Origin of the sequence: Rhodococcus sp. BH4 (assembly GCF_002079265.1) — a bacterium.
Taxonomy (GTDB): domain Bacteria; phylum Actinomycetota; class Actinomycetes; order Mycobacteriales; family Mycobacteriaceae; genus Rhodococcus_F; species Rhodococcus_F qingshengii.
Map to the genome: position 1 here is coordinate 5,378,650 of NZ_CP014941.1, position 112,916 is coordinate 5,491,565.

Annotated in this window: 115 protein-coding genes (2 of these 115 only partly in view); 53 read left to right on the plus strand and 62 right to left on the minus strand. The window is 62.7% G+C overall.

Translation table 11 applies throughout. The features are described from left to right. The 3 genes in view from hutU to hutG are tightly spaced (at most 37 nt apart) and all read left to right on the plus strand, a layout consistent with a single transcriptional unit that may run on beyond the window. Positions 1-271, plus strand: partial view of a urocanate hydratase gene (hutU, locus tag A0W34_RS24805; RefSeq protein ID WP_064687734.1) — the 3' portion only. It extends 1,403 nt beyond the left edge of the window; 271 of the gene's 1,674 nt are visible here — the last part of the coding sequence; its start codon lies off the left edge, out of view; its stop codon occupies positions 269-271. Positions 272-308: 37 nt separating this feature from the next. Next, complete coding sequence (gene hutI / locus A0W34_RS24810) at positions 309-1,499, plus strand: imidazolonepropionase (protein WP_064687735.1); 1,191 nt, start codon at positions 309-311, stop codon at positions 1,497-1,499. Positions 1,500-1,522: 23 nt separating this feature from the next. Then, positions 1,523-2,491 (plus strand): formimidoylglutamase, encoded by a 969-nt coding sequence (gene hutG, locus A0W34_RS24815; protein ID WP_042926100.1) that lies wholly within the window; start codon positions 1,523-1,525, stop codon positions 2,489-2,491. On the opposite strand, the gene A0W34_RS24820 is transcribed toward hutG, so the two are convergent. After that, entirely contained in the window at positions 2,488-3,141 is a 654-nt protein-coding gene (locus A0W34_RS24820; RefSeq protein ID WP_064687736.1) for a TetR/AcrR family transcriptional regulator, read from the minus strand. The genes hutG and A0W34_RS24820 overlap by 4 nt on opposite strands. Before the next feature lie 110 nt (positions 3,142-3,251). Between A0W34_RS24820 and A0W34_RS24825 the strand changes: the two genes are divergently transcribed. Continuing rightward, positions 3,252-3,626, plus strand: coding sequence for a hypothetical protein (locus A0W34_RS24825; protein WP_064687737.1), 375 nt, complete (start codon positions 3,252-3,254; stop codon positions 3,624-3,626). Between the two features lie 9 nt (positions 3,627-3,635). Here A0W34_RS24825 and A0W34_RS24830 read toward each other — a convergent pair whose 3' ends face one another. From A0W34_RS24830 to A0W34_RS24845, 4 genes are all read right to left on the minus strand, one after another. After that, the gene (locus tag A0W34_RS24830; RefSeq protein ID WP_007732757.1) at positions 3,636-4,187 is read right to left on the minus strand and encodes a TetR/AcrR family transcriptional regulator; all 552 of its coding nucleotides are present in this window, start codon (positions 4,185-4,187) and stop codon (positions 3,636-3,638) included. A gap of 27 nt (positions 4,188-4,214) precedes the next feature. After that, entirely contained in the window at positions 4,215-4,901 is a 687-nt protein-coding gene (locus A0W34_RS24835; protein ID WP_003939803.1) for an ABC transporter ATP-binding protein, read from the minus strand. Next, positions 4,898-6,028: an ABC transporter permease gene (locus A0W34_RS24840; protein ID WP_064074323.1), complete on the minus strand. Its 1,131-nt coding sequence runs from the start codon at positions 6,026-6,028 to the stop codon at positions 4,898-4,900. Before A0W34_RS24840 ends, A0W34_RS24835 begins: the two co-directional genes overlap by 4 nt. 142 nt (positions 6,029-6,170) lie before the next feature. Then, a complete protein-coding gene (locus A0W34_RS24845) occupies positions 6,171-7,121 on the minus strand; it encodes a TauD/TfdA dioxygenase family protein (RefSeq protein WP_054781556.1) in 951 nt (316 codons plus the stop codon). 175 nt (positions 7,122-7,296) lie between these two features. Between A0W34_RS24845 and A0W34_RS24850 the strand changes: the two genes are divergently transcribed. Beyond that, positions 7,297-8,064 carry a MerR family transcriptional regulator gene (locus A0W34_RS24850; protein WP_064074269.1) on the plus strand — a complete coding sequence of 256 codons (768 nt, stop codon included), beginning with the start codon at positions 7,297-7,299 and terminating at the stop codon, positions 8,062-8,064. Positions 8,065-8,142: 78 nt separating this feature from the next. Further along, positions 8,143-9,699: an alpha/beta fold hydrolase gene (locus A0W34_RS24855; RefSeq protein ID WP_075835466.1), complete on the plus strand. Its 1,557-nt coding sequence runs from the start codon at positions 8,143-8,145 to the stop codon at positions 9,697-9,699. 2 nt (positions 9,700-9,701) lie between these two features. Here the strand turns inward: A0W34_RS24855 and A0W34_RS24860 are convergent, their stop codons facing one another. The 3 genes from A0W34_RS24860 to A0W34_RS24870 form a co-directional block, all read right to left on the minus strand. Then, the gene (locus A0W34_RS24860) at positions 9,702-11,222 is read right to left on the minus strand and encodes an AMP-binding protein (RefSeq protein WP_075834428.1); all 1,521 of its coding nucleotides are present in this window, start codon (positions 11,220-11,222) and stop codon (positions 9,702-9,704) included. A gap of 73 nt (positions 11,223-11,295) precedes the next feature. Beyond that, positions 11,296-12,417 (minus strand): DUF5938 domain-containing protein, encoded by a 1,122-nt coding sequence (locus tag A0W34_RS24865; protein ID WP_003940189.1) that lies wholly within the window; start codon positions 12,415-12,417, stop codon positions 11,296-11,298. 55 nt (positions 12,418-12,472) lie between these two features. Further along, a complete protein-coding gene (locus tag A0W34_RS24870) occupies positions 12,473-13,276 on the minus strand; it encodes an SDR family NAD(P)-dependent oxidoreductase (RefSeq protein ID WP_054826837.1) in 804 nt (267 codons plus the stop codon). Between the two features lie 343 nt (positions 13,277-13,619). On the opposite strand from A0W34_RS24870, the gene A0W34_RS24875 reads away from it, so the two are divergent. Then, positions 13,620-14,222, plus strand: a complete 603-nt coding sequence (locus A0W34_RS24875; protein ID WP_030536953.1) for a TetR/AcrR family transcriptional regulator — start codon at positions 13,620-13,622, stop codon at positions 14,220-14,222. Here A0W34_RS24875 and A0W34_RS24880 read toward each other — a convergent pair whose 3' ends face one another. Further along, complete coding sequence (locus A0W34_RS24880; protein ID WP_003940428.1) at positions 14,223-14,816, minus strand: TetR/AcrR family transcriptional regulator; 594 nt, start codon at positions 14,814-14,816, stop codon at positions 14,223-14,225. A 117-nt stretch (positions 14,817-14,933) separates the two neighbouring features. Here A0W34_RS24880 and A0W34_RS24885 point away from each other — a divergent pair, with 117 nt between their 5' ends. The 3 genes from A0W34_RS24885 (at position 14,934) to A0W34_RS24895 (ending at position 17,803) form a co-directional block, all read left to right on the plus strand. Beyond that, entirely contained in the window at positions 14,934-15,695 is a 762-nt protein-coding gene (locus A0W34_RS24885) for an enoyl-CoA hydratase-related protein (RefSeq protein WP_064443711.1), read from the plus strand. Positions 15,696-15,936: 241 nt separating this feature from the next. Further along, on the plus strand, positions 15,937-16,452 hold the full coding sequence (locus tag A0W34_RS24890; RefSeq protein ID WP_007732784.1) for an OsmC family protein: 516 nt from the start codon (positions 15,937-15,939) through the stop codon (positions 16,450-16,452). Between the two features lie 37 nt (positions 16,453-16,489). After that, entirely contained in the window at positions 16,490-17,803 is a 1,314-nt protein-coding gene (locus A0W34_RS24895) for a bifunctional o-acetylhomoserine/o-acetylserine sulfhydrylase (RefSeq protein ID WP_019745377.1), read from the plus strand. Between the two features lie 64 nt (positions 17,804-17,867). Here A0W34_RS24895 and bphC read toward each other — a convergent pair whose 3' ends face one another. The 4 genes from bphC to A0W34_RS24915 form a co-directional block, all read right to left on the minus strand. Beyond that, a complete protein-coding gene (gene bphC / locus A0W34_RS24900) occupies positions 17,868-18,788 on the minus strand; it encodes a biphenyl-2,3-diol 1,2-dioxygenase (protein WP_003940493.1) in 921 nt (306 codons plus the stop codon). 35 nt (positions 18,789-18,823) lie between these two features. Further along, entirely contained in the window at positions 18,824-20,002 is a 1,179-nt protein-coding gene (locus tag A0W34_RS24905) for an acyl-CoA dehydrogenase family protein (protein ID WP_003940250.1), read from the minus strand. 171 nt (positions 20,003-20,173) lie between these two features. Continuing rightward, positions 20,174-21,043 carry an alpha/beta fold hydrolase gene (locus A0W34_RS24910; RefSeq protein WP_003940235.1) on the minus strand — a complete coding sequence of 290 codons (870 nt, stop codon included), beginning with the start codon at positions 21,041-21,043 and terminating at the stop codon, positions 20,174-20,176. A 76-nt stretch (positions 21,044-21,119) separates the two neighbouring features. After that, the gene (locus A0W34_RS24915; protein WP_003940451.1) at positions 21,120-22,028 is read right to left on the minus strand and encodes an IclR family transcriptional regulator; all 909 of its coding nucleotides are present in this window, start codon (positions 22,026-22,028) and stop codon (positions 21,120-21,122) included. 138 nt (positions 22,029-22,166) lie between these two features. Between A0W34_RS24915 and A0W34_RS24920 the strand changes: the two genes are divergently transcribed. From A0W34_RS24920 to A0W34_RS24930, 3 genes are all read left to right on the plus strand, one after another. After that, on the plus strand, positions 22,167-23,042 hold the full coding sequence (locus A0W34_RS24920; protein ID WP_003940045.1) for a TIGR03619 family F420-dependent LLM class oxidoreductase: 876 nt from the start codon (positions 22,167-22,169) through the stop codon (positions 23,040-23,042). 32 nt (positions 23,043-23,074) lie between these two features. After that, positions 23,075-23,566: a nuclear transport factor 2 family protein gene (locus A0W34_RS24925; protein WP_003939809.1), complete on the plus strand. Its 492-nt coding sequence runs from the start codon at positions 23,075-23,077 to the stop codon at positions 23,564-23,566. A gap of 129 nt (positions 23,567-23,695) precedes the next feature. After that, complete coding sequence (locus A0W34_RS24930) at positions 23,696-24,943, plus strand: Nramp family divalent metal transporter (RefSeq protein WP_081558446.1); 1,248 nt, start codon at positions 23,696-23,698, stop codon at positions 24,941-24,943. Between the two features lie 56 nt (positions 24,944-24,999). Here the strand turns inward: A0W34_RS24930 and A0W34_RS24935 are convergent, their stop codons facing one another. Next, positions 25,000-26,595 (minus strand): acyl-CoA synthetase, encoded by a 1,596-nt coding sequence (locus A0W34_RS24935; protein WP_081558447.1) that lies wholly within the window; start codon positions 26,593-26,595, stop codon positions 25,000-25,002. A 369-nt stretch (positions 26,596-26,964) separates the two neighbouring features. On the opposite strand from A0W34_RS24935, the gene A0W34_RS24940 reads away from it, so the two are divergent. After that, a complete protein-coding gene (locus tag A0W34_RS24940; RefSeq protein ID WP_007729451.1) occupies positions 26,965-27,903 on the plus strand; it encodes a 3-oxoacyl-ACP reductase in 939 nt (312 codons plus the stop codon). Between the two features lie 26 nt (positions 27,904-27,929). After that, a complete protein-coding gene (locus A0W34_RS24945) occupies positions 27,930-28,673 on the plus strand; it encodes an SDR family NAD(P)-dependent oxidoreductase (protein ID WP_030537180.1) in 744 nt (247 codons plus the stop codon). Between the two features lie 22 nt (positions 28,674-28,695). Here the strand turns inward: A0W34_RS24945 and A0W34_RS24950 are convergent, their stop codons facing one another. Then, positions 28,696-29,601 carry an amidohydrolase family protein gene (locus A0W34_RS24950; protein ID WP_172403435.1) on the minus strand — a complete coding sequence of 302 codons (906 nt, stop codon included), beginning with the start codon at positions 29,599-29,601 and terminating at the stop codon, positions 28,696-28,698. A gap of 125 nt (positions 29,602-29,726) precedes the next feature. Between A0W34_RS24950 and A0W34_RS24955 the strand changes: the two genes are divergently transcribed. From A0W34_RS24955 to A0W34_RS24965, 3 genes are all read left to right on the plus strand, one after another. After that, on the plus strand, positions 29,727-30,254 hold the full coding sequence (locus tag A0W34_RS24955; RefSeq protein WP_003939692.1) for a nuclear transport factor 2 family protein: 528 nt from the start codon (positions 29,727-29,729) through the stop codon (positions 30,252-30,254). A gap of 4 nt (positions 30,255-30,258) precedes the next feature. Continuing rightward, entirely contained in the window at positions 30,259-31,392 is a 1,134-nt protein-coding gene (locus A0W34_RS24960; RefSeq protein ID WP_003940612.1) for an oxidoreductase, read from the plus strand. Positions 31,393-31,472: 80 nt separating this feature from the next. Beyond that, entirely contained in the window at positions 31,473-32,471 is a 999-nt protein-coding gene (locus tag A0W34_RS24965; protein ID WP_081558448.1) for an MDR family oxidoreductase, read from the plus strand. Positions 32,472-32,476: 5 nt separating this feature from the next. Here the strand turns inward: A0W34_RS24965 and A0W34_RS24970 are convergent, their stop codons facing one another. Further along, complete coding sequence (locus A0W34_RS24970; protein ID WP_007729467.1) at positions 32,477-33,028, minus strand: ribonuclease H family protein; 552 nt, start codon at positions 33,026-33,028, stop codon at positions 32,477-32,479. A 45-nt stretch (positions 33,029-33,073) separates the two neighbouring features. Between A0W34_RS24970 and A0W34_RS24975 the strand changes: the two genes are divergently transcribed. The 3 genes from A0W34_RS24975 to A0W34_RS24985 all read left to right on the plus strand — a co-directional run bounded on the left by A0W34_RS24975 (position 33,074) and on the right by A0W34_RS24985 (position 35,304). After that, positions 33,074-34,027: a DNA-3-methyladenine glycosylase family protein gene (locus tag A0W34_RS24975; RefSeq protein WP_081558449.1), complete on the plus strand. Its 954-nt coding sequence runs from the start codon at positions 33,074-33,076 to the stop codon at positions 34,025-34,027. 17 nt (positions 34,028-34,044) lie between these two features. After that, positions 34,045-34,695, plus strand: coding sequence for a pyridoxamine 5'-phosphate oxidase family protein (locus tag A0W34_RS24980; protein ID WP_003940212.1), 651 nt, complete (start codon positions 34,045-34,047; stop codon positions 34,693-34,695). 111 nt (positions 34,696-34,806) lie between these two features. Next, complete coding sequence (locus tag A0W34_RS24985) at positions 34,807-35,304, plus strand: hypothetical protein (RefSeq protein WP_003940625.1); 498 nt, start codon at positions 34,807-34,809, stop codon at positions 35,302-35,304. A gap of 7 nt (positions 35,305-35,311) precedes the next feature. On the opposite strand, the gene A0W34_RS24990 is transcribed toward A0W34_RS24985, so the two are convergent. From A0W34_RS24990 to A0W34_RS25010, 5 genes are all read right to left on the minus strand, one after another. Further along, complete coding sequence (locus tag A0W34_RS24990; protein ID WP_003940184.1) at positions 35,312-35,701, minus strand: ArsR/SmtB family transcription factor; 390 nt, start codon at positions 35,699-35,701, stop codon at positions 35,312-35,314. 60 nt (positions 35,702-35,761) lie between these two features. Beyond that, a complete protein-coding gene (locus A0W34_RS24995; protein ID WP_081558450.1) occupies positions 35,762-36,958 on the minus strand; it encodes an acetyl-CoA C-acetyltransferase in 1,197 nt (398 codons plus the stop codon). A gap of 40 nt (positions 36,959-36,998) precedes the next feature. Then, the gene (locus A0W34_RS25000) at positions 36,999-37,451 is read right to left on the minus strand and encodes a MaoC family dehydratase (protein ID WP_003940415.1); all 453 of its coding nucleotides are present in this window, start codon (positions 37,449-37,451) and stop codon (positions 36,999-37,001) included. 67 nt (positions 37,452-37,518) lie between these two features. Next, positions 37,519-38,265, minus strand: a complete 747-nt coding sequence (locus tag A0W34_RS25005) for a GntR family transcriptional regulator (RefSeq protein ID WP_003940169.1) — start codon at positions 38,263-38,265, stop codon at positions 37,519-37,521. Between the two features lie 31 nt (positions 38,266-38,296). Beyond that, positions 38,297-39,448, minus strand: a complete 1,152-nt coding sequence (locus A0W34_RS25010) for an acyl-CoA dehydrogenase family protein (RefSeq protein ID WP_003940468.1) — start codon at positions 39,446-39,448, stop codon at positions 38,297-38,299. A 200-nt stretch (positions 39,449-39,648) separates the two neighbouring features. Between A0W34_RS25010 and A0W34_RS25015 the strand changes: the two genes are divergently transcribed. From A0W34_RS25015 to A0W34_RS25025, 3 genes are read left to right on the plus strand one after another with little or no spacing between them, the layout of a single operon-like run. Further along, positions 39,649-40,524: an HpcH/HpaI aldolase/citrate lyase family protein gene (locus tag A0W34_RS25015; RefSeq protein WP_064687745.1), complete on the plus strand. Its 876-nt coding sequence runs from the start codon at positions 39,649-39,651 to the stop codon at positions 40,522-40,524. Continuing rightward, the gene (locus tag A0W34_RS25020) at positions 40,521-41,519 is read left to right on the plus strand and encodes a MaoC family dehydratase (RefSeq protein WP_073513349.1); all 999 of its coding nucleotides are present in this window, start codon (positions 40,521-40,523) and stop codon (positions 41,517-41,519) included. Before A0W34_RS25015 ends, A0W34_RS25020 begins: the two co-directional genes overlap by 4 nt. Positions 41,520-41,550: 31 nt before the next feature. After that, positions 41,551-42,771 (plus strand): CoA transferase, encoded by a 1,221-nt coding sequence (locus A0W34_RS25025; protein ID WP_081558451.1) that lies wholly within the window; start codon positions 41,551-41,553, stop codon positions 42,769-42,771. Between the two features lie 66 nt (positions 42,772-42,837). Here the strand turns inward: A0W34_RS25025 and A0W34_RS25030 are convergent, their stop codons facing one another. Next, the gene (locus A0W34_RS25030) at positions 42,838-43,995 is read right to left on the minus strand and encodes an acyl-CoA dehydrogenase family protein (RefSeq protein ID WP_003940617.1); all 1,158 of its coding nucleotides are present in this window, start codon (positions 43,993-43,995) and stop codon (positions 42,838-42,840) included. Between the two features lie 195 nt (positions 43,996-44,190). Between A0W34_RS25030 and A0W34_RS25040 the strand changes: the two genes are divergently transcribed. From A0W34_RS25040 to A0W34_RS25060, 5 genes are all read left to right on the plus strand, one after another. Beyond that, positions 44,191-45,654 carry an MFS transporter gene (locus A0W34_RS25040; RefSeq protein WP_007729490.1) on the plus strand — a complete coding sequence of 488 codons (1,464 nt, stop codon included), beginning with the start codon at positions 44,191-44,193 and terminating at the stop codon, positions 45,652-45,654. Between the two features lie 134 nt (positions 45,655-45,788). Then, a complete protein-coding gene (locus A0W34_RS25045) occupies positions 45,789-46,919 on the plus strand; it encodes a thiolase family protein (RefSeq protein ID WP_030537190.1) in 1,131 nt (376 codons plus the stop codon). 54 nt (positions 46,920-46,973) lie between these two features. Beyond that, positions 46,974-47,738 carry an SDR family NAD(P)-dependent oxidoreductase gene (locus tag A0W34_RS25050; RefSeq protein WP_081558452.1) on the plus strand — a complete coding sequence of 255 codons (765 nt, stop codon included), beginning with the start codon at positions 46,974-46,976 and terminating at the stop codon, positions 47,736-47,738. A gap of 41 nt (positions 47,739-47,779) precedes the next feature. Further along, positions 47,780-49,435, plus strand: coding sequence for a class I adenylate-forming enzyme family protein (locus A0W34_RS25055; RefSeq protein WP_172827034.1), 1,656 nt, complete (start codon positions 47,780-47,782; stop codon positions 49,433-49,435). 53 nt (positions 49,436-49,488) lie between these two features. Then, a complete protein-coding gene (locus A0W34_RS25060) occupies positions 49,489-50,394 on the plus strand; it encodes an NAD(P)H-dependent flavin oxidoreductase (RefSeq protein WP_256933533.1) in 906 nt (301 codons plus the stop codon). Here A0W34_RS25060 and A0W34_RS25065 read toward each other — a convergent pair. From A0W34_RS25065 to A0W34_RS25090, 6 genes are read right to left on the minus strand one after another with little or no spacing between them, the layout of a single operon-like run. Further along, the gene (locus A0W34_RS25065; RefSeq protein ID WP_003939949.1) at positions 50,391-51,287 is read right to left on the minus strand and encodes a LysR family transcriptional regulator; all 897 of its coding nucleotides are present in this window, start codon (positions 51,285-51,287) and stop codon (positions 50,391-50,393) included. The two genes, A0W34_RS25060 and A0W34_RS25065, sit on opposite strands and share 4 nt — an antisense overlap. A 3-nt stretch (positions 51,288-51,290) precedes the next feature. Then, positions 51,291-52,193, minus strand: a complete 903-nt coding sequence (locus tag A0W34_RS25070; protein ID WP_007729501.1) for a LysR family transcriptional regulator — start codon at positions 52,191-52,193, stop codon at positions 51,291-51,293. A 30-nt stretch (positions 52,194-52,223) separates the two neighbouring features. Next, positions 52,224-53,036: an enoyl-CoA hydratase/isomerase family protein gene (locus tag A0W34_RS25075; protein WP_003939691.1), complete on the minus strand. Its 813-nt coding sequence runs from the start codon at positions 53,034-53,036 to the stop codon at positions 52,224-52,226. Continuing rightward, entirely contained in the window at positions 53,033-53,794 is a 762-nt protein-coding gene (locus A0W34_RS25080) for a crotonase/enoyl-CoA hydratase family protein (protein WP_030537194.1), read from the minus strand. The genes A0W34_RS25075 and A0W34_RS25080 overlap by 4 nt, the downstream gene beginning before the upstream one ends. Positions 53,795-53,831: 37 nt before the next feature. Continuing rightward, a complete protein-coding gene (locus A0W34_RS25085; RefSeq protein ID WP_058037634.1) occupies positions 53,832-54,878 on the minus strand; it encodes an MBL fold metallo-hydrolase in 1,047 nt (348 codons plus the stop codon). Further along, positions 54,875-56,434 carry a long-chain-fatty-acid--CoA ligase gene (locus tag A0W34_RS25090; protein WP_003939977.1) on the minus strand — a complete coding sequence of 520 codons (1,560 nt, stop codon included), beginning with the start codon at positions 56,432-56,434 and terminating at the stop codon, positions 54,875-54,877. The genes A0W34_RS25085 and A0W34_RS25090 overlap by 4 nt, the downstream gene beginning before the upstream one ends. A gap of 187 nt (positions 56,435-56,621) precedes the next feature. Between A0W34_RS25090 and A0W34_RS25095 the strand changes: the two genes are divergently transcribed. Continuing rightward, positions 56,622-57,566, plus strand: coding sequence for a LysR family transcriptional regulator (locus A0W34_RS25095; RefSeq protein ID WP_058037633.1), 945 nt, complete (start codon positions 56,622-56,624; stop codon positions 57,564-57,566). Here A0W34_RS25095 and A0W34_RS25100 read toward each other — a convergent pair. Further along, positions 57,500-58,390, minus strand: a complete 891-nt coding sequence (locus A0W34_RS25100; protein WP_030537198.1) for a LysR family transcriptional regulator — start codon at positions 58,388-58,390, stop codon at positions 57,500-57,502. The two genes, A0W34_RS25095 and A0W34_RS25100, sit on opposite strands and share 67 nt — an antisense overlap. Positions 58,391-58,572: 182 nt before the next feature. On the opposite strand from A0W34_RS25100, the gene A0W34_RS25105 reads away from it, so the two are divergent. After that, positions 58,573-60,243, plus strand: a complete 1,671-nt coding sequence (locus A0W34_RS25105; protein ID WP_042448556.1) for a chitobiase/beta-hexosaminidase C-terminal domain-containing protein — start codon at positions 58,573-58,575, stop codon at positions 60,241-60,243. A gap of 64 nt (positions 60,244-60,307) precedes the next feature. Here A0W34_RS25105 and A0W34_RS25110 read toward each other — a convergent pair whose 3' ends face one another. Continuing rightward, positions 60,308-61,498 carry an acyl-CoA dehydrogenase family protein gene (locus A0W34_RS25110; protein ID WP_007729528.1) on the minus strand — a complete coding sequence of 397 codons (1,191 nt, stop codon included), beginning with the start codon at positions 61,496-61,498 and terminating at the stop codon, positions 60,308-60,310. Between the two features lie 310 nt (positions 61,499-61,808). Between A0W34_RS25110 and A0W34_RS25115 the strand changes: the two genes are divergently transcribed. Then, the gene (locus A0W34_RS25115) at positions 61,809-63,029 is read left to right on the plus strand and encodes an acetyl-CoA C-acetyltransferase (protein ID WP_007729531.1); all 1,221 of its coding nucleotides are present in this window, start codon (positions 61,809-61,811) and stop codon (positions 63,027-63,029) included. Positions 63,030-63,034: 5 nt separating this feature from the next. Here the strand turns inward: A0W34_RS25115 and A0W34_RS25120 are convergent, their stop codons facing one another. From A0W34_RS25120 to A0W34_RS25140, 5 genes are all read right to left on the minus strand, one after another. Further along, positions 63,035-64,231, minus strand: coding sequence for a CaiB/BaiF CoA transferase family protein (locus tag A0W34_RS25120; RefSeq protein ID WP_007729534.1), 1,197 nt, complete (start codon positions 64,229-64,231; stop codon positions 63,035-63,037). A gap of 72 nt (positions 64,232-64,303) precedes the next feature. After that, positions 64,304-65,044: a 3-oxoacyl-ACP reductase FabG gene (fabG, locus tag A0W34_RS25125; protein ID WP_003940214.1), complete on the minus strand. Its 741-nt coding sequence runs from the start codon at positions 65,042-65,044 to the stop codon at positions 64,304-64,306. A gap of 42 nt (positions 65,045-65,086) precedes the next feature. Beyond that, positions 65,087-66,253 (minus strand): acyl-CoA dehydrogenase family protein, encoded by a 1,167-nt coding sequence (locus A0W34_RS25130; protein ID WP_007729538.1) that lies wholly within the window; start codon positions 66,251-66,253, stop codon positions 65,087-65,089. Between the two features lie 120 nt (positions 66,254-66,373). Next, the gene (locus A0W34_RS25135) at positions 66,374-67,894 is read right to left on the minus strand and encodes an acyl-CoA synthetase (protein WP_007729540.1); all 1,521 of its coding nucleotides are present in this window, start codon (positions 67,892-67,894) and stop codon (positions 66,374-66,376) included. A gap of 45 nt (positions 67,895-67,939) precedes the next feature. Beyond that, on the minus strand, positions 67,940-68,737 hold the full coding sequence (locus A0W34_RS25140; RefSeq protein ID WP_003939812.1) for an enoyl-CoA hydratase: 798 nt from the start codon (positions 68,735-68,737) through the stop codon (positions 67,940-67,942). A 109-nt stretch (positions 68,738-68,846) separates the two neighbouring features. Here A0W34_RS25140 and A0W34_RS25145 point away from each other — a divergent pair, with 109 nt between their 5' ends. Next, positions 68,847-70,277 carry a coniferyl aldehyde dehydrogenase gene (locus A0W34_RS25145; RefSeq protein WP_007729546.1) on the plus strand — a complete coding sequence of 477 codons (1,431 nt, stop codon included), beginning with the start codon at positions 68,847-68,849 and terminating at the stop codon, positions 70,275-70,277. A gap of 36 nt (positions 70,278-70,313) precedes the next feature. On the opposite strand, the gene A0W34_RS25150 is transcribed toward A0W34_RS25145, so the two are convergent. From A0W34_RS25150 to A0W34_RS25190, 9 genes are all read right to left on the minus strand, one after another. Next, the gene (locus tag A0W34_RS25150; RefSeq protein ID WP_232329920.1) at positions 70,314-72,236 is read right to left on the minus strand and encodes an SEC-C domain-containing protein; all 1,923 of its coding nucleotides are present in this window, start codon (positions 72,234-72,236) and stop codon (positions 70,314-70,316) included. Positions 72,237-72,271: 35 nt separating this feature from the next. Next, positions 72,272-74,164 (minus strand): SEC-C domain-containing protein, encoded by a 1,893-nt coding sequence (locus A0W34_RS25155; protein ID WP_081558453.1) that lies wholly within the window; start codon positions 74,162-74,164, stop codon positions 72,272-72,274. A gap of 18 nt (positions 74,165-74,182) precedes the next feature. After that, positions 74,183-74,860 (minus strand): GAP family protein, encoded by a 678-nt coding sequence (locus A0W34_RS25160; RefSeq protein ID WP_058226676.1) that lies wholly within the window; start codon positions 74,858-74,860, stop codon positions 74,183-74,185. 49 nt (positions 74,861-74,909) lie between these two features. Beyond that, on the minus strand, positions 74,910-76,463 hold the full coding sequence (locus A0W34_RS25165; RefSeq protein ID WP_232329921.1) for an acetolactate synthase large subunit: 1,554 nt from the start codon (positions 76,461-76,463) through the stop codon (positions 74,910-74,912). Positions 76,464-76,613: 150 nt separating this feature from the next. Beyond that, entirely contained in the window at positions 76,614-78,188 is a 1,575-nt protein-coding gene (locus A0W34_RS25170) for a polyamine aminopropyltransferase (RefSeq protein ID WP_064114201.1), read from the minus strand. Continuing rightward, positions 78,188-78,691: a DUF350 domain-containing protein gene (locus tag A0W34_RS25175; RefSeq protein ID WP_042448576.1), complete on the minus strand. Its 504-nt coding sequence runs from the start codon at positions 78,689-78,691 to the stop codon at positions 78,188-78,190. Before A0W34_RS25175 ends, A0W34_RS25170 begins: the two co-directional genes overlap by 1 nt. Further along, a complete protein-coding gene (locus A0W34_RS25180; RefSeq protein WP_037128670.1) occupies positions 78,688-79,104 on the minus strand; it encodes a DUF4247 domain-containing protein in 417 nt (138 codons plus the stop codon). Before A0W34_RS25180 ends, A0W34_RS25175 begins: the two co-directional genes overlap by 4 nt. Further along, positions 79,092-79,592, minus strand: a complete 501-nt coding sequence (locus tag A0W34_RS25185) for a DUF2617 family protein (protein WP_064687754.1) — start codon at positions 79,590-79,592, stop codon at positions 79,092-79,094. The genes A0W34_RS25180 and A0W34_RS25185 overlap by 13 nt, the downstream gene beginning before the upstream one ends. Then, positions 79,589-80,221 (minus strand): DUF4178 domain-containing protein, encoded by a 633-nt coding sequence (locus A0W34_RS25190; RefSeq protein WP_042448586.1) that lies wholly within the window; start codon positions 80,219-80,221, stop codon positions 79,589-79,591. The genes A0W34_RS25185 and A0W34_RS25190 overlap by 4 nt, the downstream gene beginning before the upstream one ends. 171 nt (positions 80,222-80,392) lie before the next feature. Between A0W34_RS25190 and A0W34_RS25195 the strand changes: the two genes are divergently transcribed. After that, positions 80,393-81,706, plus strand: coding sequence for a YhgE/Pip domain-containing protein (locus tag A0W34_RS25195; protein ID WP_007729572.1), 1,314 nt, complete (start codon positions 80,393-80,395; stop codon positions 81,704-81,706). A 99-nt stretch (positions 81,707-81,805) separates the two neighbouring features. Beyond that, positions 81,806-83,182 (plus strand): NAD-dependent succinate-semialdehyde dehydrogenase, encoded by a 1,377-nt coding sequence (locus A0W34_RS25200; RefSeq protein WP_039973099.1) that lies wholly within the window; start codon positions 81,806-81,808, stop codon positions 83,180-83,182. Positions 83,183-83,316: 134 nt separating this feature from the next. Here the strand turns inward: A0W34_RS25200 and A0W34_RS25205 are convergent, their stop codons facing one another. After that, the gene (locus A0W34_RS25205) at positions 83,317-83,595 is read right to left on the minus strand and encodes a hypothetical protein (RefSeq protein ID WP_081558455.1); all 279 of its coding nucleotides are present in this window, start codon (positions 83,593-83,595) and stop codon (positions 83,317-83,319) included. A gap of 49 nt (positions 83,596-83,644) precedes the next feature. On the opposite strand from A0W34_RS25205, the gene A0W34_RS25210 reads away from it, so the two are divergent. Continuing rightward, positions 83,645-84,088 carry a hypothetical protein gene (locus A0W34_RS25210; protein WP_081558456.1) on the plus strand — a complete coding sequence of 148 codons (444 nt, stop codon included), beginning with the start codon at positions 83,645-83,647 and terminating at the stop codon, positions 84,086-84,088. Between the two features lie 4 nt (positions 84,089-84,092). Here A0W34_RS25210 and A0W34_RS25215 read toward each other — a convergent pair whose 3' ends face one another. Beyond that, a complete protein-coding gene (locus A0W34_RS25215; protein ID WP_058037625.1) occupies positions 84,093-84,926 on the minus strand; it encodes an alpha/beta fold hydrolase in 834 nt (277 codons plus the stop codon). Between the two features lie 74 nt (positions 84,927-85,000). On the opposite strand from A0W34_RS25215, the gene A0W34_RS25220 reads away from it, so the two are divergent. The 5 genes from A0W34_RS25220 (at position 85,001) to A0W34_RS25240 (ending at position 90,894) form a co-directional block, all read left to right on the plus strand. Next, entirely contained in the window at positions 85,001-85,480 is a 480-nt protein-coding gene (locus A0W34_RS25220) for a MarR family winged helix-turn-helix transcriptional regulator (RefSeq protein WP_081558457.1), read from the plus strand. Then, complete coding sequence (locus A0W34_RS25225; protein WP_058037624.1) at positions 85,477-86,109, plus strand: 5-oxoprolinase subunit B family protein; 633 nt, start codon at positions 85,477-85,479, stop codon at positions 86,107-86,109. Before A0W34_RS25220 ends, A0W34_RS25225 begins: the two co-directional genes overlap by 4 nt. Then, a complete protein-coding gene (locus A0W34_RS25230) occupies positions 86,106-86,969 on the plus strand; it encodes a biotin-dependent carboxyltransferase family protein (RefSeq protein WP_081558458.1) in 864 nt (287 codons plus the stop codon). Before A0W34_RS25225 ends, A0W34_RS25230 begins: the two co-directional genes overlap by 4 nt. 46 nt (positions 86,970-87,015) lie before the next feature. Then, the gene (locus A0W34_RS25235) at positions 87,016-88,566 is read left to right on the plus strand and encodes a bifunctional 3'-5' exonuclease/DNA polymerase (protein ID WP_081558459.1); all 1,551 of its coding nucleotides are present in this window, start codon (positions 87,016-87,018) and stop codon (positions 88,564-88,566) included. Between the two features lie 102 nt (positions 88,567-88,668). Next, complete coding sequence (locus A0W34_RS25240; protein WP_081558460.1) at positions 88,669-90,894, plus strand: MMPL family transporter; 2,226 nt, start codon at positions 88,669-88,671, stop codon at positions 90,892-90,894. 4 nt (positions 90,895-90,898) lie between these two features. Here A0W34_RS25240 and A0W34_RS25245 read toward each other — a convergent pair whose 3' ends face one another. Genes A0W34_RS25245 through A0W34_RS25260 form a run of 4 tightly spaced genes read right to left on the minus strand, consistent with a single transcriptional unit; the run spans position 90,899 to position 93,378 of the window. Beyond that, positions 90,899-91,744, minus strand: a complete 846-nt coding sequence (locus A0W34_RS25245) for a DNA-3-methyladenine glycosylase family protein (protein WP_063315743.1) — start codon at positions 91,742-91,744, stop codon at positions 90,899-90,901. Further along, entirely contained in the window at positions 91,741-92,340 is a 600-nt protein-coding gene (locus A0W34_RS25250; protein WP_007729599.1) for a methylated-DNA--[protein]-cysteine S-methyltransferase, read from the minus strand. Before A0W34_RS25250 ends, A0W34_RS25245 begins: the two co-directional genes overlap by 4 nt. Continuing rightward, the gene (locus tag A0W34_RS25255; RefSeq protein WP_080961251.1) at positions 92,337-92,891 is read right to left on the minus strand and encodes an RNA polymerase sigma factor; all 555 of its coding nucleotides are present in this window, start codon (positions 92,889-92,891) and stop codon (positions 92,337-92,339) included. Before A0W34_RS25255 ends, A0W34_RS25250 begins: the two co-directional genes overlap by 4 nt. Then, positions 92,878-93,378, minus strand: coding sequence for a methylated-DNA--[protein]-cysteine S-methyltransferase (locus tag A0W34_RS25260; RefSeq protein WP_003940613.1), 501 nt, complete (start codon positions 93,376-93,378; stop codon positions 92,878-92,880). The genes A0W34_RS25255 and A0W34_RS25260 overlap by 14 nt, the downstream gene beginning before the upstream one ends. A gap of 144 nt (positions 93,379-93,522) precedes the next feature. On the opposite strand from A0W34_RS25260, the gene A0W34_RS25265 reads away from it, so the two are divergent. Further along, complete coding sequence (locus A0W34_RS25265) at positions 93,523-94,068, plus strand: hypothetical protein (protein WP_007729604.1); 546 nt, start codon at positions 93,523-93,525, stop codon at positions 94,066-94,068. Between the two features lie 4 nt (positions 94,069-94,072). Here A0W34_RS25265 and A0W34_RS25270 read toward each other — a convergent pair whose 3' ends face one another. From A0W34_RS25270 to A0W34_RS25285, 4 genes are all read right to left on the minus strand, one after another. Next, positions 94,073-94,810 carry an SDR family NAD(P)-dependent oxidoreductase gene (locus A0W34_RS25270; RefSeq protein WP_030537223.1) on the minus strand — a complete coding sequence of 246 codons (738 nt, stop codon included), beginning with the start codon at positions 94,808-94,810 and terminating at the stop codon, positions 94,073-94,075. Beyond that, on the minus strand, positions 94,807-95,832 hold the full coding sequence (locus A0W34_RS25275) for a phosphotransferase family protein (protein ID WP_007729609.1): 1,026 nt from the start codon (positions 95,830-95,832) through the stop codon (positions 94,807-94,809). Before A0W34_RS25275 ends, A0W34_RS25270 begins: the two co-directional genes overlap by 4 nt. Next, positions 95,829-97,040, minus strand: a complete 1,212-nt coding sequence (locus A0W34_RS25280; protein ID WP_003940162.1) for an acyl-CoA dehydrogenase family protein — start codon at positions 97,038-97,040, stop codon at positions 95,829-95,831. The genes A0W34_RS25275 and A0W34_RS25280 overlap by 4 nt, the downstream gene beginning before the upstream one ends. A 75-nt stretch (positions 97,041-97,115) precedes the next feature. Further along, positions 97,116-98,894, minus strand: a complete 1,779-nt coding sequence (locus A0W34_RS25285; protein ID WP_007729612.1) for an ABC transporter ATP-binding protein — start codon at positions 98,892-98,894, stop codon at positions 97,116-97,118. 95 nt (positions 98,895-98,989) lie between these two features. On the opposite strand from A0W34_RS25285, the gene A0W34_RS25290 reads away from it, so the two are divergent. Then, entirely contained in the window at positions 98,990-99,577 is a 588-nt protein-coding gene (locus A0W34_RS25290; RefSeq protein ID WP_030537226.1) for a TetR/AcrR family transcriptional regulator, read from the plus strand. On the opposite strand, the gene A0W34_RS25295 is transcribed toward A0W34_RS25290, so the two are convergent. After that, the gene (locus A0W34_RS25295) at positions 99,512-101,047 is read right to left on the minus strand and encodes a helix-turn-helix transcriptional regulator (RefSeq protein ID WP_081558461.1); all 1,536 of its coding nucleotides are present in this window, start codon (positions 101,045-101,047) and stop codon (positions 99,512-99,514) included. The genes A0W34_RS25290 and A0W34_RS25295 overlap by 66 nt on opposite strands. Before the next feature lie 171 nt (positions 101,048-101,218). Here A0W34_RS25295 and A0W34_RS25300 point away from each other — a divergent pair, with 171 nt between their 5' ends. From A0W34_RS25300 to A0W34_RS25325, 6 genes are all read left to right on the plus strand, one after another. Then, the gene (locus tag A0W34_RS25300) at positions 101,219-101,593 is read left to right on the plus strand and encodes a PLDc N-terminal domain-containing protein (protein ID WP_007729621.1); all 375 of its coding nucleotides are present in this window, start codon (positions 101,219-101,221) and stop codon (positions 101,591-101,593) included. Further along, positions 101,590-102,027 (plus strand): DUF6325 family protein, encoded by a 438-nt coding sequence (locus A0W34_RS25305; RefSeq protein WP_058037617.1) that lies wholly within the window; start codon positions 101,590-101,592, stop codon positions 102,025-102,027. Before A0W34_RS25300 ends, A0W34_RS25305 begins: the two co-directional genes overlap by 4 nt. 1 nt (position 102,028) lies before the next feature. After that, the gene (locus A0W34_RS25310) at positions 102,029-102,337 is read left to right on the plus strand and encodes an SHOCT domain-containing protein (RefSeq protein WP_058037616.1); all 309 of its coding nucleotides are present in this window, start codon (positions 102,029-102,031) and stop codon (positions 102,335-102,337) included. 66 nt (positions 102,338-102,403) lie between these two features. Continuing rightward, positions 102,404-103,381, plus strand: a complete 978-nt coding sequence (locus tag A0W34_RS25315; RefSeq protein ID WP_081558462.1) for a DUF1214 domain-containing protein — start codon at positions 102,404-102,406, stop codon at positions 103,379-103,381. A 27-nt stretch (positions 103,382-103,408) separates the two neighbouring features. Then, positions 103,409-103,822 (plus strand): phage holin family protein, encoded by a 414-nt coding sequence (locus tag A0W34_RS25320; protein ID WP_020970904.1) that lies wholly within the window; start codon positions 103,409-103,411, stop codon positions 103,820-103,822. 38 nt (positions 103,823-103,860) lie between these two features. Next, positions 103,861-104,682 carry a tyrosine-protein phosphatase gene (locus A0W34_RS25325; RefSeq protein ID WP_232329922.1) on the plus strand — a complete coding sequence of 274 codons (822 nt, stop codon included), beginning with the start codon at positions 103,861-103,863 and terminating at the stop codon, positions 104,680-104,682. Here A0W34_RS25325 and A0W34_RS25330 read toward each other — a convergent pair. Further along, on the minus strand, positions 104,669-105,598 hold the full coding sequence (locus tag A0W34_RS25330; RefSeq protein ID WP_081558870.1) for a DMT family transporter: 930 nt from the start codon (positions 105,596-105,598) through the stop codon (positions 104,669-104,671). The two genes, A0W34_RS25325 and A0W34_RS25330, sit on opposite strands and share 14 nt — an antisense overlap. An 82-nt stretch (positions 105,599-105,680) precedes the next feature. Between A0W34_RS25330 and A0W34_RS25335 the strand changes: the two genes are divergently transcribed. Next, entirely contained in the window at positions 105,681-106,259 is a 579-nt protein-coding gene (locus A0W34_RS25335; RefSeq protein WP_081558464.1) for a TetR/AcrR family transcriptional regulator, read from the plus strand. A gap of 80 nt (positions 106,260-106,339) precedes the next feature. Here the strand turns inward: A0W34_RS25335 and A0W34_RS25340 are convergent, their stop codons facing one another. Further along, the gene (locus A0W34_RS25340; protein ID WP_030536574.1) at positions 106,340-106,966 is read right to left on the minus strand and encodes a TetR/AcrR family transcriptional regulator; all 627 of its coding nucleotides are present in this window, start codon (positions 106,964-106,966) and stop codon (positions 106,340-106,342) included. An 89-nt stretch (positions 106,967-107,055) separates the two neighbouring features. Between A0W34_RS25340 and A0W34_RS25345 the strand changes: the two genes are divergently transcribed. Beyond that, the gene (locus A0W34_RS25345) at positions 107,056-107,517 is read left to right on the plus strand and encodes an SRPBCC family protein (RefSeq protein WP_003940411.1); all 462 of its coding nucleotides are present in this window, start codon (positions 107,056-107,058) and stop codon (positions 107,515-107,517) included. 2 nt (positions 107,518-107,519) lie between these two features. Here the strand turns inward: A0W34_RS25345 and A0W34_RS25350 are convergent, their stop codons facing one another. The 3 genes from A0W34_RS25350 to A0W34_RS25360 form a co-directional block, all read right to left on the minus strand. Further along, the gene (locus A0W34_RS25350) at positions 107,520-108,167 is read right to left on the minus strand and encodes a TetR/AcrR family transcriptional regulator (protein ID WP_007730038.1); all 648 of its coding nucleotides are present in this window, start codon (positions 108,165-108,167) and stop codon (positions 107,520-107,522) included. Between the two features lie 97 nt (positions 108,168-108,264). After that, positions 108,265-109,026: an SDR family NAD(P)-dependent oxidoreductase gene (locus tag A0W34_RS25355; RefSeq protein ID WP_003939707.1), complete on the minus strand. Its 762-nt coding sequence runs from the start codon at positions 109,024-109,026 to the stop codon at positions 108,265-108,267. Positions 109,027-109,099: 73 nt separating this feature from the next. Then, positions 109,100-110,245 (minus strand): acyl-CoA dehydrogenase family protein, encoded by a 1,146-nt coding sequence (locus tag A0W34_RS25360; protein ID WP_007730036.1) that lies wholly within the window; start codon positions 110,243-110,245, stop codon positions 109,100-109,102. A 140-nt stretch (positions 110,246-110,385) separates the two neighbouring features. Between A0W34_RS25360 and A0W34_RS25365 the strand changes: the two genes are divergently transcribed. Both A0W34_RS25365 and A0W34_RS25370 read left to right on the plus strand, forming a co-directional pair. Beyond that, positions 110,386-110,994: a TetR/AcrR family transcriptional regulator gene (locus A0W34_RS25365; protein ID WP_030536572.1), complete on the plus strand. Its 609-nt coding sequence runs from the start codon at positions 110,386-110,388 to the stop codon at positions 110,992-110,994. A 26-nt stretch (positions 110,995-111,020) separates the two neighbouring features. Further along, positions 111,021-111,599, plus strand: a complete 579-nt coding sequence (locus A0W34_RS25370; RefSeq protein ID WP_081558465.1) for a DUF7822 domain-containing protein — start codon at positions 111,021-111,023, stop codon at positions 111,597-111,599. Between the two features lie 7 nt (positions 111,600-111,606). Here A0W34_RS25370 and A0W34_RS25375 read toward each other — a convergent pair whose 3' ends face one another. Continuing rightward, a complete protein-coding gene (locus tag A0W34_RS25375) occupies positions 111,607-112,848 on the minus strand; it encodes an RNA polymerase sigma factor (RefSeq protein WP_081558466.1) in 1,242 nt (413 codons plus the stop codon). 6 nt (positions 112,849-112,854) lie between these two features. Further along, positions 112,855-112,916: the end of a YciI family protein gene (locus A0W34_RS25380; protein WP_007730031.1), read on the minus strand. 283 nt of this gene lie beyond the right edge of the window; 62 of the gene's 345 nt are visible here — the last part of the coding sequence; its start codon lies beyond the right edge, outside the window; it ends in the stop codon at positions 112,855-112,857.

The window sequence follows — 112,916 nt, forward strand, 5'->3', positions numbered from 1 at the left end:
CGACTGGCCGCTGCTCAACGCCCTGGTCAACACCGCGTCCGGCGCTTCGTGGGTTTCACTCCACCAAGGCGGCGGCGTCGGGATGGGACGCTCCATCCACGCGGGACAGGTGTGCATCGCCGACGGCACCGAACTCGCAGCCAAGAAGCTCGAAGCAGTTCTCACCAACGATCCCGGGATGGGTGTCATCCGGCATGCGGATGCAGGATACGACCACGCCATCGACACGGCAGCCACCCGCGGCGTCCGAATCCCGATGACCGAGAACTGAAACAGCTTCACCACCTCACCCTGAGTTAGGAATTACATTGACCACGAATGGTTCTCGAACCACCGTTCTGACCAACATCGGAACCCTCGTCACCAATGACCCGACTCTGGGTGAGGGCAAGCTCGGCGTACGGCACGACGCGGCAATCGTTTTCGACGACGGCGTTGTGGCTTGGGTCGGCGATTCCGCCAACGCCCCGGCTGCCGATATCGGTCAGGATATCGGCGGTCGGGCCCTGCTCCCCGGATTCGTGGAGAGTCACTCGCACCTGGTGTTCGGTGGCGAGCGGGCCGAGGAATTCGCAGCTCGCATGGCGGGCGAGAAGTATGCCGCCGGCGGCATTCGCAACACCATCGAAGCGACGCGCTCGGCCACCGACGAACAATTGCAGGCCAATGTCCGACGCCTACTCGACGAATCCCTGCGCTCGGGCAGCACAACCGTCGAATGCAAGACCGGATACGGGCAGAACACCGAGAGCGAACTACGCAGCGCACTGATCGCCGGACAGTTCACCGACGAGGTCACACTGCTGGCCGCCCACGTTCCACCACCCGAATATGCCGGCCGCGCCGATGACTACGTCGCCATGGCGTGCGACGAGATGATCCCTGCCTGTGCGCCACACGCGAAGTGGATCGACGTCTTCTGCGAACGAGGGGCGTTCAACCGCGAACAGGCACATGCAGTCCTCAGCGCAGGCGTCGCCGCTGGACTGATCCCCCGCGTCCACGGCAATCAACTCGGCGAAGGGCCAGGAGTTCAGCTCGCCGTCGAGATGGGAGCCGCGTCCGTCGATCACGTCACCTACGTCACCGCCGAGGACATCGACGCCCTGGCTCAGAGTTCCACCGTCGCAACACTGTTGCCAGGTGCCGACTTCTCCACCCGCAACAAGTACCCCGACGCCCGCACACTGCTGGACGCCGGCGTCACCGTAGCTCTCGGCGCCGACTGCAATCCCGGCACCTGCTACACCACCAGCCTCCCGTTCTGCATAGCAATTGCGGTGCGAGACATGCACATGACACCCGCCGAGGCAGTCTGGGCAGCCACTGCAGGAGGCGCCCGGGCGCTGCAGCGCACCGACGTCGGAACCCTTTCTCTCGGAACACGTGCCGACGCCATCGCGCTCGATGCACCGTCGTACCTCCACCTCGCCTACCGCCCGGGCGTCCCTCTGGTGCGCGAGGTCTGGAAAAACGGCGCACTCGCCACAAGCTACTGAAATACACTCACCGGGAGGCCGTCGTGGCACATCAGATCGCAGTCGACATCGAACCCAAGCCGTGGACCGGGCGCTCCGACGGCACCACTGCCGAGCATCTGCGGTGGCATCATGCCGTGCAACCGTATTCAGCCGAAACAGCTCCCGGCGACTGTGTTCTGATCGGATTCTCCAGCGACGAAGGAGTCCGCCGCAACAAGGGCCGCCGCGGTGCCGCGGATGGCCCCGACGCTTTGCGAGCCGGGTTGGCTTCCATGGCGCTGGCCGAACCACTGCAGATTCAGGACGCCGGAACCGTTGCCGTGTCGGGTGAAGAACTCGAGGCCGGTCAAGCCGCACTCGGGAACGCCGTCAGCGCTGCGCTTGATTCGGGACACTTCCCCGTGGTTCTCGGGGGAGGACACGAAATCGCCTACGGCACGTATCTCGGCGTCGCGGGCTCCGAGTTGCGAACCGCTGGAGCCAAACTCGGAATCCTCAACTTGGATGCGCACTTCGACCTGCGGGGCGATCCGATACCCAGCTCCGGCACACCCTTTCGTCAGATCGCCGAGGACGAAGCCGCGGCAGGCACCTCGCATCAGTACAGCGTGATCGGAATCAGCCAACCGAGCAACACCACGGCACTGTTCGACACGGCTCACCGCCTCGGTGTTCGCTATCTGCTCGACGAAGAATGCGGAGCGATCGGCCGAGGCGTCGTGGATCAGTTCCTCGCAGACTTCCTCGACGACGTCGATCTGGTCTACCTGACCATCGACCTCGATGTCCTGCCTGCAGCTGTGGCGCCGGGCGTCAGCGCACCTGCGGCCTACGGTGTCAGCCTGGAAACCATCCAATACGTATGTGATCGAGTCACGTCCAGCGGAAAGCTCGCGGTTCTCGATGTCGCCGAACTGAACCCGAGCCTCGACGTCGACAATCGCACTGCCCGAACGGCTGCTCGTCTGATCCACCGGATAGTCACGAAGCACGTGCCGGTTCAGCGCTAGCCTCGGCGCGCCTCGAGCGCATCGAGGATGAGATCGAGACCGTAGGCGAACTCATTCGTGTGGTCGTAATCAGGACTCAGACCGTGATCGACGATCATCTCGTGAAGGAAGGGCAACTCTTCAGCCGGAAGGCGCTCGAGGATGTCACTCGCAACTTCTTCGACGTCGCCGGGTGCGCTCATCGGTAGATTCGCCTCCTGGAGAACATATCCGCCGATATAGCTGTCGATCAGCGAGGCTCCGTGCGCGGCCATCGGGAGTGTGAACCCGGCCTTCCGGAGGACTCCGAGCACAGCGTCGAGATGACGCAGGGTCGCCGAGCCAGGGCTGCGTCGCGAATCCAGCAGACCGAGAGCCCAACGGTGCTGCGACAGGACTGTGCGAGCGGAAAAGGCGCGTCCACGGATTGCATCTCGCCAATCCACACACTCACTGTCGGGCAGGTCGATCGCCTCGAAGACCGCATCGACGAGGCCGTCGAGAATCGCATCTTTGTTGGGCACGTGGTGGTAGAGCGACATCGCCTCGATGCCCAGCTCCTGGGCCACCCGTCGCATCGTGACGGCCTCGACACCACCCGCGTCGGCAACGCGGATCGCACCCTCGATTACGCGAGTCCTGTTCAGCGACTGTCGCGGTTGCCGTGACACACAGACTCCCCTCGGCGGAACGAATACGTTGACAACCTTACATGCGTAAGTCACCCTTACAGGTGTAAGCCAGCCTTACGTTCGTAAGGCGCTCGCGAAGGGAGATCGCAATGCCGATGCCGAGATGGTGGGGACATGTCAACAAGCGAGTGTTCAACCCGCGTGCAATTTCGAGCGGTAAATGGCCGGTACTGACTCACGTCGGACGCACATCCGGCACGACCTACCGGACGCCCCTCGACGCCTATCCGGTCGAGGGTGGCTACGTCTTCATTCTGGTGTACGGATCAGGCTCGGACTGGGTGCAGAACGTCTTGAGAGCGGGAAGCGCTCGACTGTCCGTCGACGAGACGGAGGTGAGCCTCGGCACCCCGCGCCTCGTCGCGAAAGGCGAAGCATTTCAAGCACTTTCCTCAGACGTGTCCGAGCCTCCGAGGCTGCTCCGCATCACCGAGTACCTTCGGATGGATCTGATTACGGCCTGAGGGTGCCCGTCACGCGAGGACCTCACGCACCGCGGACCTGACTTCGTCCATGCTGCAACCGGATTCGATCAGTTCAGTACCCGTATGCACCAGCGAGTTGATCAACTTGGCGGTGAGCTTCGGGTCCGACACGCCACGGAGACGGAGGGCCTCGACCAGAGGAAGCACAAGACTGTCGTGCATTTCCATGATCCGCGAATCTCGAAACGTTTGCGGGGTCAGCGTCGCCAGCGCTCCGACTATCGCATGCTCCCCGTCGGCAACCAGTTGGAGGTTTGCCTCGACGTACGCCCATACCGGATCGTCTGCGCCTGCCATCGCCTCGACGATCTTGTCGTTCCAGCGCGGGAACATGTCTTCGACGACGGCACTGAGGAGATCTTCCCGGGACCGGAAGTAGTGGTAGGCACTCGACCTGGCGAGCCCTGCCTTCGCTGCCACCTCACCGAGCCCCGGCGGCCGGTCCGGGGCCTCGGACAGAAGAGCGTGTGCAGCGTCGAGGAGGGCACGGCGCTGAGCAGCACGATGCTCGACCACAGTGGGCGCATCGATCCTCGGCACCGAATCTCCTCCAGTCCCCTCGCGGGCTTACTCGCTCTGACGCAACCGACCGTCAACCATTTCGAGGATGCGGTCGCAGTGCCCGAGCACGTCGTGATCGTGGGTCACCATGATCGTAGCGACGCCTGCCTCGTGAGTTTCGCGCGAGAGCAGTTCGACCACCTCATGGCTGCGTTTGCGGTCGAGAGCAGCCGTCGGCTCGTCGACGAGCAGTAGCGAGGGATTGCTCATCAATGCCCGAGCGATACCGACGCGCTGGCGTTCACCGCCGGAGAGTTGACCGGGTCGACGATCTGCACGGTGACTCATACCGACCGAGTCGAGCAACTCCTCGGGATCGCGACCCGGCCGCCCCGTGAGCTTGGGAATCAGCCGAAGCTGATCGCGCGCCGTCAGCGCTGGAATCAGGTTGCCGGACTGAAAGACGAAGCCGACCTTGTCTCGTCGAAGTTTGGCGAGAGCACGGGCCGGCATCGCCGACACGTCCACGCCGTCGATGACAATCGTTCCACTCGACGGCCGACCGAGTCCGCCGGCCACAGCGAGCAAGCTCGACTTTCCAGCGCCTGACGGTCCGACGATCGCGACAAGTTCGCCGCACGAGACCTCCAGGTTCACGTTGTCGAGGGCGAGCACGGTGGAGTCACCGTCACCGAATCGAAGACTGACAGCGGTCAATACCAATCCGGTTGTGGTCTTTTCGACTGTGGTCATCGGTTTTCTCCCAATGCGGTGAGCGGGTTGACACGGGTAACACGGACGATGGCAACGGCTGCGCCGACCAGCCCGAGTACCGCCAAGAGCACTGCGCCGTTGACGACTGGGCCGGACTCGAGGGCGAACGGCATCCCCCCGCCTTCGAGCCCCGAACCGAGCCCCAAGCCCAGCAACACACCGAGGCCGATGGAACCAAGCAGCACTACCAGTGCCTGCGCCATGCCGTCACGAAGCAGGAAGCCGGTAGAGGCTCCCATCGCGCGCAGCACTGCGAGTTCACGACCGCGCTGAACCGTCCAGATACTGAAGAATGCACCGACCACCAGGGCCGAAATCGCGTACAGAAACGCCTTGATCATCGACATAGTCATCATTTCCGCGGAGAACCCTGGTGAGGAGTCGAAAGATTCCTCGAGCGTCTTTGCGGACGTTCCCGCCGCCGCATCACCCGACACGAGATCCGGTAACGCGCCACCAATGCCCCGAATCGCAACAACACTTGCTTCGGAATAGGCACTGGCATTGGCGGTTTCGCCGATCTTGGCACCGGCGTGAACCTCCTGCCAAGTACGCAGGGGCAGGTAGGCGACGTCGACGTGACCGAAAGTGCGCTTGTCTTCGGTGAATCCGACAACTGTCAGCTCCGTACCGAGTCGATCGAGTATCACGGTGTCACCGATCGCAACACCGTCGTCACGGAAGGTAGAGCTGACGATGATTTCCGTGTCGGCTTGCAGCCCCCTCCCGTCGGCGGAGACGGGCTCGAGGAAGGAGCCAGGTTCGATGCCGAAGAGCGTGAGATCGACAGGCGTGCCACTGCGAGTTTTTGCATTGACGATCATGTTGCCGAAGAGCTCGGCGTCTTGGACATCGGGTTGCATACGCCATGCCTGCGCCTGCTCCTCGGTGACGACCGAGCGCGAAAACGCTGAGTCGGCTTTGGTGTCCGGTGCGAAGGCAAACGCCTGAATCGGCGTCCGCTGCAAAGCGGAGACACCGTCATTTACCAGTCCGGACGAGAGGCCGGACAGAATCACCATCAGGATCGAGATGAGGGCAACCACGGCACCCATCAAGAGGAATCGATTTCGCGCAAACCACAGTTCACGCAGGGCGAGGAACATTCGGGAAGCTCCAAAGTCGTCGATACGAGTCACGCCGACTTTTATCGACGCCTTGTCGAAATCATATCGACAAGGCGTCGAAAAACCATGTGAGGTGCGTTACTACTTCCCGTAGTAGACACTCGAGGCGCTGAGCGTCGTATCAGCCCCCGACGCCCACCGGTCGATCCCCGACAATCGAGATTCGATCCATCACACGACGAGCCGGGAAGTAGTCACTGGCCGCGTAGTGCTGGCAGGTCCGATTATCCCAGAAGGCAACAGTATTCGGCTCCCACTTCAAACGGACCTGAAATTCCGGACGATTGACGTGGCGATACAGCATCGTGAGAAGTTCGTTCGATTCTTCTTCTGACACACCCAAGATCCGTTGCGTGAAGGTCATGTTGACGAACAACACCCGCCTGCCACTTTCCGGAATGATCCGAACCACCGGATGCTGCACAGCGGGGAACTTCGGACGCAACATCTCGACCGCATCCACCGGCATCGACCTGCCGAACGAGTTGATCCAATCGTGTTCTGCAACAAGCGGGTCGATACGCTTCTTGATGTCTTCAGGAAGCAGATCGTAGCCAGCTGCAGTATCGGCCCACAAAGTGTCACCACCCACCTCCGGCACCTCGACCGCACGAAGAACTGCTGCGAACGAAGGAAACTCGTGCCACGTAACGTCGTTGTGCCAGTTGTTCTCGACTCCGCCGACCATCGCATCCTTCGCCAGTGTCGTGACATCGACGTCCGTCTGCCCGGGCTGCGTGTACTTGAAGAACGGATGCTGTTCGAGATCGCCCCAACGCTCGGCAAAAGCTCGATGTTCCGCTCGGTCGAGGTCCTGATCGCGGAAGAAGAGGACTTTCCATTCGAGGAGAGCTCGGCGGAGTTCCGCAATCACGGCATCAGACAGACCCCCACCGAGTCGAATACCGGAGATTTCCGCTCCGATCGTCGGCGCGACCGCCTTGACCGCAAAGTGTTCGTACGGTGCCGGAACTACCGACTCGGGATTCCGGTGAGCAACGAGTGGACCGTACGCAGCAAGCGGGTCGGTGGGGATCGGAAAGATTGTTGCCGCAGGAAAAAGGGTAGCCATCAGGGCACTTCCTCGAAATCGACGATGTCGTAAAGGACAAAAGTCAGATTAAGTTCACCGCCTTAAAGTGTCAACGGTCACGTTCTCCGGCGCGAATCTTGACCCTGACGCCGCGTCAAGGTTGGAGAATGGTTTTCACAGACGGAATCCGATTCGATCACGGGAGGGCAGGGCGATGATGACCATCGGCGAGCTGGCCAAATTGGCCGGCACCACCGTCAGATCCGTGCGCTACTACCACTCGAACGGCCTTCTCGAAGAACCACAACGCCAACCCAACGGCTACCGCATGTACCGGGCGGTGGACCTGGCACGACTGAGTCGCATCCGCCGCCTGCGCGATCTGGGGATTCCTGTTGCCAAGATCGCCGAACTACTCGACGGCGACGCTCACGACACTCGGTCCGCACTCGATGCCCTCGACAAGGAATTGGCGACGAAGGCCGAACAGATCGCTGTTCAGCGTGCGCACATCGAGTCGCTACGCCGCAATGCCGATCCTGAACTACCCGACGCGTTTTCGGAAGTGCTCGCACAGTACGTCGTTGCCGGTGCGCCGACAGCGTGGATCGACAACGAGCGTGAACTTCTGATCCTCGCACTCACGGTCTCCGGGGGCGATCCCGAGGTCTGCGATTCACTCCTGTCCGCCCATCGCCGGGTATTGGCCGAGCCGAACCGCGAGCAGGCCATCGAATTGATAACTCGTATGTATGCCCTCGCCGACGCACCGGCTGACGCGGACACGATTGCGGCCCTTGCCATTCAGTTCTGCGACTTCACCGAGCGCGTGCTACCCGAACAGGCTGCACCGGAGGACGCTTCCCCCACCCGGCTGGTAGCGGTACTGCGCGAACACCAAGCGGATCGACGAACCGTCACCCAGGAAAGATTCGCGAAGGCTGTGGCCGCGGAGTTCGCCGCCCGTCAATCCCGCCTCTGAAAAACCCTGATTAGCCCCCACATTCGAAGTGGGGTGACCAACACTGCCCGAAAATGGGCTCAACGCAAGGACACGACAATGACTGGATTCACCATGCCCAGATCACGCATGCCTCGATCACGAAGGTGGCTGGCTACCACAATCGCCGCTGCCGCACTCGCCGTACCTGCATTGGCGGCGTGCTCGGATCCTGCTACTCCGCAGGAAGATCCACAATCGAATCTCAGCGCGTTCTACGAACAGGATCTCGAGTGGGGGCCATGCGCCACAGACACCGGAACGTCGACCGCAAGTGAATGCGCCATGGTCACAGTACCTTTGGACTATTCCGCCCCCGACGGCAAGACGATCGAAGTGGCGATCTCGCGGGTCGCATCCACCGACCCCGCACAGCGACGCGGGATCCTGCTCACCAACCCCGGCGGCCCGGGCGGCCGAGGACTGGGATTGCCCGAGATTCTGAATGCGGGCATGACACCGGAAGTCGCAGCGGCATACGACGTCATCGGCATGGACACCCGAGGACTCGGCAAGAGCACACCGATCGACTGCGGCGTCGAACAGATGACATGGATGCGGTCGCCGGGCACCACGGACGAGGGATGGAACGAGAGTGTTGCGCTCGCACGCGAGGCCGCTGACACATGCTGGGACAAGTACCCGGACTATCTGCCGCACATCAATACTCAAAACATCGCCCGAGACCTCGACGTGATTCGTGGCGCCCTCGACCAGGAGAAGGCGTCGTACTTCGGGTGGTCGTACGGCACATACCTCGGTGCAACCTATGCTCAAATGTTCCCGGACAGGATCGACCGTGTGGTTCTCGACAGTGCACCGGATCCGAAGAAATACGGATACGAGATGTTCCAGGACATGGGCCCGGCCAACGAGAAAGCGATCGACGGATTCTCGCAGTGGGCAGCAGAACACAACTCCACCTATGCACTCGGATCGACGCCCGCCGAAGTTCGCGCCCTCATCGAGAAGCTGATCTCGGACGCGGCCACCACTCCGATACAGATCGGTGATCATGCCGTCGATGATCACGTCCTTCCATTCCTGATGTACGTCAACGGAACCGGCGACACCGAGAAGGAAAGTGAGGCATTCGCACAGGTATTGGTTCAGTTGCGCGATCTCGCCGCAGGCAAGACCGTCGAGAACATCCATCCCCAGCTGACGAGATTGATGCAGGCATGGTTCCAGACCGAACTGGGAACCGGTCCTGACTATGCCGGGACAATCGCCATCGTCTGCGGAGACGTATCGATGCCGAGCGATCCCCAGTGGTACCGCAACAAGTTGGAGGAGCACCGTGATGATCAGCCGATCTTTGCCGGCACACACAACACGATCATGCCGTGCGCGTTCTGGCGCAGTGAGGCCCCTACGCGGATCGACATCGACAACAACGTTCCGGCATTGCAGATCCAGGCAACCGGTGACACCCGCACGACGTACGACGAAGGCCTCGGCATGCATGAAGCGATGAAAGGCTCACGGCTCGTGACAGTTCCAGGCCGCACTCATGCGGTGTTCCCGGGCTACGCGAATACTTGCGCGAACGCCGCCGTCAACTCGTACCTGCTCGACGGCTCACTGCCGGCAGAAGACGTGGTGTGCGAGTCGTGACCTCAGCCCGTCAGCTCGCTCTTGATCTCGTTCTTGAGAACTTTGCCGACCTTGGAGCGAGGTAGATCGTCCCAGACGATGACTTGCTTCGGAGTCTTCACACTTCCGATGCGAGCCTTCACGAAAGCCATCACCTCGGCGCCGTCGATGTCGGCGCCGAGGTGCGGTTGCACCACTGCCACAACGCGTTCGCCCCACTTGTCGTCCGGCAACCCGATCACTCCGCAGTCCTGAATCCCCGGATACGCCATGAGTGCCTGCTCCACCTCGACCGAATAGACGTTGAAACCGCCGGTGATGATCATGTCCTTCGCACGGTCGACGATGAACAGGAAATTGTCCTCGTCCAGGTACCCGATATCGCCGGTGTGATGCCAGCCGTGGGCTGACGCTTCCGCGGTTGCGTCGGGGTTCTTGTAATAACCCGCCATCACCAACGAACTGCGAATCACCACCTCACCACGCTCGCCATGTCCGAGCAGCGCGCCTTTGTCATCCATGATCCCGACGGTCACCAGCGGCGACGGTCGACCGGCCGAGGAAAGTCGTGACGTTGCGACAGTGCCGTCCGAGCCGAAGTGCTCCTTCGGTGACATCGTCGAGATCATCATGGGGGCTTCACTCTGCCCGAACAGCTGAGCCATGACCGGGCCGATCTTGTCGATCGCCTCCGCGAGTCTGGTCGGGGAGATCGGCGCCGCTCCGTACCAGAAGCATTGCAGCGAGCTGAGATCCGTGGCAGACAGGGCCTCGTGCTCGAGCAGCATGTAGATGAGCGTCGGCGGCAGGAAGGTGTGAGTCACCTTGTGCTTCTGAACGTTCGCGAGGAAGTACCCGAGATCGGGCTTCGGCATGATCACTACTTCGCCGCCGAGGGCCATGATCGGGAAGCACAGAACACCGGCGGCGTGAGTCAGCGGTGCCAGCGCCAGATACACCGGGCGCCCCTCGAACGGATAACTCATCAAGGTGATTGCGGTCATCGTCTCGATGTTGTGCCCGGTCAACATCACTCCCTTTGGCCGTCCAGTTGTACCACCGGTGCCGACCAGCATGGTGACGTCGTCGGGCGCCGCGGCGTCGAGTTCTTCTTCCCCGAGCCAGCTTTCGAGGGACTGTGCCGAATCCCACTCGCCGTCGATACAGACGAGCGTCACCAACTGGGGAAGAGCATCCTTGATCTGGTCGACGAGCGGCGCATAGGACTTCTGGAAGAACAGAGCGCGACAATCGAACAGATCCAACAGGTCTCGGTTTTCCGCAGCTTCGTTGCGAGGGTTGATCGGGCACCAGACTGCGCCAGCCCTACTGATACCGAATACGCAGGAGAACGAGATCGGGTCGTTGCCGGACAAAATCGCGACCTTTTCGCCCGCCGCGATGCCCGAAGCCGCGAGCGAAGCTGCGAAGCGTCGGCTGAACTGCTGCACCTCGCCGTAGGAGAGAGTGCGCTCCCCCATCGTCAAACACGGTGCAGTGGAACCAAGAGAGGCTCCCTTGTCGAGATAGTCGGTCAAACGCATGGGGAGCCTCCAGGGCGGGGCTCCCGGCGTGCTACACGCCGGGAGCCGTGAACATGATGACGAGGACGACGAGTTAGGCGTTGATGGTTACTTCCGGCTCCAGAGCCAGCCCGAAACTACGTAGCGCGCCGAGCAGTTCGCGATGGCCGAACGCCTGGCAAGCCGAGGCAAGCCCGGTCCGCTTCGGCGCCTGCTGGAGCAGAGAATGCGCTGCATAGGCGTGCAGGAGGCCCGTCTGCTTGTAGTTACAGTTTCCGTGGATCACGACGTGCGAGCGACCCAGCGGGCCCGACGCGTAGACGGAGTCGAGTGAGGTGTTGATGCGCGGATTTTCACGAGGGGGCATACCGGCCTGAACCGATCCGGCGATCTCGGCCAAGGCGGCTTCCTGCTCGTCGGCGGGCAGGGTCTTGATCTGCTCCTCCACGATCTTCTGCGTCGCGACAACGCCTTCCATCACGGTGCGGTCGAACACTCCGCCCGCAGCCTTGACGTTGGAAACTCGCGGATCGTTCTTGAACCACACCGGGTGGCATGTTCCGCCCCACGGCAATGCAAGCGCAGTTTCGTGCTGGCCGGGAACGACGACGTCGAAAGTCTGGCCGGGCGCCCACTGCACGTACTTGTTCTGCTCGAGGTAGTACCAGTTTGCCTTGAGGATGGTGAAGATCGTCTGAGTGGACGCGTAGGTGGGAAATCCCTTCCACAGCACGAGGATGTCGAGCGTATCGAGCCCCGGCGTTTCCAGTGCGATATTGGCCGCGATCTCACCGGTGGTGTACATCTGCGCGATACCGGGCGAGAGAAGCAGGCCCTTCTCCTGATACTTGTCGCTGAACTTCTCCTGGACGTCGAGTACCCAGTCCTGCTCACCGGTGGTATCCATGTAGTGGCAACCGGCATTCAACGCAGCCTCGACGACGGTGCCGCCGAGCTTGATGAACGGGCCGACCATATTACTGACAACCTGTGCGCCGGTGAACAATTCGGTGAGAGCCTCGACCGTGTGCTCGACCTCGACGACCTCGTGATCGACGGTGTCCAATCCGGGGATCTTGTCGAGGACCTCTTGGATGCGAGCGGCGTCGCGGCCGGCTGCGATGAACGGGATGTTGAACTCGCGCAGGTATTCACACACCAGACGGCCGGTGTACCCGGAGACGCCGTAAACGATGACTGGCTTCTTTTCGGACATGTTCGTGGAACCTTTCGAAGACGTGAGAAGGGTGTACGTACGAATGAAGGGCGAGCTACATGCCCATGCCACCGTCGACGGGGAGGCCGATACCGGTGATGAATCGCGCGGCGTCGGAGGACAAGAACACAACGGCGTCAGCCATGTCGTTCACTTCACCGAGGCGGCCGAGCGGGGTGAGGCCGATGACGTCTCCGACTGCTGCTTCGGCGCTGGGCCAGAGACCGAGCTTCTCCATGTCCGCCGCGAGTCCGAGACCCATCTCCGTGGCGACAAGACCCGGGTAGATGCAGTTGACGCGGACTCCGTAGCCGAGCTTGCCCGACTCGGCGGCGGCAACTCTGGTGAAGCGATCGACCGCGGACTTGGTCGCGGAGTATCCACTGATCCCGGGAAACGGAATGGTTGCGGCCACTGAAGAGATGTTGATGACGGAACCGCCGGTTCCGGCTACGCCACCCGGACGCATGCTGCGCAGTCCGTGTTTGGTTCCGAGCGCTGTTCCGAGGATGTTGACCTCACACATACGGCGGATGTCGTTCGGATCGAGGTCGACCACCAGCGAGGAAATCTCGATGCCTGCGTTGTTGACGAGGATGTCGAAGCCGCCGAGAGTCTCCGCGGTGGCGGCGACTGCCCCTTCCCAGTTGGCATCGTCGGTGACGTCCAGCTTTACGAAGCCGGTTTTGACTCCGCCCGAACCAACAGCCTCTGCGGTGGCACGACCCTCGTCTTCGAGAACGTCGCCGATCATCACTGACGCCCCCGCCTTCGCCAACGCCTCAGCCATTCCGGCTCCGAGCCCCTTGGCACCACCTGTGACCAGTGCTTTTCGTCCCTCGAGATCAAACACGCTCATTTTCGACTGCCTCCATGACTGAAACGACTCTCGCGATGCCACCGTTCACAGCGACGCTGCCAAGTGGTGTGAGTCACAGAGTATTCAACTTTGGACGAGTGTCAAGATAAATCTTGACGACTGTCAAGATTTTGTTACACGCTCGTCAAAGACCAGGGGTTACACTGATTCGGACGCGGTGATCGTGCCGCTGTGGAAACCGCAGGGAACAGGACGTGCCATCGTGACCACGACAGTCGAGAAGCCTAGTGAGGCAGGGAAAAAGGCTGCACCTAGCTCACCGGGCCAGCAGTCCGACTCCGCGAAGCGGTCCGACTCCGCCAAGCGGTCCAACGCAGACAAGGTGTCGCGTCGCCAGGTCGACAAATTCTCCGAGCGACGTGATCAACTCGCCGAGGCCGCACTGCAAACCCTGGCCGAATTGGGCTACGCACGCACGAGCCTGCGCGAAATCGCCCAGAATTCGGAGTTCTCCCACGGCGTCCTGCACTACTACTTCAGCGACAAGGTCGATCTCATCACCCACTGCGTGCGCCACTACAAGGCACGCTGCGTCACCCGCTACGACGGCATCGTCGCCACCGCGAAGACACCGGAGGAACTGAAAACCGGTTTCGGCGCACTGCTCGCCGAGACCATGATCGAAGAACCCACGATGCACCGCCTCTGGTACGACCTGCGCGCGCAGTCGATGTTCGAGGAGTCGTTCCGAGCCGACGTCGCCGCGATCGACGAGAGTCTCGAAAACATGATCTGGCGCATTGTTTCTCGCTACGCCGAGCTTCTCGACGTAGAGGCATCGGTCACCTCGGCGGCGATGTACGCAATCTTCGACGGCCTGTTCCAGCAGAGCCTGCTGCGCCATCTGTCCGGCGATCAGACTGCCGCAAACTATCTTTCGGTGAGCGTCCAGCAGATGCTGCCTCTGGTAGTGCCCACTCCCTGATCAGCGAGCAGCGATGCCTTCCGCGACGTACCTGGCTCCGCGATCGAATTCTCCGACCACGTCGTAATCGGCGTCTTGCCGCCAGAAGCGGACCAACGCTCCGTACGTACCACCGATCATCTGTGCGAGAAAGAGCGGCGGGTAGTCCGATCTCACTTCGCCGGCTTCGATACCGGCAGTGACGATCCGGAGAAGTTCCACGTGGAACCGATGATCGTGGGCCGCCCCCGCTCCGGAGGAGGCGAAGTCGCGCTCGAGTTCTGCAGTCACCATGCGCAGATAGCGCGGATGCATGATCGCTTGCTGCGCAAAGTCCTGAAAAATCCGGGAGATCCGATCAGAAGTCGGCATCGGCGATTCCATGAGCTGATCCACCAGTGCCGCAAGCTGATCGAGATGATCACTGTGCAGCGCCTCGAGAACCGAGTCCTTGCCCTGGAAGTAATTGAAGAAGGTGGCTCGCGACACCTCGGCTCGCTCGGCGATGTCGTCGACGGTCGTGCTGGCGAAACCCTGCGCCGAGAACAGAATTCGAGCAGCCGAGAGCAACCTGTCGTTGGTATCGCGCTTGTTCTGTTCTCGTTTGGAAATCACGTCGACCTGCCCTTCTCCGCCTCAGAACACAGTCTTCGCCACAGTCCGGAATGTGTCCAATGTCCGTCCCGTCAGGTGACGCACCTCCGCCTCCGATAGGTGGACTACAGTCCAATTATGTCGACTGTTTCCACCGAACGCCATGACCGCGTTCTCATCGTCAGGATCGAACGCGAAGAACGCCGTAACGCGATCAACCGTGAGACTGCCGAGGGAATCGAAGCCGCGCTGAATATTCTCGACGACGACCCTGATCTGTGGGTCGGCATCATCACCGGAACCCCCAACATCTTTTGCGCCGGAACCGATATCCGAGAGCGGGCCGACCTCCGCATGCCTCGCGGCGGAGAGTACGGCGTCATCCGGCGCCGGCGGAACAAGCCCCTGATCGCTGCAGTCGAGGGCTACGCGCTTGGTGGCGGTTTCGAAATCGCACTGGCCTGCGATCTGATCGTCGCTTCCGCCACAGCGCAATTCGGCCTTCCCGAAACCAAACGCGGTCTGGTTGCGACGTCCGGAGCACTCTTTCGGGCGCCTCGCGCGCTTCCGATCAACGTCGCCCGCGAACTCTTGATCACCGGCCGCACACTCGATCCCGAACGGGCAAAGGACCTCGGCGTCGTCAATGCAGTCACTGCCCCTGGTAAGGCACTCGACGAGGCACTGGTGATGGCAGCGGAGATCTGCGAGTCCTCCCCCACCTCCGTGAGTCTGAGTCTGAAGGCCATCGAGGCTCTCTACGCCGACGCCGACGCCGACGGATGGAAGGTCACCGACGACGCCAAGGACGCAGTGTTGCGCTCTCCGGACATCGCCGAAGGACTCGACGCTTTCGCCAATCGTCGGACACCCCGGTGGAGCGGACTGCCGCCCGCATGACAGACCACAATCCGAGACAGATTTCCTATACGTCTGGTCGGAAAGGGTATGAACCGGTTACAGTCTCTCCTGTGACGGGAATCGGCGCATACGAGACGGGCACGCTGCTGACGCGGCGGCGCCATGTCGACTTTGCGCATGTCTGTACATCCGGGTGTCCGATCTACTGATCGGACCTACGACGTGAGCGCCGCTCACGTCGATACTCGTATGTACACCCAGATCAGGGGACATTTCTGTCATGACCACCGCCTCCATCTCACACCTGAGTTCCGTCGTAGCAGCCAACGCCGACGCCATCGACAAAGACGCCAGCAAAGCGCACGTCGTATTCAAGGCTTCCGCCCAGGCGCACGACGCCGTTGCCAGCACCATTTCTCTCGGTAAGTACAGCGTCGAGGTCGACGAGCCGCCGGCCCTCGGCGGCGAGAACACCGCAGCCAATCCTGTCGAGTACTACCTTGCTTCCCTGCTCTCCTGCCAGGTGGTCACCTACCGCGTCTGGGCGGACAAACTCGGTATCGCTCTCGACGACATCTCGGCCAGAGCCGAAGGTGACCTCGACGTTCGTGGATTCTTCGGCTTCGACGACGCCGTCCGTCCGGGATTCTCCGAGGTCCGCGTGGTCGTCACCCTGACCGGCCCCGAAACCCGCGAGCGCTACCTGGAACTGCAGGAAACGGTCGACGCCCACTGCCCCGTACTCGATCTCACCCGCAATCCCGTCCCAGTGCATACAGTCGTCGAAACCGCCTGACCCGCACCAACCCACCTTCACCACGGAGTATGAATTCATGAGCGAGAACACCCCCGTCGATACCGATCCGACCGCCGATTGGTCGTTCGAAACCAAGCAGGTCCACGCCGGACAGGGCCCGGACAGCGCTACCAACGCTCGGGCGCTTCCGATCTACCAGACCACCAGCTACGTCTTCGACAACACCGACCATGCGGCGGCGCTCTTCGGCCTCGCCGAGCCGGGCAACATCTACACCCGCATCATGAACCCGACGCAGGACGCCGTCGAGCAGCGCATCGCCGCCCTCGAAGGCGGAGTCGCGGCTCTGCTGGTTGCGTCCGGTCAGGCCGCCGAATCCTTCGCGATCCTCAACCTCGCCGAGGCCGGGGACCACATCGTCTCAAGCCCTCGCCTGTACGGCGGCACGTACAACCTCTTCCACTACACGCTGCCCAAGCTCGGTATCACCGTCGACTTCGTCGAGGACCCGGACAACCTCGATCACTGGCGTGAGGCAATCCGTCCGAACACCAAGGCGTTCTACGGCGAAACCATCTCCAACCCCAAGAACGACGTGTTCGACATCCCCGGCATCAGCGCAGTCGCCCATGAGCACGGCATCCCGCTCATCGTGGACAACACGGTCGCAACTCCGTACCTCATTCAGCCGCTGAAGCACGGCGCCGACATCGTCGTCCACTCCGCCACCAAATACCTTGGCGGACACGGCACCGCGATCGCCGGCGTCATCGTCGACGGTGGCACCTTCGACTGGACCCAGGGACGCCACACCAACTTCACGACCCCCGACCCCAGCTACCACGGCGTCACCTTCGCCGATCTCGGCGCACCCGCCTACGCCCTCAAGGCACGCGTTCAGCTTCTGCGCGACCTCGGCTCGGCCATCGCACCGTTCAACGCCTTCCTCATCTCGCAGGGTATCGAGACACTGAGCCTGCGCATCGAGCGCCACGTGTCCAACGCCCAGAAGGTCGCGAAATTCCTCGAGGGCCGCGCCGAAGTCACGTCGGTCGCATACGCCGGACTGGAATCCTCGCCCTGGCACGAGCGCGGAAAGCAGCTGGCTCCCAAGGGAACCGGCGCCATCGTCGCGTTCGAGCTCGCCGGTGGAGTCGACGCAGGCAAGAAGTTCGTCAACGCACTGACGTTGCACAGCCACGTCGCCAACATCGGCGACGTTCGCTCACTCGTCATCCACCCCGCGTCGACGACGCACTCGCAGCTCACCCCCGAGGAGCAGCTCGCTTCGGGCGTCACCCCGGGGCTCGTCCGCCTTGCGGTCGGCATCGAAGGGATCGACGACATTCTCGCCGACCTCGAAACCGGTTTGGCCGCAGCAGCTTCCTGATCTATCGCACGAAAAAGCTCGGCCCCGATATGCATTGGGACCGAGCTTTTTCGTTGCGTAAGAGCTAGCTCTTGGGAGTGAACGCGGCCAGCGGTTCACTCTCGGACCAGTCATGGCCCCAGTAGCTGTCGGCCGTGATTTCCTCAGCGGTGTAGAAGGCTTCGTCGACAAGCATGCCTTCGCAGCCGAACTCCAGATCCCATCCACCCGGTGCGCGCACGTAGAACGACACCATCTTGTCGTTCGTGTGGCGACCCAACGTCGAGGAGATCGAGAAGCCGAGCTTGGCAACACGATCGAGAGCCTGACCGACGGCGTCGAGAGTCTCGGCTTCCATCATCAGGTGCACGAGACCGGGCTCGTCAACCGGCGGCGCCGGGCACAACGCCAGGCTGTGGTGGCGCTGGTTGACACCCATGAAGCGAACGCGGCGAGCCGGCGGCGGCGCATCGATACCGCCGAGACGGATGGAACCGCGCGGGAGGAATCCGAGCACCTCGGTGTAGAAGGTGTATGCCTCGTCGAAACGCGTAACCGGAAGCACCACATGGCCGAGGCCCTGATCGCCGGTGACGAAACGGCCGCCGTGCGGGGTGACCAACGGGCTGTGGTCGAGTACCGGTCCGAAGAAGACCTCGACTCGGTTGCCGTTGGGATCGTCGAATGCGATGACCTGCTCGGCATCGCGGTAGCTGGCGTCGACCTCGGAAAGAACCTCGACCTCGACTCCGGCCTTCTCCACTGCTTCACGAACACGCTGGAGCGCGAACTGATCTCGCACTTCCCAGCCCACTGCGAGAGCCTTGTCCGTCTCACCGGGCAGGACGATCAGTCGCGCACGACGCTCGTCCAGACGCAAGTAGAGGCCGTCGGCTTCCGGGCCACTACCGACCGCGAGGCCGAGTCCGTCGACCACGAGCTCGCGCCAGCGAGCCACGTCCTGCGTTTGGATCCTGAGATACCCCAGGCCCCGAATTTCAGTCATGCCTAACCGTCCTTGCTTCGAAAGTATTTGTGGGACTAGATCATCGAGCGGTGGATACCCTGCGGTTCGCCGCCGAGCTGCGAGAGCGTCGACGCATGGAAGATGGAGCCAGGCACATGGATCGCGTGCGCGAGACCGGCATGAGCGTCACGCCAGAACCGCTGCATCGGCGTGTTCAACTGCAAAGCCCCACCACCGGAACGAGCAAAGATCTCGTCCACCGCACGCACCGCCCGCCACGCCGCAGCAGTCTGCGTACGGCGACCGATCGCACGAAGCTCGAACGAAACTTCCTGCCCCTTCTCCGTCATGTCCCAGAAACGATCCACCGTCTCCAAGATCGCAGCCCGAGAAGCAGCGATCTCGGCCGCCGCCTCACCGATCGCGAACAGCACGTACGGATCTTCCTTGATCGGAACACCACTGACCGTCACCCGCTCACGCTGCGCCGCCATGTTGCACGCCAACGCACCCTCGGCGATACCGATCAACGACGAGGTGATCCCCAACGGGAAAATGCACGAGAACGGGAACTTGTACAACGTCTCCGTACGACCCGCTTCCTTCCACGCCGTCCCGTCGTACACCTTTCCGGCGTCGATCGTGCGGTAGGTGGGCAGGAATGCGTCCTTGACGATCAGGTCCTTCGACCCGGTTCCGCGCAGGCCCACGACATTCCAGCTGTCCTGGTCGATGTCGTAATCGGAGCGCGGCAGCAGTACGTGCAGGTGCTTCGGCGGCATCAACGGCTTGCCGGACTCGTCACCGACCATCGCGCCGATCATGATCCAGTCACAGTGATCGGTGCCGGACGAGAACGACCAACGACCGTTGAGGATGTACCCACCCTCGACCGGCCTCGCCACGCCCATCGGCGCATACGGTGACGCCATCCACGTATCGGGATCGGTTCCCCACACCTCTTCCTGAGCCTTGCGGTCGAAGAACGCAAGCTCCCACGGATGAACACCGACGATGCCGCTGACCCAACCGGTGGCACCGTCCATCGCGCCGATAGCCATTGCCGTCTCGGCGAATTCACGCGGATGTGCCTCGAGGCCTCCGAACTCCTTCGGCTGGAACATCCGGATGACGCCGGAGTCGCGCAAGCGCTTCGCGCTGCCGTCCGTCAAGCGCATCAGCTTGTCGCCCTCGACCCCGTCGGCGCGGATCTCGTCGGCGAACTGTGAGATGTTGTCCAGAACCTGACCCATGATTTTTCCGGCTTTCTGGTTTCGCTACCCGGCGAGTGCCTGGGCAGAATGAAAATCTGTTGGTGAAACGGTGGCAGGTAGCCCACCGAAGTGCAGAAACGCTTCCCGGTGAGTGGGAGCACCCCTGTGCGCCTTTTTGGTAGTGGGGGCTACCAAAAAGGCGCACGGGCCTTACTTGCCTTCTGGACGCGTCAGAAATGCCAGCACGGAGGCGACCCAGGCGTCGCGAGCTTCGATCATCGTCCAGTGTCCGCAGTTGGGGAAGATGTGAACTTCGCCGTTGGGGATGTCGCGCATCGGCAGAATCGCCATGTCCACGGGGCTGACGCGGTCATCGCGTCCCCAGGTCAACAGTGTCGGCGCCTTGATCTTGTTCAGCTGCGCCCAGTACGGCACGGCGGTCGACGCGGCGGCAGCCGCGCCCATGGCGGCCATGGCCTTGCTGCTGTACATACGACGGGCGATCTCGAGCGTCGTCGGCTCGGTGGCCAGGGCCCAACGCTCTTCGATGAGCTGCTCGGTGACGACGGCGCGGTCGAAGACCATCGAATGCAACCAGCGGACCAGAGCTTCGCGGGTGGGGTTGTCGGTGAACTCCATGAGGAGTTTGATGCCTTCACCGGGGCCCGGCGAGAAGGTGTTCTTTCCCATGCCGCCGATGGTGACGAGCTTGCTCACCCGGTGCGGCTCGTCGATCGCGACCTTGGTGGCGACGATGCCGCCCATGGAGTTACCGATCATGTGGACCGGGCCGAGGCCGAGGCCGTCGAGGAACATCCCGACCGACGCCTGCGCCATCATCATCGGATGGTCGGGGCCGGGATCGCTGACGCCGAATCCGGGGAACTCGAGAACGTAGCAGTGGAAGTGCTTCGCGAAGTCCGCGAGAACGCCGCGGTAGTTACGCCAACCGGTGACGCCGGGGCCCGATCCGTGCAGCAGCAGGAGCGGCGGGCCGTCGCCGGCTTCGTGGTACCGGAGCACACCGAGATCGGTCTGCAGTTCCTTCAGAGTTCCCTCGTAGCTCAGTTCAGTCGTCATGGTCCGAACGGTGCCATCAGTACCGCTGAGCTGCTATGACTCGTCCCGATCAGCGAGACAAGTCGATCAAAATACGTCAGATCCAGTGGTCGGACGACGCTGCCAGCAGGCGATCCATCGTCTCCGCCGAGAACGTATTGGTCGGAACGGGAGGCGTTTTGCGGCCGCGGCGAGGAGCACCCAGTTCGGGGTACAGCGTCCGCGAGACCTCGCGAGCCGCGTCGACGACCAGCGGAGCAACTCGCTCGAGCTGAGCGGTCCGCATGTCACCACACAACGCGATGCTGCCGACGGGACCCTCGTGTCCGCGAATTGCCGAAGCCACACAAGCGACTCCACGCGCCGACTCCCCGCGTTCGAAGGCCAGTCCCCGACGCTGACGGATGCGGTTCAGTTCCTGATGGAGCACAGCGACGTCGGTGATCGTGTTCTCGGTACAGCGGGGAAGAGAAGACCCGAACAGAGCGTCGACGCGCTCAGGGTCGATCCACGCCAGCATCGCCTTGCCACCAGCCGTCGAATGAGCGAGCACTCTGCCGCCGACGCGGGACGGGAGCGCCGCGGCGAATCGTCCGCCGACCTTGTCGAGATAGACGCTCTCGCGTCCGTCGAGCACCGACAGGTGAACGACCATGCCGGTCTGCAGGTGCAGTTCGTGCAGAAGCGGTGCAGCGGCTTCGCGGATCTGGCTGTGGCCGCCGTCGCCACCACCGAGGCCGAGCGCGCGACGCCCGAGGCAGTAGCCGAACGATGCGTGATCGACCCAGTCCAGCTTGACCAGCTGATCGAGAATGCGGTGGACCGTGGAGCGCGGCAACTGAGTACGGCACGCGACCTCTTCCAGCGTCAGCCGCGCGGCGCGGCCGTCGAAGGCGTCGAGAATCAGTGTCATCCGCTCGACCATCGACGGCGGCAGATCCTTCTTGGGTTGCCCACCGGCAGTCTGGACGGTGGACAGTGTGTCGTTCATGTCAACAATGGTCATGGACGCCTCCCGAAAACTGGAATTGATTCTACCGACTATAACCCAGGTCACAGTTTCTGGAAAGTGAATCGATCTTTTCGATCCCGATCAGCGGTAATTCACCTGCCGCTGGGCGAGTGGGGACGCTATAAACGCCCGATGCACCTGGGAATCGTCACGCCGGTCCTGATTCAGCACCCGAGCACGCGCTCGGAGTGGGAGGCAAGTGCTGACATCGGCGAGATCGCCACAGTGGCCGCCACGGCGGATCGACTCGGTTTCCATCATCTGACCTGCAGTGAACACGTGGCGGTCCCCGAGGAGATTGCCGCCGAGCGCGGCGGAACCTACTGGGATCCGCTCGCCACCCTTGGTTTTCTCGCCGCGCGTACATCACGAATCCTGCTGGCGACCCAGGTGCTGGTGTTGGGCTACCACCACCCCCTCGAGATCGCCAAGCGTTACGGAACGCTTGATCGCGTCAGCAATGGACGCCTGATACTCGGCCTCGGGGTGGGGACTCTGAAACAAGAATTCGATCTCATAAATGCTCCATTTGCCGACCGAGGAGCGCGCGCTGACGATGCCTTGGCCGCACTTCGGGCATCACTGTCGACGCCGACTCCGGAGTATCACGGCGAGTTCTACGACTACTCCGGATTTGTCGTCGAACCCCACGCCGTCCAGAAACGGGTGCCGCTGTGGATCGGCGGCCGGACCAAGAGATCGCTGCGCCGGGCCACCACACACGGCGACGGGTGGGTGCCGTTCGGGCTGCGATTCTCCGAACTGAAGGAAATGCTCGATGCCACGACGCTCCCCGACGGATTCGACGTGGTGCTTCCCGCCGGTGCGCCGCTCGATCCTCTCGGCAATCGCGAATCCACCCTTCGCGCCTTGACTCGCGTCCGTGACGCCGGGGCGACCATCGCCAGCTGCTCAGTCGGCGCTCGAAGCGTCGAGCACTACTGCGAACAACTCGAAGAACTTCACCGAATCGCCCTCGCCGAGGGCTTTTCTTTCACCACTTCCTGATTCCCCGACAATTCAATGCAAAGGACGTACCGATGACCGACTCGACCGCCCTGATCGAATCCCTGCTCGCCCGAGTGGAATTGCTCGAGGACAAGCTCGCGATCACCGAACTGCTGACCACATACAGCCCTGCCGTCGACAGCGGATCAGCCGACGAGGTCGCGAACCTGTGGCTCGAGGACGGCGTCTACGACGTCGATACCGGTGCGATGCACGGCCGCGGCGAACTGCGCGCGATGGTTCACAGCGCCTCACACCAGAACTGGATCATGAACGGCGCGGCTCACATGATGACACCCGCGCACATCCGCATCGACGGCAACAAGGCCGTCGCGACCTGCCATTCGCAGTTGGTCATCAAAGACCCCGAGAACCCGACGGGATTCAAGGTCCTCCGCATCACCGCGAACCGCTGGGAACTGATCAAGACGGATGGCGAGTGGAAGGTCGAACTGCGTACCAACGCCCTCCTCGACGGCCGACCCGAGGCTCGCGCTCTCCTGGCTGCCGGCGTGACGGCCTAACCGGCCTGTGCGCGGTTAGGGACCCTCTGCGGTCGCTGACCGCGCACAGCTGTTGAAAGTTCGGCTCCCCGAACTCTATAGTTCACGTATTCGAACCAACAGGTCCGAGTACGTGTGACCAGGAGACCGATGAGCACCAGTACGCAAGAGCCGACGACTCCGCGCCGACGACCCACGGGGAGATCCATCGCCCTGCTCGGTCCGGCGTTCGTCGCGGCAATCGCGTACGTCGATCCGGGCAACGTCGCCGCCAACCTCACCGCCGGCGCCAAGTACGGCTACCTCCTCATCTGGGTACTCGTACTCGCCAACGCGATGGCCGTCCTCGTGCAGTATCTGTCCGCGAAACTCGGTCTCGTCTCCGGCAGATCCCTGCCCGAAATGCTGGGTCAGCGCCTGCGTAAGAACAACCGCCGCGCCTTCTGGCTCCAGGCCGAGATGATGGCGATCGCGACCGACGTCGCCGAAGTCATCGGCGGCGCCATCGCACTCAACCTGCTCTTCAACATCCCGCTCTTCCTCGGCGGACTGATCACCGGATGCGTGTCGATGGTCATCCTGACGATCCAAAGTCGGCGCGGACAGCGCACTTTCGAGTTCGTGGTCATGGGATTGCTGGCCATCATCACCATCGGCTTCCTGACCGGGCTCGCCTTCACCGACGTCTCCGGCAGCGAGGCCGTCGCCGGACTGGTCCCCCGCTTCGAAGGAACCGAGACCGTACTGCTCGCCGCCAGCATGCTCGGAGCAACGGTCATGCCGCACGCGATCTACCTTCACTCCGCATTGGCACGTGATCGCCACGGCCACATCAAACCCGGCCCACGGTTGCAGCGACTACTCAAAGTCACCCGTTGGGATGTCGTCGTCGCGTTGATCATCGCCGGTGGCGTGAACATCGGCATGCTGCTGCTGGCCGCTTCGGCGCTGCGCGGAGTACCCGGCACCGACACCATCGACGGCGCGCATGCCGCGATCGAGAATTCGCTCGGCCCGGGCATAGCCGTGGTGTTCGCGATCGGCCTCCTCGCCTCCGGACTCGCGTCAACCTCCGTGGGATGCGCGGCCGGCGCCGAGATCATGCATGGTCTTCTGGCCATTCGCATTCCGGTGATCACACGCCGGATCGTCACGCTCATCCCGGCACTGATCTTGCTCGGACTCGGCGTCGACCCGACGCTGGCGCTCGTGCTCAGCCAAGTGGTCTTGAGCCTGTGCATCCCCTTCGCGATCATCCCGCTGGTGCGAATGACCTCGGACCCCGAACTCATGGGCGACGCGCGCAATGCCCCGCTCACGACCGTCGCGGCGTGGATTGCGGCGGGCTTGATCGTTGCACTCAACGTCGCTCTGCTGGTTCTGACGGTGACAGGCTAGAGCACCGGAGCCACCCAACGCGTCCCTCACAAACGCGCTGGACGGCTCCGGCCGGACTAGGAGACTTGCTCGGCGAGAGTGGCCTTGGCCCAGCGATAGTCGGCCTTTCCGCTGGGAGAACGCCTGATCGACGGAACGTTCATGACGGTGCGCGGCACTTTGTACCGAGCGACCTGCGACGCGCAATGCTCACCGATCTCGGCAGCGTCCGGGACGTCGAAGCCTTCGCGGGTCGTGATGACCGCAGCGACGCGCTCACCGAACTTCGCATCCGGAATTCCCGCGACCAAAGCGTCGAGCACCGCCGGGTGACTCTTGAGCGCCTGCTCGACCTCTTCCGGATACACCTTCTCCCCGCCGGTGTTGATGCACTGAGAACCACGCCCCAGCAAGACGATCGAGCCGTCGGCTTCCACGCGCCCGACGTCGCCGAGCACCGACATCCGCACCCCGTCGATCACCGGGAACGTAGCCGCGGTCTTGACCGGATCATTGAAGTAGCCGACCGGCACGTGACCGCTGCGAGCGATGTAACCGGTCTCGGGCGATCCCGGCTCCAGCGGCCGCATCCTTTCGTCCACGACGCGGGTCTCGTCGCGAGCGGCGATGCGCATCAGGCCGTCTTCGCCGATCTCCAGATTGCCGTCGACGCCCGACTCCGAGGAGCCGAATCCGTCGCGGATCACCAGGTTCGGAAGCATCGACTTGAGCTGCTCCCGCAGTGAGAGCGAGAACAAGGCTCCGCCGGACGAGACCATTCCGACCGTGCTGAGGTCGTAATCTGCTGCGTTTGCTGCCAATTCGTCTGCGAGCGGACGTGCCATCGCGTCTCCGACGACGGTGATGGAGACGGCCTTCTCACTTCCGGCGAGCTGCAGCGTCGCCTTCGCGTCGAACCGCGCCATGAGAATTGCGTTGGCGCCCATGAAGAATCCGGTGAACAGCGAGTACGACGCCGCACCGTGCATCAGGGGTGCGGTACTGAGCATGTTCATCGCGGGGACGTTCGGCACCGCGGCGAACAGAGCCTCAGCGGTCGTGTGCGGCGGACCGAACGGATTTCCGCCGGTGAGCGCCGCGAAGTAGAAGTCTTCATGACGCCACATGACACCCTTGGGCATCCCCGTCGTGCCGCCGGTGTAGATGACAAAGAGGTCGTCGTTGCTGCGGGGCGCGAAGTCACGAGTGGCGGCCTGCTCCGCGGCAGCGTCGGCAAATCGAACGACGTCGACGCCTTCGATATCGCGGACGGCTGACTCGCCGACGACAACGACGTGCTTGATGCCGGGCGCGGCCGGGAGAACCGTCTCCACGACGGAAACGAACTCCTCGTCCACGATCAGTGCTACCGACTGCGAATCGTTGTACAGATAGGTCAGTTCGGCGTCGACGTAGCGATAGTTGACGTTGATCGGGACCGCGCGAATCTTGAGGCACCCGAGCAAACTCTCGACGAACTCGATGCTGTTGCGCATGTGCAGAGCAACGTGATCGCCGGGCCCGACACCGACACTCGCCAGGTGGCGGGCGATGCGATTCGAGCCCTCGTCCAGCTCGACGTATGTGCGACGACGACCATCGCACACGAGCGCCGTGCGGTCCGGAATCAGATCCGAGATGCCCTCGTACAGATCTGCCAAATTCAGTGACACTGCTGGTGCCTTCCTTGATGTCCGGCCCGGTGAATTCGGGGCCGACCGTACTGCGTTTTCGGTGAGAACTATCCGACCCTGGAGCCGACGAATGTGGCCGAGAACTGAGCGGATCGGTGGTGACGCAAACGCGTACGCGGTGGGATCGCCGCGTCGCCCCAAGGTGGCATGCAGCGCTCGTGACCCAGATCACCGCTCCCGCTGAGTGAGACTCCTCCTCAGTCGGCCAAACTTCTGTTCAAAACTAGAACTAATTCTGATTTCGCTCGAATGATTTTTTCGGAACGACTACCGAACTCTCGACTTCAAATTAGAATGAATACTAATTCTGCAAGACGTACCCGACCGCCCGGATCGAAGGAGCACGACATGACGCAATCACTGAGCTTGGAAGGCAAAGTTGCCGCCGTCACCGGCGCCGGCGCCGGCCTGGGTCGCGCCGAAGCACTCGGACTCGCGGCTGCCGGTGCAGCCGTCATCGTCAACGACATGGGTGCAGCGGCCAACGACGTGGTCGACGAGATCAAGGCCGCAGGTGGACAGGCACTCGCCATCACCGGCGACGTCTCCGACTGGTCGCTCGGCGGGCGCATCATCGAAGAGGCTGTCAAGAACTTCGGATCCTTCGACATCCTCGTCAACAATGCAGGCATCCTGCGCGACAAGATGATCTTCAACCTGACCGAATCCGATTGGGACGACGTCATCCGCGTGCACCTCAAGGGCCACGCGGCCACCTCGCACGCAGCCGCAGTCCACTGGCGCGCAGCCAGCAAGGCAGCCGACGCACCGGTCTACGGCCGCATCATCAACACCTCTTCCGAGGCTTTCCTCTTCGGCAGCGCCGGGCAGCCCAACTACTCGGCAGCCAAGGCCGGTATCACCGCGCTGACGCTCTCGAGCGCAGCAGGTCTCTCCCGCTACGGCGTCCGCACCAACGCGATCTGCCCTCGTGCCCGCACCGCCATGACGGCAGAAGCCTTCGGCGAGAACAACACCGGCGTCGTCGGCCTCGATCCGCTTGCACCCGAGCGCGTCGCGACCCTGGTCAGCTACCTCGCATCCCCCGATTCCGACGAGATCAACGGACAGGTCTTCGTCGTCTACGGCAAGATGGTGGCGTTGATGGAAGCACCCAAGGTCGAGAACCGTTTCGACGCAGCCGGATCCGCGTTCACCGTCGAAGAACTCGGTGGCCAGCTCTCGTCTTACTTCTCCGGCCGTGGGCCGTACGAGACCTACGCCGCCTACAGCATCGCCGGCCTCGAAAAGATTGCACTTGCAGTCGACGAGACCGCAACAGTTTGAGCAGCACTTACAAAGAGGAGCGTTTCATGAGGTTGAACGGCAAGGTAGCGATCGTCACCGGCGGCGCCGGTGGAATCGGTCGTGCCATCACCCGAGTCTTCGCCCGTGAAGGCGCGAAGGTCCTGTTCGTCGACATCAACGACGAGCAGGGCCAGGCCCTCGAACAAGAACTGGCCGGCTCCGGCAAGTTCCTGAACGTCGACCTTGCTGCCGCCGGTTCGGCCGAGCAGATCCGTGACGCCGCGCTCGAGGCTTTCGGCAAGCTCGACATCCTGGTGAACAACGCTCACGCGTCCCGTCAGGCTCCGTTGCTCGAAACCACGCAGGACATGTTCGACCTGTCCTTCAACACCGGTTTCTACCCCGTTGTCCACCTCATGCAGGCGTGCCACGACGAACTCGCGAAGACCAAGGGTTCGGTCGTCAACTTCGCGTCGGGTTCAGGTTTGGACGGAATGCCGACCCAGACGTCCTACGCTGCGGCCAAGGAAGCTGTGCGAGGCCTGACGCGCGTCGTCGCCAACGAGTGGGCGCCGGAAGGCATTCGGGTCAACGTGGTCTGCCCGTTCGCCGCCACCGAAGGCGTCGTCAAGTGGCAGGAAGCCTTCCCTGAGCGCGCAGCCGCATCGGTTGCCAAGGTGCCTCTCGGACGCATCGGTGATCCCGAAACCGACATCGCTCCCGTCGTGGTATTCCTGGCGAGCGACGATTCCAAGTACATGACCGGACAGACGTTGATGGCCGACGGCGGCAGCATCAAATTGCGCTGAGTCGAAATACTTCTCGGTGGGCTCAGCTCACCGAGAAGAGTTTCGCAGCGTTGTCGTGCACGACGGCTCGCAGCCATTCGTCTCCGAGATCGAAGCGCGTAACCGCTTGCAAGGCTGTGAGATACGGGTACGGAATGTTCGGGAAGTCGCTACCGAACAGAATCCGGTCCTGCATGTCGACGAGCCGTGATACGTCCGCCTTCGGGAAGGCACACTGCTCTTCCGTGAAGTCGGTGAACGCCATGGTCGTATCCAGGCGGACATTGCCGTAAGCCTCTGCCAGATCGAGGAATTCGCTGTACTCGGGCATCCCCATGTGGGCGACGATCAACGACAGGCGCGGGTACCGTGCGAGCAGCGAAGCAATGCGATCAGGTCCCGTGTACTCCCCCGGCGCCGGTCCCGATCCACAATGGATCACGATGGGCGTCTCGGAGTCCTCGAGCTGACCCCAGACCTTGTCGAGCAGAGGGTCGTTCGGGTCGTAGTTTCCGACCTGGATGTGGGACTTGAAGATTCGCGCGCCCGAATCCAGGGCCTTTCCGACGTACGACGCCGCCGACTCCTCGGGATAGAACGTGGCCGTGTGCAGGCAATCAGGTGTTTGCGCGGCAAATTCGACGGCCCACTGATTGAGCCACTCTGCCATCGCGTGCTTGTGCGGGTAGATCATCGACGTGAAAGCCCGGACACCGAACTCGCGGAGACGGTGTACCCGCTCCTCCTCGGCAAGTCGGTAGGCGATGGGCCAAGGACGACCGATCATCGGTCCCGCCGAATCGAAGTAACCCCACACCTTGTCCATGACGCTCTTCGGCATGAAATGGGTATGGACGTCGATCACGCCAGGAACACCCAACTCGCGCCAAAAAGCCCGAACCTCGGCGATCTCCTCCGGTCCAGTCGATGGGACCTCTTCGGTACACACGTCTGACACCCCTTTCGTTCGCTCGACCATACCGAGTGCCGTCGCGCTCACCGGGACAGGTCGTTGACGGCCCGCCCGGAGCACCCGAATGTGAACCCATCTTGCCGATCACCGTTGGAGGTTGAATGTCTCAGGCCGAGTCCGAAGTGGGGTCGATCAGTGCCGTCGAGGAACTGCTCGCAATCGAGGAAATCAAGCGTGTGTTCGCCGCGCGCCTACGCTGCATGGACACCAAGCAGTGGCACGTCTACCCAACCCTGCACACCGCAGACGTCGTCAGCGAGACGTGGGGCGGACTCCCGACAGACAAGCAACCCAAGACCGGCGACACCTCGAACCAGGTAGTGGGCATCGACAAACTCACCGCGGCAATTCGGAACATGCTCGACGGCGACATCCCCCTCACCACGGCGCACCACGCACACACTCCCGAAATCGTGCTGACCTCGCCCACCACCGCAACCGGCATCTGGGCGATGGAGGACATGCTGTGGTGGAACGACGGCGAGAAAGAACTGCACCTACACGGCTACGGCCACTACCACGAGAAATACCGCAAAGAAGACGGCAAGTGGCTGATCAGCTACCGAACCCTCACCCGGCTCCGTGTCGACCAGGACCCCGGATTCTTCCGATTCATGAAAGCGCTGTGACGAAGTGACCAACCCGCTGTTCCAACCGCTCCGCATCCGTTCGCTCGAACTGTCCAACCGCATAGTCATGTCGCCGATGACGCGCACGTACTCCATCGAAGGTGTGCCCGGCCGCGACGTTGCCGACTACTACCGCCGACGAGCTGAGGGCGGCACCGGACTGATCGTCACCGAAGGCGTCGCGATCGATCACGAGACTGCTGTCGACCACGCCAACGTCCCCAACCTCCACACTCCCGCTGCTCAGGCCGGATGGCGGAAGGTAGTCGACGACGTGCACGCTGCGGGCGGCAAGATCGTGCCTCAGCTCTGGCACGTCGGACCTTTGTGGGGCGCGATGACGCAGATGGACCCCTCACTCAAGCCGATGCGCCCCTCTGGCGAATGGGGCCCGCTCGGCGTCACCTCGTACTCCGCTGCCTACGTCGAACGCGCACAGGCCAGCACCGAAGCGATGACCGAGCAGGACATCCAGGACGTCATCGACGCGTACGTCCGTAGCGCGAAGCACGCCGTCGAACTCGGCTTCGACGGCATCGCGATCCACGGCGGTCACGGCTACCTCCTCGATTCCTTCTTCTGGGAGGGCACCAACCAGCGCGACGACGCGTGGGGAGGCGACCTGGAGCGTCGTACCAGGTTCCCGGCCGCCGTCGTCGCCGCGATCCGCGCGGCCATCGGACCGGATCTGCCGATCATCTACCGTTTCTCACAGCACAAGCAGCAAGATTTCACCGCGAAGATCGCCGAAACCCCCGAAGAGTTGGGCGTCATCCTGGGCGCGCTGGTCGACGCCGGAGTCGACGTTCTCGACGCCAGCATCAGGCGTTTCGACGTGCCGGCCTTCGAAGGCAGCGATCTCTCGTTGGCGGGTTGGGCGAAGAAGCTGACCGGCGCCGTCACGATGGCCGTCGGCAGCGTCGGTATCGGAAAGTCGCTGCGGGACAGCCGCATCGAAGGCGTCGCACCTGTAGTCGACAACATCCCACAGCTCGAGGAGCGCATCGGCAGCGGAGAGTTCGATCTGATCGCGATCGGCCGTCTCCATCTCGCCGATCCTGCATTGGCAACTACCCTGCGCGCCGGTGGCCCGCTACCGGCGTTCGATCGAGCGGTGCATGAGGGCAGCTTGATCTAGGGGCTCCGCCCCTGTGCGCCTTTCCGGTAGTTCGCACTACCAAAAAGGCGCACAGGGCCGAAGGCCTTTATGTTCGACCCATGACTACTTTCAACGCCTGGGTCGCCCGCGACAGCGACGGCACCATCGACTTCGCCCCCGAAACCGTCGACGAATCCTTCCTCCCGGCAGGTCAGGTCACCATTCGCGTCGAGTACTCGAGCGTCAACTACAAGGACGCGCTCGCGGTCACGCCGAAAGGCGGGGTGGTTCGCGAGTACCCGATCGTCCCCGGCATCGACGTCGCCGGCGAGGTCATTGCCTCCGAGTCCGACGCATTCGCCCCGGGAGACAAGGTGGTCGCACATGGCTACGAGATCGGGACCGCCCGCAACGGCGGCTACGCCGAGATCGCCCGTTTGCCTGCCGAGTGGGTCGTGAAGCTCGACGGCATTTCCACCGCCGACGCTGCTGCGATCGGCACGGCAGGATTCACCGCAGCCATGAGCGTCCAAGCCATTCTGGCCGGCGGAGTGAAGCCAGCCGACGGTCCCGTCCTGGTGACGGGCGCGAGCGGCGGAGTCGGCACCGTCAGCGTCGACCTTCTGGCAAGCGCGGGCTTCGACGTGGTCGCCTCCAGCGGCAAGCCAGGCGCGGCAGACCTTCTGACGTCACTCGGTGCGTCTTCGGTGATCGGCCGGCTCCCCGAGGATCCCGACGCCAAGCCTCGCCCGCTCGGAAAATCTCAGTGGGCGGCGGCCGTCGACTGCGTCGGTGGAAAGACCCTCGCTCACGTTCTGAGCACGATCAACTACGGCGGTGTTGTCGCTGCCAGCGGATTGACCGGTGGCGCCGCGCTGCCTACGACCGTGCTGCCGTTCATTCTCCGCGGAGTCTCACTGCTGGGCATGGACTCGGTATTGATGCCGATCGAACCCCGTCGCGCGCTGTGGGCCCGTCTGGGCTCCGACTTGGCCCCACGTCATCTGAAGGAGATCACGAACCTCGTTGCCGTCCGCGACGTCGTCTCGGTGATCGATCAGGTCCGCGAAGGCAAGTACACCGGCCGGGCGCTGGTTCAGGTTGCCGACGGGTTCTGAACCGCTCAGAAAAGTGTGAACAAATCTGCTGGTTCTTCGGCCGTCGTGGACTTCTCCTTGTAGGGGGAGTTCACGGCGGTCGGTTCCTTCTTCACCGGGGCAGCAAGCGGCACCGATGCGATGTCCCCCGAGACGATGGCGCGTGCGGCTTCGCCGGCCAGCTTGTCTGCCATTTCGTTGTAGTGGTTGCCGACGTGCCCGCGCACCCAGCGAAAGCGCACCGGTCCGACACGATCGGTGATGGCTCGATCGATACTCTGCACCAGTTCGAGGTTCTTGACCGCCCCGCCGCTCGCGGTCTTCCAGCCCTTGCGCTTCCAACTGGGCAACCATTCGGAAGCGCACTTGATGGCGTACTGCGAGTCGGATTCGATGAGTAGAGGATCAGCACCGGGATGGGCGACGACGGCCTCGAACAGAGCACGCAACTCGGCAATCTGGTTGGTGCCGGACGCTTCTCCGCCGGACATGCTCGGACCCTCGTGATTGACCCACGCCCAGCCGATAGCCCCACCGGGGTTTCGCAGACAGGATCCGTCGGTGCTCACGATGATCATGGCTCGGACAATACGTTGCGCCACCGACACACGCCTTAACGGAGGATGGACGGTGGCGATACGCTGACCTCGATGACGCCGCTATCTCCGGTCGACGAAGTCACGGTGACTTCTCAGCGACCGCTCGATGCCGCGCTGACGCTCAGCCCGCATCAGCGCGGACCCGGCGACCCCGCACATCGACGGTCAGCCGACGGAGCGATCTGGCGAGTTTCCCGCCAACTTTCGGGTCCTGTGACCTACCGCATCACCCAGTCGGATCGCCATACGGTCCGGGTACAGGCCTGGGGTCCCGGCGCCACGGAATTCCTGAACGGCGCCGAAGCGCTGCTCGGTCTCGACGACGAAGCCGAAGATTTTGCCCCCGAACATCCCAAGCTCGCCGAAGCTCATCGACGCTTCCCTCATCTGCGCATCGGCCGCACCGGCCGCGTCATGGAAGCTCTCGTTCCCGCGATCCTCGAGCAACGAGTCCACGGCATCGACGCATTTGCCGCGTGGCGCCGCCTGCTGACCAAGTTCGGGGAGCGCCCACCCGGCCCCGCGCCCGACGGAATGCGAGTTCCACTCACCGCGGACCAATGGCGTCGAATGCCGTCATGGGAATTCCATCGCGCGAACGTCGATCCAGCGAGGTCCAAGACGATCGTTCAGTGCGCTCGCGTCGCCGACCGCCTCGAGCAGGCATCCACGTTCCCCAGAACCGAGGCGACCAAACGGTTGCGAGCGGTACCCGGCGTCGGGATCTGGACTGCCGCCGAAGTGGCTCAGCGTGCATTCGGCGATTCAGATGCACTCTCGGTCGGCGACTACCACCTCGCTGCCGTCGTCGGGTGGTCACTGCTGGGTGAACCGATCGACGACGCCCAGATGGTGCAGTACCTCGCTCCCCTTCAACCGCATCGATACCGCGCCGTGAGGCTTCTGCAGGTCAGCGGGCAAGCCGTCAAACCCAAGTTCGGTCCGCGAACTGCCGTTGCCGACCACCGTTGGCACTGAGCATCAGGAGTTGGAAAATGTCGACCCGATACGCACACATCGCCTTCTCCCCCGCTGCGGTGGAGCGTCAGCGGTCGACCGGAAGTTTCACCGTGTACGGTTCGAAACTCGATCAGCCCGACGAGGGCCCGATGGAATTCGATTTCCGCGCGCAGGGATTCGTGAAATCCGTGGATTCCTTCTTCATGTCCACGGTGACGCCCGACGGTTGGCCGTACGTCCAACATCGCGGCGGCCCGCGCGGATTCCTGCATGTGTTGGGCCCGAATCGAATCGGATTCGCCGATCTCCCCGGCAATCAGCAATTCGTGACGCTCGGCAATCTGGAAGAGAACAATCGCATCTCGCTGTTCGTCATCGATTACCCGACGCGAACGAGATTGAAGATCTACGGGCGTGCGCAGGTGATCGAAGCGGACGAGGACCCTGCACTACTGCAACAGCTCTTGCAAGTCCCCGGCGGCACCATGACGGCAAAAGCCCAGCGTTCCATCGTCATCGACGTCGAAGCGTTCGACTGGAACTGCAGTCGAAACATCACGCCACGCTTCGACAAGGAGCGCATGGACGAATCCCTCGCTCTGGCACGCCAACCCCTGCAAGCCGAGGTAGATCGGCTTACTGCCGAGGTCGAAGAATTGCGTGCGCGGTTGTCGAAAAACGAATGAGACTAGGCGGTTTCAGGGCACTCGGAGTCGGGTAGCCACCAAACACGGCCCGTCGCGCGGAGACGACGGGTCCCGTTGTGCCCGAGGAGGTCCGCACGATCGATCCAGACGGTGGAGTTCTGGTTAACGAACTGCACCGCCACCATTCACGACTGGTTCCACACAGACAGATTGGCCGTCCCCATGAAACTGTCCCGAACTCTCACCATGTCCGTACTCGTCGTCGCCGCAGTCGGCGCCGGAGCCGGCACCGCGGTCGCAGCGCCCCCGAATGCGGGCTTCGATCCGTCCCAACCCCTACTGACACCGACCGCAGAGTCGAACAGCCAGGCGGCGTTGATGCTCTTCCCCGGTAACGATCCGAAGCAGGCCGCGTTCGACACGATGGCCAACGAGGTCAATATCGGCTGGAACAACGGTGGTCTGCAGTCGACCCTGATCGGAGCCAACCTCGGCGTCGGAATCGGCTGCCTGTCGATCTTCCCGAACTTCATCGCCGGCTGCATCGTCGGTGGAGTCATCGGCACGGTTGCCGGAGTCGGCGCAGGAATCACCAACGGAAACCCGAACGCTGCGCCGGCCGTCGAGAAGTTCTTCGCGACTCCTTGAGTAGCGCTCAGCTGTGCGTGTGCCCGGGGGTGGGTGTCTCGTCGTGAAAATGTGTGGCGCCGATCGAATGCAGCAGCTGGTGAACGGTGTCGTCCGCCAGTTGGTATCGCATCGATCGGCCGTCGCGGGTCGCGCTCACCCACCCCTGGCTACGCAGTAGCCGCAGCGCATGTGAGACGGCTGTGCCGCTCATCCCCAGCGCCACGGACAAATCCGTGACGCAGATACCCGGTGCGTGATGAAGGCAGAGCAACAGACGCAGACGATTGGTGTCGGAGAGAAGCTCGAAGCGACCGGACCAACTGGTGACGTCCAAACCCTCGAGTGCGGCCCTGGCGCGACGAACATCCTCGACGCTCAGCGCGCCACTGGTGTCTGCTGCGCCTGCATTCGTCAACCGACTGCCTCCGTAGAACTTCCGATCCCCCGCCGCAAGTGTACCCAGAAGCGAACCTCGTCAGGCAGACTCCACCACGGCCGCCATACCCTGGCCACCGCCGATACACATGGTCAACAGCACTTTTCCGCCGCCGCGTCGGCCGAGTTCGTGAAGCGCGGTTGTTGCCATACGCGCACCCGTCGCTCCCACGGGGTGCCCGAGCGAGATGCCGGAACCGTTGACGTTCAGGCGATCGAGGTCCTCGAATCCCCATTCCTTCACGACGCCGAGAACCTGGCACGCAAACGCCTCGTTCAGCTCGACCAGATCGAAATCGGCAAAGCGTGCCCCGGTGCGAGCAAACAGTTTCGAGACGGCGGCAACCGGCCCGAGGCCCATCAGCGCCGGTTCACAACCGGCCGCGGCCCAACTGTCGAGGAACCCGATGGGTTCCAGCCCCAGCTCGTCCAGACGATCCTCGGCGACAACCAACATCGCTGCCGCAGCGTCGTTCTGCTGGCTGGCGTTACCGGCGGTCACGACGCCTCCCTCGGTCACCGCACGCAGCCGTGCCAGGGTTTCGAGTGAGGTATCCGGACGAATCCCCTCGTCAGCACGAAACTGTGTGACGTTCCCTTTTCGATCCGTCAGTTCGACGGCGACGATTTCGGCATCGAAGCGGCCGGATTCTCTTGCCAGTGTTGCCTTTCGGTGGCTGTCGACGGCGAAGGTGTCCGACTCTTCCCGCGTGATCCCGCAGCGTGTCGCGACGTTCTCGGCCGTTTCGATCATTCCGCTGATCCGACCGAATCGCCACTCGGGTTGCGAGCGCTCGCGGCCACGATCGAGGCGGTCGAACAGTTGCAGCCCACCGGATCTGGTGCCCCACCGCGCTCCGGTGGTGTAGTGCTCGATCCCGCTCATCGATTCGACGCCACCCGCGAGAACCACGTCGGCCGCACCCGTCTGGACCATCATGGCCGCGGAAACGATGGCCTGCAGACCCGTTCCACATCGGCGATCCGTCTGGAAGCCGGCTACCGAAATCGGCAACCCGGCCTCGAGCGCCGCCCACCTTCCGATGCACGGTGCCTCCGAATTGGCATACGACTGCCCCATCGCGACGTCGTCGATGCGGGACGGATCGATTCCGCTACGACGCACGGTCTCCTTGACGACGGTGGCAGCCAGACTTTCCGCAGGCACGTCACGAAGTGCCCCTCCGAAACGGCCCACCGCGGTTCTGACCGGCGCGACCAATGCTGCTCGTTTCACAACTGACCTCGAATCTCGTTCTGGAAGAATGGAAAAGGATTCAGGAGACCAACAGGCGCACGGTATCCGCTACCAGCGCAGGTTTACCCGCTCCTTCGATTTCGATCGTGTACCGCACGACTATCGTCGCGCCCTTCGCGGTGCGCTCGAAGGAAAGAATCTCCGCACCTGCCCGCACCGAAGAACCGACCTTGACCGGTTCGGGGAATCGCACCTTGTTGCTTCCGTAGTTCACGGTCATGGAGATTCCGTCGACACGCATCACCTGAGCGCCGAGCACCGGCAACAACGAGAGAGTCAGATAGCCGTGGGCGATGGTGCCGCCGTACGGACCCTGCGCTGCGCGCTCGGGATCCACGTGAATCCACTGGTGATCCTCGGTGGCGTCGGCGAACTTGTCGATCCGATCCTGTGTGACCGGGAACCACGCGCTGTAGCCCAAGTGCTCACCGACAGCCGTCTCTACTTCGTCGATTCCGTTGAAAATTCGCATAGTTCTCTCCTGAAAGGTGTTGAACAGCAAAGAAAAGTGCAGCGCTAATGTGCGCCGCGGCGCAGCGTCAATGTGCGCCGCGGCGCAGCGTGACCCGATACGTGTACTGCTCCGGCAAGAAATAGCTCACCGACAACTCGTTGGCAACGCCCTGCGCGTTGGAGTACAAACGGTCCACCCGCAACATGGCGTGGCCGATTTCGCAATCGACGTCCCTGGCAACGTCCGCCGTGGCCGGGGACACCGTGATCGATTGTGCTGCTTCGACAATCGGACTGTCGATCAGCGGTTCCAGCAAGCCGATCACCGTATTGGCGCTCACCGCACCGGCCGCCATGGCGGGCAGGTCGATGATCTGCCGCGCGATCGCCTCCGGCAGATGCGCCGTCGTCTGCACGAACGGAACTCCCTCGTGTATCCGCCGGAAGACCACGGTGTACACGACGTCGGTGTCGAGCCGAAGCCGACTGGCCGCCTCGATGTCCACGCGCCGTTGCAGCGGTGACACCACTTCCATCGTCGTGTCCCGCGAAAGGTTCATGAGATCTTCGATGGATCCGAGATGACGGAGATAGCGGCCGCTGTTCTCGGTCACGAACGTTCCGCGCCCGGGTACTCGGTACACGATGCCCTCGGCAACCAGATCGTGAAAGGCTCGGCGGACCGTCTGCCGACTCACGCCGTGATGCTGCGCCAGTTCGGATTCGGTGGGCAGTTGAATGCCGTCGCGGTAGGTACCGGCAGAGATCTGCTGACGAAGCTCACGAGAGAGGCGTTGGTACGCCGGCTCCGTCTCTCTTTCCTTACCGCTCATAGCGACATGATCCTACTTGCTCACCGATCCGTCACAGACCGCCGCGGGCAACCAGCTGCGAAACGATCACGTTGCGCTGAATTTCGTTGGTTCCCTCCCCGACGATCATCAGTGGTGCATCACGGAAATACCGCTCGACGTCGTACTCCGTCGAGTAGCCGTAACCGCCGTGGATGCGGACGGCGGACAACGCGATTTCCATCGCCACCTCGGAGGCGTACAGCTTGGCCATGCCCGCCTCCATGTCGCACCGCTCCCCACTGTCGTACATCTGCGCCGCGTGCCACGTCAGCTGCCGTGCGGCCGTCAGCTTCGTTGCCATGTCGGCGAGGTAATTGCCGATCGACTGGTGCTTCCAGATCGGCTGGCCGAAGCTCTCGCGCTGCTGCGCGTACGCAAGTGAATCTTCGAGTGCGGCCGTGGCGACGCCCAGTGCACGGCAAGCCACCTGGATACGGCCGGTCTCGAGCCCCTTCATCATCTGACCGAAACCCTTTCCGGGAGTACCGCCCAGAATGGCCGACTCGGAGATGCGGTAATTGTCGAAGGACAGTTCACAACTCTCGACGCCCTTGTATCCGAGCTTCGGGAGGTCGCGGGAGACGGTCAGCCCTTCGCCGTGCTCGACGAGAACGATCGAGATGCCCGCATGACGAGGGCTTGCGCTTGGATCGGTCTTGCACAGCAAGGCGATCACGCCGGATCGGCGGGCATTGGTGATCCATGTCTTGGCGCCGTTGACGACCAGATCTGTGCCGTCGCTCTTGGCGTTGGTTGTCATGGCCTGCAGATCGGAACCTCCGCCGGGCTCGGTGAGGGCCATCGTTGCCCGGATCTCGCCGGTTGCCATTCGCGGCAGGTACTTCACCTTCTGCTCTTCGGTACCGAACAGCGAGATGAGCTTGGCGACCACAGTGTGCCCGCCCATCGCTCCCGCCAGGGACATCCATCCGCGCGACAGTTCTTGCGTCACCTGCGCATAACAGGGCATGGACACCGGCGATCCGCCGTATTCCTCGGGAATCGCGAGCCCGTAGATCCCGATCTGCTTCATCTGATCGATCCACTTCTCGGGATACTCGTTCGCGTGCTCCACCTCCTGGACCGTGGGCTTGACCTCTCGGTCGACGAACCGGCGCACGGTTTCGATCAGGAATGTCTCTTCGTCGTTGAGCTTGAGCATGAATCCGCCTCGACTTGAAATAAGTTTGTACGGCCATATTTCGATATTGTTCGCGCAATGTCAATACCGCGCCTTGACATCGATACGCAGCAACTGCCAGCATCGAGGCAGTTCGGTGCACATCAACGCCGTTCACGGCAGCTCATCCACTTCACAACTGGCCGTACATTTGATTTCCAGATCGAGGTAATCGACACACTATGGACGAGAACCACTACCGCGCCACCAGACGTCGCGCGTCCCTGGTCGCGCCGGGTTCAGACGAGCGCAAGGCACGCAAAGCACTCTCTTCGAACGCAGACGAGGTGATTCTCGACCTCGAAGATGCCGTCACTTCGACGAACAAGGACCTGGCGCGAACCCTCGTGAGCACCTTGGTGCACGAGTTCGGTAGGGCGCGCACCATCTCGGTCCGAATCAACGGCCTGACCACACCATGGGCCCGCGACGACCTGATCGCCTGCGGCGCCCTCGGAGAATCGCTGACGAGCGTGATCGTCCCGAAGGTCGAGTCCGCCGACGAACTACTCGAGGCCGAGCACATCCTCTTCACTGCCGGTGGGCACCACACCACCCTGCAAGCCCTGATCGAAACTCCGCTCGGCGTCCAGAATGCCGACTCCATCGCCCGCGCGACTCCTCGTCTCCAAGCCGCAATCATCGGATACGCCGATCTCGGTGCAGCGCTTGGCCGTTCACGCTCGGCACTGCCTGAACACTGGCTTGCCGTCCAGGACAGAATTCTGATCGCCTGCCGCGCAGCCGGCGTCGCAGCCATCGACGGGCCCTTTCTCGGCATCACCGACGACGACGCTTTCCGCCATGCCGCGCACTGGACCAGCGCCCTCGGGTTCGACGGCAAATGGGTCATCCACCCGGCACAGATCGACTCGGCCACTACCGCATTCACTCCTTCGGACGACGCCGTCAATGACGCCCGACGGGTACTGACCGCACTCGAAGAAGCCGAAACCCTGGGTTCGGGTGCCGCCCAACTCGACGGCCAGATGCTCGACGAAGCTGTGGCCGTGGCAGCGCGTCGTACGGTTGCCCGAGCCGAAGGAGTCACCGTATGAGCGAGCACTACGTGGGAGGCCCGTACTTCGACGAGCTCACCCATGGTCAGATCTTCGACGAAGCCCCCGCGGTGACGTTGACCAGTGGACTCGCCGCCTCCCATCAGGCGATCCTCGGTGACCGCATGCGCCTGCCTCTCGACGCACACTTGTCGTCGAGCGTCACGGGTTCCGGTGCACCAGTGGCAAATCCAGGACTGGTCACCGACATCGCCATCGGCCAGTCAACCGTGGTCACACACCACGTCAAGGCGAACCTCTTCTACCGTGGACTGCGATTCCACCGTTTCCCGGTACTCGGCGACACCCTGTACACGCGCACCGAGGTTGTCGGTCTACGCGAGAACTCGGCCAAGCCGGGACGCGGCGCCACCGGACTTGCCGCGCTACGGATGACGTCTGCTGATCAGAACGGCAACACGGTCCTCGACTTCTACCGCTGCGCCATGCTCCCCCTGAGCCCCGACCCGATCGAGGCGAGAACTCGCCACGCCGACGACCTCGGGGCGATCGGTCCGTCCGAACCGGCTCCGTACGTATCACCTGACGGTTGGGACCTCGACACGTATCGAGAGCGGGTACCCGGCAGGCACTTCGATTCCGATTTGGTGGGCTCCGTCTTCCACAGCAGCGGCGACGTCGTCTCCAGCGCACCCGAACTTGCCCGGCTGAGCTTGAACATCGCAGCGACGCACCACGACGATCGCGTCGGCGCCCACGGTCGCCTCGTCTACGGCGGCCACACCATCGGGATCGCACTCGCCCAGGCGACTCGCGCTCTGCCCAACGTGGTGACGGTTCTCGGGTGGCACTCGTGCAATCACACCGGACCCGTTCACGAGGGCGATACCCTCACGAGCGAACTGCACGTCGAAAACTCGTCGCCCCTCGAACACGGAACTGCAGTGCAACTGCGTTCGCTCGTGTTCTCCCACAATGCTTCTGCAACACAAACTCCGGTTCTCGACTGGCGTTTCACCGTGTTGATGGCATGAGCACACACTCTTCTATCACGGAGGACCACACATGACTCATAGCCCAGGCCCGCTGTCCGGGCTTCGCATCGTCGAGGTCTCGAGCTTTGTCGCCGCGCCGCTGTGCGGACTGACGCTCTCCCAACTCGGCGCCGAGGTGATCCGGATCGACCCGATCGGAGGTGCCTCCGATTACAATCGCTGGCCCGTCACAGACAAGGGCGAGAGCATCTACTGGACCGGACTCAACAAAGGCAAACGGTCACTGTCAGTGGACATGCGCGCCGAACGCGGCCAAGAACTGATACGCCAACTGGTCACGGCGCCGGGACCTGGCGGCGGAATCCTGGTCACCAACGCCGGCGGCCGTAAGTGGATGAGCCACGACTCCCTGGCCCAGTTGCGTAGCGACGTCATCACCCTCGAGATCCTCGGACGCCGCGACGGCAGCCCCGGAGTCGACTACACGGTCAACGCCGCCTTGGGATTTCCACAGATCACCGGCCCCGCCGACTACGCCGGAGTTGTCAACCACGCACTGCCCGCCTGGGACGTCGCATGCGGGCTCTACGCCGCCCTGTCGATCACTGCCGCAGTGCGCCAACGTGACTCGACCGGACATGGATCTCGGATCACGCTCCCACTCGAAGACGTCGCATTGGCCACCGCGGGAACCCTCGGTTACCTCACCGAGGTACAAGTGAACGGTCGCAGTCGCGAGTCCGGCGGAAACGCCGTCTACGGCACGTACGGAATCGATTTCGTCTCCAGCGACAACGACCGGTTCATGATCGTTGCACTCACTACCCGCCATTTCCGCGACCTCGCGTCGGTCACCGGCACCACGGCGGCTGTCGACGCTGTCGAAGCTGCACTCAGAGCCGACTTCTCCACCGAAGCGGATCGCTACCGTCATCGAGAGGTACTCACTGCTCTGTTCTCACATTGGTTCCGGGAACACAACGGCGCCGAGATCGCTGCAGCGCTGGACACATCGTCGGTTCTGTTCGAGAGGTACCGCAGTTTCGAGGAAGTGGTGAAATCTGGCGAACTGGAGAACAACCCGATGTTCTCCGCACTCGATCAACCTCGAATCGGAAGCTACCTGGCTGCCGCCAATCCTGCCTCGTTCGACGGCGCACACCTGGGTACCGGACCCGCCTCCGAGGTCGGCGGCGATTCGATCGCGGTGCTCGCCGACATCCTCGGAACCAACGCCGATCACGCCTCGACGCTGATCGCGGACGGCGTCGTCGGGGTTCCGGCGAACTGACCTACCCGGAAGATGTTTTCGGCCTCGGAACATTTGTTCCGAGGCCGAGAACATGTCGAGAGTGCGTCAGAGACCAAGATCCTTCGCGATGATGGTCTTCATGACTTCACTTGTGCCACCGTAGATTCGTGTGACACGCGTGTCTGCGTAAAGACGCGCGATGGGATACTCGGTGATGTAGCCGTACCCGCCGTGCAATTGGAGGCACTTGTCGATCACTCGACCTGCCGCCTCGGTGCAGAACAGTTTCGCCTTCGCTGCGTCGGGAATCGTCAGAGTGCCGCGGTCATGACATTCGAGTGCGTTGTCGGACACCAGCTGGATGGCATCAACCTCGGTAGCGCATTCGGCCAGAACGAATTTGGTGTTCTGGAAGGCCGCGACCGGCTTGCCGAACACCTTGCGGTCCTTGACGTAGTCGATGGCAAAGCGAAGCGCTGCACTGGCAGTGGCGGCCGCTCCGAACGCGATGGTCAACCGCTCCTGAGCCAGGTTGTGGGTCAGATAGCTGAAGCCGTCGCCCTCTTCTCCGAGTCGGTCCTCGACGGGCACCTTGACGTCGACAAACGAAAGCTCCGCAGTGTCGGAGGTCTTGAGCCCGATCTTGTTGATCTTGCGCCCCACCGAGTATCCGGGCGACGACGTATCGATCACCAGAATCGACAACCCCGTGCGCCGGTTCTCCGCTGTGCTGGGCGCGGTACGGCACACCACCAGGACGCGGTCGGCAAGTACTCCACCGGTGATGAACGTCTTGGAACCATTGACCACGTAGTGCGTACCGTCCTCCGACAGCTTGGCCGTGGTCGCGATGTTCGCCAGATCCGATCCTGTTCCCGGTTCGGTCATCGCAATCGCGAACATCAGATCTCCGGAAGCGAAGCCCGGCAACCAGCGGCTCTTCTGTTCTTCGTTCGCGTACTCGAGCAGGTAGGGCAGGATCAGGTTCGTATGCACCGACTGCGAGCCGAACGACGCCCCGGCGGCAGCAACTTCCTCGGCGACGACGACGTTGAACTTGAGCGACTTCTCGCCGCCTCCGCCGTATTCCTCCGGCACCTGAATTCCGAGTACGCCCAGCTCTCCGAGTCGTCGGTAGAAGTCACGGGGCGGGTGACCGTCCTCTTCCCACTTCTCGTGGACCGGGGTTACTTCCTTCGCGATGAAATCGCGAACGGTTGCCCGGAATGCCTCGTGATCCTCGTTGAACACGGTGCGCTGCATGTATGAACTCCAGTCGGTCAAGGGGACAGGGTGATCCTGATCTCACCTTGCCTCAATGTTCCGCATTCGATCCAACACTCATCGGCTATGCGTCCGATAGGGCGTACCAATATGGCCTGACCTGCGATACATAGGCAACCGCTATCGTTCCGATCATCGACGCGACATTGCTCAAAGTGATCCAGAACACGTTGAATGAGTCAGCCGGCAAACACACCACCATCGATCGCTTCGAGGCCGCGCTTCGAGCACGATCGCATCCGCCCACCAGTCTCGAAGGGACGCCACGTGACCCCCATCGCGCCACAGCGTAACGACGTCCAGCCCGAAGCAACAGCAACGCCAGATTCGTCAGCAGTTCCCGTCTTCGGTACCCGCAAGCGTGCGTGGACGATGACCGGGCTCGTCGTTTTCCTCTACATCGTCAACTACGCGGACAAGGCAGTCCTCGGAATCATCGCTCAGCCCCTCGCTCGTGAGCTCGGACTGAAGTCTTCGCAAATCGGCATGGTCGGCTCGCTCTTCTTCCTGATGTTCTGCATCGGTGGATTCCTCGCCGGACCGCTCAACAAGTACCTGACCCTGCGTTGGGCGCTGTTGATCCTGGCCGCAATCTGGTCCGTGGTCATGCTCCCCCTCGTTCTCGGCGCCAGCCTCGCGATGTTGATCGTCTCGCGCATGCTCCTCGGATTTGCCGAAGGCCCCAGTTCGGCGCTGATGCACACCGCGGCGTACTCGTGGCACCCGCCGGCCAAGCGCGGCCTTCCCGGCGCAATGCTCGCCGGATCCGCCTCTGTCGCAAAGATCGCCCTCGCGCCGGTACTGACCTTCATCGCCGTTCATTACGGCTGGCGCGCAGCGGTTCTCTCGCTCTCCGTTCTCGGTCTCGTGTGGATGGGTTGCTGGCTGGCCGGTTGGTCCGAGGGCCCGTACACGAGCAAGGCCGTCAAGGCGACCAAGACTGCAGATACAGAAGCACCCGAGGCAGCCGGGACAGCCACGAAGGCGGTCACCGAGCCCAACGTTCCGTGGCGCAAGATCCTGCTCTCCCGCACCTTCGTCAGCTGCTGCTTCCTCATCGCGACCATCTACGCGCTGACCACCGTCGTTCTCACCTGGTTGCCGTCGTACTTCGAGGTCGGCCTCGGATACAGTGCTATGCAGGCCGGTTCGATGTTCGCGCTGCCCTCGATCGTCGGTCTCGTCCTCATGATCACCTCCGGTTCCGTCACGGACAAGTTGATCGGCCGCGGCTTCACCTCTCGTACGGTTCGCGTCATCGTTCCCTGTGTCGGCGTTCTGATCTGCGGATCGATTCTCCTGTTCCTGCCACAGATCTCCACTCCCATCGTCGCTGTCGCCATGGTCTCGATCGGCTACGGGTTCTCGGCAATCACCTTCCCGCTCATCAACGCTGCGATCTCGGAGCTGTGCCCGCCGCAGCAGACTGCCGGAACGATGGGATTCTTCCTCGCCATCATGTCGATCGGTGGCCTGATTGCTCCTTACGCAACGGGAGTCATCGTGGACAACGCTGCAACCCCGGCCGACGGTTACGCCCAGTCCTTCCAGGCAATCGGCGTCATCGGAGTGATCGCCGCGGTTCTGGTCCTCGTCTTCGCCAATCCCGAGCGCGATCGCAAGCTCATCCGAGGCTGAGTACTCCACGTATAGCCATTCGCTAACAAAGCCATTCACCGAAAGACATTGCCGGGTCGACCCGCTCGTGATCGACTCGAGACACGCCCCGACCGCACAGTCGCAGAACCGGGCACGAACAGCAGGAGAGATACATGCGAGATGCCGTCATCGTCGACGCAGTACGTACACCGATCGGCCGTCGCGGCCGCGCCCTCTCGGAGATCCATCCGGCCGAGTTGTCCGCCCATGTACTGCGTGCGCTCGCTGAACGGACCGGACTCGACGCGGCGACGGTCGACGACGTGATCTGGGGTTGCGTCAGTCAGGTCGGCGAGCAGGCCGGAAGCATCGCCCGCACAGCGGCACTCGCTGCCGGCTGGCCCGACAGCGTTCCCGGCGTCACGCTGACCCGGGCCTGCGGATCGAGCCAGCAGGCAGTTTCCTTTGCTGCGGCCACCGTCATCTCCGGTCAGAACGACGTGGTCGTAGCCGGAGGCGTCGAATCGATGTCACGAGTACCGATGGGTACCGCCAGCAAGAACGGTGAGCATTTTCCGGCTTCGGTACTCGAACGCTACGGGGTGGACGGTTTCAGCCAGGGGACCGGCGCCGAGATGATGGCCCGCAAATGGGCACTCACACGAACAGCTCTGGACGAATACTCCCTCCGCTCACACGAACTCGCGGCCCGTGCCACCGATGAAGGGGCATTCACCGGGCAGATCACTCCGATCGCGGGCTTGTCCCAGGACGAAGGCATTCGGCGAGGCGGAAGTGTGGAGTCGCTCGCGAAGTTGCCCCCGGCCTTCGACACCGACGGTGCCATCCACGCCGGCAACTCTTCTCAGATCTCCGACGGGGCGGGCGCCACACTCGTCACGACCAGCGAGTACGCCCGGGCACGCGGGTGGAAGCCGCTCGTTCGTATTCACACCGCAGTGGTCGCAGCCGACGACCCGGTCATCATGCTCACCGGTCCGATTGCCGCCACCGCAAAGGCATTGGACCGCTCCGGATTGTCCATCGACGACATCGGCGCCTTCGAGATCAACGAGGCATTCGCCCCCGTCCCGCTTGCCTGGCAGGCTGAAACCGGCGCAGCCATCGATCGTGTGAATCCGCTCGGCGGCGCTATCGCGGTCGGCCACCCACTCGGCGGATCAGGTGCGATCTTGATGACTCGCCTGGCACATCACATGCGCGACAACGGAATTCGATACGGTCTCCAGTCGATGTGCGAGGCCGGCGGCATGGCCAATGCGACCATTCTCGAATTGATCTGACCCGACAACGCTTTCGGGCCGACACGTCATCCAGCAGGAAAGAAGAATTGATTCATGAAACTCGAGGGACTTTCCACCGCGATCACCGGCGGCGCTTCAGGCCTCGGCCTGGCAACCGCTCGACGGTTGCTCGACGCCGGAGCGCAGGTCACGTTGATCGATCTGCCTTCGTCCGACGGTAAGCAGGTGGCGGCCGATCTCGGTGCTGCCGCACAATTCGCCCCGGCCGACGTCACCGACAGCGAACAATTCGCCGAAGCACTCGACGCGGCGCACGAGCGCGGCGGCCTCCGCGGCGTCGTCCACTGCGCGGGCGCCGGGCGTCGTATGCGCATTCTCGACAAGGACGGAAAAGCCGGATCGGTCGAAGATTTCGAGTTCGTCGTCAAGCTGAATCTTGTCGGTTCGTTCAACGCACTCCGTCTCGGCGCCGAGCGGATGGCGGAACTCGGCGCAGTGGACGGTGAGCGAGGTGCCATCATCATGACGGCGTCGGTCGCAGCATTCGAAGGTCAGATCGGTCAGATCAACTACACAGCGTCCAAAGCCGGCATCGTCGGTATGACGGTCACCGCTGCCCGCGATCTCGCCAGCCGCGGAATCCGCGTAAACACCATTGCTCCCGGCATCATGGACACTCCCCTGCTGGCGCGCCTACGCGAAGACGTGCGCACGGCCCTCGAAGCCTCTGTTCCCAATCCCTCACGACTGGGTCGTCCGGACGAGTTCGGCCAGCTCGCCGTCTCGATGCTCGAGAACGGCTACCTCAACGGCGAGACCATCAGACTCGACGGCGCTATCCGAATGGCTCCCCGGTGACGGGCACCAGCGTGATCGCCAATCCACAACTGCGGCACAACATGCACTACCCGGATACCACCATGGCGTACTGGGCGCCCAGCATGGCGGCGCTCTACGGTGACCGCCTCGCCGTCGTGGACGGCGAGCGTACGTGCACCTTCCGCGAACTCGGTCAGCGCAGTGCGCAATTCGCCGGCGCACTGCGGCAAGCCGGGGTGGGCGTCGGCGACGTGGTGTTGATGCACCTCGGGAACTGCGTCGAGTTCCTCCAGGCTTACTACGGATGCCTACAGGCCGGGGCGACAGTCACATTGGTCAACCCACTGCAGCCAGAGCTCGGCCTGCGCAAGCAGATCGAAGAGACGTCCGCCGTTGCTGCAGTGACTCAGAGTTCGCAGCTGCACGTACTGCTCGCGGCCGCTTCAGGAACCTCCGTGCGTACGATCGTGATGGTCCAGGACACCGAGGGCGCGCTCGACACACCGGAGTCGGTCGTCGCATTCGACTCCTTCATCGCCGATCTACCCACCGAATTCACCCCTGCCTCGGTTCGTAGCGACGACATCGCACACATCGCGTTCACCGGCGGAACCACCGGAGTCTCCAAAGGTGTTCGTGTTCTTCACCGCAACGTCGTCGGCAACATCACGCAGATGTGTGGGTGGAGAACCGGTCACGAGTTGGAAGCAGGTCCTGACGGTCTCGTCACGCCTCGACGCATCGACGGCCTCGACGTGCTCGGTCCGACGCCCGGGACCGGGGCGACCATCGTGGTCTCCCCTCTCTTCCACGCACATTCGTTGCTCAACACGTCGTTCCTGTTGATTTCCGGTCTCACCCAGGTGTTCGCCGGTCGGTTCGAACCCGGCCGGATGCTCGAGCTGATCGAAAAGCACGAGGCCACCTATCTCACCGGGTCTCCCGCCATGTGGCACGCACTGTCGGTTCATCCCGACGCTACGGTGCGCAACACCGACAGCGTGTGCGTCGTGTCTTCGGGTGCCGCCCCGATCGACAGTGTCACGCTCGCCGCACTCCGCCGGGCATTTCCCAAAGCGCTCGTCGTCGAAGGGTACGGGCTGACCGAGGCCACCTGTGTGGTCACGGCCGCTCCGCTGATCAACGGCTCGGAATATCGGCAGAGCAGCGTCGGCCTCCCGATCTTCGACACCGAAATCCAGATTCGCGATCAGCTCGACCGGAAGACCGTTCTGGGCGAGAACGAACGCGGCGAACTGTGGGTGCGTGGGCCTCAGGTCACCGACGGCTATCTCGGACACCCGGAAACCACCGCAGAACAGTTCGTCGACGGCTGGTTGGACACGGGAGACATCGCGTACCTGGACTCGGACGGATACCTCTTCATCTGTGACCGGGCCAAGGACATGCTCATCTACAAGGGGTACAACGTCTATCCGCGGGAACTCGAAGAGATTCTGGTTTCGCACCCGGCGATCTCGACTGCCGCGGTTGTCGGCCGCGAAGTGGGGAGCAACGGCCAGGAGCCCGTAGCCTTCGTGGTGATGATTCCGGGTGCCGAGTTCGACGCCGAGCAGATCAAGGCGTTCGTCGCCGAGCAGGTGCTGCCGTACAAGAAGATTCGCGAAGTCGTCGAGGTAGAACTCCTTCCGACATCGGCTGCCGGTAAGGTCCTCAAGACCGACCTCCGCTCGAGACTTCTCGAATCCGTCGATCAGAAAGGCGGTTCCAGGTGACGACCTTCGCAGACCTGACGTCGCAACTGCGTGTCCCGGTTCTCGCTTCACCGATGTTCATCATCTCGACTCCTGACCTCGTCATCGCGCAGTGCACCTCTGGCATCATCGGGTCCTTCCCGGCACTGAATGCTCGTCCGCAGTCGGCACTTCGGGATTGGCTCAAACTGATCACCGTGGCTCGTGAGGAACATGATCGTGAGCACCCGGAGAATCCGTCGGCGCCATTTGCCGTCAACCTCATCGTCCACCGGTCCAACAACCGCCTGGAAGAGGATCTGGCGACCATCGCCGAGTTCGAGGTTCCGATCGTCATCACGTCCCTCGGCGCTCGCACCGACATCAACGACGCAGTCCACGCATACGGCGGAATCGTTCTCCATGACGTCATCGACAATCGCTTTGCACGCAAGGCGATCGAGAAGGGCGCCGACGGACTGATCGCGGTAGCTGCCGGGGCCGGTGGTCATGCCGGTAGGCAGTCACCGTTTGCCCTGATTCGGGAGATTCGTGAGTGGTTCGCCGGTCCACTGCTGTTGTCAGGTGCCATCGCTCATGGTGATTCGATTCTCGCTGCGCTCGCGGCCGGGGCCGATTTGGCATACGTCGGATCAGCTTTCATCGCAACCGAAGAGGCTAACGCGAATCCTGCGTACAAGGAGATGATCGTGGGTTCAGGGGCCTCCGACATCGTCTATTCCAACCTGTTCACCGGAGTACACGGAAACTACCTGCGGGGCAGCATCGTTGCCGCCGGCTTGGACCCCGACAACCTGGCCGAATCCGATCCATCCGCAATGAGTTTCGCGACCAACGACACCGATACCAAGGCCTGGCGTGACATCTGGGGCGCCGGACAGGGCATCGGAGCGATCGATGCAGTCCTTCCGACGCATGCAGTAGTAGAGCGTCTCGCCGCCGAGTACTCTGCCGCGCGAGAACGAATCTGCCGACTCTAGTGCTGTGACCGGCGTTCGTCGGACAGGTACTCGTGGATAAGGTTCACGAATACCTGTCCCACCGGCGACAACGTCGAGGGGTCGAAGGCGAGACCGTACGCACGCAGGAATCTCGGCTCGCAGGCCCGTTCCACCACCTGACCAGGCATCGATTTCGCCACCGAGCGCTCGACCAACGAACCGCCGAGTCCGGCGATGACCATCGGGAGCCGCGACTCCCGTTGCTCGGTCACCACCGCGAGTTCCGTTCTGGTACCGGCCTTTCGGATCGAATCTTCGATCGCGTCACCCATCGCTGCCCCGCGAGGAACGAATACCATGGGAATGTCCGGCATTTCCGAAAGGCGTACCGGCCCCTCGGGTAGTTCCGTTCCAGCCGGGTAGACCAGGCGGTATTCCTGCTCCCCCAATTCGACGATTTCGAGCCCTTCGCCCGCCTCGAGCGGCAGATGAGCCACCGCGAATTCGCAGTGGCCGTCCCGGATGAGACTTTCCAGATTGTCCTCACGCTCGAGTTCCGAGAATCTGACTCGTGCTTGCGGATACCGTCGACAGAACTCCGCAATCAGATCGACGATCGTCCCCGAGGTCAGTGCAGGGAAAGCCATGATGTCGAGGCGACCGACGATGGCGCCATCGGATGCCGTCAACTGTTCAGCCGCCGCAGCTACGTCTCGCAAAACCTGTCGACTCGGGCCGACCAGACTGCGACCGGCAGCACTGAGCACCATGCCGCGCCCGATGCGGTGGAACAGCCTCACTCCCAGTTCACGTTCGAGCCCGCGCAACGCTTGTGACACGGTCGGCTGAGCAACGCCGAGAGCCGCTGCGGCGCCGTTGATCCCCTTGTTCTCGACCACTGCGAGGAAGTACTCCATCTGCCGGAACTCCACAGTTCACTCCTCTTCCGTGGACGGAACGGCGGAGGTGGCCATTTCCGCAGCCGTCGCGATGAATGCAGCGGCCGCCGGGGATTGCTCGCCCGAGCGATAGACGATACCGACGTCGCGTGTCAGCGGCGGATCGAAGGAGAAGGCGCAGACGTCTGTCATCTGCTGTTGTGCAACCCTTCTCGGCACTACAGTGGCGCCGATTCCTCGACGCACGAGTTCCCACGTGGTCACAGGGTGGACACAGTCCACGACTACGTTCTCGGCGCCTTCGCTGAGCAAGCCCCGGAACTGATTCGATTGATCACCGAGATCGACCACAAGCGGCAAACTGTGCAAGAGCGCTCGCGGAACCGGATCCGCCAACGGCGTTGCAAGTCGGCCGGACAACGACGCATGGGTGGCGAGCACCAACTCCTGAGTGGCAATCGGAGCCGTGACCAAACCTTCGTACCCGATACTCAGATCGGTGACGCCGACCTCGGCCGACCCTCGCCGCAACGCATTGTCGACCCCGGCCGGGCCGTACGTGTCGAGAACACGCACGACGATCTTCGGGAAGTTGGCCCGGAATCGCCGGACCAACTCGACCATCGGATCGATCGAGAACGCCGAGTACGAGACGACGTCGACACGACCGAACTCGAGTTCGCGAACGGCGGTCACTTTCGCCTTCGCGCGCTCGACGTCGGCAAGGATTCTCCTGGCCGCGAGATCGAACGTGCGGCCCGCGTCGGTAAGAACCAACCGCCTGCCCGTCCGGTCGAACAGCGTGGCGCCGAGTCGACGCTCGAGCGTACGAATTGCCTGTGACAGCGAGGGCTGCGAAATGTAGAGAGCCTGAGCGGCCTTCGTTATCCCACCGTGGTCGACAACAGCGACGAAGTAGGTGACGAAGTGCAGATCCACTCATCCATCATACGACCAGCGATCCGTCGCTCACTCCACCCGAGTTGCCCCTGGTACGGCCCACTCTCCGGTGAAGATCGGCTCCCGCTTTTCCACGAAGGCACGAACCGCGTCGGTGGCATCCGTCGCAAAATTGACCGCTTGCGCCCTCGCCTCGTTGTCCAAGGCCTCCCGCAACGAGAGGGAGGTGTGATGTTCGAGCATGGCGGCAGACTGACTCAGTGCGGCCGGCGGGCCGGCGGCGAGCCGCTGCGCCAGTGTTGACGTGTGTTCGTCCAGCTCGGCCGGTTCCACCAGATAAGTCACCAACCCGAGCTCGTAGGCTTCCTGTGCGTCGATCGTCTCGGCAAGCATCACCAGTCGCTTGGCTTGTTGGAGGCCGACCAGTCTCGGCAGGATCCACGAACCACCGAAGTCGACAGACAACCCCCGTTTGGCAAAGATCTGGCTGAACTTCGCACCCTTGGCCGCCACGACGAAGTCGCAGAGCAACGCCATGTTCCATCCGGCTCCGACGGCAAACCCGTCGACCTTCGCCACCAGAGGTTTGGGAAACTCACTCAGTGCGATTGCCGTTGCGTTGATGACACGCATGCGATCGAGCGGGTGCGACGAGCCACGCTTGTCCAGATCGGAGCCCGCGCAGAAGGTCCCATCCGCGCCGGTCAGGATCACCGAGCGAATCTGCGCGTCCTCTTGAAGTTCGAGGACTGCTTCACGTAGAGCGATCCAGGCGTCGAGATCGAGAGCGTTGCGGCGGTGCGGCCGACAGAGAACAATCGTCGCGACAGCACCGTCTCGTTCGATGCTTACGGCCGCACGCTCGATCGTCTCGGCACTCATGAACCACTCCACACGGGAGAGCGCTTCTCGGCAAATGCCGTGGCGCCCTCCTTGGCATCACGAGAGGTGAAGACCGGATCGATGAATTCGCGTTGCGCGACAAAGGCATCCGGATCGGTGTACTTGGCGGACATTGCCAGTACCTGCTTGGTCGCGCGAACAGCCAGTGGACCGTTAGCCGCTACTCGGGCCGCAAGCTCGCGTGCGACGGTCAGCGCGTGTCCCGGTTCGGCGAGCCGATTGACCAAGCCGTGATGATGCGCCACGGTGGCACTGAGTGGATCCCCCGTGATCGCGATTTCCATGGCCAACTGATACGGAAGAATTTTCGGCAGACGTAGGAGTCCGCCGGCGGCCGCGGCAAGTCCCCGCTTCACTTCGGGCAGGCCGAATTTCGCGTCCGTGGACGCCACGATCAAGTCGGCTGCCAAGGCCAGTTCGCAACCGCCGGCGAGTGCCCAACCTTCGACGGCTGCGATCAGCGGCTTCGACGGCGGTGCCTCGGTCAGACCGGCAAAACCACGACCCGGTAGCGATGGCCGCTCTCCGCGCGCAAATCCCTTCAGATCCATACCGGCGCAGAAGGTTCCACCAGATCCGGTCAGAATGCCGATGGTGAGATCGGGGCGTTCCTCGAACTCGTCGATCGCGGCGGCGAGTGCCTGTGCGAGTTCCAGGTTGACCGCGTTCTTGGCCTCGGGACGATTGAGGGTGATGACGGCAACGCCGTCGGCGAAGTCGGTGAGCACGACGCTCATGTTCGGTTCCTACTTCCGTGATGAGATTCTTGAAAGGTCACTGCGCGCGAATGCTCCAGCGCACGGGTGTGCCGCCGGACGGTGTCACGATCTCCCGCTTGGCCAAAACAACAAGATGAGCCTGGGTTTCGCGGACTGCCAAGCGAAGTAGTCGCGGCGACATCTGTTCGAACGGGCGAGACCAGGAGATCGTGCGTGAGAGTTCCCAGGCCGTGGATTCAGGCTCATCCTGCACCGCAGCCACGATCTCCGCCAATCGCTCCTCGTGATGCCCCATCAATTGACGTGCACGATCGGCGATCCCACGGAATCGATATTCATGTGCCGGAAGCACTTCGCACTCGCCCAGTGTTGTCGTCGCCTCGAGCGAGAGAAGATAACGATGAAGTGGGTTCTCGAGTTCACCGGGAATCGTGGAGATGTTCGGGCTGATCCTCGGCAGCATGTGATCGCCGCTGAACAACAAGCCTCTGTCCTCTTCCACGAAACAGAGATGTCCGGGAGTGTGCCCCGGTGTCCATTGGGCGCGGAGATTCCAACCGGGCAGGTCGAGTGAATCCCCTTCTCCCAGAACAATGTCGATGGTTTCGTGCTCAGCGAACCGCACCAGGTCGACCCGAGACGCGTCGAGCACTTCGGCCGGTGCGCCGAGTTCGGACAACTGCAGGTTCCAGCCACTGATGTCGTCGCGGGTCTGTTCGGGCCCGTGGTACCCGAGGAGCGTCGCGTCGGCCACGTGCATCGCAAGTGTCGCGCCGCTGACCTGCCGAAGACGCGGCGCCAGGCCGAAGTGATCGGGATGCAGGTGCGTGATTGCCGCATAGCGCACTTCGGAAACGTGGTATCCGATCGATGCTATGCCGTCGACGAGAGCCTGCCAGGACTGTTCGTGATCCCAACCGACGTCGATGAGGGCAAGTCCGTCGTCGAGCGCGAGTGCGTAGACGAGTACGTAGCGCAAAGGGTTGTCCGGCATAGGAACAGGGATCGACCACAATCCGTCCCGCACCTGTTCGACCGGTGGAAGGACTTTGTTCGCCCATGCCTCACGTTGTGCGACACCGACGTCTTCGGTCACGATCATGATGCTTCTCCGCTCGCGTTCAGCATGGTCCGCAGGCTCGACTTGAGCAGTTTTCCGCTCGCGTTGCGAGGTAGGGAGTCCACGAAATGGATCTGGCGAGGTTTCTTGTACGACGCCAACTTCGCTGTGCTGAAAGCGATCAACTCGTCGACGCTCGGCACGTCGGCACCGTCGACCAGTTTGACCACTGCGGTCACGGATTCACCCCAGCGCTTGTCGGGAACCCCGACCACCGCGACCTCGGCGACCGAGGGGTGCTCGGCCAGAATGGATTCCACCTCGATCGGATAGACGTTCTCTCCGCCGGTGATGATCATGTCCTTGAGTCGATCGGTGACGAACAGATACCCCTCGTCGTCCAGATGGCCGGCGTCCCCCGTTCGGAGGAAACCGTCGTGGGTGAACAATTCGGCGGTCTCACGGTCACGTCGCCAGTATCCGCGAGTGTTGTTTCTACTGCGCGCGACGATCTCACCGGAATTATTGGGCGGCAATTCCTCACCAGTGGTGACGTCTCGAATCGAGATCTCGACGCCGATCATCGGCTTGCCCGCAGAGCGAAGCAACTCCGAACGCGGCCCGCTCACATGATGGTCGTAAGCACGAAGGACGGATACCGAACCCGTCGTCTCAGTCATCCCGTATCGCTGAACGAATTTGCAGTTCAAGACAGTCATCGCGTGGGCGAGGAGCGCCGGAGTGATCGGTGACGCCCCATAGGCGACCACCTCCAGGCTGGTCAGATCGAAACTGTCGAGAGTCGGCAGATCTACCAGCGTCTGAATGACTGCAGGCACCAGAAATGCGTGGGTGACGCGGTGGGTCGCGATGGCATCAGCGACCCGAGCCGGCGCCATGTCTCCGAGCAGCACCAAAGGCACTCCGGCCGACAAGCATGTACTCATCCAGCCGGCACCGGCGATGTGAAAGAGGGGAAGTGCATCGAGTGCGACTGCATTCGAACCGAATTCGTAGACATCGAACCCCTCGGGCTCGTTGTACAGATTCCGGTGCGTGGCCACGACGCCCTTGGGCCGGCCGGTTGTCCCGGACGTGTACAGCTGCAGAACTGCTGCGTCCGGATCGTGCCCGTGTCCGGGGTCGACACCGGTACCTGATGCCACGAACTCCGCCCAGGTTCGCGAATCCGGCAGGCCCCCTGCAGCTCCCACGGTTATGACCTCGATGTCCGGCAACGCTGCGGACATCGCCGCCGCCCCCGCGGCGAACTCGTCATCGACGATCAAGACGTCGAGCTCCGCGTCCTCGGCGATGTCGACGAGTTCGAGTGGGTTGAGCCGCCAGTTCAACGGTATGAACACAGCGCCTGCCTTCGCACATGCGATGAAGGTTTCCGCACCTTCGAGCCCCATACGCAGTAGCGCACCGACACGAGCACCCGTTGTGGTCACTTCTGCCAGCGCACTCGCCAAGGTGCTGGTCTCGCCATCCAGCTCAGCCCAAGTCAACGTTCGGTCGCCGCACGTGATTGCCGGATCGGACGGCCGTGTCGACGCCGAGTGGCGTATCCGGTTGGGTAGGTGAAGCTCGCTCACATCACGCTCCTGTGTTTCAGGTACTCACCGAGCACGAACCGCGGTCGGTGGTACTGGAACAGTCGACCATCGCTATGGCCTGCGCCACAAAGACGAGAAGGCGCACAGAGCCATAGCTCAGACCTATGTCCGCAGGTCGCAGCAAGTCACCGCCGCCAAGGCTCCGTCATCTGGGAGAATTCGTCAGATGCAGGCACCCGGCATGGACATACGCAGCGCGCAGTATCTCGTCGCGGTCGTCGATCACGGCAGCGTCACTGCCGCCGCGGACGTCCTGCGTATCTCGCAACCGTCCCTCTCGCAGGCCGTGCGCAACCTCGAACGAGCTCTCGGAGCCACACTCTTCGAGCGCACCACTCGCGGTCTGGCTCCCACCACGGTCGGACTGGCAGTTGCCGATTCTGCCCGTACGTTGCTCGCCGACGTTGCTCGGGCCGAGGCCGCGGTGGCTGCGGTAACCGCCTTGCGCGCCGGGGAACTCGCCATAGCAGTTCAGTCCGATCTCGCCATCGACCCTGTTGCAGAGGTCGCCGGACGCCTCCATCTGACGGCACCCGGAATTCGGTTCTCCACGAACGCCTCCGCCAACGCACAGGACGTGCGCGCGCTCGTCAGAGCAGGTACGTGTGAACTCGGGTTTCTCGAGACCCACCCGGGTACCGAAGTCTCCGACGGGCTTCGAGAAATTGCCGTGAGCACCCAGGAAACGGTCTTGTCGATCCCCATTCGCCTGGCCACAGACCTCCCCGATCCGGTTCCGCGCACCGTGGTCGCGCACCTGCCAATGGTGGTCGAGGCATCCGCAGTTCGGCGCGGGCACTCGATCGACGACGATCTGGAACTCACCGACGTCGTCGTGGAAGTGCCAGATCGCCTTGCTGTCCGGGAAATGGTCGGGCAAGGTGTAGGCGCCGCGCTGCTGCCCAGATCGATCGCCGAACAAGACTCACCGGCATCTGAGGTTCGCTCGCTTTTCCCACCGATCACCCGGCAGACGATCTTGGTCTACCGCGACGGCCCGCTCTCACCGGCCGGGTCTGCGTACATCGAGAACATCTCCCCACGTCACAAGCCCTCCACGAACAGCCTGCCCAACGGCGAGAGCGTCTCCGGATCGAACTCGACGCCGTAATTCAGTGAGATCGCCGGCTCCACCGGAAATATCTCCGCGCCGGACGCGACCGACCTCTCGGCCAACGAACGCTCCATGAATGCCATGCCCAAACCAGCAAAGACGAACGCGCCGACGGTCTCCCGCTGCGCCAACTCCGTCGACATCCGAGTCCGGGCCCCGGCGGCCTGCAGAGACGACTCGATGGCAAGCCGAGCCCGCGAGTGTTTGAGCACACCCACCACGGGGAGATCGGGCAATGCCGTCAATGACACCGGCTCTCCCGCAGCGGGTTTCACACCATTCGGCCAAACGTCGGGATGAACCCCCGACGGCACTGCCAGCCAGTACTCGTTCACCCCCAACACTTTCGTGGACAGCGCCGACATGTCGGGTGGCCAATAGCTGAAGACCACCTCGCACGCGCCGTCTGCCAACACCTGCTCAGACGTTGCACCCTGCGGCAACTCACCGACCCGAACGGTCACAGCAGGCCACCGCTCACGAAAGTCTGCCACGATGCGCGCGATCGGACCTTCGAGACCATGTGCCGCGGAGCAGATGTCGAGCCGGCCACGAGGCTCGTCGGCCGTACCGATCGCGACGTCGAACGCGGCCGCGCTGCTGCGAGTCATCTGCCTCGCCGGCCCTACCAACGCCCGACCTGCTGCCGTCAGCACCAAACCGCGACCGACACGGTGAAACAGTTCGACTCCGAGTTCGCGCTCGAGGCCACGAATACCCTGCGACAGCGACGGCTTGGTGACCGACAGATTCTGCGCAGCCGTCGACAAGGACTCACCACCGGCAACGGCAAGGAAGTACTCGATCTGACGTAGGTCCACTCCATCGACTTTGCCATAAACGCAGACAGGTATACCGGTACCAAGCACTGCAGGGTGTTCACACACGCTTCATTAATCGGACATTCAGGACACACCTTCTTCTACCCGGCGCCACCTACCGTAATTGGTCCAGACCAATTACGGATAGGTCTGAACCACCGCGTCGAAGACAAGGAATCCTCGTGAGACGTACGACCATCGCGATAGCAGCCGTGACAGCGGCTCTCGCCGTTCCCGGCATCGCCCCCGCCGAATCCCACGCCGAACCCGGCTGGGGCAGTTCGTCCTTCGAATGGGGCAGCTCTTCGGGCGAGAACAACACGCCGCCCGCAGCGCCCGGCGTCAGCGTCCCCGGCGGACGGTACGAGCACCCCGTCGACCTGACCTTCACCGCCGAGCGCGGCGCCACCGTCCGCTACACCCTGGACGGAACGACACCCACCACCGACAGCCAAGCTGCCACGCCGGGACGTCCGCTGCACATCGCACAGGACACCAACGTCACTGTCGCAGCTTTCCGAGGCGATCACGCGAGTGCGGCCGTCTCGTTCGGCTACCTGATCAAGACCTCGGAAAAGCCGCTGGCTCAGGTCGTCGTGATGTCCGACGTCCACGTCGGCGATCACGCGAACAACGACAAGAAGTACGAAAGCTTCTTCGACACAATCGGTTCCATCTTCCCGAAACCCGACGCTATCCTCTCCAACGGGGACATGATCAACGACAACGGAGACGGCAAGGGGCCCGACCACAAGATCGTCGCAGAAATCTTCCAGGCAAACCTCGCCCGGAAGGGCATGAACGACACACAACTCCTGATCTCCAACGGCAATCACGATGCAAGTCTCGCGGCGATCAGAGCCGGATACCCGGCGGAGTGGTTCCCGGATTCCGGTGGCGGATACTACGAATCCGACGTCAATGGTGTCCATCTCTTCACGGTCAACACCGAAACCTACAACAATGATTCAGCGCAACGCAATTGGCTGAAGTCCCGCCTGACCGAAATCACCGCGGAGTCCGGGAACCTGACCAAGCCGATCCTGGTCCAGGGACACCGGCCGGCAAGCAACACAGCCATGGACGGGCAGCAGGCGTCGAACCCTCGATTGACCGAAGACCTGAGTGCCTTCCCTCAGGCAATCTTCTTCTCCGGGCACTCACATCTGAACAACAACGACGACCGGTCGATCCATCAGCGTGACTTCACGTCGGTCAACGACGGCTCGATGTCGTACATCGAAATCGATCACGGCTACCAGATGGTGACCGAGTCCGGTCTCGCGAACCGTTTCGAATCACCCACTGCCCAAGCGCTCTTCGTCGAGGTCTACCAGGACCGCACGGAAATCAACCGAATCAACATGGCGGCAGACAAGCACGACATCTACGCCGGTGGCGCGTGGTCAGCCAACTGGCAGCCGCCGTACTCGAGCGCGGGCACGCTGAGCGGTTCGGGGTGGACGGTCGAACTCGACGGGTCGACCAACCAGCAGATCAAGGACAACTTCCGCTACACCTCGGGCGCACGGAACACGCACGCGCCGGAGTTCACCTCGAGCACTCCGCTCTCGGTGACGACCGGCGAAAACGGTGCGACCGCACTGAGGATCGCGCAGGCCAAGGACGATCAGATGGTGCACCACTACGCCGTCGAGGTCACGGACACAGCCACCGGAGCGAAGGTGGTCTCGTCGAAGGTGCTCTCGGACTTCTACTTCATGCCGCGGCCGAACAGCCTCGACATTCCGATTCCCGATGCCGCAGCGGGCACCGCATACGAAGCCCGCGTCGAAGCCGTTGACGCATACGGCAACCGGTCACCGGTGACAACCCTGGCCTTCACCCGCTGACGTCCTCCCGCTGACCCGACACGACTAAGCGGCACCGCGCATATTCGCGGTGCCGCTTCTCGGCTCAGTTGTACGTGCGAAGCAGGCCCTTGCTGATGATCTGCTTCTGGATGTCGCTGGTGCCTTCACCGATCAGAAGGAACGGCGCCTCACGCATCAACCGCTCGATCTCGTATTCCTTGGAATAGCCGTATCCGCCGTGGATACGGAAGCTGTCCTGGGTGACCTCCGAGCAGAATTCACTCGCCAGATACTTCGCCATACCCGCGGCGACATCGTTGCGCTCACCCGAGTCCTTGAGCCTGGCAGCGTTGACCATCATCAGATGTGCCGCTTCGACTTTGGTGCCCATCTCGGCGATCCGGAACGCGATGGCCTGATGCTCGGCGATCGGCTTGCCGAAAGTCTCGCGTTGCTTGGCGTAGGTGACAGCCAGTTCGAAAGCGCGCTGGGCAATTCCGCAGGCACGCGCGGCGACGTTGACCCGGCCGACCTCGACGCCGTCCATCATGTGCCGAAATCCCGAGCCAGGGGTGCCACCGAGAACCTCCTCGGCTCCGATCTCGAAACCGTCGAAGATCATCTCCGTGGTGTCGATTCCCTTGTACCCCATCTTCTCGAGCTTGCCCGGAATGGTCAGGCCCGGGAGTACCTCGCCGAAACCTGCGGGTTTCTCGATCAATATCGTCGTCAGATTGTTGTGCGGCTTCTCCGCGCCCTCGTCCGTCTTGACCAGGACTGCCACCAAGGTCGAGGAACCCCCGTTGGTCAGCCACATCTTCTGGCCGGTGATCACGTAATCGCCGGAGTCCGTCCGCTTCGCCTTGGTCGATATGGCAGCAACATCGGAACCGAGGGCAGGCTCCGACATGGAAAATGCACCGGTGAGTTCCCCGGAAGCCAAACGCGGCAGGTACTTCGCCTTCTGTTCCGGCGTCCCGTGCGCCGAAATCATGTGAGCCACGATGAAATGCGTGTTGATGACACCGGACACGCTCATCCATCCACGGGCCAATTCTTCGACGCACAGCGCGTAGGTGAGCAATGATTCGCCGATACCCCCGTACTCGGGGTCGATGGTCAGTCCGAACAGACCCATGTCCTTCATCTGCTTGACGATGTCGGTCGGGTACGTATCCGAGTGTTCGAGTTCCTGCGCCGCGGGGATGACCACACGATCGACGAACTCGCGTACCGCCCCGACGATATCGGTCTGAGTTTCGGTCAATCCCGCCGTCTGCGCCAAACGAGTCACTGTTCCACCTGTCAGTCGGTACTTCGTGCCCTCCCGGTCGACGAAATTGATTCGACTCCAGGAACTTTCATCCCGCCGCGACGTGTGTGCGGCAGAGACGCTGTATCCATTCAATCCCCGAAGGGTATATGTGTCAAAGTCGATTTCGCATACGAACCGTATGGCGGAAACTATGTCCGAACAGGTCGTTCCTGCTGTTGACAACCGCGCCACGCGTGCTGGATATTCGAGTGGCCAGGTCGCGACGGGCCCTTCGATCGGCCCGTTCACGCGACGCATTCCCCACCTCTCCTCGAGACAGGCGCATTCCATGCACGACGCAGTCATCTGTGAACCCGTTCGCACCCCGGTGGGCGGATTCGGCGGAGTCTTCAAGGACGTTCCCGTCACCACTCTCGCCGGCACTGTTGTGCGTGGCCTCGTCGAACGAACCGGCATTGCGTCCACCGATGTCGACGACGTCATCTTCGGTCAGGGGTACGCCAACGGAGAGGCCGCGGCCATCGGGCGAATCGCGGCACTCGACGCCGGTCTCGACGTGTCCGTTCCCGGAATACAACTCGATCGCCGTTGCGGTTCGGGATTGCAGGCGATCATCTACGCCGCGATGCAGGTACAGACCGGGATGAGTGATCTGGTCATCGCCGGCGGCGCCGAGAGCATGAGCGGAACCGAGTTCTACTCCACCGACATGCGTTGGGGCACAAAGCGCCCTTCCGTCGAGTTCCACGACCGATTGGCCAAACCGCGCACGAACTCCGGCGGAGTCAACTTTCCGGTGGAAGGCGGCATGATCGAGACCGCCGAGAACTTGCGCCGGGAGTACTCGATCACCCGCGACGAGCAGGACCGATACGCGGTGCGATCGCACGAACGGGCCGTTCACGCCCAAGACAGTGGGTACTTCGACGACGAGACGATTCCCGTTTCGGTGCCCGGACGCCGTGGTGAGCAGACAGTCGTCACCCAAGACGAGCATCCGCGCCGAGGGATACAACTGTCCGATCTTGCTGCACTGCGCCCCATTCGAGGTCGCGTCGACCCTGAAGCAACAGTCACCGCCGGAAACGCCTGCGGCCAGAACGACGCCGGAGCCGCGGCCATCGTCACCACTGCGGCCAACGCCGAACGACTGGGCCTGCGGCCGTTCGCGAAACTGGTCAGCTGGGGTGTGGCCGGTGTGGAGCCGAACCGGATGGGCATCGGACCGGTGCCTGCCGTGGCGAAGGCTCTCTCCCGTGTCGATCTGTCGCTGGACGACATCGACCTCATCGAAGTCAACGAGGCCTTCGCCGCCCAGGTTCTCGCGTGCGCCAAGGCTTGGGGATTGAGCGCGCAGGACATCGAGGAGCGCTTCAACGTCAACGGTTCCGGGATCTCGCTCGGACATCCTGTCGGCGCTACCGGTGGGCGGATCCTCGCCAATCTGCTGCGCGAACTCGACCGGCGCCAGGCACGGTACGGGATCGAGACCATGTGTATCGGTGGCGGACAAGGGATTGCCGCGGTGTTCGAGAACCTGCGACGCTAGAAGCGTTAACCGATCGATCCGTCGCGGCGAAGTTCCGCGATCCGGTCGCCCGTAAGTCCCAACTCGGCCAGCAGAGAATCCGTCTGCTGGCCGAGTGCTGGAACGTCACCCATGCGCATTTCGACATCCGAATACGTCATCGGAGGCAGCACGGCATCGATCGGACCGTTCTCGGTGCCCACGGACCGCCACCTGGCACGCTTCTCCAGCTGCGGATGTTCCAGCAGACCGGCCATGTCGTTGAGTGCCGCGGCCGGAACACCAGCGGCGGCCAGACGCTGATCCAGATCTGTCGTCGAGTACAGACGCGTCAGAGAGCCCACCAATTCGTCTACCTCGCCACGGTTTTCGACGCGCACGATGTTGGTGCGGTAACGCGGATGATCGACCAGATCCTCTCGCTCGAACACGTCCACCATCAGCGCTCGCCATCCACGATCGTTCTGGACGCCGATCAGGATTTCGCCGTCGGCCGTGGGATACGAATCGTAGGGAACGATCGCGGCATGGCCGAGACCGACACGTGGAATCTGCTTGTCCGCATACATTTTCATGTACATCGGATGGCCCAGCCACTCGACGGTGGAATCGAACATCGAGACCTCGACGAGCGCTCCCTTGCCCGTTCGCTCTCTACGGAACAGGGCGCTCAGAATCGAAGTCAGCGCGTACATTCCTGCCGCGATGTCGGAGACCGGGATGCCGGTCTTGGTGGCCGTCTCCGGTGTGCCTGTCACGGAGATCATTCCGGTCTCGGCTTGGACCAACATGTCGTAGGCCTTGCGCTCGCGCCGCGGGCCGGCACTGCCGTAGCCGGACATGTCGATCACGATGAGCCGTGGGTATTTATCGCGCAGTTCCTCCGCGCCGAACCCCAGTCTCGCGGCTGCGTCGGGAGCCAGGTTCTGCAGGAACACATCGGCTCGCGCGACCAGATCGAGAAGGATCTGCCGGCCGGCTTCCGACTTCACGTCGACGGCGATCGATTCCTTGGAACGGTTGAGCCACACGAAGTGTGATGCCTGACCGTGAACCGCCTGGTCGTAGTGACGCGCGAAGTCACCCTCGCCGACGCGTTCTATCTTGATCACCCGCGCACCCATGTCCGCGAGATGTCTGGTGGCGAGCGGTGCCGCCACCGCCTGTTCGAGTGCAACTACGGTGATTCCGTCGAGCGGAAGATCCGAGTTCGGCTGTCCCATGTCAGTAGTCACCCCAGAAGTTTTACACCCAGAATTCTCACACTCTGAATTCTTGCACTCGAACAGGACGGATCAGATGTGGCGGCCGCCGGTGATCTCGAGAACCGTGCCGGTCATGTAGCTCGAGAGGTCGCTCGCGAGGAACAGCACAACCGAAGCAACTTCCGAAGGCTCGGCTGCGCGCCCCATCGGAATCTCGGCAAGCTTCTCGTTCCAGATCCGTTCGGGCATCGCCTCGGTCATCGCCGTGCGGACCAGTCCGGGCTGAACGGCGTTGACGCGAACGTTCTTGAACGCGACCTCTTTTGCCGCGGCCTTCGTCAGACCGACGATCCCGGCCTTCGCGGCCGAGTAGTTGGTCTGCCCGAGCATGCCCACCTTGCCGGAGATGGACGAGATGTTCACGATCGCGCCCGTCTCACGCTCGCGCATGCGGGCGGCGGCAGCGCGTGTTCCGTTCCAGGCGCCCTTGAGGTGAACGGCGATCACGTCGTCGAAGTCCTGCTCGGTCATCTTCCGCATCGTGGCGTCGCGCGTCATGCCGGCGTTGTTGACCATGACATCGACTGGACCGAAAGCGCTTTCGGCCAGATCGAGCATGGCCTCGACCTGTCCGGAGTCACGCACGTCGCAGGAAGCGAAACGGGCGACCGACTCTCCACCGAGTTCGGCGACCGCAGCCGTTCCCACGGTTTCGTTGATGTCGCCGAGAACGACGGTCGCGCCTTCCTTGATGAAGGTGCGCGCAATTTCGAGCCCGATGCCCTGGGCTCCGCCGGTCACTACCGCAACCTTGCCGTCCAACAATCCCATGTCCACTCCGTTCGTGAGGTTAAAGCTCGTCTGGAAAATGTGTCAGCGCTGGTTTTGCTTTTTCGCTTGCGCCACGAGCCCACCACCGAGAATCAGACGCTGGATCTCGCTGGTTCCCTCGTACAGGCGCAACAGGCGAACTTCACGGTAGATGCGTTCGACCGGAACACCGCGCATGTACCCGTTGCCCCCGTGGATCTGCACGGCGAGATCTGCGACCTTGCCCACCATCTCGGTGCAGAAAAGCTTTGCCGCCGAAGGCCCGAGACGGCGATCCTCACCGCTGACGTACCGCGCGGCCACCTCGCGCACCATCGCACGCCCTGCCATCACACCGGCTTGCTGGTCTGCCAGCATCGCTTGAACCAGCTGGAAGTCGCCGATCGCGGTGCCGCCCTGTTCCGTGACCACGGAGAACGCGACAGATTCGTCGAGCGCTCGCTGTGCTGCTCCCACCGAGAGCGCCGCGATATGGACTCGTCCGCGCGCGAGAGACGTCATCGCTGCGCGGTATCCGGTGTCCTGGTCGCCACCGACGAGGGCCGACTCGGGAACTCGGACGTTGTCGAAGGTGACCTCGGAGGTCCAAGCACCTTCCTGACCCATCTTCTTGTCCTTGGGACCGACCGTGACACCTGGCGTGTCAGCCGGAACCAGGAACACTGCAATTCCCGGACCATCGGAATCCGCCGGGCGAGTGCGCGCGAACACCACGAACAGCTGCGCCAGTGGAGCATTGGTGATGAACCGCTTGTTGCCGTCGATCACCCAGTCGGATCCGTCCAGCACTGCCTTGGTCCGAAGGCCGGCCGGGTTGGAGCCCGCGCCCGGTTCGGTGAGAGCAAAGGAAGCCACGACATCACCGGAGGCGATGCGCTCGAGCCACTGAGCCTTCTGCTCGTCGGTACCGAAGCCGACCAGCACCTGTCCGGCAATTCCGTTGTTGGTACCGAACATCGAACGCAGCGCCAGAGACGTGTAGCCGAATTCCATTGCCAGTTCGACGTCTTGGGTGAGATCGAGTCCGAGCCCACCCCATTCCTGAGGGATCGCGTAACCGAAGAGCCCGATAGCTGCGGCCTTCTTGCGTATGTCCTCAGGAATGGCGTCGGTGTCGGCTATCTCCTGCTCACGCGGAACTACTTCCTTACGGATGAACTCCCGCGCAGTCGCCAAGATATCTGCGAAGTCATCTGCGTCGACCTGCATTCCCACCACTCACCTTGCTGTTTCCGAAGTCCATGCCGTCCCCCGAAGTCAATACCGTGAGGCAATCGGAGTCAAAGACCTGAAAACGAACCGAAGGTAAGGCAGAACCTATAGCAAGCTTCAGACGGTGCGCAGTTCCCGCTTCAGTAGCTTGCCGCTCTGGTTGCGCGGAAGCTCGGCCACGAAACGGACATGCTTGGGCACCTTGAACGGAGCGATTCGCTCCTTGACGTGGGCAATCAACGCCTCGGGCGTCAACGCGTCGTTGCCGTCCTTGAGCACGACGATCGCGGTGACGGCCTCGATCCACTTCTCGTCGGGCGTACCGATCACGGCAACTTCTGCCACGGCGGGGTGCGTGTAGACCGCATCTTCGACCTCGCGTGACGCCACCAGGATGCCGCCGGTGTTGATGACGTCCTTGATCCGGTCGACGACCGTGATGAACCCTTCTTCGTCCCGCACGACCAGATCGCCCGAATGGAACCAGCCGTCACGGAAGGCCTCGGCGGTGGCTTCCGGATTCTCCCAGTAGCCGTTGCACAGCTGCGGTGAGCGGTAGAGAACCTCGCCGGACTCACCGTCGGCAACATCGTTTCCGTCGGCGTCGACGACGCGGGTTTCGACGAAGAACACCGCGCGACCACAGGAAGACGGGCGATCAGCATGCTCGCTGGGCTGGAGAACTGTTGCCAGTGGGCCGATTTCGGACTGACCGAAGCAGTTGTAGAAACCGATGTCCGGGTAGCGCTCGCGCAGACGATTGAGCACGGTGACCGGCATGATCGAGGCGCCGTACTGCGCCTTCTTCAGCGAAGACAGATCGCGGGTCTCGAGGTCCGGATGGTTGGCCAGCGGTACCCACACGGTCGGCGCCAGGAACAGCGATCCGATCTTTTCGGCTTCGACGCGGCGCAGGATTTCCGGGATGTCCGGCGCCTGCATCAGACTGACCGTCGCGCCGACGGACAGGTACGGCAGCATGAAGACGTGCATGCCCGCGGAGTGGTACATCGGCATGCAGATCAGCGGGTTGTCGTTCTTGTCGAGGCCGAGCGCGATCACCGAGGACACGTACTCGTGAACCAGTGCACCGTGAGACATCATGGCGCCCTTGGGCTTCGAGGTGGTGCCAGAGGTGTACAGGAGTTGCGCCAGATCGGTCGACGTCGCACGCGGTTCGAAGACCGGCACCTCGCCCGCCTCACCGATCGTGACCACGGACAGTTCCGCGTCCCGCAGTGCGATCACGTGATCGAGATCGAGGTCGGAGCGTACCGAGTCGAGCGTCGGCGCCAATGCCGGATCCACCAACACCGCGCGGGCGCCTGACTGCGCCACGAGGTACCGGAGTTCCTCCCCCTTCAGTGCGTAATTGACCGGAACATGCACCAAACCTGCTCGTGCACAGGCAAGAAATCCGATTGCATAGGCGTCGGAGTTGGTTCCGTATGCCGCGACGCGGTCGCCGTGTTCGAGCCCCAGACCGAGCAAGTATGCGGCGACCCGCGTCACCGCGTCGTCGAGTTCGCGGTAGGTGCGAGTGCGATCTTCGAATACGACGGCTACACGGTCGGGGTACTTGGCTGCCGAGCGCCGAAGCACTCCGTCGACAGTGTTGGTGCGTGGATCCAGGCTCATGCGCCTCAGGTTATAGGACGTCCAACTAAACCGGAAGAGCGATCGTTACTTATTGCGCCATTCGGGCTTTCGCTTGTCCACAAAGGCCTGCATACCTTCCTGAGCGTCGCAGGTCACGGCGTTGGTTGCCATCGTTTCCGCCATCGCCTCGTACGCCTGCGCTTGCGGCAGATCGATCTGGCGATAGAACGCCTGCTTACCGATCTTCACCGTCAAGGGGCTGGCCGTCGTGATCTTGGCGGCCAGTTCGCGCACCTCTCGGTCCAGGTCTTCGGGCGCGACGACGAAGTTCACCAGACCCCAGTCCGCAGCGGTGTCGGCGTCGATCGTCTGCCCGGTGAGCAACATCTGCATCGAGCGCTTGCGCCCTACTGCCCTGCTCAGCGCCACCATGGGCGTCGAGCAGAACAGTCCGATCTTGACGCCCGGCGTGCCGAAGACAGCATTCGACGCAGCAACAACCAGATCACACGACGCGGCCAGTTGGCAGCCCGCCGCGATAGCCGGGCCCTGTACTGCGGCAATCACCGGCTGCGGAATCCGCTGTACGGTCTCCATCATCTCGGTACAGCCGTCGAAGATCGCCCGCTCGTCCTCGAGGGTTCTCCCGATCATCTCCGTCAGATCGTGTCCGGCGGAGAACACCGGGCCTTCGGCGCGCACGATCACGACCCGCACGCGCTCGTCTACAGACAATTCGACAAGGGCAGCCGTCACCTCACGCATGGTCTCCGCCGAGAGCGGATTGCGCCGCGCCGGCCGATCGAGCGTCAGGAAACCGAGTCCCACCGATTCCTCGACGGAAATCTTCACTGCAGTGTCTTCTACCTGTGTCTGCGACATGTGTTCTCTCTACCAATCGAATCCGTCCCGGTCAACGAGACGAAAAGGGCATCCACTCGCACCGCGTCGATACGGTCCGGTCAATACTTCGCCACTACGAGGAGTGCCCATGAGCACCGATGCCGCCGTCACCACTGATCTCGAAGAGATTCTGCGCGCTCAGCAGGAAGCAACTCGAGCCGCTGGTCTTCCGTCCGCGCAGACACGACGCGAGCGCATTCAACGCGTCGTCGATCTCCTGGTGGCAAACCACAAGGATCTGACCGAGGCGATCAACGAAGACTTCGGCGGCCGAATCCCGGCCTACTCGGTGATGAATGACGTTCTCGGGTCGATGGTTTCACTCAAGCACGTCCGTGATTCGCTCGAAGAGTGGATGATTCGCTCACCGAGAGCTACCGGAGCGATGCAGGACCAGTTGGGTGCCACGGCGTACGTGTCGTACCAGCCGAAGGGTTCGATCGGCATCATCGGAACCTGGAATGCTCCCCTGTTCACTCTCCTGAGCCCGCTCGCCTGCGCCCTCGGAGCAGGAAATCGCGCCGTTCTCAAACCGTCGGAGATCGTGCCCAATACTGCGGCCGTCCTGGCCGAGGCGGCGCGTCGAACTCTCGACCCCGTGGAGGTCGCGGTGGTGACCGGCGGCCCGGAAGTCGCTGATCTGCTGACGTCGCTGCCTTTCGACCACCTCGTCTTCACCGGCAGCACGACCGTCGGAAAGCTGGTCATGGCCAATGCTGCGAAGAACCTGGTGCCGGTCACCCTCGAACTCGGCGGCAAGTCACCGAGCGTCTTGAGCCGCAGTGCCGATATCAGCTCTGCTGCTTCGCGTTTGGCTATCGCGAAGTCCACCAACGCCGGTCAACTCTGTGTCTCTCCCGATCTGATCTACGTTCCGCGCGAGAACACGGAAGCATTCATCGACGCGTTCACCGACCAGTTCACGGGACTGTTTCCCACGATTGCCGACAACAAAGACATGGTCTCGATAGTCAGCGATCGTCACCTCGCACGCATCGAGGGGTACATCGCGGACGCCGAAGAACGTGGGGCACGAATCATCACCGTTCCCGACGAAGAACTCTCCGCAGACACTCGTCGTCGCCCACTGCGAATCGTGGTCGACCCTCCGACCGACGCGCAGATCATGAAGGAGGAGATCTTCGGGCCGGCCGTCGTCGTCTTGCCGTACGACCAACTCGACAACGTCGTCGCCGACATCAATTCACGACCGAAACCGTTGGCGTTGTACTACTTCGGAACCGATCTGGACGAGAAGGAATCCGTACTCGAACGCACCGTCTCGGGCGGCGTCACCATCAACGACGCGATGTCTCACCCCGGGCTGAGCGACGCACCCTTCGGCGGCGTCGGGGCTTCGGGCATCGGGCACTACCACGGCCGTGAGGGTTTCCTGGAGTTCAGTCACGCGCGAACGGTATTCGAAGCAGCGCAGCATGACCCACGCGGTGAATGGGGAATGCTCCCGCCGTACGGTGAGGGTTTCGAGCAGATGATGTTGGCTCAGGTAACGCCCTAGGGCCTCCGGCCCCGTGCGCCTTTTTGGTAGTTCGCGCTACCGGAAAGGCGCACCGGCAAGGCCGCGGCTGAGGAACTCCACCAGCTGACCCGGTTCGGTATCCACCGACTCGATCAGTTGGATCAACTCCTTCTTGTCTTCTACCGCAAGCGGTTCGATGCCACCGAACGTGCGCATCGTGGACCCGGCCGGAAGAACACGAGCACACACGAGTGTGCCTGGCTCGAGGTTCAGCGAGCCCCACTCGTCCGTGACCTTCACCAGATGGCCGTTGCGGACGTCGCTGAGGGTCACCAACTGTCCCGGCTCCGTCGAGGCGACCTTGTACACCGAGCGCGGAATCGACAACCACTGATCGGCCAGTTCGCGTTCGTCGGCAGGCAGCAGTTCTCCGCGGCGCTCGACAAAAGCTGCGAAAATACCCGCATCGAACAAGGCAGCGTCGACGGCCAAACCACCTTCGACGGCCAGCGTCAGTGCTTCTTCGCTGTTGAACTGCTCTGCACGGATGAGCGCAAGATCGAACACGGCGTCGAAGTACTCCGGCGTGCGCGAGAACAACTGAGCCTTGACGTAGAGCCAGCTGGCCCGGTCGTCGAACGTCACCTCGGACTTACCGAGATGGCAAACCTTGAACTTTCGACCGGAACCGCACCAGCACTTGTCATTTCGTCCGAGTTCGGGGTGCTCGGCCGGGGCGTAGCGCTGAAGAACCTCGTGCAGAACCTCGGACTCGCCACCCTCGATTCGGCCCAGCAAAGCCAGCGCGCGCGTCACATCGCTTCGATCGGCGGCCAGTAGCGCCAGATCGAAGATCGCGGGAGTCCAGTCGGGATCGAGATCGTGCGCTGATTCGTACGACGCCTCAGCGGCCAGGATCTTGCCGAGACGATCCGAAGCCTTGCCCGCCAGCCAGTGCGCTGCCGGCTTGACACGACGCGACCCTTTCTCGGCGAGAGCAGTTGCAACAGAATGCAATACGGAATCATGATCGTCGAGTTCGGACAACAGCTCCAACGCTGCCGCAGCCGCGGGCGGCTCGGCGAGGCCGGCGAAGGCCTGCGGATCCTCCTTGATCTGCTTGCGCGCCCAGTCCGAGACATCCTCGACGCCTTCGGCTTTCGCGGCCATGACCACATCGACGAAGGCGATCACCGACGCGGCTTCTTCGGGGTGCAGATTCTCGCGGACCTCGAGCATGCGGGCCCGGTTCGCCAGGTGGTATGCCTCGAAATCAAATCCGTCGACCGCAACGTAGTCACCGTCGCGGACGTAACCTGACGCCTCGAGCATCTCGCCCAGCGGGGCGGTCGGCTGACGGAACAGCGACGGCTCGTCGAGCATCAACTGCCAGACAATGGCATCGAGGGTGTCAGCACCGATGTCGGCAAGGACCGTCGCCAGGTGCTCGCCGAATCCGGGTGCGGGATCCAGTACCTCGGGGATGGTGCAGAGCGTCAGCTCACGGTCAGCGACGAACAGTCCGATCAAATCGCCCGCAGAACATTCGGCGAGAGTATCGGTGTCGAGGAGAAAACCCTCGTCGTGTGGGAACTCCGGATCTTCGATCCCACGATCAGCCAACAGGTCGTCGTCTATCCCGCGGTGCACGACGCTGATGCCATGAATCTCGTCGTCGTCACGATCGAGGAACACCCGCAGCATCATCAGATCGGGGTTCGCGTCGAGAACGCCGGACTTTATTTCGGCTTCGGTGAGCCGATGGGTCAGCACTCGATGCTCGAACAACGTGTCGAGTGCGGCGTACCGCTCCTCACTCAAGTAGCCGAGCAGTGGGTCCTCGACGTACTCGACGAATTCGGTCATGTCCTCGGCTGTACCGTGGCCGGCATCGGCCAACAGGGTGCCCCAGTCCGCCGCTGTCTGCGTGCCGTGCTCACGCAACAACTCCATCGCGGCTTCGGCGATCAAGTCATTGGCATCCATCGGTTCGTTCACCTATCCAACTTTAACGGGGTCGACTCGATACATCGTCACCGGTCATCGGTCGAGTGATCGGCGCCTCCACGCAACTCGCGCACCAGTTCTTCGGCCTCGAGATCTTCGGAAGCGAGAACTTCGAGTACCCTCGCAGCCTGCGATTCCGTTGCCATGACCACAACACCCACCGCAAACGCGCCAGTGGGGGCCGTCAGGACCCGAGCACTGATCACATCACCTGGCTTGCCTTCGACCGAGTGAGCAACCGTGACGGTCTCCTTGGACCCACGATCGAGCAGCACGACGCCGGTGTCGGACGTTTCGATCACCTCGTACACCGACCTCCGGATTCCGAGCCACTGTGCGGCTGTCACAACTTCCGCCTCCGGAAGTAGTTCGCTGCGTCTGGCCAAGAATTCGGCAAAGATTCCACCCTCGAACAGAGCGACGTCCAGTGCCGATCCGTCGAAGATCGTGGCCGCGATCAGTTCGTCCTCGGAGAGATTTTCGTTTTCGAGATCGTCGAGCCCGGTCACGATGTCGACGAATTCGGAGGCAAACGCAAACAGGCATGCCTTCTTGTACAGCCACCGACCGTCCGCCTTGACGGATTCATCGGCCTTTCCGAGGTGGCAGACCTTGTATTTGCGGCCGGAACCGCACCAACACTTGTCGTTTCGCCCGAGTTCCGGGTGATCGGCTGGGACGAAGTCCTGCAGTACGGCGTAGAGATTCTCTTCGGTTCCGCCGTCGATCCGCCCGAGCAGTGACAGCGCCCGGGTCGCATCGCCGCGGTCCGACGCGAACTGAGCCAGCTCGAACAAGGCCGGACCCCAACCGGATTCGGCAAGGAGCGCTTTCTCGTAGTGCGCCTCCGCTTCGAGGACGCGCCCCAGCCGATCGACGGCCTTACCGGCGAGCCAATGAGCCGCCGCCCTGACCGACCGTGGCCCTCGCTCGGCCAGTTCGGAGGCAAGCGCTTCGAGGATTGCGTCGGTCACCGGGTCCTGATTCCGAAATCCGAGATCGAACACGGCCACTGCAGCACCCGGATCTGCCAGTGAGACAAAAGAGTCCGGAGCAGCGCTCACATGACGGTGGGCCCAGTCCGCGATATCGAAGTCGGCGATGACCGCGTCGGTGTATCCGCGGTCCGCCAGATCGACAAACGCAACGGCAGAGACTGCCTCGTCGTGGGTCAGGTCGTAGGTACTGGCCACCCAGGCTGTCCGAATCTGCAGGTCGTAGGCGTCGAAGTCGAATCCCCGCCGAGCCAGTAGCTCACGCTCGTGCTCGTAACCTGCCACCTCGAAGATCTCACCCAGCGGCGCAACAGGAACCGTGAAGAGTGACGGATCCTCGATCAGGAGTTGCCAGCACACAGAATCCAGGGCCTCGACTCCGTCCTCCTCGAAGAGTTCGCCGAGCGCCGGAGCAAGATCGGGTTCGTCCTCGATCTCGACCAGACGAAACGCAAGTGTTCCGTCTTCGACAGCCAAGCCGACGAGATCACCGTCGGCGCACTCGCCGAGGGTTCCGGCCGGAAGTACCACAACTCGTCGACTCCGGAAGGGAGCAGCTCCGCGTTCGGAAGCTGCTTCTTCCGCCAGGGCCACCCGGATCGCCCCGTCGTCGTCCCCGAATGCCAAGATCGGTTCCAGGTCGGGGCTCGCGTCAAGGATGTCCGACGCAATTTCGACTTCGCTGAGCCGGTGAGTGAACACGAGCCCTTCGAGGACCGTGTCGAGAGCGACGTACTTTCCGTTGGGCAGGTACCCGAGCATCGGTTCGGACAGGTACTCGAGTACATCGGCCAACTCGGTCGCAGTTCCGTACTCCTCGAGATGGGTCGCCCACTCTTCGAGACTCAGCGGGCCTTGCTCGCGCAGAACAGCCAAAGCAGCGGAGGCAATGGAACCGGCAGCGTCGTCGTCGAAATCAGTCACCCGCCAATGGTAGGCGACCTATTGCAGCCCACTGAGCCCCTCGCCCAGCACGGTCGCACCGAGGATCGTCAGGATGACCGTCATCATCACCGCGTTGTTGGCGGTCATCCATGCCTTCGCGGACGCGAGGATCTCGTCGGCACGCTTGCCGGAGAACACCTTCACCAGGATCGGCGACGCGATGCCGACGCTCGCGATGACCGTGAAGATCACCGCGGCAACAATCTGTTGGGCAACGACATTCGTGGCGACCGCGATAGTGGCCGCACCGGATACCGCCAGCGCTGCATTCTTGGGATTGACCGCCGCGGACAAGAACGCCAACCCGAACGCCTTCCGCGGAGTCAACCCGTCGACGCTCTTCATCCACTTCGGAACTGTCGGCTCACTCCCGTTTCGCGGACGCGCGCGCCACTGCTTGTATGCCAAGCCGAACAGGACAAGACCCAACACGATTCGTACGACGCTCGACCACACCGAAGTCTGCGACGACTGCGACTCCGCAAACGAATAGTCCGCGATCACGATGGTCACCGCGACGACTGCCGAGATTCCGAGGACCCACCCGAGTAGAAAAGATGCCGCCCCTCGATGTGCTCCAGCGGTGATCATGACGAGCACGATCACCGCCATGGGCATCGAGACGAAAAGCAGGCCGAGGGCAATCGGAAGAGACAAACCGATCGCAGCTAGCACCGAAAACCTCCAGTTGAATGCACGATCGACGATCGATTCGAGGTCGAAATCACGACGTCGGAGGCAGCATGACCTCGATGAGATGCGGGCCGGGTTCCGCCAGCGCTGCGGCAAACTGTTCGGCCAACTCCTCCGCTGTGTTCGCCCGCGACGCGGGCACTCCCAACCCCTCGGAGATCTTGACGTAGTCCATGTTCGGAGATGACAGATCCAACATCGACTGTGCGACGACGCCGCCACCTTCTGCGCCGACTCGTTGCAGTTCGCCACGCAGGATGGCGTATGCGCGATTGTTGAGCAGAATCGTCGTGACGTTCAACTGCTCTCGCGCCTGCGTCCACAACGCCGTGATGGTGTACATCGCGCTTCCGTCGGCTTCGAGATTGATCACCGGTCGCTCCGGCGCTGCCACAGCGGCGCCCGTCGCCACCGGGATGCCCTGGCCGATGGCACCTCCGGTGAGCGTGAGCACGTCGTGGCGCGGCGCTCCGGCAAGGGCAATCGGGATCGCCCAACCGGAAGTCGCCGCCTCGTCGGAGATGATGGCGTCGCCTGGCAGCAGGGCGCCGATCACGTCGGCCCAATTTCGAACGTCCAGAGGCCCGCTCGGCAGCGCCGGCCGATTCGCTTCCTGCACAACAGGTTCGACTCCCGGTGCCACGAGTTCGGCCACTGCCTCCAGTGCACCGGCAACATCGTCGCCGACGCTTGCCAGCGTTGTCACCGCAGCACCCTCCGGTGCCAGATCGCTCGGTTTTCCGGGATACGCAAAGAACGAGACCGGCGAAACCGCTCCGGCCAGAACCAGCTGAGTTGTTCCGCGAAGTTGTTCGGTGGCGTGCTCGGCGAAGTATCCCAAGCGCTCGAATGACGGTAGCCCCGCACCTCGTTGAAGCCTGGCTGGAAAAGTCTCGATCAGAATCTGTGCACCGGTCGCGACCGCAATTCGGGAAGCGGCGCGCAGCCCAGCTTCGGAACAGGCTGCGCCGCCCAGCAGTAGCGTGGCGCGACCCTCGGCATTGAGCGCGCCTACCACCGAGTCGATCTGTGTTGCAGAAACTTCCGCCCGCCCCGGTATGTCCCGAGGACCCGCAAGAACTCCACCTTCGCCCCACGAGACGTCGGCAGGGAGGACAAGTGTGGCAATGTGCCCGGGCGGATTCATCGAGGCGGCAACGGCGTCGGCCGCGTCGCTACCGACGGTCGCGGTGGATTCGGAACGTCGACTCCACCCCTCCAACCATTCGGTCAGCGCATCGATGTTCGATTCGAGAGGAGCGTCGAAACCGTGGTGGTAGGTCGCGTGGTCCCCGACGATGTTCACGATCGGTGTGTGGGCGCGGCGCGCGTTGTGAAGGTTCGCCAGTCCGTTCGCCATACCGGGGCCCAGATGGAGCAGCGTCGCGGCAGGCTTTCCGGCGATCCGTGCGTAGCCGTCCGCGGCACCGGTCACGGCGCCCTCGAACAAGCCGAGTACCGCACGCATCTGCGGAACGGAATCGAGTGCGGCGACAAAATGCATCTCGGACGTTCCTGGATTGCCGAAGCACACCTCGACGCCCGAGTCGACCAGGCTTTGGATGAGCGACTGTGCACCGTTCATTTCGATCACCTCTTCTTCATGAAAAGCTGCGAATGCTTCCTGCGCTTCATCGTGAGCAACCGAACTCCCGGTGCGTGCTCCTCGATCCGAACAGTCATCCGTACCTCCGTCGTGGCCGAGAGTCTCGATTCAAGCTACTCGGTCGGGAGTTCAGCGTTCGTAGCCCTTGCGCATATCGTCGACGATGCGTGGCCGGTCGAGCGTCGAGGGTTCCAACTCCCGCCTCGGGCGATCGCGAGGAAACACCGAGGCCGACGCCAGCGTCGGCTCGTCGAGGAACCGCAGGTTCGGCACATCAGCGGGCAGACGAAGGTCGGGTGGAGTGGATCCCGCTTGCGCGAGCACATATCCCCAGTCACCGAAGCTCGGCACGAAAACGTGATAGGGCGAGACGCTCAGTCCGACAGCCGATACCGTCGACACCGTTCTCCAGTACGCATCCGGTGTCGAGTACGGGCTGCCGGACTGGACGACCATCAGCCCGCCCGGATTCATCGCGGCAGCGGCAAGTCCGTAGAACTCCATCGAATACAAGCGGCCAAGTGCGGGGGTGTCAGGATCCGGGAGGTCGACGATCACCGCATCGAAACCCGGTTCCGGACGCTCTCGCAGCCACCGAAACGCGTCGTCGAGTACGACGTCCACCCGTGGATCCTCGAGCGCTCCCTCGTTCAGATCACGAAGACGCGTGTTGGCCAACTCGATGACTGCCGGATCGAGTTCCACTTGAACGATCTGCTCGACGCTGTTCATTCGCAGCACTTCCCGTGCAGCGAGGCCGTCACCGCCGCCCAGAATCAGCACGCGCCGGGGGTCGTTCACCAGGGCCGGATACACCAGCGACTCCGTGTACCGATGCTCGTCGACACTGGAGAACTGCAGGTCTCCGTCGAGGAACAGGCGCACGTCGTTCCCCCGCTCGGTGACGACGATTTCCTGGTACACCGATCGCTCGGCGGCCACCACGGGATCGGTGTAGAGCCGCTGCCTCGACGTGGTCTCGATGTCCGACGCTGCGATCAGCAACCATCCGATCAAACTTGCTGCCAACAGCATTGCGACGACGGCGATCGATCGTGCGCGCAGGCTGAGCTGCCACCGAAGGAGTATCAGCGCGACCACTGCCGCAGCCACGAGATTGATCATGCCGGTGAGTGCGGCACCGCGAATCATTCCCGCCCACGGCAACAGTACGAACGGCCACAGCAGACCACCGATCAATGCGCCGAGGTAGTCGGCGGCATTGAGGTTGGCCAGTACCTTTCCGGTGCTCTGTGCGTCGTTGTCGCTGCGACCGGACTGCAAGAGCGTCATCAGCAGAGGCACTTCGGCACCGACGAGGATGCCGATCAGCGCGGTCGCCGCCACCAGAACTGCTGCGCTGGAACCGAAGAACGTGAAGGTCACGTACAGCGTGACGGCACTGAATCCGCCGATCAGCCCGAGCAGTATCTCGACCGTCACGAACGAAACGGCAGCGTGTCCCAGCAGAGGTTTGGCGGCCAGCGCTCCGATACCCAGAGCCGCAACAAATCCCGCGACAATCAACGACGTCTGGGTGATGCCGCCGCCGGTCAGACTCACGCTGAGTGTCAACAGGGCCAGCTCGTAGATCAGGCCACACGCAGCGCACGCCGCAACAGCCGCAAGGAGAAGGACGCGTGCGCGCGGGCCGAGCATCGTCGAACGCTCGTCAACTGTCACATCGGGATCAGCGGCAACCATCAGGTGAGCGCTGCGGCGTTCACCAAACCGATGGACAGCAAGCTCACACCCACAGCCCACGCGGCGCCACACATCTTCGGATCCTGCACCAGCGCAACCAACTTGCCGGGAAGGAATGCGTTCATCAATCGCAGCGCGATCGCTTGCAACACGATCGCGAACAGTCCGTACACCGCGGAGTCGGCGAGTCCCTGAGCAAAGCCGTCCGAACTGGTCAGGATTGCCGTCACCACGATGATCGCCAGCGCAAGATGATTGGAGGCCAACAGAATCGCAGCGTTCGGGTTCTTGTCGACGTAAACCTGGTGGCGGAGATTTCCGGGTGTCATGAGGTCGAGGACCAGGAATCCCGTCGCCAGAACCGCTGCACCGACGACGAAGTAGGCGAGGGTGCCGAGAACGCCCCCGACGAGCAATGCCGGATCCACCGTCCCGATCTCGACGGAAGTGGATGCAAAGATGTTCGTCACGCCGTTCTCCTTCTCATTGAGCATTACCGTCATTTGGCACTACCCGAGCCGCCGCTGCCACTGCTTCCACCCGCCGGGGATCCCGGGTTGAAGCCCGGTCCCAGGTACGCGTATCCGCCGCTGCGATACGTGCCGTCGATGTCCTCTACCTTGATGGTGCTGCCACCGCCCGAAGCCGAACTGACAGTGACGATGTCGTCGTCGTAGCGCAGGTATTCGTTGCCGCCGTCAGCACTTCGCGCCGCTGGTTCGTCCGCGTCGACAATCCGTGAGACGGTCGTGCCCACTGGATCTTTCGACGAGTACAACACGACGTCGCCATCCTGGGACGTCTTGGAATAGTTGTCCGCGATGAAGTCTTTGGCTCCACCACCGCACGCCGACAAGACAATTGCGGCCGCCAGCATCACCGGAGCCAACCACGTCCGCCCCCTCACGGCTGCCACCTGCTGCGTGTCTTCACGATCACTCCTGTCCCCTCCCCCGGGTACAAATGCCAACTCTGCCAACTCCACCCCTGGCGGTCTCGCACGCCATACAAAGCGGTCAAAGCCGTGTCGTCACCGGGAAAGGATCCGCAGATCCAACCGTCGTGGCCGGCGGACTCTTTCAACGACGCAGCTTCCGAGTCGAATTCGACCCGGTCCATCACCAGTGAGGAAGACTCGAACCGGTAGTTTTGCGTGGACTCCACTGCGGGCAGTGGTTCACCGCCGACTGCAAGAGCATCGCACGAAACCTGTTCGGTCAGTTTCTTTCCCGACGCCCAGGCCGTCACCACGTGCGAAGCCCCCAGCACTCCGAGGGTCAGCGTCGCGTCGGAAGTTCCGATCACCAACTCGGCGAGGGTCGGTGGCGCAGGAGCTCCCAGTACCAACCCCAGTGCCGAGGCATCCACGTCGGTCGGCTCCACGTCGAGTAGATACAGGCTCATTCCGGGGGGCCCGAGTGGATGACGGTGAGTTCGCTGCGAGTGACCGCCCGTCCCGTGGAAACCTCCCACGACTGTCCGCGCGCCCACTTCTCGAATGCAATCAGGCCGGTCTTGTCGGCGGTCGCATAGTCCGCGTATTCCATCGAGCCGGAAGGGGCCGTACCCGTCGTACCCTCGGCCGTGAACTTCGCCGTTCCACTTTCGATCTTGCGGTGAACCTTGTCGTCGAGAATGACGTCGCCGTTCGGGACCAGGTTGGTTCCTTCTCGACGCATCCAGAGAGTCATCTCCAATTCGCCCTCGTCGTCCTCGACCGTCAACCAACGACGACCGGTCGAACCGTCGAGAAGGTGCTCACGCCAGATGTACCCCTCTTCGTCGAGCGTGATGGTCCCTCGAACAACATGGTCGATACCCGCGTACGTGATGATGTCGCCGACCCCGATCTTGTGGGGGTCGTACACCTCGGGATAGTCGGCGAGCGGGTCGACGCGAGCACTCGGCTTACCCTGGCGTCCACGCAGGACCACAAACACGACGGCAGCGATCACTACGAGTATCAGGACAACTATCAGCACGTTGGTCAACGGTTTCTCCGAAATCGTCTCGGCAGGGTTGCCGCGGGCCATACCCTACCGATCCGTTCTCAGCCTTTTCGGATGAGACTGCCGGCAATCCGGCCTGTCGCCGACCGGACAGGTCTCCAGCGCCGCGGGCAGATCGAAAGACTGCCCCGGCGCACCTTTGCGTTTACGCTCAGCCCGAGGAACTCCGCGCGAACGAAAGCCGGTCGACTGACGATGAGCAAGAACACGGAGCCGTCTGCCCGCACCGTCATGCACACACCACGATTCTGGTTGACACCATTGATAGTGGTCACCCTCTTGATGTCTGCGCTGGCAGCGTTGTACATGGGCGGAATACTCGACCCCAAGAAACACCTGGACCAGTTCCCGATCGCCCTGGTCAACCAGGACGAGGGCGACACCCTCCCCGGTGGCGACCCCGCCGACCGCAAGAACTTCGGAAACGACATCGTCGCCGGCCTCGAAAGCGGAATCGACCACCAGAAGATCGACCTGCAGCAGATCGGTATCGCCGAAGCCCAATCGCGGTTGAACTCCGGCACGCTGTACGGCGCGATCGTGATTCCCAGTGATTTCACGAAGAGGACGATCATCCTGGCGGAGGCCAGCGTCGTCGCCGGTGACGTAGAGCAACCGATCATCACGATCTACACCAATCCTCGCGCCGGTTCCGTCTCGGCATCGCTGGTCCAGTCGATCGGAACCACAGCCCTCGCCTCGGTCAACAAGAACATGGGCGAGCAACTCACCGCCCTTGTCACCGCGCAGTTGGAAGCGGGAGGCACCGGAACCCAGATCTCCGGAGCGAGCCGCCTGCTGCTCGAAAACCCGGTGAACGTACTCACGGTTGCCCACGATCCGCTTCCCGACGGAACCGGATTCGGTTTGGTGGCATTCTATTTCGCGCTGCTGTTGGTCCTTGCGGGATTCACCGGAGCAACCGTGGTCAATTCCTTGGTGGACGGCATGCTCGGATACGCGCCTACCGAATTCGGTCCACTCTTCGTTCAGAACGACGTTGTGGGTATCAACAGGTTTCGAACGCTGCTCGTCAAATGGGCATTCATGATCGTGTTGTCCGGCATAGTCTCCGCGTTGTTCCAGTGGATCAGTCGCGCCCTCGGAATGCCGGTCACTCACGGGCTTGCATTGTGGGAGTACGGCGCGCTGGTCATCACAGCGGTGGGCATCACGGCGATGTCGGTGATGGCCGCGTTCGGCTCGTTGGGCATGTTGATCAACCTGTTCGTGTTCGTCATTCTCGCGCTGCCCTCGTCCGGTGGCACCATCCCCCTCGAAGCCAGCCCCAGGTTGTATGCCTGGCTGGCGCAATTCGAGCCGATGCACCAGATCTACATGGGCACGCGATCGATCCTGTTCTTCGGCGCACGCGGTGAGGCAGGCCTGCTGCATGCCGTCTGGATGACGTTGGTGGGTCTACTGATCGGCGTCGTACTCGGCATCGTGACCACCCGTTTCTACGACCGCAAGGGCTACGAGCGCACCCATCGTCCCAAGGTGGCGTGACATGGTACCCAGCCGGGATTTGATCGAAACCTGTTGAGCCGATTCAATGTGATTGCGCGTTTCGGGAATCTTCGAGCCCCTTCCGCACGTTGTACAACTATGGCTAATTACAAAACAGTCAATCCCGCGACAGGTGAAACCGTCAGGGAATTCGATACTTTGGATGACGCCGGAGTTGAAGCCGCACTTGCGAACACGCATCGCGGCTACTTGACCTGGCGCAACAGTGCGCCACAGCAGCGTGCGGCAGTCCTGAGCAAGACCGCCGAACTGTACACAGAGCGCGCAGACGAACTGGCCCGAATGATCTCCTTGGAGATGGGTAAGCCGGTCCGCGAGGCCAAGGGCGAAGTACAACTCTCGGCCGCGATCTATCAGTGGTATGCAGACCACGGTCCGGCACTGCTCGAGGAAGAACGACTCGACGTTCCCGGGGCCGAGGAGTCGGTTGTGTACCGGCGACCGATCGGCGCTCTCATCGGCGTCATGCCGTGGAACTTCCCGTACTACCAAGTCGCCCGCTTCGCGGCACCGAATCTGATGCTCGGTAACACGATCATTCTCAAGCACGCATCGAACTGTCCGCAGTCGGCGCTGCTGATGGAAGAGATTCTGCGACAAGCCGGATTGCCGGACGACGCCTACGTCAACGTCTTCGCGACCAACGAGCAGATCGCGGACATGATCGCCGATCCCCGAGTTCAAGGTGTGTCACTGACCGGCAGCGAACGCGCCGGAACCAGCGTCGCCGAAACTGCCGGACGCAATCTCAAGAAGGTCGTCCTCGAACTCGGCGGATCAGACGTGTTCATCGTCCTCGATTCCGACGACATGGATGCCACCGTCAAGTCCGCAACCAAGGCACGTCTGTCCAATGCCGGCCAGGCCTGCAACGCGGCCAAGCGTTTCATCGTCACCGAAGATTTCTACGACGACTTCACCAACAAGTTGGCGACGTCCTTCGAATCCGTCACTGCCGGTGACCCGTTGGACGAATCCACAGTCTTGGGTCCGCTCTCTTCGCAGAGCGCGGCAGATACTCTGATCGAGCAGATCGACGACGCTGTGTCCAAGGGTGCCACGCTGCTGACCGGTGGAAAGAAGATCGACGGCCCGGGCGCCTACGTTCAACCGACATTGCTCGCAGACGTGACACCGGACATGCGGGCCTACAGCGAAGAACTGTTCGGACCTGCCGGAGTCGTCTACAAGGTCAAGTCGGCCAGCGAGGCTGTGGAACTTGCCAATTCGTCGGTCTACGGCCTGAGCGGATCCGTCTGGAGCAGCGATCTCGATTCCGCCCGGTCGGTCGCTGCAGATCTCGACGTGGGAATGGCGTTCGTCAACGAGCACGGAACGACGTTGCCCGGTCTGCCCTTCGGCGGAGTCAAGCGCTCCGGAGTCGGCCGCGAGCTCGGTCCGTGGGGAATGGACGAGTTCGTGAACAAGAAGCTGCTCCGCGTCTCGAAGAAGTAGTTCGACACAGAAGTAGTTCGACACAGAAGTAGCGCGACACAGAAGTAGCTCGGCGCAAAGAAAGGCCCTGACCTCGATGGAGGTCGGGGCCTTTCCTCATAACCCACGGACCAGCAAGCGGGTCCGCTGCCTGGTCACTCGCTTGCCGGCGTGGCACCCCCACGAGTGAGGCTCCACCCGAACCTCGTCGCGATGACAGCTGACCCCCAGCCCAACAGTGCACCCACCATTGGAGCAGCGACGGCGGTGTAGATCGCCTCGTTGGAAACACCAACCGACACGGCGGAGTCACCGACGAAGGCGAAATCGGTTCGGGAGGCGAAGGACGCCCACTCGATCAGGCCGGAGACAACAATAATCAGGAACCCCAGCAGGAAGCCGAAGCCGGCCAGCAGAACGTGAAGTGCGCGCATCCGGTCAGTCTGCCTGTAACACCCACCCAGATAAAACCGACCTGCTGGTATGACACTTTCACGAATCGCTCAAACTACCGTAGTCGCCGCTGCCCTCTGCGCGAGTGCAGCCATCTGTTCCGCGACGTCAGCTTCCGCGGACGTAGTCGACGTCACGATCCTTCCGGGTCTCAGCAGCGGGCCGACGACGTCGTACGGAGCGGGCTGCACGTATCTGGTGGTTGCCAGGACAGCAGCGTTGAACGAGCCGAACGTCTCGATTGTCGACATGAACCGAGCGTCGACCATGTTCCCGCAGGAACTGATCTGGGACACCGTCAATCCCTACTTCACCTTGCCGGTCGTACTCGGCCACGCCGTCACGCTGTGGACTCCGACTGCACCGGGCGAACACTCTCTGATGGCCTACCAGACGTCCGCGGGCGGGCCGGTCACAACGGTCGATGTCAATCCGGCGACACCGATCGGTCCGGGGTGCGTCGTCGCACCCTGATCCGCTAGCCCTCCAAGAAGTCGACGAGCACCCGGTTGATTTCATCGGCGGGAACCATCGGAATGCTGTGATGCGAAGAAGCTTTCAGCACCTCGACACGCGCTGCGGGAACCCTCTCCCGCACTGACTTCGACACGGTTTCCGCATCATGCACCCGTCCGTCTTGTGCGAGGACCACCAGCAACTCGACATCCAGTGCGCTCAAGGCCTCCTTCGAAGGACGTCGAGGCACTACGAGATCGGGTCGCGGTAGATCCGAAGTGCCCACTTCCACAAGAGACAGCCAGTCGGAGTCGATACTCAACTCACCTGTCTCCCAATCCAACAGTCGCCGTCGGCGCGCTCGCGACGGGGAGAGCAACAGCGGAAGCGCACGCAGAAGGTAGCCCGCCTTCATGCCGGAGAAACTCGAATTAGGATCGAGCAGAACAAGTTTCCCGACACGATTCGGTCGATGCAGCGCAAAGGCCAACGCAATCATTGCGCCATAGGAATGTCCGATCACATCAACGGTGCCGGCCCCGGTGCAATCGACTATCGAGTCCATCCACTCGATCAGATCGTCGACGGACTTCATCGGATCACCATTCGGAACGCTCCGCCCGGCATCGCCCATGGTGTCGACAGCAAAGACACGCCGGGATTTCGACAGCGCCCCAACATTGTCGAACCACACCGTCGAAGTGGCACCTCCCCCGGACAGAAGGATCAACGGCCGCGAGTCTGCATGCCCACAGACGTTCACATGCGTGTTACCGAACCGCCCCGCGAGATCCACACCCAGCGGTTTCTGCGGCCATTTGGTCAGTACAGCGTCGTATGCGCGATTGAAGTCCATCCCCCACCCCCATTTCTCTCGATTATCGAGATAGTAGACAATCGAGAGACAACACACCAGGGCTGGAGGCATCCTTGAGCGTCGGCGATGCAGAAGACGAAGCGATGGCGATCGTCCACTCGCTTCGCGCACTGACCGTCGACTTGAACGTGGCGGTTTCCGGCTTTGCGAACAAGTACAAAATGCACTCCACCGACGTGCGCGCGTTGATCTGCCTTCTCGATGCCGAGCGCTCGAACACATCGGCGACGCCAGGTTGGTTGGGCTCACAGCTCGGGATCAACTCGGCGTCGGTGACTGCACTGGTCGACCGGATGGTCAAAGCGGGGCACGTAGCTCGGGAGCGGGACTCAGCAGACCGTCGACGGGTGCTCTTGCAGGTCACACCATCGGCGGTCACTCTGGGCGAGAGCTTCTTCGGCCCCCTCATTTCACGCGCTGCGAGCACCGTCGGGAATTACACCGCCACAGAGCGAGCCACCATCGAGAGTTTCATCGCCGCGATGCGAGCGGACGTGGAGCGGACTCGAGTCGATAGGGAGCCCTCCCGGTGACTCGCATACTTCCCGCGGGAGAACGCGCATTGCTCGTGGACTTCGATTCCGAAGCTGGCGTTCTCGCGTTCACCGAAGCACTGACGCGTAACACCCCGGTCGGGGTCGAAGACTTCCTCCCCGCAGCTCGCACGGTCCTGGTCACGTGCACCCCGGCGGCAGATCTCACGTACGTCCGAAAGCGCTTGAACGATCTCGAGCAGACCGATTCTGCCGCGACCACAGACGAGCATTTCGAGATGGATGCACTCACCATCGCCGTCAGGTACGACGGGCCCGACCTCGACGACGTCGCACAGTCACTTGGTATGAGCCGATCCGAGGTGGTTGCGGCCCACACCGGGGCAATGTGGCGTTGCGCCTTCATCGGATTCGCACCCGGCTTCGCCTACCTGACTTCAGGCGACACTCGGCTCGACGTTCCGCGTCGAACGCAATCACGAACCGCTGTGCCTGCCGGTTCCGTCGCCCTGGCCGCTGGATACAGCGCGGTCTACCCGCGTGCATCACCGGGTGGCTGGCAGATCATCGGGAGCACCGATGCCGTGATGTGGGATCTGAACGCCACACCACCGGCCACCGTTCAGCCCGGCAGACGCGTGCGCTTCGTGAACGAGGAACAACGATGAACGGCCTCGAGATACTCGACACCGGGCCGCTGAGCCTGATCCAGGACCTCGGACGGATAGGTCATCTTCGCTCGGGTGTCGGGGTTTCCGGTGCGGCAGACAGGCGATCTCTCAGGCTTGGCAATCGGCTCGTCGGCAACAACGAGGGCGCAGCCGGTGTCGAGGTCCTCCTGGGTGGGCTGAGTCTTCGGGCGCAGCAACCGACAACGATCGCGTTCACCGGTGCGCCTGCACAGGCCTACCGCGACGGCATTCCGGTCGGGCATTCGAGCGTGATCGATCTGCGGGCTGGGCAGACCGTCCGCCTGGACTACGCACCGAGTGGACTGCGGACGTATCTGACCGTCCGAGGCGGCATTGTGGTTCCCGAGATCCTGGGATCGCGCAGCACCGACACGATGTCCGGGATCGGTCCGGCGCCTCTCGAGCCTGGTGTTTTTCTCCCGATCGGGCCATCGCCGACCACGTTCTCAGCCGTCGACCTCGCACCGGTGCCGCCGATGGCAAACGAGACTCTCGCCATTCGAGTGGTGTTCGGTCCTCGCGCAGATCGATTCACCAACCCCGAAACACTCCTCCAGGGCCGATGGGCGATCTCGACCGACTCGGACCGAATCGGCGCACGCGTCGATCGCGTCGGCGCCGACGAACTACTTCGAAGAACAGACGACACCGAACTGCCCACCGAAGGCGTGGCACTCGGATCGATCCAGGTCCCACCCAGCGGCCAACCTGTCGTGTTCCTCGCCGATCACCCCATCACCGGCGGCTATCCGGTGGTGGGAGTGGTCGCGGACGCAGATATCGACCGACTCGGCCAAGCCCGCCCGGGTCAGCACATCCAGTTCGTCGGGGCCTGAGCACGCCGAGCGATGGCGTGTCGGACCCAGCCGTCACACTGATGTCGTGCGAGTTGTCCTGGTCCCCGGTAGTACGACGTCCACGGGAGCTGTGACGGCAACTGTCCTACGGACCGATCCCGCTGGAACGCCGCTCGCCGATCCCGTCGAATACCCCGACCTGATCGCAGCGGTACGCACCATCGAGGAAGCCGAGCACCCGCGGTGGGTGTGGCCGAGTACGGCGACCGTGTACCCACCTCTACTGCGGGCAGGCGTACGGGTTCAGCGGTGCCACGACATCTCCCTGACCCGCGCGATACTCGGAATGCGCGCCGGCAAACCGTCACCGCCCGCCGAGGAGTTCGACGACGATCGACTCGGACTCTTCGACACTGCACCCGTTCTCGATCCCCTCGCCGTCGTCACCGAATTCGCCGAGCAGCGCGCAACCATCGGCGCGGACGCTCGACTGGACTTGTTGATCGCAGCAGAATCGGCCGGCGCTCTCAGCGCCGCCGAGATGACGCACACGGGCCTTCCGTTCTCGACGCAGAAGCATCGCGAACTCCTCGAAGAACGGCTGGGGCCGCGGCCGACGGGATACGACCTCCCCGCTCGTATGCAGGAACTTGCCGCCCAGATCAGTGAGGTCTTCGGGCGCACCGTCAATCCTTCGTCTTCGGTGGAGATCACCGAGGCGTTCGGACGTCAGGGCATCGAACTACCGTCGACGCGCAAGTGGTTTCTGCAGGAAATCGATCATCCGGCTGTGCCGCTGCTCCTACGTCACCGCGAACTCGCCAAGCTGTACAGCACCAACGGTTGGCAGTGGATGGACAGTTGGGTGCGGGGCGATCGATTCCGCCCGATCTACGTTCCCGGTGGTGTCGTGTCCGGCAGGTGGGCGAGCCGGGGCGGCGGGGCCCTCCAGATTCCGAAGACCATGCGCTCGAGCGTCGTCGCCGATCCGGGCCACGTGTTCGTCGTCGCCGACGCCGGTCAGCTCGAACCCCGAATTCTGGCCGCCATGTCCGGCGACCGCCGCATGATGGCCGCCGCCGGCGACGACGATCTGTACGCACTTGTCGGTGCCGCAGCCTTCGGCGGTGATCGCGCAAAAGCCAAGGTCGCAATCCTCGGAGTCCTGTACGGGGCGACGGCGGGTGAAGCCAAAGCACTGCTCGTCTTGTTGCGGAAGCGATTCCCGGTCGCCGTCGAGTACGTCGAGCAAGCTGCCAAGGCAGGTGAGCGCGGCGAGGTGGTGAAGTCACTGCTCGGCCGGGCCTGTCCCCCACCGTCTCCCGACTTCTACTCCCACGGCGACGCTCACGCCCGCGGTCGTTTCACGCGCAACTTCGTCGTGCAGGCGACTGCGTCCGAGTGGGCGCTGTGCCTCCTGGCCGACCTCAGGCGCCGCCTCGCCGAAGATCCGGACGGCGAGTTGGTCTTCTTCCAGCACGACGAGGTAGTCGTGCATACCCGCAACCCCGAAACCGGTACCGCGCACGTGCTGGCCGCAGCTGCTTCGGCAACTCGATTGTTGTTCGGCGACACAGTCGTCCGTTTTCCCATGGACGTCGCAGCCCGCGAGACATACGGCAAAGGCACTTCGTAGCGTCGTCAATTCCACGCCAAGTGGTTCCACCGCGCCCGTATTGCGTGTTCTACTGGAAAACGTTGCTTTGTTGGTGCTGGTCGACTGCGTTCGAGGAGAACCATGACCAAGCTGGACACAACTGACGCAGAACGGAACGAGCGCGGAGCCGTGAAGCGCCTTCGCGTGCCGATCTTCACCGTGATCGCCCTTGCGATCTTCGCCTTCGTCGCAGGCGGATTCGGCGGTTCTTTCCAGGGCAAACTCGCCGAGGTTCAAAAGAACGACAACGCCTCGTACCTCCCGAGTTCCGCCGAATCGACAATCGTCAGCAACCAATCCGCGAACTTCCTCGCAGTCGAGACGATCCCTGGATTTGTTCTGTTCCATAGAGATTCGGCCCTCACCGAGGCGGACAAATCTGCAATCAACTCGGCCTACGGCGCCATTGCCGGCATCTCCGGGGTAGACGCCGACGGTATGCAGCCCACTCAGTACTCCGCCGACGGCACAACTGCGTCGATCTTCGTGCCACTCGTCGCCAAGGACGGAGACACATCCGTGGCAGGCGATGTCCTGGCGACCACCGAGCAGAACGTCATCGACGCCGCAAAACAAGCAGCTGGTGATGTCGAGGTACTCCCAGCCGGGCCAGGTGGGCTACTCGTTGCGTTCATCGACGCCTTTGCCGGTCTGGACGGAGCGCTCCTTGGCGCGGCACTCCTGGTCGTGATCCTCATCCTGCTTGTCGTGTACCGATCGCCGGTGTTGTGGTTCTTCCCGCTGTTCTCCGCGCTCCTCGCCATCGGTTTGTCGTCGATGGTGATCTATTTTCTCGCGAAAGCCGAATTACTCACTCTGACCGGACAGTCTCAAGGCATCCTTTTCGTGTTGGTGATCGGGGCCGGTACCGACTACGCCCTACTCTTGATCTCTCGCTATCGCGAAGAATTGCACACGTATCCCAACCGCTTCGACGCGATGATCAAGGCCTGGCGCGAGTCTGCGCCGGCCATCACCGCTTCGGCTGTCACCGTGATTCTCGGTCTGCTTTGCCTGACGTTCTCTCAACTCAACTCCAACAAGAGCCTCGGACCCGTCGCCGCCATCGGGATCGCCTGCACCTATCTGGTGATGATGACGTTCATGCCGGTCGCTCTGGCCGCCACCGGACGGTGGGTCTTCTGGCCGCGCAAGCCCAAGGTCGATCACGGCGCAGACCTTACGACGCACGGGATATGGGGCAAGATCGCCGAGGCCGTCGGTAGCAAGGACCGCCCACTGTGGATCGGCGCCACAGTGTTGTTGATCATCCTGTTCGCGGCCGGGATCGGCAGTCTCAAAACCGATGGCCTGACATCCACCGAAAGCTTCACCAATCGTCCCGACGCCGTTGTCGGACAAGAACTCTACGACTCGAAGTTCGATCCCGGAGCCGGCGCACCGGCCGTGATCACCGCAAACGCCGACCAGGCCGACGCCGTCATCAAAGCAGCCAGCGGCGTCGAAGGTATCTCGCAGGATCCCGGCGCCGTCTGCACCCAGGTGGACGTCGCGAAGGTCAGCGATTTGATCAAGACCAACCCCGCTGCCGTCGCACAAGCCGCCGCTGCGGGTTGCGCCCCTGCGGCTTTCACCGTTGCACCGATCGACGGCCGAACCATGATCAATGCAACCCTCGCCGACTCCTACGATTCGCCGCAGGCACTCGAAACTGTCAAGCGACTGCGGACTGCCGTCCACGACGTGCCCGGCGCCGACGCGCTCGTCGGCGGCAGCACGGCCACCACCCTTGATGTCCAGGCGGCCTCGGTCCGCGACAGAAACCTGATCATCCCGATCGTGCTGGTGGTGATCTTCCTGGTTCTGGCCGCTTTGCTCCGTGCTCTGCTGATCCCGGTGATTCTCATTGTCACCGTGGTGCTTTCCTTCGCGGCGACCCTCGGTGTGAGCGGATTCTTCTTCACACACGTATTCGGGTTCGCCGGGGCGGATCAATCGTTCCCGCTGTTCGCCTTCGTCTTCCTCGTCGCGCTGGGTATCGACTACAACATCTTCCTGATGACCAGAGTCCGGGAGGAGACCGGAGAATTCGGCACCCGTGCAGGTGTACTGCGCGGTCTTGCGGTGACGGGCGGCGTGATCACGTCAGCCGGAATCGTCTTGGCCGCAACGTTTGCCGTACTGGGAATCCTGCCACTGGTCTTCCTCGCCGAGATCGGATTTGCCGTGGCCTTCGGCGTGCTGCTCGATACGATCATCGTGCGCAGCGTCCTGGTGCCGGCACTCTCTCACGACATCGGGAAACGTATTTGGTGGCCGTCCGAACTGGCCCGCGCGAAAGACTGACCGACTACAGAAACGCTTCCTTGGTCCACAGATGAAAGAGCGCGTAGGCTCGCCAGGGTCGCCAGCGCTCGGACAACGCTGTGGCTTCTTTGGCCGTCGAGACCCCCAGCGCACGTTTCAACACCAGATCATCGGGTACGAAGGCGTCGCGATCACCGAGAATCCGGACGGTGAGATAGTCAGCGGTCCACGGTCCGATTCCCTTTAGCGCCAACAGCTCTCGACGAAATTGGACAGGATCCGCATTCCAGGAGAGATCGAGGCCGTTCGCTGCCGCAGTTGCCAGCGTGTGCACTGTTCCTGCGCGCGCTGTGGTCAATCCGACGGCTTTCTGTATGCCCTCGGTTGATTGCGCTGCAACCATGTCCGGATCAGGGAAGGCAAGAAAATCCCCTTGCACCGGCGCTCCGAATGCGCTGACAAAACGACCACCGAACGTCCTCGCCGCGCCGAGCGAAACCTGTTGTCCCAGAACGGTGAGCACTGCGGTCTCGAACCCGTCCACCGAACCGAGCACACGCAATCCTGGACGGGCGGCAACAAGTGGGGCCAACAACTCATCACTACCGAACGCCGCTTCGACAGCAGTGTGATCGGCGTCGAGGTCGAGCCAACGGCGCACGATCACCTCCAGAACTGCGGAATCCGTTACCGGCACATCGGAATCCACGACGACACCGTCGTCGGTCCACGACACCGACACGACAACGGGTCCGGAAGGCAACGGTACGACTCTGGTGTGAACACCGTCGTCGTGACGCTCGAGGCCTGCGACGCAGTGAGCCCGCAGGGCACCGGTGAGCGGTTCGACTGCATAGGGCGCCTGAAAGCGCAGCGTCACTGCGCTCACCGGCCGGCTTCCAGATCCAGCAGAATCGCTTTCAGTTCGGGGCCACCCGCGTACTGCCCGAGGCTGCCGTCGCTGCGCACCACCCGGTGACACGGGACCACCAACGGCAGCGGGTTCTTTGCGCATGCGGTCCCGACGGCACGCACCGCACGCGGGCTTCCCGACGCTGCTGCGACCACCGAATAGCTTGCAGTGTGGCCGTATTCGATCTCGGGAAGATGACGCAACACTTCGCGTCGAAACCCTTTCGCGAGTTGGAAATCCAAGCGCAGATCGAATTCTCGACGCGCACCGGCAAAGTACTCGTCCAACTCGCGAGCGACAGTGTCCAGCCTGCGCGGGTAATGAAGCACACGAGGGCTGACGGTGTCCGCCAATCGTTCCAGAACGAGGTCGTGCCCTTCGACGGCAAAGGCAACCCGCACCAGGCCGACATCAGTTGCCGCCAGCAGCAGCTTTCCGACCGGCGAATCGACGGTTCGATATGCCACGTCGATCAATTCGGCTTCGGACGCCTGCGCAGCCAGGCGCGCCCGTAGGCGGATCATGGCGTCGGCGTCAACGGCTGGAAGTGCCTCGAACACATCGTTACTCATGAGTGACTCCCTTCCGCAGCGGTAGCGGACAAGTAGGTTCTTCGTAGGGTGGCGATACCGTCGGCACCCGCGCGTCTGGCGGCTGCCGGCGTGTTGCCGAGGATGTCCGCGATCTCTGCGTACGGCAGCCCACCCAGAAAGTGATAGGCGACCGCCGCACGTTGTTTGAGTGGTAGTTGTTCGAGTGCGTCCCAGAGTTCGTGATCCCACGTGCCCGGCACGCCGATTCGCGTCGGCAATTCCGGAACGTCGTCTGTCGGCACGGCCACGCGGGCACGCACTCGGGTGATGTCGATCGCCTTGCGGTGCGCGATGGTGACCAGCCAGGCTTCGATGTTCGCGTCCGGGTTCAGATCCGGGTATGCCCGCATCGCCGCGATGAACGTCTCGGACCACGCGTCCTCGGCGTCGACGGGCCCGACCACCGCGCGGCAGACACGGAGGACCACTGCACCGTATTCGGTCACGACGTCTTCGAACGGTTTGAGTGTCACGACCGGTAGACGTTCCCGATCACCGAATTGTGAGCCGAGCGCATCAGAAGAGGACATCCGATTCGCCGCCGTGCTCGCGGTCGAGCAGGAACCGCTTACGTTCGAGGCCGCCGGCGAAACCGGTCAGACTTCCGTCGCTACCGACCACGCGATGACAGGGAACGATGATGCTGATCGGATTCTTGCCGTTTGCCGCGGCGGCGGCACGGATCGCAAGCGGGTTACCCAAAGTTTGCGCGAGCTCCATGTAGGTCCAGGTTTCGCCGTACGGGATCGTTCGCAAGGTGTCCCACACCCGCTTCTGGAACTCGGTACCCACGGGCGCCAGCGGCACGGAGAACTCCGTGCGATCACCCTCGAAGTACTCGGTGAGCTGCGATTCGACTTCACCGAAGACCGCCGAGGAACGATCACCGAACGTGGACTCGTCCGGCTTGTGGCGATGCTCCGCCATGTACAGCCCGCAGAGGTCGTCACCTGCTGCTACCAGCGTCAACGCTCCGATCGGCGAGTCGATCACAGTGTGCGTACGGATAGCCGTCATGTCTCGATCCTTCCAGGTTGCGCGGTGCGGCAGGCAGCGGGTGAATTGATTGTCCGCGCCGGCACCGACACCTCGAAGACGCCGCGGGCCTCGTGAATGTGAGATTTACCTGTACTTTGACGTCACATCAGGCAGTATCGAGGGATGGCTCTAGTTTTGCCCGGCAGCTCCACCGTCGTCCGCTCCGTCGGCGACGTGGTGCACTGGTCCCTGTCCACGGTCGCTTTTGCGGTCACCCTGCCCACTCGACTCGAGGCGCTCCTCTTCTCGGTCGAGAGGTTGGTGGCGCGCATCAACCAGATCGCCGACAACGCCGACCGCGTCGTCATCGGAGCTGCCGCCGTGACCGTTCGCGCTGAGACACTGGTCGAGGCCGTCGAGCAGACGTCGGACATCGCGGGTCAACTCCTCGAGATCTACGAGCCCATCGCCCTACAGCTCGCGCCGCTGGCCGCCAGGTTCGCCGACGACCTTTCCGAGGCAGAGGTCAGCGCCGCGATCAAGCTGATCGACCAACTACCGGAGCTCACCGACCGGGTGGCCGCGGTGTTGCCCATCCTCGGAACCTTGGACTCCGTCTCGCCCGAGATCCACGAACTCCTCGGAGTGGTCAAGGACCTGCGGCAGGCGATCGTCGGGGTGCCTGGCTTTCACTTCTTTCGCAAGCGGGGCGAAGCCAAGCTGGATTGAAATTTCAGGCGGAGTAGCCGTTGGTCCCGGCCCGCGCCATGACGACCTTCGGAACGACCGCTCGAGACGAGAGCTTGAGCAGACCGTCCACCAACTCCACGATGTCGTCGACCTTGATCATGGTGTCCGGTGTGATCCGATCGTGTGTCCATGCCGACATGTCGGTGTCGACGTAACCGGGAGCGATGGCCGTCGCACTGACGCCGTTTCCGGATTCCTCGGCGTTGAGTGCCTCGACCATCGAAATCAGCGCAGCTTTGGTGGCTCCGTAGACGGCCAGGCCGCTCTCGGCATACACACCGGCCATCGAGGCGAGAGCGATCACCTTCGCTCCGCCGGCAAGGTCCGCGTCCGCCGCTGTACGCAGGAGCGGCAGCGACGCTTGCAGTAGTGCAAACGGTGTTCGGAGATTGACGGCAACGGTCTTGTCGAAACGTCGCATCGGGTAATCCGCCACTCGCCCACTGGTTCCCACTCCGGCGTTGAGGACGAGAGCCCTCATGGAGCCGAATCGCTCATTGTGTGTGGCGACGAGTGCTGCGGCGAAGTTCTCGTCCGCCATGTCGCCGGCCGAGACGACGACGTCCGGCGATCCGGCGCGGGTAAGTTCTTCGGCGACAACGGCGAGCCGCTCGGTATCACGCGCCGTGATGGTCAGCCCGTACCCTTGCGAAGCCAAGCGTGTTGCGATGCCGAGCCCGATTCCCTTGGAGGCGCCGGTGACCAGTGCTGATCGAGTCATTCGAATTTCCCTTGCAGTGCGTTGAGTCCGGCCGAGATCAGTTCCGGCACAGAAGATCCAGCCTTGTCGAATCCCCCGCCGACGGTGGCTCCTGCTCGGAATCGGTGATCGATGCCCTGCGCCACGACGGCGAGTTTGAAGAACCCGAGCGCCATGTAGAAGTTCCAATGCGCCAGTTCACGACCCGAAACGGACGAATACCGTTGCGCCAGATCGACAACGGACGGTAGCGACGGGCTCGTCCACGCAGCAGGCTCACCCAGAACCAGATCCAGCGCGGGATGCCGATAGACGCACATCATCGCGATGTCCGCCAGCGGATCTCCCAGCGTCGACAGTTCCCAGTCCACCACTGCGGCAACCTTGGTGACGTCGTTCGCCGCGAGAATCGTGTTGTCGATCCGGTAGTCGCCGTGCACGATCGACGAGGCTGATTCCGCCGGAATCAATTCCGCGAGGCTCGACGCCAACCTGTCCACGTCGGCCGAGTCCTCGGTCTTGACGCGTGACCATTGACCGGCCCACAACTTCACCTGGCGGGCTACGTAACCGTCGGGTCTGCCGAGTTCGCCGAGACCCACTGCGGTGTAGTCGACGTCGTGCAGTGCAGCGAGAACACGCACCAACTCGTCGGTGCACTGCGTGACCTGCGCTGCCGGAACAGCTTCCAACTCGGTTTTGGTTCGGATCACTTGACCGGTGACGAACTCGACCACCGTGAACGACGCACCCATCACCGAGGCGTCCTCGCACAGCACGACGGTCGGCGCGACCGGCACGGCGGTGTTCTGCAACGCCGAGGTGATTCGGAACTCGCGCGCAACATCGTGCGCCGACGGCGTGAGGCCGGCCGTGGGTGGACGACGGAGAATCCACTTCGAGTTGTCGTCGAAGATTCCGTAGGTGAGATTGGATTTGCCGCCTGAAATCAGTTCGGCTCGCAACTCTCCGCTCACCTCGACGCCAGCGGCTTGCAGATACTTGTGGAGCGCCGCGAGATCGAGTCCTGGAAAGTCCGTCACTTCGACTCCTCCCGAGCAGCGCGCTTCGCAGCTCCGACAACACGTTTCGCAATTGCCCAGCGATGAACCTCGGACGGGCCGTCGTAGACGCGGAAGGGACGCACTTCGCGGGACAAGCGTGCCAGCGGCAGATCGCCGGACACGCCCATTCCGCCACACATCTGAATGGAGCGGTCTACGATCCGGAAGATCGCCTCGGCAGCGTAGGTCTTGGCGATGGACGTCGCGTTGCTCGCGTGCCCGCCCTGATCGAGTTCGAAGCAGGCCTGCACCAGAAGTGCACGGCTGGCTGCGATGTCGATCTCGTTGTCGGCGACCATCTTCTGGATCATTCCGAGATCACCGAGTTTCGAGCCGAAGCCTTCTCGTTCGGCAACTCTGGCCACGGCGACGTCGTGGCCGCGGCGCGCTGCACCGAGCCAGCGCATCACGTGCGTCATGCGGGCGGGACCGAGGCGAACCTGCGCGTAGGCGAAACCTTGATCGACCTCACCGAGAACGGCCTCGTCGGGTACGAAGAGATCCTCGAACGTGACCTCGCAGTGCCCACCGATCATGGCCTTGTCGAGGGTGTCGATGTGTCGACCCACTACCAGGCCGGGAGTGTCCGTCGGCGCCAAGAACATGGTCGCTCCGCCGCGCTGCCCGGGCTCGCCGGACGTGCGCGCCATGATGATGAAGAACCCGGCGCCGTCGGCGCCGGTGATGAACCATTTCTTACCGTTGATCTTCCAGCCACCGGGGACTTTTTCGGCGCGGGTGTTCAAAGCCGAGGGATCGGATCCCGCTCCGGGCGCGGGTTCGGTCATGGCGAATGCCGACCGCATGTCCCCGCTTGCGAGCGGCGCGAGGAACTGCTGCTTCTGTGCTTCGTTCGCCACGTGGGCCAGCATGTGAACGTTGCCCTCGTCCGGCGCCGCGATGTTGAGCGCCGTCGGCCCGAAGAGGGAGTAGCCGGCTTCCTCGAAGACCGGCGCGCGATCACTCATGTTGAGTCCGTGTCCGCCGTACTCGATCGGCGCATGCGGGGCGAAGACACCGGCTTCTTTTGCTGCCGACTGCATCTCGATGCGGATTGCATCGCCACCCGCTACAGCGATGTCACCGGCGTGTTCGTCTTCGATGGGGAGCACTACGTTGCGCGTGAAGTCGCGCGTCTTCTCGATCAGCGCCACCACCTCGGGCGCGTACGTCAGATCGATTGCCACCAGCCACCTCCGAAAGAACATCCCGACCGAGCGATCGCTCGGTATCAGCACTCTCGCACACGCCGACGCGTCGGGTCAACAATCCTCGAGCATTGCCTCGCCCTGATCGAGCCGGCCGGCAACCACCATGTCGCGGTACAGATCGTCCTTGTCCATGAGCTCGTCATGGTTGCCGATGTTGCGGATCCGACCGTCTTCCATGACCACGATCCAGTCGGCGTCACGCACCGTCGAGAGCCGGTGAGCGATAGTCACCACGGCCCCGGTGCGCGCACGTTCGTTGATCGCGTCGACAATCGCGGCTTCGGTGAGCGTGTCGACCTGGGCAGTGGCTTCGTCGAGCAGAAGCAAAGCACTCGGCCGCAGAACTGCGCGCGCCATCGCGATCCGCTGACGTTGGCCGCCCGACAGCGAAGTGGCCGTCAGAGCGGTGTCGAGTCCGTTGGGCAGGGCCTCGATCGCGTCGTCGAGCCGGAGCAAGCGCAGAACGGCCTGGACTTCTTCGTCCGTCGCATCGGGATGGCTGAAGACGACGTTCTCCCGAATCGTTCCGGGCACCACCGGTGTCTCCTGCTCCACGTATGCGAGACTCTCGCGCACAGCGCGGTGATCGAGCGCGTCGTAACCGACTCCATGCAGGAGAACCTCACCCGATCGCGGTTCGACAAATCGCAGCACGGTCGAGAGCAAGGTCGTCTTTCCTGCACCCGACGGGCCGACGATGGCCATGTGCCCACGCGTCGGAATGACCAGCGAGACATCGCGCAACGCCGGCTGGTTCGATCCGTGGTAGCTCACGGTGACGTCGCGCAACTCGATCAGCGGCGCGGCAGCGTTGGTTTTCGCGACCACGTCCACGACCTCGTCGTACTGCTCGGTGGGCAACGACTGCATCTCGCGAATCCGGATAGCTGCCGCGATTCCCGACTGAACGGAGGTCACGTTCTGCGCAAGCTCCGACACCGGCCCCATCAGGGTGAAGGCGTAGAGCAGAAACGCGATGAGCGTCGAGACTGCCATTTCGCCGTCGGCGACTCGCCAGGCACCAAAGCCGAGGATGGCAATGATCGATCCTTGAATGGCGGTCCACGCGACAGTCCACGCGGTTGCCGACACTCGAACTGCCGTGATCGCATGCTTTTTCGCATCGGACGCATTGTTCGTCACCAGAGCGCCGACGCGATCCTCGGCGAGGGAAACCTTGACCGTCCGGATCGCACGCAAGCCACCCTCGAGTACGCCGCCGAGCTGACCGAGCGATTCCTGGGTTCGCGCTTCGGCTGCGGAAATCCGAGGCATCAGAACGGCAAAGAGTATGGAGGCGAACACGATTGCCACCATGGTGACGCCCAACAACGGCAGATCCAGTACGCCCATCAGTACAATCGTTCCGATGGTCAACGCGGCTGCGTTCAGAATATTCACCGCGGCCGACGACGCAGCCTCCCGCAGCAGCAAGGTGTCAGACGTGACCCGGGTGACCAATTCACCCACGGATCGCGATTGCAGCGAAGGTACGGTCGCCGCCAGGAATCGCTTCACCAGCGACGACCTGGCGTCGAAGACAACCTTCTCGGCGGCGGTTCCGAGAACGATCCACTGAGCACAACCGAGCACGGCACCGACGATCAGAAGGACGACGAGCGTGAGGATAGGTCCTTTCAGCGACGCACCGGTATCGAGGGTGTCGAGAACCCACTTGGTGACCATGGGCGTTGCCAGCGTCGCCGCGGAGCCGCACAGCGCCAGTACCAATCCGAGAAGGAGCGACGGCAGATGCGGTCGAGCGAACTCCGAGAGGACGCGGAGATTGCTCCATTTCGGTGCGGGCTGAGAAGCGTCGGATTCAAGCATGAATTTATGGAACACGAATGTTCCATAAAGGGCAAGAGAAATTCCGATTCGGAAACACTGGATACCGAAACCGGACACGGCTACGCTTCGGATTCGTGACAACGATCCACAGCGCACCAGAACAAAGCGCGACCCGCGAGCGCACACGGAAGGCCATCCTCGATGCTGCCGTTTCGGTGTTCGCATCCAAGCCTGCTGCGACCCTCAGCGAGATCGCTTCGGCCGCAAAGGTCGGCCGGACCACTTTGCACCGCTACTTTCCCGAACGGTCAGACCTGGTCGACGCAGTCGCGGCCGAGGCCACCCGCGCCGTCGGAGAGGCAGCAGCAGCAGCTCGACTCGGCGAGGGTACCGGAGCCGAAGCACTGGTTCGCCTGTGCCATGAATACTTCGAACTGGCCGACCTCTTGACGGTCCTGTTCTTCACTCCCGGTGTGTATCAAGAAGATTCGTTTGCCGAGTCCGCGTCGAACGACGACTCAGTCACCGATGCCATCGAGCGCGGACACTCCGACGGTTCCATCGACCCCGACATGGGTTCGGACTGGGTGCAGAACCTGCTGTGGTCACTGCTCTACACGTCGATGGACTACGTGAACCGCGGTTCCGGGACGCGACTACAAGCCTTGGATCTGACGGTTCGCAGCCTCCGCCGCGGAATCGCCCCCGATCCGGCGGTCTAGGTTGTCGGCTGCTTGAACAGCGGCACGCCGTTTGGTCACACCTAGTTTGCGGTAGATCGAGCGAATGTGAGTCTTCACAGTGGGATAGGCGATGCCGAGGTGCGCAGCGATCTCGTCTGCAGTCATCGTAGTTCGCAGAAAAGTGAGGATCTCTTTCTCACGTTCCGTCAGGACTCCGGCGAGCTTGGCAGAGAGCTGGCCCCGTTTTTCCAGAATCGTGCGTAGGAGCTCCTGGTGTCTCGACCCCTGTGTTGCGTGCGCGTTCAACAGATCGACGATTACCGGATCGCCGCTCAGAAATGGGGCGAGAATCCGCTCGGGGATTGCTTCCGCCAGCGCACGATCCAACTGCTCGTGCGCCTGCGGTCCACGCCCGGCGACGGAGCTCAGGGCGGCAGACGTGACAAGGGTGCTCACCAGCGCATATCGCGGCAGCGCGGCCGAGGTTGCCAAGCGAAGCGCTTGAGCCGACGGTTCCGGATCCCCCATGACTCGGTAGAGCTCCGCGAGAAGCGCGTGAGCGACCGCAGCACCTGTTCTGGTCAGCGTGGGCATTGCGATGCGGCGAGCTTGCTCGTCCTGTCCTTGAGCGTGGGCGAGCCAGGCCGTGGTGACGCGCCGCAGCGTATCCCAAGGAATGCCGTGCTTGTCCGCAGTGCTCACGCCTCGCAGCAGACGAGCGGCGTTGTGGTACCGGTCTTCCCGGTTCAGTGCGATCAGGCTCATCACCAGGTACAGACGGGCGAGCGCCTCGAAGTTGGTTCCGGGACTGCCCTCCTCGATGATCGAGTCGAACTGAGCGATCGCCTCCTCGAAGTCACCACGCCAGTAGGCGATGCACCCTCGATTCGACTGTGGGAGACCGCCTTCGAAGCGTTCCCAGTCGGACGCCACCTCTCGAGCAGGAAGGCCGTCGAGGATCTGTTCGGCTTCGGTGAATATCCCTGCGTGGGTGAGCGCGAAAGCCAAATTGGATTGTGCGAGACGCAACGTCTCCGTACGCGACTGCAACTGCGCCTCGTCGCCGGCGGAGCGAAGTAGCGCGATGGCACGAGGAAGGTCACGACGAAGCCTGACCTCGGTCCATCCGAGGAGGAAAAGCGCGGACGGGTAATCGTCCTCGGGCTCGCACTGGGCGAGCGCGTGACGCGCGCGATCGGCGATGACGGCCTTGGTCGAGGTGTCCGGAGCGAGCAGCAGGTCGGTGAAGCAGACGACAAAATCGTCGGACGCCACCCGCAGACCCTGCCCGCGGAGAAACTCAGCGCCGTACGGATCACCGCTGAGATCGCGGCAGCACGCTCGTATCAGCAGGATGTGCGGATCGTGGGGATCGGGATGAGCAAGGCAGAGCTGCTCGAGTTCCCTGGTGTGAGATTCGAGAATCAAACGAAGCCAGTTTTTCCGCAGGACTCGTCGAGCCTGCTCCGCCTCACCAGAGGCGAGTGCGTCACGCACGGCTTCGATCATGTGTCGAAGATACTCGAGACGTTCGATGTCCGTGGAAATCCGGTCTCATCCGCTTCGGATTAGGCCGCGATCGAAGCCCGCCGATACCGGTGAGAATTGCCGGAATCAACCGAAATGCGTGAGTCAGCGGAATACCGTGTGCACAGGCCTTACACGAAACGGATAAGACACATGAGCTTCTGGGAAAGCCTCGGCTGGATGCTGTGGGCGACCGTCTTCATCGGATATCTCTTCGCGCTGTTCGCGATCATCGCCGACCTGTTCCGCGACCACAAGCTGAACGGCTGGTTGAAGGCCGTTTGGGTGTTCTTCCTGCTCTTCCTACCGATCCTGACCGCCCTCGTCTATCTCGTCGCCCGCGGCGAAGGGATGACGGAACGCAGCAACAAGGCCGCACGCGACGCCGAGAAGGCCGCCGAATCGTATATCCGCGAGGTCGCGGGGAAGAGCCCCAGCGAGGAGATCGCCGCAGCCGCAGCACTGCTCGAAGCCGGAGCGATCAGCGAGGACGAGTTCGCCGCACTCAAGCTGAAGGTCCTCTCGTGAGTGCCGCGCGTTTCGGCCCCGTCGACTTCTACCTTCTCGGCCTGCCTGGACAGAGCCTCGACCCGGCCGCACTCTCCGCGCTGACCGACCTCACCGACACCGGCCTGGTACGACTACTCGACCTGATCGTCATCTCCAAGTCCGAGGACGGTGAACTCGTCCTCGTCGAGGTCGAGGAGTTGCCGAACGGCTTCGAGATCAACGTCGAGATGCTCGGCGCGTCCGGTCTGCTCGGGCATGAGGACATCACCGAACTCGCGGCAGCCATTCCCACCGGTGCCACAGCGCTGCTGGTCGCGCTCGAGCTGGTCTATCAGCGCGAACTCGCCGCCCGCACCGCTGCGTCAGGCGCGGTGCTACTGGGTTACGAGCGGATACCCGCACCCGTCGTCAATGCCCTCATGGACACGATCATCCCGAAATTGGAGGTCTGACATGCCGTACATCCCGAGACGAGGCCGCCCCGGACTACTGGGCCTCGCCGCCCGCACCGCGGTCGTCACCGGTACTGCGACCGCCGTCAGCGACGGTATGGCCACCCGCCGGCAAAGGAGAGCTCAGACCGACTACGAGCAGGCGCAGTACGAATTCGCCCAGCAGCATGCCGCACTCCCGATGCCCACACCCGCACCCGCGGCCCCGGTCGATCTCGTCGCCGAGTTGCAGAAACTCGGCGACCTCAAATCACAAGGCCTGCTGAGTGAGGCCGAGTTCCAAGCCGCCAAAGCGCGACTGCTCGGCTGATTCACCCCGACAGTGGCGAGGGATTCCCGCGCCCGCTTCCGTACCCGACACCGAATGGAACCCGCTATGTCCACGATCGCCGTCAACGTCCTGAACTTCAATCGGGCAGAATCCGATCTCATGTTCGCTCGCCTGGCCGCGGGCGTCGGCCTGGGCACGTGGAACCACACTCGTGATCTCGGGTCACTCGACAACCAGCCGATCATCCGCCAGAACCGCGACACTCTGTACAGCAGCGCGATCATCGACGTGCGCGAGAACGTCACGATCACGGTGCCCGATACCGGCAAGCGCTACATCTCCGTGTGGGTGGTCAGTCAAGATCACTTCGGTCCCGTCATCCTGCGCGATCCGGGAGAGCACCTGCTCACGCGCGAATTGGTCGGAACCGACTACGCCGCACTGATCGTGCGCATCCTCGTCGATCCGAACAGCCCCGAAGACGTCGCCGAGGTGAACCGGTTGCAAGACGCCCTCAACATCGACGGCGGCGGAACGGGAGAGTTCCCGTTGCCCGACTACGACGAGCAATCGCAGACCGAGACCCGCGACGCACTCCTCGCACTCGCGCGTGGCATCACCACGTACGACCATTCATTCGGTACCGCTGCGGAAGTCGATCCGATCAGGCACCTGCTCGGTACCGCATCCGGCTGGGGTGGCCTTCCCGAGTACGAGGCCACCTACGTCAACTTCGACGAACGTCTCCCGGTCGGGGAATACCGTCTCCGCCTGAACGATGTTCCCGTGGATGCGTTCTGGTCGGTCTCGCTGTACAACGCGGCCGGATACTTCGAAGAGAACGCTCTGGGCGTCAACAGCATCAACAGCCTCACGGCCACCCCAGACTCCGACGGCAGCACCACCATTCGCTTCGGGGTCCATCTCGACGGCGTCGCGAACGCACTGCCCATCATGCCCGGTTGGAACTACGTACTGCGCCTGTACCGCCCCCGTCCCTCCGTGCTCGACGGCACCTGGACGGCGCCTCGTCCCGAAGCCCTGCAGCAAAGCATTCCCCACGCACACACCACTCTCGGGTGACTCGACCTGATCACGGAGGTACAAGCCATGCGTCTGTTATTTCAGCTCATTTCGCAATGTGTTCTCGGCGCGATAGCGCTGATCGTCGTGCATTTTGCTCTTCCCGGGGTCAGCCTGAGCGTGAACGGCTTCTTGGCCGCTATCGGTGTATTCACCCTCGCACACATGATTCTCGGCCCATTCGTGCTCAGCGTGGCACTGCACTACGCAGCTCCGCTCGCGGGTGGTGTCGGCTTGGTCGCCACACTGCTCGCGCTCTGGGTTGCGACCCTGGTCCCCGACGGTATCGAGATCAGCGGCGTCGGGTCCTGGATCCTCGCCCCGATCATCGTGTGGGTGATCACGGCATTGGGAGGGTGGATCTTCATGGCTCTCGTCATCGACAAGTGGATAAAGAGACGCAATGCCGAAAAGCTCGTGCGCAGTGTGCAGAAGGCATGAATGATCAGTTCGGAAACGGAACCCACAAGGAGTCAGCCATGCCAACTCACCCGCTCGATCGCCGCGTTCTCCTGAAGACCGCTCCGAACTTCCGGGAACTCGGTGGCATTCCTGTTGCGGACGGCACCGTCCGCGCGGGCGCGCTCTATCGTTCGGCGACTCTGGCGAAACTCGACGGCTACGACCTTGCCGCGGTCGCCGACTTGGACGTGCGGACGGTATACGACCTGAGGACCGCCGCCGAGCGCGACGGCGCACTCGACAATCTCCCTGACTCGACGCGCACAGTCTGGCTCGACGTACTTGCCGACAATGCCCAAAACGCCGCGGCCACTGGACTACTCATGACGGACCCGGTCGCATACGCCGAGACCATCAGCGACGGACGTGGGATCGCACAGATGGAGGAAGCCAACCGCAACTTCGTCAGCCTGCCGTCCGCTCTCGACGCCTATCGCACGTTCTACCTCGACCTTATCGACGAAAAACGCACCGGGGCAGCACTTTTCCACTGCACCACCGGCAAGGATCGAACCGGGTGGGCCGCGACCTCTTTCCTACTCCTCCTCGGGGCCGACGAAGCCGATGTACGCGCCGACTACCTGGAGACGAACACCGATCTGGCTCCCATGACAGAACCGATCCTCGACTTCGCCGCGAGCAAAGGGGTTGACGCAGAAGTGCTACGACCCCTCCTCGGAGTCCGTGACAGCTATTTCGACGCAACTCTCGACGAAATGCGCACGCACTTCGGCACCGTCGAGGACTACGCAATCAACGGACTGAAGCTCACCGCAGAGCAACTCACCGCGCTCCGCGAGCGGTTCACATCCAGGTCGGGAGTCATCAGCGCGAAGTGATCGGAGCCCTTACCGAACAGGCATTTTCGCCCTCTCCCCGCTTTTTCTGGTGATTGTCCGCCCGGGTGACCACGACGACGGCGAGGATCCCCACCGCCAAGCCGAGCGCGGTGAACGCAGTGAACGATTCTCCGAACATCAACGCGCCCCAGACCGCGGTGACGGGGGCGATCAAGAACATCAAGGTGTTGACGGACGTGATGCCGATGCGACGGAGCAGTAACCAGTACAGCCCGTAACCACCGAACGTGGACAGCACGACTAACCAGAGCAATGCGATCCAGAATGTGTTGACGCTTGGTGGTACGGCGACACCTGAGGCCACCGCCAGTGTCGTGAAAACTATTGCGCTGGTAGAGCAGCGGATGGCCAGAGCCTGCAGAGGTGGCGTGGACGTGTGAGCGCGTTGTTGGACGAAGGTGGATGCAACCAGGCTGAGCATCCCCAGGAACGGGATCGCGTATGCCCACCACGGAGCAGATGTACCGGCCCCGGCATCGGCTGCCGTGACCATCGCGACGCCGCCCAGTCCGATCGCCAGCCCGATCCACTGCATACGCGGGACTGCGACCCCGAGGACCGGACCGAGCAGAGCCGCCGCGACCAGCGGCTGAATACCGTCGATCAGTGCGGTGGTTCCGGTGTTCACACTGAGATCGACTGCCCAGTACACAGACAACAGGTAGCCGCTCTGAGAGAGCATCCCGATCACCACCTGCCTGCCGAGAGCCCGTGGTGTCGGCATCGTGTTCTGGCGCCGGGCGGAGAACCAGACAATCGGGAGCAGTACCACCGCGAGCGGGAGAAAACGCCACATCAGCAGCGTGGGGACCCCGGCACTGCCGGCCCCGAGTTTGGCTCCGATGAAACCCGAACTCCAGCACGCGACGAACAGGACCGACAAGGTAGCCGTCACGGCAGATCTCGAGGTCACGATCCGAGGTATACCGATCTGTTTACTCATGAGCCCGACTATACAGATCGGTATACTTTTGTCCATGGCAGAGGAATCCACACCCGAATTGACTCCGAAAGCGCGTCGCATTCTGGAGTCTGCGTCGAAGCTGTTCTACGAAAAGGGGATTCATGCCGTAGGCGTGGATACCGTCGCACTGGACGCCGGGGTCACGAAGAAGACTTTGTACGAACGGTTCGGCTCGAAAGACGGTCTCGTCGTTGAATACCTGAGGGCTCGAGATTGGCGGTGGCGAATCTTCCGCGACGAGAAGCTCGCATCAGCCGGAGCTAGCCGCGCCGAACAGTTGAGTGCGGTATTCGACGCTTCCGCCTCCTGGTCCAAGGCGAGCGGAGGCAAGGGGTGCAGCATGATCAACGCGCACGCCGAGTTCAGCGATCACTCACATCCGGTGTTCGCTGTCATCGCCGAACAGAAGCAGGAAATGTTGGACGTCTTTCGGCGCATTCTGGCGACGGACGGACTAGCCGACGAACGTCTCGTCGAGGCAATCATGCTGCTTCACGAAGGTGCCCTTGTCGCAGACGGGATCGGTATCGGCACCGACCCCTTCGGCGCCGGCCGGAACGCAGCGCTCGAATTGCTCAAAAATTCAGACTGATTCGCGCAGTTGCGTCAACAGATCACTCCCCCACCCGCTTCGCCCCCACAGTCACTCCCCCACCCGCTTCGCCCCCACAGTCACTCCCCCACCCGCTTCGCCCCCACCATGCGCCTCGCTATCTCCAAATACCTCTCCACCAACTCGTCCGGAGACAACTCACCGTCCGGTCGGTACCAGACCGCGACGGCGACGCACATCGTCACCACGGCTCTGCTGGCGTCCTCGGGATGGTCGGCCTCGAACACTCCCGAAGCGACGCCGTCGAGGACGATCCGGTCCACCTGCTTCTGCTGTTCGTCGCGCTGGGCGATGTAACCAGCCCGGCTGTCGGGCTCCATGCTGCGGATCTCGGAGGAGGCGACGAACGACTGCTCGCGCCGAAACATGTGGAACCGCAACAGAGATTCGATCACCGCGTCGAAGCGATCGGAGGGATCGTCCCCGGCATCGAGTTCGGCGGCGCGGCTTCGCTCCAACAACTCCGTCATCACAACGGTCGCCAGACCGATCAGCAGAGCCTGCTTGGACGGGTAGTGGTGGTAGAGCCCCGGCACCGACAGCCCGGACCGCGACGCGACGTCACGGATCGAAGTCCCGTGATAGCCCTGCTCGACGAACGCCTCCAACGCCGCAGCGAGCGGTTTCGGTAGTCCCAGGTCTTCGTAATCGCGCCAGGACCCGCGTACCGGAAGCTCGTTCGTCATACCGATACCGTAGATCGCTCTTGCGCCGCCGCCGAACACGTCGGAGCCATTGGTTAGAGTCGGTGTTCACCGAAAGACAGGGACCAGTCATGATCCATGTTCGCCACACCGCGGTTGCTGCCGTGCCGGTTGATGTCGCCTTCGACTACATCGACAACTACCGCAATGTCCCGACGTGGATGTTCGGTGTTTCCGAGTTCACCCCGTTCGGAGAGTTCGATCAGGGACTCGGCGCCACGTTCGACGCGGCCATGCAGATCGGGCCGAGCACGTTGCGCTCCAAACTCGAGGTCACCGAGTGGGAGAAGAATCGGATCATCAAGCTGTCCTCGCTCGGCGGTGTATCCAACTCGTCCACGTGGGAGTTCGCTGCGATCGACGATTCCAAGACCGAGCTTTCCGTCGACTTCGCCTACAAACTGCCCGGCGGCATTGCCGGCAAGGCACTCGGCCGATTGATCGGACCGTTCGTCGAAAACGCTGTCAAGAACAGCGAGGAAACACTGCGCCACAGCCTCGAGGAGCAGTTCGCGGCCCGCGGCGAAGGCTGAAACTACCCGCGGTCGCCTTCGAGTCCCAGCGCGTTGGCCCACACCTGAGTAGCCGTCTTGACGACGTCCTCGAACGGGACGGGGTTGCCGTCGGCGCCAGGTTCCTCGGAGACGAATGAACTGTAGGCAAGACGGCTCACCATCGCCGACAGTGCTCGGGAAGCCAACAGCGGGTCCAACGAGGCGTCTGCCTTGCCAGCTGCTTGCAAGCGTTCGATGGCTCGGGCATTACGAGAAATGAAGGTCTCGGCTCTGTCCCGACGCAGTTTCGCGAAGGCCGGATCGATGTGCGATACCTGCTCGAGCAGACCCATCAGTTTGGCGTTGCGGCGAAAAGCCGTCAGGTAGGCACGGTTGCTCGATTCGAGGACCGCATACGGATTGTCGACGTCGCGGACCCGTCCCATGCCGGGGTGCAGCATGTCTTCCTGCGCGACGTCGAGAACTGCGGCGAAGATCTGCTCTTTGTTGTCGAAGTAGGTGTAGAACGTGCCGGTGGAGCAGTTCGCTTCCTTGGTGATGTCCGTGAGACGGGCGTCGAGATACCCTGCGCGCTCGAACACCGTTCGAGCCGCTGCGACCAGAGAAGCCCTGGTCCGGACGCCGCGGGCAGTCACCGGCAGGTCACGCAGAAGCTCCGTCGCAGCCATGGATGGTGGCGGACGGTCTTCCCAGTTCTCCTGAGGTTCGGCGCGAGAGGTCACCAGCTACTTATACGGCAAAGCCGGCGACATCTCGGCATCGGCGTCAGGTGATGGTGATTCCTCCGTCGACGGCGATGGTCTGACCGGTGACGTATCCGCCGGCCTCGGACGCGAGCCACACCATGGTGGCCGCGAGCTCTTCCGGATCGCCCATGCGGCCGAGGATCAGGCGCGGAGCCATCGCGTCCAAGTAACCGTCGTTGTATTGGTCTGTCATTTCCGACTTGAAGAAGCCGGGCGCGATCGCGTTGACGCGAATGCCCTTGCGCGTTCCCCACTGCTGTGCGAGGTCGCGGGTCAATCCGACGACGCCTGCCTTGCTCGCCGCATAGGCGGCCTGCGGGAGTCCGGCGGTTGTCAATCCGAGAATGCTCGAGATGTTGACGATGGAGCTGCCTGGGAGCATGACGCGGCCGCAGGCCTGCGCTGCCCAGTAGGACCCATTGAGGTTGATGTCGATGACGGCGCGGAACTGGTCCGGGGTCTCGCGGGTCGCCGGAACGGCAGTTCCGACGCCGGCGTTGTTGACCAGCACGTCCACGCGGCCGAACTTCTCCATCGCGGCGTCGACCATGTTCTGAGCCTGAGCCGGATCGACGATGTCGGTGGCCACGCACAATGCTTCGCGGCCTGCGTCACGCACGAGCTTGGCCGTGTCTTCGAGCTTGTCGACGCGGCGAGCAGCGAGGACGACGTCCGCGCCGGCCTCTGCTGCGGCTTTCGCGAACGCCACCCCGAGGCCCGACGACGCACCGGTCACGATGACCACTCGATCGGTCAGAGAGAACTTGTCGAGAACAGACATGCGCGGTGATGCTCCTGTGTCGTCGGGTTCGGGAAGTGGCGGTTGCAGTGACGTATCGACTGCAGTTGCGAAACTACAGGCCGAGATCGCGGCCGATGAGTTCCTTCATGATCTCGTTGGATCCGGCCCAGATCTTGGTGACGCGGGCGTCCATCCACGCGCGAGCGGCGCGGTACTCGGTCATGAAGCCGTAGCCACCGTGCAACTGAACGCAGTGATCGAGGACCTCGTTCTGTACCTGCGCGGTCCACCACTTAGCCTTGGCGGCGTCGATGGCGGTCAGCTCGCCGGCAGCGTGTGCCGCGACGCAGTTGTCGACGTAGGCCTGGGTGACCTCGATGCGGGTGACGAGATCCGCGAGAAGGAATTTGTTCCACTGCAGCGAGCCGATCGGCTGACCGAAAGCCTTGCGGTCCTTGGCATATTGCAGCGTCTCTTCGAGGATCGGAGCGGCGTGCGCGATGTTGGACACCGCAGCGCCGACGCGCTCCTGCGGCAGCATTTCCATCATGTGGATGAAGCCGCGGTCGATCTCACCGATGATGTTGGTGGACGGCACGCGAACGTTCTCGAAGAACAGTTCGGCGGTATCGGACTCGTGCTGGCCGACCTTGTCGAGCTTGCGTCCGCGCTCGAAGCCTTCCATGCCGGTCTCGACGGCAAAGAGGGTGATGCCCTTGGACTTCTTCTCGGGACTGGTCCGAGCCGCCACGATCACGAGGTCGGCGTTGTAGCCGTTGGTGATGAAGGTCTTGGAGCCGTTGATGATCCAGTCGTCGCCGTCCTTGACCGCAGTGGTCTTGAGCGAGGCGAGGTCGGATCCACCGGAAGGCTCGGTCATGCCGATGGCCGTCAGCATCTCACCGGTGCAGAACTTGGGCAGCCAACGCTGCTTCTGCTCTTCGGTGGTGAGCTGAACGAGGTAGGGAGCAACGACGTCGGCGTGAATGCCGAAGCTCGAGGCAACAGCTGCACTGGCGCGCGAGAGCTCTTCGGCCAGAACCGCATTGAAGCGGTAGTCGCCGGCTTCGCTTCCGCCGTACGCCTCCGGAACCTCGAGTCCGAGGAAGCCGTTGCGTCCCGCTTCGAGCCAGATTTCACGATCGATGAAGCGCTGGTCGATCAGCTTCTCTGCGACCGGAAGGATGTTCCGGTTGACGAATTCGCGAGCAGATTCGCGAAATGCCTCGTGATCGGGTCCGTACAGAGTGCGACGCATGACGAGTTGCTTCCTTTCGGCGTGGCAAAGCCACACGTAACGATGTTCCTAAGCATTCGCTTAGAATCTAAGCACCTGCTTATAGTGAATCGAGAGCGGGATATTGTCAACATCGAAATCCGTCACACCTGGAGGAAACCGTGAGCGATTCACCTGACGTGGTGATCAGCCCCTCCAAAGCTGCGGCCCGTATCCGCGCGGCAGCCGTGGACGCTTTTGCCTCTGCCGGCTACGGCGGCACCACCACCCGTGACATCGCCGCGCGACTCGACATGAGTCCCGCCGCCATGTACCCGCACTACCGCTCGAAAGAAGAACTGCTTTTCGCGATCAGCTTCGAAGGCCACACCGAAGCGTTGAAGGTGGTCGAGGGCGCCGACCGACCTGGTGAAGAACCGTCCGTTCGTTTGCAGGAACTGATCAGCACCTTCGCCAGTTGGCAGGCCGGGCACCATTCACTCGCTCGCGTTGTCCAGTACGAACTCACCGCCCTCACACCAGAGCACTACCGAACCGTCGTCGCGCTTCGCCGCAGCACGACGCGGGTGGTCCGGGAGGTTGTCGACGCCGGCGTCCAGTCGGGCGACTTCACGATCCCCGATGCCGAAGGCGTCACCCTCGCCTTGATGTCCCTGTGCGTCGACGTGTGCCGCTGGTTCCCGGCCGGCAACTACACGAATCCGGAAGACATCGGAAAACTGTACGGAGACCTGGCATTGAGGATGGTGGGCGCCGCCCGAATCAGGTGACGCCGACCGCAGAAAGGACTCGGCCAGTGGCCAACCGCACCTATCTCTACTCGACCCCTGTTGCCCCGCATGAGAATCCGGCTGCCGCTCGCACCCGTGGACTCAAAGGAATCTCGGAGTGGTCGTACGCGATACCGCTGGTCCCCCGGATCCTTGTGTCCGTGAATCCGCTCCCCCGCCAGTCGATCATCTGGGACGACACCCCCGACCTGATCGCGGTCACCGCGCCCTGTGGTCCTGGTATCGCCCGGCTCGAAGACTTCCTCGGCCGCATCGATCACCCCGAACTCGGCACGATGGCCGGCGATGCGCTGCGTTTCCTGCACAGCCACACCGAACCCGACCACTACTTCGTCCTCGAGTGCGGCGAGATCTTCGACATGGACGACGAACCGTTCGCCGAACAGGGCACGGCCCTGATTACCGGTCTGGCGGACATCGACGCCGAGATGGAGGCGGCGCTGGCCACGCTCGCACCCGTCAAGCCAAGCTTCTGGGAGCGACTGTTCACGCCGACTCAGGAGAGCGTCGAGGAACCGCTACGCGAGCTCGGCCTCGGTTACTGGTCCGAGACCCTGTACTTCGATCTCGACGTCCCGCGATAGGAGCCGATCAGTCCGAGATCTCACCCAACCGACGCTCCAGGTAGGCCCGCTCCGGTTCCGTACCAACGAGTTTCAGAGCTTGTCGGTACGCGGATGCCGCTGCGTCGGTGCGCCCCAACCGAGCAAGTAGTTCGGCTCGTGCAAGGTGATACGGATGGTAGTCGGCAAGTTTGGGCTCCGCTGCCAGTTCCTCCAGCGCAGTCAGCCCGACTTCCTCGCCGTCGCGCATCGCCAACGCTACTGCCCGATTGACGGCCACGACCGGCGACGGAGTCAGCGTGAGGAGCACTCCGTAGAGAGCGCAGATCTGTGGCCAGTCGGTGCTCTCCACATCTGCGGACTCGTCGTGCAATGCGGCGATGGCGGCCTGCACCCCGTACGGCCCCGGCGCTCCCCCGGTCAACGCGACCACGACGAGGTCGCTTCCTTCCTCGATCATCGGCTGGTCCCAACACCCGCGATCCTGGTCTTCGAGGAGCACGATCCCGCCGGCGGCGTCGGTACGGGCATCCCGACGCGCGTGGACGAGAAGCATCAATGCAAGCAACCCGGCGATCTCGCGCTCATCGGGAAGCAATGCGCGCAAGATCCTCGCCAGCCTGATCGCCTCCACCGCCAGGTCGACGCGTTGCAGATCCGGACCCGAACTCGCTGCGTACCCCTCGGTGAACACCGAGTAGATCACCTGCAGAACACCGGGCAAACGTTCCGGGAGTTCTTCGGCGCTGGGAGTGCGGAAGGGAATCCGAGCCTGACGGATTTTCTTCTTCGCGCGCACGATCCGCTGCGCCATCGTCGCCGAAGGAACGAGGAAGGCCCGAGCGACTTCGGGCGTCGTCAACCCGCCGAGGCAACGCAAGGTGAGTGCGATTCGGTCGTCCTCGGCCAGCGCTGGGTGCGAGCAGGTGAAGAACAGCTGCAACCGCTCGTCGGGAAGTTCTCCGTCGACCGTGGGCGGCGCCGGGTCGGCACGATCGGCGTCCACCTGCATCACCGCCAAGCGCGCCGCGTAGGCCTGATCACGACGAAGCCTGTCGACGGCTTTACGACGCGCCGTGGTCAGCAGCCAGGCGCCGGGTTTGGCCGGCACTCCGTCCACGGGCCAGTGCACCAACGCGGCCTCGACGGCTTCGGAGGTGACTTCCTCGGCCAGATCCAGATCACCGAAGCGGCGGACGAGCGAGGCCAAGAGTCGTCCGCGTTCCTCCCGGAACACTGACTCGATGGAGTTCTCGGCCTGCTCGTCCACGGCGAATCAGTCCCCGAACCCGGCCAGTGGACGCACCTCGACGCTGCCGCCGTCGCGCGCGCCGGGGC

What these genes read in the sequence shown, in the direction of transcription:
- A0W34_RS24825 (WP_064687737.1), top strand. Translation starts at nt 3,252, where the DNA reads ATGCCGATGCCGAGATGGTGGGGACATGTCAACAAGCGAGTGTTCAAC.
- A0W34_RS24835 (WP_003939803.1), bottom strand. Translation starts at nt 4,901, where the DNA reads ATGACCACAGTCGAAAAGACCACAACCGGATTGGTATTGACCGCTGTC.
- A0W34_RS24840 (WP_064074323.1), bottom strand. Translation starts at nt 6,028, where the DNA reads ATGTTCCTCGCCCTGCGTGAACTGTGGTTTGCGCGAAATCGATTCCTC.
- A0W34_RS24845 (WP_054781556.1), bottom strand. Translation starts at nt 7,121, where the DNA reads ATGGCTACCCTTTTTCCTGCGGCAACAATCTTTCCGATCCCCACCGAC.
- A0W34_RS24850 (WP_064074269.1), top strand. Translation starts at nt 7,297, where the DNA reads ATGATGACCATCGGCGAGCTGGCCAAATTGGCCGGCACCACCGTCAGA.
- A0W34_RS24855 (WP_075835466.1), top strand. Translation starts at nt 8,143, where the DNA reads ATGACTGGATTCACCATGCCCAGATCACGCATGCCTCGATCACGAAGG.
- A0W34_RS24860 (WP_075834428.1), bottom strand. Translation starts at nt 11,222, where the DNA reads ATGCGTTTGACCGACTATCTCGACAAGGGAGCCTCTCTTGGTTCCACT.
- A0W34_RS24865 (WP_003940189.1), bottom strand. Translation starts at nt 12,417, where the DNA reads ATGTCCGAAAAGAAGCCAGTCATCGTTTACGGCGTCTCCGGGTACACC.
- A0W34_RS24870 (WP_054826837.1), bottom strand. Translation starts at nt 13,276, where the DNA reads ATGAGCGTGTTTGATCTCGAGGGACGAAAAGCACTGGTCACAGGTGGT.
- A0W34_RS24885 (WP_064443711.1), top strand. Translation starts at nt 14,934, where the DNA reads ATGTCGACTGTTTCCACCGAACGCCATGACCGCGTTCTCATCGTCAGG.
- A0W34_RS24890 (WP_007732784.1), top strand. Translation starts at nt 15,937, where the DNA reads ATGACCACCGCCTCCATCTCACACCTGAGTTCCGTCGTAGCAGCCAAC.
- A0W34_RS24895 (WP_019745377.1), top strand. Translation starts at nt 16,490, where the DNA reads ATGAGCGAGAACACCCCCGTCGATACCGATCCGACCGCCGATTGGTCG.
- bphC (WP_003940493.1), bottom strand. Translation starts at nt 18,788, where the DNA reads ATGACTGAAATTCGGGGCCTGGGGTATCTCAGGATCCAAACGCAGGAC.
- A0W34_RS24905 (WP_003940250.1), bottom strand. Translation starts at nt 20,002, where the DNA reads ATGGGTCAGGTTCTGGACAACATCTCACAGTTCGCCGACGAGATCCGC.
- A0W34_RS24910 (WP_003940235.1), bottom strand. Translation starts at nt 21,043, where the DNA reads ATGACGACTGAACTGAGCTACGAGGGAACTCTGAAGGAACTGCAGACC.
- A0W34_RS24915 (WP_003940451.1), bottom strand. Translation starts at nt 22,028, where the DNA reads ATGACCATTGTTGACATGAACGACACACTGTCCACCGTCCAGACTGCC.
- A0W34_RS24920 (WP_003940045.1), top strand. Translation starts at nt 22,167, where the DNA reads ATGCACCTGGGAATCGTCACGCCGGTCCTGATTCAGCACCCGAGCACG.
- A0W34_RS24925 (WP_003939809.1), top strand. Translation starts at nt 23,075, where the DNA reads ATGACCGACTCGACCGCCCTGATCGAATCCCTGCTCGCCCGAGTGGAA.
- A0W34_RS24930 (WP_081558446.1), top strand. Translation starts at nt 23,696, where the DNA reads ATGAGCACCAGTACGCAAGAGCCGACGACTCCGCGCCGACGACCCACG.
- A0W34_RS24940 (WP_007729451.1), top strand. Translation starts at nt 26,965, where the DNA reads ATGACGCAATCACTGAGCTTGGAAGGCAAAGTTGCCGCCGTCACCGGC.
- A0W34_RS24945 (WP_030537180.1), top strand. Translation starts at nt 27,930, where the DNA reads ATGAGGTTGAACGGCAAGGTAGCGATCGTCACCGGCGGCGCCGGTGGA.
- A0W34_RS24955 (WP_003939692.1), top strand. Translation starts at nt 29,727, where the DNA reads ATGTCTCAGGCCGAGTCCGAAGTGGGGTCGATCAGTGCCGTCGAGGAA.
- A0W34_RS24965 (WP_081558448.1), top strand. Translation starts at nt 31,473, where the DNA reads ATGACTACTTTCAACGCCTGGGTCGCCCGCGACAGCGACGGCACCATC.
- A0W34_RS24970 (WP_007729467.1), bottom strand. Translation starts at nt 33,028, where the DNA reads ATGATCATCGTGAGCACCGACGGATCCTGTCTGCGAAACCCCGGTGGG.
- A0W34_RS24975 (WP_081558449.1), top strand. Translation starts at nt 33,074, where the DNA reads ATGGACGGTGGCGATACGCTGACCTCGATGACGCCGCTATCTCCGGTC.
- A0W34_RS24980 (WP_003940212.1), top strand. Translation starts at nt 34,045, where the DNA reads ATGTCGACCCGATACGCACACATCGCCTTCTCCCCCGCTGCGGTGGAG.
- A0W34_RS25000 (WP_003940415.1), bottom strand. Translation starts at nt 37,451, where the DNA reads ATGCGAATTTTCAACGGAATCGACGAAGTAGAGACGGCTGTCGGTGAG.
- A0W34_RS25005 (WP_003940169.1), bottom strand. Translation starts at nt 38,265, where the DNA reads ATGAGCGGTAAGGAAAGAGAGACGGAGCCGGCGTACCAACGCCTCTCT.
- A0W34_RS25010 (WP_003940468.1), bottom strand. Translation starts at nt 39,448, where the DNA reads ATGCTCAAGCTCAACGACGAAGAGACATTCCTGATCGAAACCGTGCGC.
- A0W34_RS25015 (WP_064687745.1), top strand. Translation starts at nt 39,649, where the DNA reads ATGGACGAGAACCACTACCGCGCCACCAGACGTCGCGCGTCCCTGGTC.
- A0W34_RS25020 (WP_073513349.1), top strand. Translation starts at nt 40,521, where the DNA reads ATGAGCGAGCACTACGTGGGAGGCCCGTACTTCGACGAGCTCACCCAT.
- A0W34_RS25025 (WP_081558451.1), top strand. Translation starts at nt 41,551, where the DNA reads ATGACTCATAGCCCAGGCCCGCTGTCCGGGCTTCGCATCGTCGAGGTC.
- A0W34_RS25030 (WP_003940617.1), bottom strand. Translation starts at nt 43,995, where the DNA reads ATGCAGCGCACCGTGTTCAACGAGGATCACGAGGCATTCCGGGCAACC.
- A0W34_RS25040 (WP_007729490.1), top strand. Translation starts at nt 44,191, where the DNA reads ATGAGTCAGCCGGCAAACACACCACCATCGATCGCTTCGAGGCCGCGC.
- A0W34_RS25045 (WP_030537190.1), top strand. Translation starts at nt 45,789, where the DNA reads ATGCGAGATGCCGTCATCGTCGACGCAGTACGTACACCGATCGGCCGT.
- A0W34_RS25050 (WP_081558452.1), top strand. Translation starts at nt 46,974, where the DNA reads ATGAAACTCGAGGGACTTTCCACCGCGATCACCGGCGGCGCTTCAGGC.
- A0W34_RS25055 (WP_172827034.1), top strand. Translation starts at nt 47,780, where the DNA reads ATGCACTACCCGGATACCACCATGGCGTACTGGGCGCCCAGCATGGCG.
- A0W34_RS25060 (WP_256933533.1), top strand. Translation starts at nt 49,489, where the DNA reads ATGTTCATCATCTCGACTCCTGACCTCGTCATCGCGCAGTGCACCTCT.
- A0W34_RS25075 (WP_003939691.1), bottom strand. Translation starts at nt 53,036, where the DNA reads ATGAGTGCCGAGACGATCGAGCGTGCGGCCGTAAGCATCGAACGAGAC.
- A0W34_RS25080 (WP_030537194.1), bottom strand. Translation starts at nt 53,794, where the DNA reads ATGAGCGTCGTGCTCACCGACTTCGCCGACGGCGTTGCCGTCATCACC.
- A0W34_RS25085 (WP_058037634.1), bottom strand. Translation starts at nt 54,878, where the DNA reads ATGATCGTGACCGAAGACGTCGGTGTCGCACAACGTGAGGCATGGGCG.
- A0W34_RS25095 (WP_058037633.1), top strand. Translation starts at nt 56,622, where the DNA reads ATGCAGGCACCCGGCATGGACATACGCAGCGCGCAGTATCTCGTCGCG.
- A0W34_RS25115 (WP_007729531.1), top strand. Translation starts at nt 61,809, where the DNA reads ATGCACGACGCAGTCATCTGTGAACCCGTTCGCACCCCGGTGGGCGGA.
- A0W34_RS25120 (WP_007729534.1), bottom strand. Translation starts at nt 64,231, where the DNA reads ATGGGACAGCCGAACTCGGATCTTCCGCTCGACGGAATCACCGTAGTT.
- fabG (WP_003940214.1), bottom strand. Translation starts at nt 65,044, where the DNA reads ATGGGATTGTTGGACGGCAAGGTTGCGGTAGTGACCGGCGGAGCCCAG.
- A0W34_RS25130 (WP_007729538.1), bottom strand. Translation starts at nt 66,253, where the DNA reads ATGCAGGTCGACGCAGATGACTTCGCAGATATCTTGGCGACTGCGCGG.
- A0W34_RS25135 (WP_007729540.1), bottom strand. Translation starts at nt 67,894, where the DNA reads ATGAGCCTGGATCCACGCACCAACACTGTCGACGGAGTGCTTCGGCGC.
- A0W34_RS25140 (WP_003939812.1), bottom strand. Translation starts at nt 68,737, where the DNA reads ATGTCGCAGACACAGGTAGAAGACACTGCAGTGAAGATTTCCGTCGAG.
- A0W34_RS25145 (WP_007729546.1), top strand. Translation starts at nt 68,847, where the DNA reads ATGAGCACCGATGCCGCCGTCACCACTGATCTCGAAGAGATTCTGCGC.
- A0W34_RS25165 (WP_232329921.1), bottom strand. Translation starts at nt 76,463, where the DNA reads ATGAACGGTGCACAGTCGCTCATCCAAAGCCTGGTCGACTCGGGCGTC.
- A0W34_RS25170 (WP_064114201.1), bottom strand. Translation starts at nt 78,188, where the DNA reads ATGGTTGCCGCTGATCCCGATGTGACAGTTGACGAGCGTTCGACGATG.
- A0W34_RS25175 (WP_042448576.1), bottom strand. Translation starts at nt 78,691, where the DNA reads ATGACGGTAATGCTCAATGAGAAGGAGAACGGCGTGACGAACATCTTT.
- A0W34_RS25185 (WP_064687754.1), bottom strand. Translation starts at nt 79,592, where the DNA reads ATGAGCCTGTATCTACTCGACGTGGAGCCGACCGACGTGGATGCCTCG.
- A0W34_RS25190 (WP_042448586.1), bottom strand. Translation starts at nt 80,221, where the DNA reads ATGGCCCGCGGCAACCCTGCCGAGACGATTTCGGAGAAACCGTTGACC.
- A0W34_RS25195 (WP_007729572.1), top strand. Translation starts at nt 80,393, where the DNA reads ATGAGCAAGAACACGGAGCCGTCTGCCCGCACCGTCATGCACACACCA.
- A0W34_RS25200 (WP_039973099.1), top strand. Translation starts at nt 81,806, where the DNA reads ATGGCTAATTACAAAACAGTCAATCCCGCGACAGGTGAAACCGTCAGG.
- A0W34_RS25205 (WP_081558455.1), bottom strand. Translation starts at nt 83,595, where the DNA reads ATGCGCGCACTTCACGTTCTGCTGGCCGGCTTCGGCTTCCTGCTGGGG.
- A0W34_RS25210 (WP_081558456.1), top strand. Translation starts at nt 83,645, where the DNA reads ATGACACTTTCACGAATCGCTCAAACTACCGTAGTCGCCGCTGCCCTC.
- A0W34_RS25215 (WP_058037625.1), bottom strand. Translation starts at nt 84,926, where the DNA reads ATGGACTTCAATCGCGCATACGACGCTGTACTGACCAAATGGCCGCAG.
- A0W34_RS25230 (WP_081558458.1), top strand. Translation starts at nt 86,106, where the DNA reads ATGAACGGCCTCGAGATACTCGACACCGGGCCGCTGAGCCTGATCCAG.
- A0W34_RS25240 (WP_081558460.1), top strand. Translation starts at nt 88,669, where the DNA reads ATGACCAAGCTGGACACAACTGACGCAGAACGGAACGAGCGCGGAGCC.
- A0W34_RS25250 (WP_007729599.1), bottom strand. Translation starts at nt 92,340, where the DNA reads ATGAGTAACGATGTGTTCGAGGCACTTCCAGCCGTTGACGCCGACGCC.
- A0W34_RS25255 (WP_080961251.1), bottom strand. Translation starts at nt 92,891, where the DNA reads ATGTCCTCTTCTGATGCGCTCGGCTCACAATTCGGTGATCGGGAACGT.
- A0W34_RS25260 (WP_003940613.1), bottom strand. Translation starts at nt 93,378, where the DNA reads ATGACGGCTATCCGTACGCACACTGTGATCGACTCGCCGATCGGAGCG.
- A0W34_RS25265 (WP_007729604.1), top strand. Translation starts at nt 93,523, where the DNA reads ATGGCTCTAGTTTTGCCCGGCAGCTCCACCGTCGTCCGCTCCGTCGGC.
- A0W34_RS25270 (WP_030537223.1), bottom strand. Translation starts at nt 94,810, where the DNA reads ATGACTCGATCAGCACTGGTCACCGGCGCCTCCAAGGGAATCGGGCTC.
- A0W34_RS25285 (WP_007729612.1), bottom strand. Translation starts at nt 98,894, where the DNA reads ATGCTTGAATCCGACGCTTCTCAGCCCGCACCGAAATGGAGCAATCTC.
- A0W34_RS25295 (WP_081558461.1), bottom strand. Translation starts at nt 101,047, where the DNA reads ATGATCGAAGCCGTGCGTGACGCACTCGCCTCTGGTGAGGCGGAGCAG.
- A0W34_RS25300 (WP_007729621.1), top strand. Translation starts at nt 101,219, where the DNA reads ATGAGCTTCTGGGAAAGCCTCGGCTGGATGCTGTGGGCGACCGTCTTC.
- A0W34_RS25310 (WP_058037616.1), top strand. Translation starts at nt 102,029, where the DNA reads ATGCCGTACATCCCGAGACGAGGCCGCCCCGGACTACTGGGCCTCGCC.
- A0W34_RS25315 (WP_081558462.1), top strand. Translation starts at nt 102,404, where the DNA reads ATGTCCACGATCGCCGTCAACGTCCTGAACTTCAATCGGGCAGAATCC.
- A0W34_RS25320 (WP_020970904.1), top strand. Translation starts at nt 103,409, where the DNA reads ATGCGTCTGTTATTTCAGCTCATTTCGCAATGTGTTCTCGGCGCGATA.
- A0W34_RS25325 (WP_232329922.1), top strand. Translation starts at nt 103,861, where the DNA reads ATGCCAACTCACCCGCTCGATCGCCGCGTTCTCCTGAAGACCGCTCCG.
- A0W34_RS25335 (WP_081558464.1), top strand. Translation starts at nt 105,681, where the DNA reads ATGGCAGAGGAATCCACACCCGAATTGACTCCGAAAGCGCGTCGCATT.
- A0W34_RS25340 (WP_030536574.1), bottom strand. Translation starts at nt 106,966, where the DNA reads ATGACGAACGAGCTTCCGGTACGCGGGTCCTGGCGCGATTACGAAGAC.
- A0W34_RS25345 (WP_003940411.1), top strand. Translation starts at nt 107,056, where the DNA reads ATGATCCATGTTCGCCACACCGCGGTTGCTGCCGTGCCGGTTGATGTC.
- A0W34_RS25350 (WP_007730038.1), bottom strand. Translation starts at nt 108,167, where the DNA reads ATGGCTGCGACGGAGCTTCTGCGTGACCTGCCGGTGACTGCCCGCGGC.
- A0W34_RS25355 (WP_003939707.1), bottom strand. Translation starts at nt 109,026, where the DNA reads ATGTCTGTTCTCGACAAGTTCTCTCTGACCGATCGAGTGGTCATCGTG.
- A0W34_RS25360 (WP_007730036.1), bottom strand. Translation starts at nt 110,245, where the DNA reads ATGCGTCGCACTCTGTACGGACCCGATCACGAGGCATTTCGCGAATCT.